Source organism: Pseudomonas sp. CCOS 191, from assembly GCF_001007005.1.
Lineage (GTDB): Bacteria > Pseudomonadota > Gammaproteobacteria > Pseudomonadales > Pseudomonadaceae > Aquipseudomonas > Aquipseudomonas soli.
In genome coordinates, this window is sequence record NZ_LN847264.1 from 4101843 (window position 1) to 4217185 (window position 115343).

General features: G+C 65.7%; 89 protein-coding genes, 4 tRNA genes and 1 other RNA gene (2 of these 94 cut by a window edge). 45 read left to right on the forward strand and 49 right to left on the reverse strand.

Annotation, left to right across the window (positions count from 1 at the left end; translation table 11 throughout):
- A protein-coding gene (gene rlmM, locus CCOS191_RS18180; protein WP_046856416.1) for a 23S rRNA (cytidine(2498)-2'-O)-methyltransferase RlmM crosses the window boundary here: on the reverse strand, nt 1-571 show its 5' portion. The gene continues 494 nt to the left of window position 1, outside the view; the window shows 571 of its 1065 coding nt (coding positions 1-571); its start codon is at nt 569-571; the stop codon falls past the left edge of the window.
- A gap of 219 nt (nt 572-790) precedes the next feature.
- On the opposite strand from rlmM, the gene acnA reads away from it, so the two are divergent.
- The 3 genes from acnA to CCOS191_RS18195 all read left to right on the forward strand — a co-directional run bounded on the left by acnA (nt 791) and on the right by CCOS191_RS18195 (nt 6240).
- Entirely contained in the window at nt 791-3532 is a 2742-nt protein-coding gene (gene acnA, locus CCOS191_RS18185) for an aconitate hydratase AcnA (protein ID WP_046856417.1), read from the forward strand.
- A gap of 165 nt (nt 3533-3697) precedes the next feature.
- Nucleotides 3698-4474, forward strand: a complete 777-nt coding sequence (locus CCOS191_RS18190) for a CPBP family intramembrane glutamic endopeptidase (protein ID WP_046856418.1) — start codon at nt 3698-3700, stop codon at nt 4472-4474.
- 200 nt (nt 4475-4674) lie between these two features.
- Nucleotides 4675-6240 carry a methyl-accepting chemotaxis protein gene (locus tag CCOS191_RS18195; protein ID WP_046856419.1) on the forward strand — a complete coding sequence of 522 codons (1566 nt, stop codon included), beginning with the start codon at nt 4675-4677 and terminating at the stop codon, nt 6238-6240.
- Nucleotides 6241-6353: 113 nt separating this feature from the next.
- On the opposite strand, the gene CCOS191_RS18200 is transcribed toward CCOS191_RS18195, so the two are convergent.
- The 4 genes from CCOS191_RS18200 to CCOS191_RS18215 all read right to left on the reverse strand — a co-directional run bounded on the left by CCOS191_RS18200 (nt 6354) and on the right by CCOS191_RS18215 (nt 9184).
- The gene (locus tag CCOS191_RS18200) at nt 6354-7238 is read right to left on the reverse strand and encodes a pseudouridine synthase (protein WP_046856420.1); all 885 of its coding nucleotides are present in this window, start codon (nt 7236-7238) and stop codon (nt 6354-6356) included.
- Nucleotides 7239-7289: 51 nt separating this feature from the next.
- On the reverse strand, nt 7290-7598 hold the full coding sequence (locus tag CCOS191_RS18205) for a hypothetical protein (RefSeq protein ID WP_046856421.1): 309 nt from the start codon (nt 7596-7598) through the stop codon (nt 7290-7292).
- A gap of 67 nt (nt 7599-7665) precedes the next feature.
- Complete coding sequence (locus tag CCOS191_RS18210; RefSeq protein ID WP_046856422.1) at nt 7666-7902, reverse strand: glutaredoxin family protein; 237 nt, start codon at nt 7900-7902, stop codon at nt 7666-7668.
- Between the two features lie 73 nt (nt 7903-7975).
- Nucleotides 7976-9184: an ammonium transporter gene (locus CCOS191_RS18215; RefSeq protein WP_046856423.1), complete on the reverse strand. Its 1209-nt coding sequence runs from the start codon at nt 9182-9184 to the stop codon at nt 7976-7978.
- Between the two features lie 303 nt (nt 9185-9487).
- On the opposite strand from CCOS191_RS18215, the gene CCOS191_RS18220 reads away from it, so the two are divergent.
- The 6 genes from CCOS191_RS18220 (at nt 9488) to CCOS191_RS18245 (ending at nt 16450) form a co-directional block, all read left to right on the forward strand.
- On the forward strand, nt 9488-9799 hold the full coding sequence (locus tag CCOS191_RS18220) for a DUF883 family protein (protein ID WP_023631678.1): 312 nt from the start codon (nt 9488-9490) through the stop codon (nt 9797-9799).
- 9 nt (nt 9800-9808) lie between these two features.
- A complete protein-coding gene (locus CCOS191_RS18225) occupies nt 9809-10183 on the forward strand; it encodes a phage holin family protein (RefSeq protein WP_046856424.1) in 375 nt (124 codons plus the stop codon).
- Entirely contained in the window at nt 10180-10506 is a 327-nt protein-coding gene (locus tag CCOS191_RS18230; protein WP_046856425.1) for a hypothetical protein, read from the forward strand. Before CCOS191_RS18225 ends, CCOS191_RS18230 begins: the two co-directional genes overlap by 4 nt.
- A gap of 78 nt (nt 10507-10584) precedes the next feature.
- Complete coding sequence (locus CCOS191_RS18235) at nt 10585-11916, forward strand: deoxyguanosinetriphosphate triphosphohydrolase (RefSeq protein WP_046857859.1); 1332 nt, start codon at nt 10585-10587, stop codon at nt 11914-11916.
- A gap of 279 nt (nt 11917-12195) precedes the next feature.
- A complete protein-coding gene (locus CCOS191_RS18240) occupies nt 12196-12816 on the forward strand; it encodes a response regulator transcription factor (RefSeq protein ID WP_031315749.1) in 621 nt (206 codons plus the stop codon).
- A gap of 28 nt (nt 12817-12844) precedes the next feature.
- Nucleotides 12845-16450, forward strand: coding sequence for a transporter substrate-binding domain-containing protein (locus tag CCOS191_RS18245; RefSeq protein ID WP_046856426.1), 3606 nt, complete (start codon nt 12845-12847; stop codon nt 16448-16450).
- Nucleotides 16451-16480: 30 nt separating this feature from the next.
- Here the strand turns inward: CCOS191_RS18245 and CCOS191_RS18250 are convergent, their stop codons facing one another.
- The gene (locus tag CCOS191_RS18250) at nt 16481-16825 is read right to left on the reverse strand and encodes a YggL family protein (RefSeq protein ID WP_046856427.1); all 345 of its coding nucleotides are present in this window, start codon (nt 16823-16825) and stop codon (nt 16481-16483) included.
- Between the two features lie 185 nt (nt 16826-17010).
- On the opposite strand from CCOS191_RS18250, the gene dacB reads away from it, so the two are divergent.
- Nucleotides 17011-18474, forward strand: a complete 1464-nt coding sequence (gene dacB / locus CCOS191_RS18255) for a D-alanyl-D-alanine carboxypeptidase/D-alanyl-D-alanine endopeptidase (protein WP_046856428.1) — start codon at nt 17011-17013, stop codon at nt 18472-18474.
- Nucleotides 18475-18953: 479 nt separating this feature from the next.
- Here the strand turns inward: dacB and CCOS191_RS18260 are convergent, their stop codons facing one another.
- Nucleotides 18954-20990, reverse strand: a complete 2037-nt coding sequence (locus tag CCOS191_RS18260) for an NADPH-dependent 2,4-dienoyl-CoA reductase (RefSeq protein ID WP_046856429.1) — start codon at nt 20988-20990, stop codon at nt 18954-18956.
- A 204-nt stretch (nt 20991-21194) separates the two neighbouring features.
- Here CCOS191_RS18260 and CCOS191_RS18265 point away from each other — a divergent pair, with 204 nt between their 5' ends.
- Nucleotides 21195-22313, forward strand: a complete 1119-nt coding sequence (locus CCOS191_RS18265; protein ID WP_046857860.1) for a carbon-nitrogen hydrolase family protein — start codon at nt 21195-21197, stop codon at nt 22311-22313.
- A 4-nt stretch (nt 22314-22317) separates the two neighbouring features.
- On the forward strand, nt 22318-23358 hold the full coding sequence (locus CCOS191_RS18270; RefSeq protein WP_046856430.1) for an AraC family transcriptional regulator: 1041 nt from the start codon (nt 22318-22320) through the stop codon (nt 23356-23358).
- Nucleotides 23359-23561: 203 nt separating this feature from the next.
- Here the strand turns inward: CCOS191_RS18270 and CCOS191_RS18275 are convergent, their stop codons facing one another.
- The 21 genes from CCOS191_RS18275 to CCOS191_RS18375 all read right to left on the reverse strand — a co-directional run bounded on the left by CCOS191_RS18275 (nt 23562) and on the right by CCOS191_RS18375 (nt 42458).
- Complete coding sequence (locus CCOS191_RS18275) at nt 23562-24449, reverse strand: DUF2242 domain-containing protein (protein ID WP_046856431.1); 888 nt, start codon at nt 24447-24449, stop codon at nt 23562-23564.
- Nucleotides 24450-24646: 197 nt separating this feature from the next.
- Nucleotides 24647-24723: transfer RNA gene (locus CCOS191_RS18280), tRNA-Asp, on the reverse strand.
- Nucleotides 24724-24862: 139 nt separating this feature from the next.
- A tRNA-Asp gene (locus tag CCOS191_RS18285) sits at nt 24863-24939 on the reverse strand.
- Nucleotides 24940-25022: 83 nt separating this feature from the next.
- Nucleotides 25023-25099: transfer RNA gene (locus tag CCOS191_RS18290), tRNA-Asp, on the reverse strand.
- 81 nt (nt 25100-25180) lie between these two features.
- A tRNA-Val gene (locus tag CCOS191_RS18295) sits at nt 25181-25256 on the reverse strand.
- A 251-nt stretch (nt 25257-25507) separates the two neighbouring features.
- Nucleotides 25508-26281, reverse strand: a complete 774-nt coding sequence (locus tag CCOS191_RS18300) for an SDR family oxidoreductase (RefSeq protein ID WP_031316683.1) — start codon at nt 26279-26281, stop codon at nt 25508-25510.
- The gene (locus CCOS191_RS18305) at nt 26278-27489 is read right to left on the reverse strand and encodes an O-succinylhomoserine sulfhydrylase (protein WP_046856432.1); all 1212 of its coding nucleotides are present in this window, start codon (nt 27487-27489) and stop codon (nt 26278-26280) included. The genes CCOS191_RS18300 and CCOS191_RS18305 overlap by 4 nt, the downstream gene beginning before the upstream one ends.
- Nucleotides 27490-27504: 15 nt before the next feature.
- Nucleotides 27505-29010, reverse strand: coding sequence for an amidophosphoribosyltransferase (gene purF, locus CCOS191_RS18310; protein ID WP_023631895.1), 1506 nt, complete (start codon nt 29008-29010; stop codon nt 27505-27507).
- A 42-nt stretch (nt 29011-29052) separates the two neighbouring features.
- Nucleotides 29053-29607 (reverse strand): CvpA family protein, encoded by a 555-nt coding sequence (locus tag CCOS191_RS18315; protein ID WP_038706536.1) that lies wholly within the window; start codon nt 29605-29607, stop codon nt 29053-29055.
- Between the two features lie 185 nt (nt 29608-29792).
- Entirely contained in the window at nt 29793-30467 is a 675-nt protein-coding gene (locus CCOS191_RS18320; protein ID WP_046856433.1) for an SPOR domain-containing protein, read from the reverse strand.
- The gene (gene folC / locus CCOS191_RS18325; RefSeq protein ID WP_046856434.1) at nt 30451-31758 is read right to left on the reverse strand and encodes a bifunctional tetrahydrofolate synthase/dihydrofolate synthase; all 1308 of its coding nucleotides are present in this window, start codon (nt 31756-31758) and stop codon (nt 30451-30453) included. Before folC ends, CCOS191_RS18320 begins: the two co-directional genes overlap by 17 nt.
- Nucleotides 31758-32651 carry an acetyl-CoA carboxylase, carboxyltransferase subunit beta gene (gene accD, locus CCOS191_RS18330; protein ID WP_028690439.1) on the reverse strand — a complete coding sequence of 298 codons (894 nt, stop codon included), beginning with the start codon at nt 32649-32651 and terminating at the stop codon, nt 31758-31760. Before accD ends, folC begins: the two co-directional genes overlap by 1 nt.
- A gap of 208 nt (nt 32652-32859) precedes the next feature.
- Complete coding sequence (locus CCOS191_RS18335) at nt 32860-33480, reverse strand: phosphoribosylanthranilate isomerase (RefSeq protein WP_046856435.1); 621 nt, start codon at nt 33478-33480, stop codon at nt 32860-32862.
- Nucleotides 33481-33539: 59 nt separating this feature from the next.
- Nucleotides 33540-34394, reverse strand: coding sequence for a tRNA pseudouridine(38-40) synthase TruA (gene truA / locus CCOS191_RS18340; protein WP_046856436.1), 855 nt, complete (start codon nt 34392-34394; stop codon nt 33540-33542).
- A gap of 135 nt (nt 34395-34529) precedes the next feature.
- Nucleotides 34530-37184 (reverse strand): FimV/HubP family polar landmark protein, encoded by a 2655-nt coding sequence (locus CCOS191_RS18345; RefSeq protein WP_046856437.1) that lies wholly within the window; start codon nt 37182-37184, stop codon nt 34530-34532.
- 71 nt (nt 37185-37255) lie between these two features.
- A complete protein-coding gene (locus tag CCOS191_RS18350) occupies nt 37256-38263 on the reverse strand; it encodes an aspartate-semialdehyde dehydrogenase (protein WP_046856438.1) in 1008 nt (335 codons plus the stop codon).
- Nucleotides 38264-38700: 437 nt separating this feature from the next.
- Nucleotides 38701-39510, reverse strand: coding sequence for an OmpA family protein (locus CCOS191_RS18355; protein ID WP_046856439.1), 810 nt, complete (start codon nt 39508-39510; stop codon nt 38701-38703).
- Nucleotides 39507-39860: a DUF4398 domain-containing protein gene (locus CCOS191_RS18360; protein ID WP_046856440.1), complete on the reverse strand. Its 354-nt coding sequence runs from the start codon at nt 39858-39860 to the stop codon at nt 39507-39509. The genes CCOS191_RS18355 and CCOS191_RS18360 overlap by 4 nt, the downstream gene beginning before the upstream one ends.
- A gap of 9 nt (nt 39861-39869) precedes the next feature.
- Nucleotides 39870-40691 carry a substrate-binding periplasmic protein gene (locus CCOS191_RS18365; protein ID WP_023631442.1) on the reverse strand — a complete coding sequence of 274 codons (822 nt, stop codon included), beginning with the start codon at nt 40689-40691 and terminating at the stop codon, nt 39870-39872.
- A gap of 87 nt (nt 40692-40778) precedes the next feature.
- The gene (locus CCOS191_RS18370) at nt 40779-41708 is read right to left on the reverse strand and encodes an electron transfer flavoprotein subunit alpha/FixB family protein (protein WP_046856441.1); all 930 of its coding nucleotides are present in this window, start codon (nt 41706-41708) and stop codon (nt 40779-40781) included.
- Complete coding sequence (locus CCOS191_RS18375; RefSeq protein ID WP_046856442.1) at nt 41709-42458, reverse strand: electron transfer flavoprotein subunit beta/FixA family protein; 750 nt, start codon at nt 42456-42458, stop codon at nt 41709-41711.
- A gap of 543 nt (nt 42459-43001) precedes the next feature.
- On the opposite strand from CCOS191_RS18375, the gene CCOS191_RS18380 reads away from it, so the two are divergent.
- A complete protein-coding gene (locus CCOS191_RS18380) occupies nt 43002-44666 on the forward strand; it encodes an electron transfer flavoprotein-ubiquinone oxidoreductase (RefSeq protein WP_046856443.1) in 1665 nt (554 codons plus the stop codon).
- A 161-nt stretch (nt 44667-44827) separates the two neighbouring features.
- On the opposite strand, the gene CCOS191_RS18385 is transcribed toward CCOS191_RS18380, so the two are convergent.
- From CCOS191_RS18385 to CCOS191_RS18395, 3 genes are all read right to left on the reverse strand, one after another.
- Nucleotides 44828-46153, reverse strand: a complete 1326-nt coding sequence (locus CCOS191_RS18385) for an MFS transporter (RefSeq protein ID WP_046856444.1) — start codon at nt 46151-46153, stop codon at nt 44828-44830.
- Between the two features lie 69 nt (nt 46154-46222).
- Nucleotides 46223-46708, reverse strand: coding sequence for a response regulator (locus CCOS191_RS18390; protein ID WP_046856445.1), 486 nt, complete (start codon nt 46706-46708; stop codon nt 46223-46225).
- A gap of 171 nt (nt 46709-46879) precedes the next feature.
- Complete coding sequence (locus CCOS191_RS18395; RefSeq protein WP_269451390.1) at nt 46880-47383, reverse strand: sigma-70 family RNA polymerase sigma factor; 504 nt, start codon at nt 47381-47383, stop codon at nt 46880-46882.
- A gap of 189 nt (nt 47384-47572) precedes the next feature.
- Here CCOS191_RS18395 and CCOS191_RS18400 point away from each other — a divergent pair, with 189 nt between their 5' ends.
- From CCOS191_RS18400 to CCOS191_RS18410, 3 genes are read left to right on the forward strand one after another with little or no spacing between them, the layout of a single operon-like run.
- Entirely contained in the window at nt 47573-48751 is a 1179-nt protein-coding gene (locus CCOS191_RS18400; protein ID WP_046856447.1) for an efflux RND transporter periplasmic adaptor subunit, read from the forward strand.
- Nucleotide 48752: 1 nt separating this feature from the next.
- Nucleotides 48753-50711, forward strand: a complete 1959-nt coding sequence (locus CCOS191_RS18405; protein WP_046856448.1) for a MacB family efflux pump subunit — start codon at nt 48753-48755, stop codon at nt 50709-50711.
- 3 nt (nt 50712-50714) lie between these two features.
- The gene (locus CCOS191_RS18410) at nt 50715-52121 is read left to right on the forward strand and encodes an efflux transporter outer membrane subunit (protein ID WP_046856449.1); all 1407 of its coding nucleotides are present in this window, start codon (nt 50715-50717) and stop codon (nt 52119-52121) included.
- A gap of 59 nt (nt 52122-52180) precedes the next feature.
- Here CCOS191_RS18410 and pvdP read toward each other — a convergent pair whose 3' ends face one another.
- Nucleotides 52181-53803, reverse strand: a complete 1623-nt coding sequence (gene pvdP / locus CCOS191_RS18415; RefSeq protein ID WP_046856450.1) for a pyoverdine maturation tyrosinase PvdP — start codon at nt 53801-53803, stop codon at nt 52181-52183.
- Nucleotides 53804-53950: 147 nt separating this feature from the next.
- On the opposite strand from pvdP, the gene CCOS191_RS18420 reads away from it, so the two are divergent.
- The gene (locus CCOS191_RS18420) at nt 53951-54883 is read left to right on the forward strand and encodes a siderophore-interacting protein (RefSeq protein ID WP_156177660.1); all 933 of its coding nucleotides are present in this window, start codon (nt 53951-53953) and stop codon (nt 54881-54883) included.
- 95 nt (nt 54884-54978) lie between these two features.
- On the opposite strand, the gene CCOS191_RS18425 is transcribed toward CCOS191_RS18420, so the two are convergent.
- The 3 genes from CCOS191_RS18425 to CCOS191_RS18435 all read right to left on the reverse strand — a co-directional run bounded on the left by CCOS191_RS18425 (nt 54979) and on the right by CCOS191_RS18435 (nt 58514).
- Nucleotides 54979-56379 carry an aspartate aminotransferase family protein gene (locus CCOS191_RS18425; protein ID WP_046856452.1) on the reverse strand — a complete coding sequence of 467 codons (1401 nt, stop codon included), beginning with the start codon at nt 56377-56379 and terminating at the stop codon, nt 54979-54981.
- Between the two features lie 132 nt (nt 56380-56511).
- Nucleotides 56512-57834, reverse strand: coding sequence for an ATP-binding protein (locus tag CCOS191_RS18430; RefSeq protein WP_038705722.1), 1323 nt, complete (start codon nt 57832-57834; stop codon nt 56512-56514).
- Nucleotides 57831-58514 (reverse strand): response regulator, encoded by a 684-nt coding sequence (locus CCOS191_RS18435; protein WP_046856453.1) that lies wholly within the window; start codon nt 58512-58514, stop codon nt 57831-57833. The genes CCOS191_RS18430 and CCOS191_RS18435 overlap by 4 nt, the downstream gene beginning before the upstream one ends.
- Nucleotides 58515-58712: 198 nt before the next feature.
- On the opposite strand from CCOS191_RS18435, the gene dsbD reads away from it, so the two are divergent.
- From dsbD to dsbG, 3 genes are read left to right on the forward strand one after another with little or no spacing between them, the layout of a single operon-like run.
- Nucleotides 58713-60431 carry a protein-disulfide reductase DsbD gene (dsbD, locus tag CCOS191_RS18440; RefSeq protein WP_046856454.1) on the forward strand — a complete coding sequence of 573 codons (1719 nt, stop codon included), beginning with the start codon at nt 58713-58715 and terminating at the stop codon, nt 60429-60431.
- Complete coding sequence (locus tag CCOS191_RS18445; protein WP_046856455.1) at nt 60431-61261, forward strand: TlpA family protein disulfide reductase; 831 nt, start codon at nt 60431-60433, stop codon at nt 61259-61261. Before dsbD ends, CCOS191_RS18445 begins: the two co-directional genes overlap by 1 nt.
- A 1-nt stretch (nt 61262) precedes the next feature.
- The gene (dsbG, locus tag CCOS191_RS18450) at nt 61263-62021 is read left to right on the forward strand and encodes a thiol:disulfide interchange protein DsbG (protein ID WP_046856456.1); all 759 of its coding nucleotides are present in this window, start codon (nt 61263-61265) and stop codon (nt 62019-62021) included.
- Between the two features lie 72 nt (nt 62022-62093).
- Here dsbG and CCOS191_RS18455 read toward each other — a convergent pair whose 3' ends face one another.
- Nucleotides 62094-75041 carry a non-ribosomal peptide synthetase gene (locus tag CCOS191_RS18455; RefSeq protein ID WP_046856457.1) on the reverse strand — a complete coding sequence of 4316 codons (12948 nt, stop codon included), beginning with the start codon at nt 75039-75041 and terminating at the stop codon, nt 62094-62096.
- A gap of 319 nt (nt 75042-75360) precedes the next feature.
- Here CCOS191_RS18455 and CCOS191_RS18460 point away from each other — a divergent pair, with 319 nt between their 5' ends.
- The gene (locus CCOS191_RS18460; protein ID WP_046856458.1) at nt 75361-75888 is read left to right on the forward strand and encodes an RNA polymerase factor sigma-70; all 528 of its coding nucleotides are present in this window, start codon (nt 75361-75363) and stop codon (nt 75886-75888) included.
- 138 nt (nt 75889-76026) lie between these two features.
- Here CCOS191_RS18460 and CCOS191_RS18465 read toward each other — a convergent pair whose 3' ends face one another.
- Nucleotides 76027-76827: a substrate-binding periplasmic protein gene (locus CCOS191_RS18465; RefSeq protein ID WP_046856459.1), complete on the reverse strand. Its 801-nt coding sequence runs from the start codon at nt 76825-76827 to the stop codon at nt 76027-76029.
- A 184-nt stretch (nt 76828-77011) separates the two neighbouring features.
- Here CCOS191_RS18465 and CCOS191_RS18470 point away from each other — a divergent pair, with 184 nt between their 5' ends.
- Both CCOS191_RS18470 and ppnP read left to right on the forward strand, forming a co-directional pair.
- On the forward strand, nt 77012-77563 hold the full coding sequence (locus CCOS191_RS18470) for an exonuclease domain-containing protein (protein ID WP_046856460.1): 552 nt from the start codon (nt 77012-77014) through the stop codon (nt 77561-77563).
- A 72-nt stretch (nt 77564-77635) separates the two neighbouring features.
- Nucleotides 77636-77920, forward strand: coding sequence for a pyrimidine/purine nucleoside phosphorylase (gene ppnP / locus CCOS191_RS18475; RefSeq protein WP_038705716.1), 285 nt, complete (start codon nt 77636-77638; stop codon nt 77918-77920).
- Nucleotides 77921-78042: 122 nt separating this feature from the next.
- On the opposite strand, the gene CCOS191_RS18480 is transcribed toward ppnP, so the two are convergent.
- The gene (locus tag CCOS191_RS18480) at nt 78043-78732 is read right to left on the reverse strand and encodes an alpha/beta family hydrolase (RefSeq protein WP_046857861.1); all 690 of its coding nucleotides are present in this window, start codon (nt 78730-78732) and stop codon (nt 78043-78045) included.
- A gap of 49 nt (nt 78733-78781) precedes the next feature.
- Here CCOS191_RS18480 and ccoN (CCOS191_RS18485) point away from each other — a divergent pair, with 49 nt between their 5' ends.
- The 16 genes from ccoN (CCOS191_RS18485) (at nt 78782) to CCOS191_RS18560 (ending at nt 94537) form a co-directional block, all read left to right on the forward strand.
- Nucleotides 78782-80206 carry a cytochrome-c oxidase, cbb3-type subunit I gene (gene ccoN / locus CCOS191_RS18485; protein ID WP_046856461.1) on the forward strand — a complete coding sequence of 475 codons (1425 nt, stop codon included), beginning with the start codon at nt 78782-78784 and terminating at the stop codon, nt 80204-80206.
- 13 nt (nt 80207-80219) lie between these two features.
- Nucleotides 80220-80828, forward strand: a complete 609-nt coding sequence (gene ccoO, locus CCOS191_RS18490; protein ID WP_046856462.1) for a cytochrome-c oxidase, cbb3-type subunit II — start codon at nt 80220-80222, stop codon at nt 80826-80828.
- A 5-nt stretch (nt 80829-80833) separates the two neighbouring features.
- Nucleotides 80834-81028 carry a cbb3-type cytochrome oxidase subunit 3 gene (locus tag CCOS191_RS18495; RefSeq protein ID WP_046856463.1) on the forward strand — a complete coding sequence of 65 codons (195 nt, stop codon included), beginning with the start codon at nt 80834-80836 and terminating at the stop codon, nt 81026-81028.
- A complete protein-coding gene (gene ccoP / locus CCOS191_RS18500) occupies nt 81025-81966 on the forward strand; it encodes a cytochrome-c oxidase, cbb3-type subunit III (protein WP_046856464.1) in 942 nt (313 codons plus the stop codon). The genes CCOS191_RS18495 and ccoP (CCOS191_RS18500) overlap by 4 nt, the downstream gene beginning before the upstream one ends.
- Before the next feature lie 606 nt (nt 81967-82572).
- Nucleotides 82573-84015, forward strand: coding sequence for a cytochrome-c oxidase, cbb3-type subunit I (gene ccoN / locus CCOS191_RS18505; protein ID WP_046856465.1), 1443 nt, complete (start codon nt 82573-82575; stop codon nt 84013-84015).
- Nucleotides 84015-84623, forward strand: a complete 609-nt coding sequence (gene ccoO, locus CCOS191_RS18510; RefSeq protein ID WP_023631369.1) for a cytochrome-c oxidase, cbb3-type subunit II — start codon at nt 84015-84017, stop codon at nt 84621-84623. The genes ccoN (CCOS191_RS18505) and ccoO (CCOS191_RS18510) overlap by 1 nt, the downstream gene beginning before the upstream one ends.
- 5 nt (nt 84624-84628) lie before the next feature.
- Nucleotides 84629-84820 carry a CcoQ/FixQ family Cbb3-type cytochrome c oxidase assembly chaperone gene (locus tag CCOS191_RS18515; RefSeq protein ID WP_031315534.1) on the forward strand — a complete coding sequence of 64 codons (192 nt, stop codon included), beginning with the start codon at nt 84629-84631 and terminating at the stop codon, nt 84818-84820.
- The gene (gene ccoP, locus CCOS191_RS18520; RefSeq protein ID WP_046856466.1) at nt 84817-85794 is read left to right on the forward strand and encodes a cytochrome-c oxidase, cbb3-type subunit III; all 978 of its coding nucleotides are present in this window, start codon (nt 84817-84819) and stop codon (nt 85792-85794) included. Before CCOS191_RS18515 ends, ccoP (CCOS191_RS18520) begins: the two co-directional genes overlap by 4 nt.
- A gap of 281 nt (nt 85795-86075) precedes the next feature.
- Nucleotides 86076-87491, forward strand: coding sequence for a cytochrome c oxidase accessory protein CcoG (gene ccoG / locus CCOS191_RS18525; RefSeq protein WP_046856467.1), 1416 nt, complete (start codon nt 86076-86078; stop codon nt 87489-87491).
- Nucleotides 87492-87506: 15 nt separating this feature from the next.
- On the forward strand, nt 87507-88034 hold the full coding sequence (locus CCOS191_RS18530; RefSeq protein WP_046856468.1) for a FixH family protein: 528 nt from the start codon (nt 87507-87509) through the stop codon (nt 88032-88034).
- Between the two features lie 153 nt (nt 88035-88187).
- Nucleotides 88188-90659 carry a heavy metal translocating P-type ATPase gene (locus tag CCOS191_RS18535; protein WP_046856469.1) on the forward strand — a complete coding sequence of 824 codons (2472 nt, stop codon included), beginning with the start codon at nt 88188-88190 and terminating at the stop codon, nt 90657-90659.
- Nucleotides 90641-90853, forward strand: a complete 213-nt coding sequence (gene ccoS, locus CCOS191_RS18540) for a cbb3-type cytochrome oxidase assembly protein CcoS (protein ID WP_046856470.1) — start codon at nt 90641-90643, stop codon at nt 90851-90853. The genes CCOS191_RS18535 and ccoS overlap by 19 nt, the downstream gene beginning before the upstream one ends.
- Nucleotides 90846-91529: a sulfite exporter TauE/SafE family protein gene (locus tag CCOS191_RS18545; protein ID WP_046856471.1), complete on the forward strand. Its 684-nt coding sequence runs from the start codon at nt 90846-90848 to the stop codon at nt 91527-91529. The genes ccoS and CCOS191_RS18545 overlap by 8 nt, the downstream gene beginning before the upstream one ends.
- A 101-nt stretch (nt 91530-91630) precedes the next feature.
- Complete coding sequence (gene hemN, locus CCOS191_RS18550; protein WP_046856472.1) at nt 91631-93013, forward strand: oxygen-independent coproporphyrinogen III oxidase; 1383 nt, start codon at nt 91631-91633, stop codon at nt 93011-93013.
- Nucleotides 93014-93200: 187 nt separating this feature from the next.
- Nucleotides 93201-93935 carry a Crp/Fnr family transcriptional regulator FnrA gene (gene fnrA / locus CCOS191_RS18555; RefSeq protein WP_023630845.1) on the forward strand — a complete coding sequence of 245 codons (735 nt, stop codon included), beginning with the start codon at nt 93201-93203 and terminating at the stop codon, nt 93933-93935.
- A 53-nt stretch (nt 93936-93988) separates the two neighbouring features.
- A complete protein-coding gene (locus tag CCOS191_RS18560; protein ID WP_038705708.1) occupies nt 93989-94537 on the forward strand; it encodes an adenine phosphoribosyltransferase in 549 nt (182 codons plus the stop codon).
- 61 nt (nt 94538-94598) lie between these two features.
- Here CCOS191_RS18560 and recR read toward each other — a convergent pair whose 3' ends face one another.
- The 3 genes from recR to dnaX all read right to left on the reverse strand — a co-directional run bounded on the left by recR (nt 94599) and on the right by dnaX (nt 97744).
- Entirely contained in the window at nt 94599-95201 is a 603-nt protein-coding gene (gene recR, locus CCOS191_RS18565) for a recombination mediator RecR (protein WP_046856473.1), read from the reverse strand.
- An 88-nt stretch (nt 95202-95289) separates the two neighbouring features.
- On the reverse strand, nt 95290-95625 hold the full coding sequence (locus tag CCOS191_RS18570) for a YbaB/EbfC family nucleoid-associated protein (RefSeq protein WP_023632783.1): 336 nt from the start codon (nt 95623-95625) through the stop codon (nt 95290-95292).
- A gap of 64 nt (nt 95626-95689) precedes the next feature.
- Entirely contained in the window at nt 95690-97744 is a 2055-nt protein-coding gene (gene dnaX, locus CCOS191_RS18575) for a DNA polymerase III subunit gamma/tau (protein WP_046856474.1), read from the reverse strand.
- 131 nt (nt 97745-97875) lie between these two features.
- Between dnaX and CCOS191_RS18580 the strand changes: the two genes are divergently transcribed.
- Nucleotides 97876-98685, forward strand: a complete 810-nt coding sequence (locus tag CCOS191_RS18580; protein ID WP_082120458.1) for a substrate-binding periplasmic protein — start codon at nt 97876-97878, stop codon at nt 98683-98685.
- On the opposite strand, the gene CCOS191_RS18585 is transcribed toward CCOS191_RS18580, so the two are convergent.
- Entirely contained in the window at nt 98646-99140 is a 495-nt protein-coding gene (locus tag CCOS191_RS18585) for a DUF2938 domain-containing protein (protein ID WP_046857863.1), read from the reverse strand. The genes CCOS191_RS18580 and CCOS191_RS18585 overlap by 40 nt on opposite strands.
- 85 nt (nt 99141-99225) lie before the next feature.
- On the opposite strand from CCOS191_RS18585, the gene CCOS191_RS18590 reads away from it, so the two are divergent.
- Nucleotides 99226-99660 (forward strand): helix-turn-helix domain-containing protein, encoded by a 435-nt coding sequence (locus tag CCOS191_RS18590; RefSeq protein ID WP_046856475.1) that lies wholly within the window; start codon nt 99226-99228, stop codon nt 99658-99660.
- Here CCOS191_RS18590 and CCOS191_RS18595 read toward each other — a convergent pair.
- The 7 genes from CCOS191_RS18595 to CCOS191_RS18620 form a co-directional block, all read right to left on the reverse strand.
- Nucleotides 99614-101560: a hypothetical protein gene (locus tag CCOS191_RS18595; protein ID WP_046856476.1), complete on the reverse strand. Its 1947-nt coding sequence runs from the start codon at nt 101558-101560 to the stop codon at nt 99614-99616. The genes CCOS191_RS18590 and CCOS191_RS18595 overlap by 47 nt on opposite strands.
- A 23-nt stretch (nt 101561-101583) precedes the next feature.
- Nucleotides 101584-101973 carry a hypothetical protein gene (locus CCOS191_RS18600; RefSeq protein ID WP_046856477.1) on the reverse strand — a complete coding sequence of 130 codons (390 nt, stop codon included), beginning with the start codon at nt 101971-101973 and terminating at the stop codon, nt 101584-101586.
- Between the two features lie 163 nt (nt 101974-102136).
- An RNA gene (gene ffs, locus CCOS191_RS27560) (signal recognition particle sRNA small type) lies at nt 102137-102233 on the reverse strand.
- 188 nt (nt 102234-102421) lie between these two features.
- Nucleotides 102422-104764: an NAD-dependent DNA ligase LigA gene (ligA, locus tag CCOS191_RS18605; protein WP_046856478.1), complete on the reverse strand. Its 2343-nt coding sequence runs from the start codon at nt 104762-104764 to the stop codon at nt 102422-102424.
- A 100-nt stretch (nt 104765-104864) separates the two neighbouring features.
- Nucleotides 104865-105755, reverse strand: coding sequence for a cell division protein ZipA (zipA, locus tag CCOS191_RS18610; protein WP_046856479.1), 891 nt, complete (start codon nt 105753-105755; stop codon nt 104865-104867).
- 205 nt (nt 105756-105960) lie between these two features.
- On the reverse strand, nt 105961-109449 hold the full coding sequence (gene smc, locus CCOS191_RS18615; RefSeq protein ID WP_046856480.1) for a chromosome segregation protein SMC: 3489 nt from the start codon (nt 109447-109449) through the stop codon (nt 105961-105963).
- Nucleotides 109450-109452: 3 nt separating this feature from the next.
- Nucleotides 109453-110112, reverse strand: a complete 660-nt coding sequence (locus tag CCOS191_RS18620) for a GntR family transcriptional regulator (protein WP_023631392.1) — start codon at nt 110110-110112, stop codon at nt 109453-109455.
- Between the two features lie 272 nt (nt 110113-110384).
- On the opposite strand from CCOS191_RS18620, the gene xdhA reads away from it, so the two are divergent.
- The 4 genes from xdhA to guaD all read left to right on the forward strand — a co-directional run.
- Nucleotides 110385-111839, forward strand: coding sequence for a xanthine dehydrogenase small subunit (gene xdhA / locus CCOS191_RS18625; protein ID WP_023631391.1), 1455 nt, complete (start codon nt 110385-110387; stop codon nt 111837-111839).
- Nucleotides 111832-114231, forward strand: coding sequence for a xanthine dehydrogenase molybdopterin binding subunit (gene xdhB, locus CCOS191_RS18630; protein WP_046856481.1), 2400 nt, complete (start codon nt 111832-111834; stop codon nt 114229-114231). Before xdhA ends, xdhB begins: the two co-directional genes overlap by 8 nt.
- A 137-nt stretch (nt 114232-114368) precedes the next feature.
- Nucleotides 114369-115214 (forward strand): xanthine dehydrogenase accessory protein XdhC, encoded by an 846-nt coding sequence (gene xdhC / locus CCOS191_RS18635; protein WP_046856482.1) that lies wholly within the window; start codon nt 114369-114371, stop codon nt 115212-115214.
- A gap of 10 nt (nt 115215-115224) precedes the next feature.
- On the forward strand, nt 115225-115343 hold the 5' end (the start) of the coding sequence (gene guaD / locus CCOS191_RS18640) for a guanine deaminase (RefSeq protein ID WP_046856483.1). Its footprint extends 1186 nt past the window's final position; only the first 119 of its 1305 coding nucleotides appear in the window; the start codon lies at nt 115225-115227; its stop codon lies off the right edge, out of view.

A 115343-nucleotide genomic window follows, 5' to 3' on the forward strand; every position in this document is an offset into this window, starting at 1 on the left:
AGGCTTCCTCGAGCTTGAGGGTCGAGCGGCTCGGGGCCTCGCGGGGGAACTTCAGGCGTGGGATGCCCATCGGCCACAGCGCCGAGTTGTCGGCATCGGCCAGGCCGAGGAACACCCGGCGGCCGCTGATGAAAGTCAGCAGCAGGCGCGGACGGCGGGCGTCGTCGACCAGGCGGCCGGCCTTCTCCAGGGCCTTGCGCAGCGGCACCTCGAACTTGCGGCAGAAGGTCGACAGCTCCTTGCCCTCGTTGCTGTCGAGTACCTCCAGCCACAGGCTGCCGCACACCGGCAGCGCGGCCAGGTGCTCGAGCAGCACGCTGATGCGGTCGGTCTCCGGCAGCTCGACGTACGTGCCGCGGGCCCACTGGCGCGGGAAGATCAGCTGCGAGAAGCGCAGCGCCTGCATCATGCGTTCGGCGCCACCGGGCTCGGTGCAGACGAACTCGGCGCAGGCACTCTGCGGCTTGCCCTTGGCATAGCCGGGCACGCCCAGATGGGCGGCGTGTTCGCTGATTTCGGCGCAGACCTCGCCCTCGAAGCCGGGCCGGCAATGCATGAACAGGGTATTCATTTCTCACTCCACATCACTGACGCAGACGGCGCCAGGGCGGCGAATGATAAAGGAAGTCGGGAACCAGCGACACGCCCCATCGGTCCAGAAAAGGGTCGGGACCGGCAAACCGGTCTAACCTGACTGTTCAGCCAGGTCCGTGCCGTGCGGACCGGTCCAGAGCGGTGACACCGGCGAGCGACCCGCAGTCGCCGGGCACCGGAGCACAAGGAGTTGTAAATGCCCTCGCTCGATAGCCTGAAAACCCTCAAGACCCTCCAGGTGGCCGACCGCGCCTACCACTATTTCAGCTTGCCCGACGCCGCCCGCCAGCTCGGCGACCTGCAGCGCCTGCCCATGTCGCTCAAGGTGCTGCTGGAGAACCTGCTGCGCTGGGAAGACGGCAAGACCGTCACCGGCGACGACCTCAAGGCCCTGGCCGCCTGGCTGCAGGAGCGCCGCTCCGACCGCGAGATCCAGTACCGCCCGGCGCGGGTGCTGATGCAGGACTTCACCGGCGTGCCGGCGGTGGTCGACCTGGCCGCCATGCGCGCGGCCATGGCCAAGGCCGGCGGCGACCCGCAGCGGATCAACCCGTTGTCGCCGGTGGACCTGGTGATCGACCACTCGGTGATGGTCGACCGTTATGCCACCCCGGCCGCATTCGCCCAGAACGTCGACATCGAAATGCAGCGCAACGGCGAACGCTACGCCTTCCTGCGCTGGGGCCAGAGCGCCTTCGACAACTTCCGTGTGGTGCCGCCGGGCACCGGCATCTGCCACCAGGTCAACCTTGAATACCTGGGCCGCACGGTATGGACCCGCGAGGAGGAAGGCCGCACCTACGCCTTCCCCGACACCCTGGTCGGCACCGACTCGCACACCACCATGATCAATGGCCTCGGCGTGCTCGGCTGGGGCGTGGGTGGCATCGAGGCCGAGGCGGCCATGCTCGGCCAGCCGGTATCGATGCTGATCCCCGAGGTGATCGGCTTCAAGCTCACCGGCAAGCTGCGCGAAGGCATCACCGCCACCGACCTGGTCCTGACGGTCACGCAGATGCTGCGCAAGAAGGGCGTGGTGGGCAAGTTCGTCGAGTTCTATGGCGACGGCCTGGCCGACCTGCCGCTGGCCGATCGCGCCACCATCGCCAACATGGCCCCCGAGTACGGCGCCACCTGTGGCTTTTTCCCGGTCGACCAGGTGACCCTCGACTACCTGCGCCTTTCCGGCCGCCCCGAGGACACCGTGCAACTGGTCGAGGCCTACTGCAAGGCCCAGGGCCTGTGGCGCCTGCCCGGCCAGGAGCCGCTGTTCAGCGACACCCTGGCGTTGGACATGAACGATGTGGAAGCCAGCCTGGCCGGGCCCAAGCGCCCGCAGGACCGCGTCGCCCTGGGCCAGGTGCGCCAGGCCTTCGACCACTTCATCGAGTTGCAGCCCAAACCGCTGGCCAAGGAAGTCGGCCGCCTGGAAAGCGAAGGTGGCGGTGGCGTGGCAGTGGGCAATGCCGACCAGGCTGGCGAGATCGACTACACCCACGAAAACCAGACTCACACCCTGCGCGACGGCGCGGTGGTGATCGCCGCCATCACCTCCTGCACCAACACCTCCAACCCCAGCGTGATGATGGCCGCCGGGCTGGTGGCGAAGAAAGCCGTGGAGAAAGGCCTGCAACGCAAGCCCTGGGTGAAGAGTTCGCTCGCCCCCGGCTCCAAGGTGGTCACCGACTACTACAAGGCCGCAGGCCTGACACCCTACCTCGACCAGCTCGGTTTCGACCTGGTCGGCTATGGCTGCACCACCTGTATCGGCAACTCGGGCCCCCTGGACGAGGCCATCGAGCAAGCCATCGGCAGCGCCGACCTCACCGTCGCCTCGGTGCTGTCGGGCAACCGCAACTTCGAAGGCCGGGTGCACCCGCTGGTCAAGACCAACTGGCTGGCTTCGCCACCGCTGGTGGTGGCCTACGCCCTGGCCGGCAGCGTGCGCGTCGACCTCAGCCAGGACCCGCTCGGCACCGGCAAGGACGGCAAGCCCGTGTACCTGCGCGACATCTGGCCAAGCCAGCAGGAAATCGCCGAGGCGGTCAGCAATGTCGACACCCGCATGTTCCACAAGGAATATGCCGAGGTGTTCGCCGGCGACGCCCAATGGCAGGCGATCGAAGTGCCCCAGGCCGCGACCTATGTCTGGCAGGACGATTCCACCTATATCCAGCACCCACCCTTCTTCGATGACATCGGCGGCCCGCTGCCGGAGATCGGTGATGTGCGCGACGCACGCATCCTCGCCCTGCTCGGCGACTCGGTGACCACCGACCACATCTCCCCGGCCGGCAACATCAAGGCCGACAGCCCGGCCGGGCGCTACCTGCGCGGCAAGGGCGTGGAACCGCGCGACTTCAACTCCTACGGCTCACGGCGCGGCAACCACGAAGTGATGATGCGCGGCACCTTCGCCAACATCCGCATCCGCAACGAAATGCTCGGTGGCGAGGAAGGCGGCAACACCTTGTATGTACCCACGGGCGAGAAACTGTCGATCTACGACGCCGCCATGCGCTACCAGCAGGATGGCACGCCGCTGGTGGTGATCGCCGGGCAGGAATACGGCACCGGCTCCAGCCGCGACTGGGCGGCCAAGGGCACCAACCTGCTGGGGGTCAAGGCGGTGCTGGCGGAAAGTTTCGAACGCATCCACCGCTCCAACCTGGTGGGCATGGGCGTGCTGCCGCTGCAGTTCAAGGCGGGGGACGACCGCAAGCGCCTGGGGTTGACCGGCAGCGAGCGCATCGATGTGCTTGGGCTGACCGATGCGCAGATCCGCCCGGGCATGAGCCTGCCGCTGCGCATTACCCGCGAGGATGGGCGCCAGGAGCAGATCGAGGTGCTGTGCCGGATCGATACGCTCAATGAAGTGGAATACTTCAAATCGGGGGGGATCCTGCATTATGTGCTGCGGCAATTGATCGCAGGGTAGGAATTCACTGCTCGCGCCCGCGCCTTTGGTGCGGGCTGTCGTGGGACCGGGGTTGCCCCGCACCCACGCCTGCGCCTTCATATCGTTGTTCCTGCAAAGCATGGTGTCCTGAAGCCGCTTGGCTGAGTCCTACCCTCCATGGACCCACCGGCACAAGGAAACCCAATGCCCCGTCTCCACTGGATCGCCCTGCTCTTGCTTGGCCTCGGCTACACCCTCGCACTGACCCACGGCAGTATCGGCCTGATCGCACTGCCCGCTTTGCTCGCGCTGTTCTGCAGCGGCCTACTGGCGCGCCGCCAGGTCCGCTGGCAACAGACCCTCGGTCACCTGCTCTTCGTCGTTCTCGCCGTCGCCTTGGCGCTGCACTGGCTGCCCGGCTTCCATGGCGCCCGCGTCATCGACAAGACCGTCCTCAGCGAAGGCGCGGTGCCCTTCTCCATGTACCTGAACCTCGACAAACCGCTGATCGGCCTATGGCTGCTGCTGGCCTGCCCTTGGCTGGTAATGCTGCGCGCTCGCGGCCTGGCCATGAGCCTGGCGCTGATCCTGCCCCTTACCCTGCTCGCCTGCCTAGGCGGCGCCTGGACTCTGGGCCTGGTGGCCTGGGCACCGAAATGGCCGGACCAGGCCTGGCTATGGCTGGCCAACAACCTGCTGCTGGTGAGCCTGACCGAGGAACTGCTGTTCCGCGGCTACATCCAGGGCGGCCTGCAACGTCTGTTCAAGCATGAGGGGCTGGCGCTGCTGGTGGCCGCGCTGTTGTTCGGCCTTGCGCACCTGGCCGGTGGTTGGCAGTGGTTCTACCTGGCCACCCTGGCCGGGGTGGGATATGGTCTGGCCTATCGTCACGGCGGGTTGGCAGCGGCGGTGCTGTGCCACACCTGCGTCAACCTGGCGCACTTCGCCCTGTTCAGCTACCCGATGCTGGCCCCGAGTTGAACAATCGGTCATGATCAGACCTATTCGTCATCATTTATAAAGAAAACTGCAATATTGGCGGCAATGGCTGCGATCAGGTCGGCTGCGATAGCTCAACCACACTGATGGCACCTTGCCCCAGATCAAGGCAGTCAAATATTCATTCAATAAAACCAGAGGCTTGCCGATACCCGTCGAAAGCCTTGCGGATTGAACAGCCAATGCGTAACAACCAGCCGATTACCCAGAGAGAACGGACTTTCCCTGCCCAGCAGCGGTTGATCTCCACCACCAACGCCAAAGGCGTGATCACTTACTGCAACGATGCCTTCATCGAAATCAGCGGATTCTCCCGCGATGAGCTGATGGGCGCGCCGCACAACCTGGTGCGCCACCCCGACGTCCCGCCAGCCGTGTTCGCCCATATGTGGCAGACCCTGAAGCAGGGCCTGCCGTGGATGGGCATCGTCAAGAACCGCTGCAAGTCGGGCGACCACTACTGGGTCAATGCCTACGTCACGCCAATCTTCGACAGCAACCAGGTGGTCGGCTACGAGTCGGTGCGGGTCAAGCCCACCGCCGAGCAGATCCGCCGCGCCGAGGCGCTGTACCAGCGCATCAACCAGGGCAGGTCGGCCATCCCGAAACGTGACAAGTGGCTACCGGTGCTGCAGGACTGGCTGCCGTTCATCCTGGTCAGCCAGGTCGGCTTCCTGATCGGCAACTGGCTCGGCCACTCCTGGGGCTTCGCCCTGGCCGCCGGTCTGTCGGTGCCGCTCGGCCTGCTCGGCCTGAGCTGGCAGCAACGCGGCCTCAAGCGCCTGCTGCGCCTGGCCGAACAGACCACTTCCGACCCGCTGATCGCGCAGATGTACACCGACAGCCGCGGCGTCCAGGCACGCCTGGAAATGGCCATGCTCAGCCAGGACGCACGGATGAAGACCTGCCTGACCCGCCTGCAGGACAGCGCCGAGCAGCTCAGCGACCAGGCCCGCCAGTCCGACACCCTCGCCCACCAGAGCTCCTCGGGCCTGGAGCGCCAGCGCGTGGAAACCGAGCAGGTGGCCGCCGCCGTCAACCAGATGGCCGCCACCACCCAGGAAGTGGCCAACCATGTCCAGCGCACCGCCGACGCGACGCAGGAGGCCAATCGCCTGACCAGCCAGGGCCGCAATATCGCCGGCGAAACCCGCGACGCGATCGAGCGGCTGTCGGCGGCCGTGGGCGAAACCGGGCTGACCGTCACCCAGCTGGCCAAGGACAGCGACGAGATCGGCGGCGTGGTCGATGTGATCAAGGGCATCGCCGACCAGACCAACCTGCTGGCGCTCAACGCCGCCATCGAAGCGGCGCGTGCCGGTGAGATGGGCCGCGGCTTTGCCGTGGTCGCAGACGAAGTCCGCCAGCTGGCCCAGCGCACCGCCGAATCCACCGGGCAGATCCACACCCTGATCGCCAAGCTGCAACAGACCGCCAACAACGCGGTGCAGACCATGGAAACCGGCCATCGCCAGGCCCAGGAAGGTGTCGAGCGGGTCATGCAGGCCGACGAGGCATTGGTGGGCATCAGCGAGGCCGTGGCCAACATCACCGACATGGCGACGCAGATCGCCGCGGCCACCGAAGAGCAGAGCGCGGTAGCCGAGGAGATCAGCCGCAACATCAGCACCATCGCCGACCTGGCCGACCAGACCGCCGGCCAGGCACAGCGCTCGGCGCTGCTCAGCGAAGAGCTGACCAGCACGGCGGGTACCCAGTACTCGCTGGTGGAACGTTTCAACCGCTGATGACAAAAGGCGCCGCCTAAGCGGCGCATCGCCGGCAAGCCAGCTCCCACACTGACCGCGCCGCCCTCAGGCCAAGCGCCATTTCTGTGGTAGCCGACTTGCCGGCGATGTTTTTACCAGTCGAGCGCCAGCCGGCTCTCGAAGTAACGCACCTCACCCGTCAACGGATCCTCGAAGCGCAGGCTATGGGCCAGCAGCTTCAGTGGCCGTGCGTAATCATCCTGCTCGTTGACCAGTTGCGGATAGAATGGATCGTTGCAGATCCCCGCGCCCAGCGCCGCCATATGCACGCGCAGCTGGTGGGTCTTGCCGGTGACCGGTGACAGGCCATAGCGCCACAGATCGCCATTTTTCTCCAGCACACAGGCGTGGGTTTCACTGTTGTCGACCCCTTCCACCTCATGCATGCGAAAGAACGGCTCGCCGTGCACCAGACGGCTGCGGTGCACCAGCGGGTAATCATGCTGCGGCATGGCCGCGGCGATGGCCTGGTAGTGCTTGTCGATACGCCGCTCGGGGAACAGACGCTGATAGGCGCCACGGCTCTGCGGGTTGGCAGAGAACAGCACCAGCCCGGCAGTGTGTCGGTCGATGCGATGCAGCGGCACCAGATGCGGGTTGTCCAGGCGCCGGATCAGCCGACGCAGCAGCGTCTGCTCGACGTACTCGCCGGTGGGTGTCACGGGCAGGAAATGCGGCTTGTCCGCTACCACCAGGTGCTCATCCACATGCAGGATTTCTTCCTGCACCGGGATCACCTTTTCATTGGGTACTTCACGAAAATAGTGCAGGCGCATGCCCCGACGATAGCGGGTGTCCGCTGCAATGGGCTGGCCTTCGGCATTCAACACCCGCCCTCGGGCGAAGCGGTCGAGCCATTGCTCACGGCTGATGCCCTTGAAATGCTCGCACAGGCAATCGAGCACCGTAGCCCAGGGCCCTGGAGGCAGACAGACAGTGCTGGCTTGTTGCTGGGCGGGGTCGAAAGGCGTGGTCATCATCAGGCTCGGTCAAGCAGGGGGCGGGCATTATCCCCTACCCGGCGTACGTCAACCAGCCTCGCAGGCCGGCTCGCAGCGCGCCTTGAGCCAGCGCAGCACCTGCACCGCGTCCCAGCGCCCTGGATCGTAGAGGGCATAGCTCAGCCCCTGGTAGCCCACGACATCCAACGGGCGGTGGAACCCGGCGCGCTGGAACAGCGCCTCGATCTCGGCGAAGCAGGTATTGAAATGGACCTTGCCGAACGGTGTGCGCTCGTCGGTGACGATGCCATCGAGGCGCAGTTCCAGCACCGCCTCGCACACACGCTCAGGGGCCATGTGATTGATGCTGTACTTGAGTTGCTCGACATTGAGCATGGCTTACCTCGGGATACTGTATTTATATACAGCATACGAAGCGAAGCCAGGGCCGTCAATGCGCGACTCAGCCGAGGAAGGCCACTACCTGCTCGGCATCGAACGGCCAGCCCAGCTCGGCCCCGGTATCGCAACGGCGCAATACCGGAATGATCAGCCCGTAACGTTCGAACAGCGCCTCACTATCGGCGATGTCGACCAGCTCGACCAGCAAGCCGTGCTCGACGAACGGCATCAGCACGGCTTCGGCCACTTCGCACAGATGGCACCCGAGGGTGCCGAACAATTGGGTTTCAGGCAGCATGCGTCTATCCGCAAAATCGCAGGAAGGGATGCTCATTCTAGGTCCGCCTGCGCCTGCGTGCACCTGACCTGCCTCAATCCTGGCTGGTGGCGCCGATGCGATGCACCGCCAGGTCCGCGCCCTGGAATTCCTGTTCATGGTTCAAGCGCAAGCCATGCAGCGCCTTGAGCAGACCGTACACGGCAAAGCCGCCGACCAGTGCCACCAGTACACCCGCCAGGCTGCCCAGCAGTTGGCTGGCCAGGCTGACACCGCCCAGCCCACCCAGGGCCACCTGCCCGAATACGCCGCAGGCGATGCCGCCCCACACGCCGCACAGGCCATGCAGCGGCCATACCCCCAGCACGTCGTCGATCTTCCAGCGGTTCTGCGCGGCAGTGAAGCACCAGACGAACAGCCCGCCTGCCACCAGGCCGGTGGCCAGCGCCCCCACCGGGTGCATCAGGTCGGAACCCGCGCACACCGCCACCAGGCCGGCCAACGGGCCGTTGTGCAGGAAGCCGGGGTCGTTGCGCCCGGCCAGCAGGGCCGACAGGGTGCCACCGACCATGGCCATCAGCGAGTTGATCGCCACGAGCCCGCTCACCCCTTGCAGGGTCTGCGCGCTCATGACGTTGAAGCCGAACCAGCCGATGATCAGGATCCACGACCCCAGCGCCAGGAACGGAATGCTCGAGGGGGCGAACGCCACCAGCCGGCCATCGCGATAACGGCCGCGGCGCGCGCCCAGCAGCAGCACCGCCGCCAGCGCCAGCCAGCCCCCCATGGCGTGCACCACCACGGAGCCGGCGAAGTCGTGGAACGGCGCACCGAAGCGCGCTTGCAACCAGGCCTGCAGGCCGAAGTTGCCGTTCCACACGATGCCTTCGAAAAACGGGTAGATGAACGCCACGATCAACGCCGTTGCGCACAGTTGCGGCGCAAAGCGCGCCCGTTCGGCGATACCGCCGGAAATGATTGCCGGAATCGCCGCGGCGAAGGTCAGCAGGAAGAAACATTTGACCAGCGCGTAGCCATGGTCGCTGGCCAGCACCGCCGCCGGCTGCAGGAAGCTCACGCCATAGGCGATCCAGTAACCGACGAAGAAGTACACCAGCGCCGAGATGGCGAAGTCGCTGAGAATCTTCGACAAGGCGTTGACCTGATTCTTGTACCGCACAGTGCCGACTTCGAGAAAGGCGAACCCCGCATGCATGGCCAGGACCAGTATCGCGCCCATGAGGATAAACAAAGTGTTGGAGCCGTGGACCAGGGAGTCCATCGCGCTGTGGGTGTTTTCCATGTAGTGGCAGACCTGCAAAAAGGCACCAGGACAGTTCAAGAACCGGCATCCATGCACCGCATCGGTGCCAGGCCCCTGCCCCGTTTCGGTGACCCGGGCGGTGCCTGCGTGGTTTTTTCTTGGGTTTGTCGTGGATTGGGTTAAGGTTTAGCGGTATCCGCATCAAGCGCGCATGATTTCGGCGCAGGCCTCGGCGGACACGCACCGCTTTTTAGCAAGCGCTGTACCAACACATCCCGCTGAACCTTCCGCGCCACCGATCACTCGAAATAGCCACACACATCCACAGGGAGAGGCCCACTCATGGCCAGCAAATCGGCAAAGACTGCACAAGACATACTGATGGCTGACTTCCAGGCCCTGGTTCGCGACACCGAAAAACTGCTGGCCGACACGGCCAACCTGGCCGGCGACCAGGCCGATGAACTGCGCGAGCAGATCCATGATCGCCTGGTTCAGGCTCGTGAAACCCTGCAACTGACCCAGGACTCGGTGCGCGCCCGTGGCCAGGCGGCCCTGGGCAGCGCCGAGCAGTACGTGCAGGAGAACCCGTGGCAGGCTATCGGCATCGCCGCCGGCGTCGGCCTGCTGATCGGCCTGCTGGCCAAGCGCTGAGGAACCTTCATGGACAACGAAGCCATCGGCACGGGCGCCTCCGGCAGGCGCCTGGGCGCGGCCGTGCTGGGCTTGCTGCACAGCCATATCGAGCTGTTCGGGATCGAGTTGCAGGAGCAGAAGGCCCGTACCTTGAGCCTGCTGTTGTTCGCCGGCCTGGCGCTGGTGTTCGCCCTGCTGCTGCTGACCGCCCTGTCGGGGCTGGTGCTGGTGCTGCTGTGGGACAGCTACCGCCTGGCCGGGATCATCGGCCTGTGCATGTTCTACGGGGTCGCCGCGCTGTACTGCGGCCTGCGCCTGAAGGCCGCGGTGTTCGACGAGTCCTCTCCGTTCAATGCCACCCTCGAGGAGTTGGCCAAGGATCGGGAGCGCCTGCTGCCATGAGCCTGCCAGAACTACCCAACACGCGTAATCCACGGGAGCTGCGCAAGGCGCTGCTGCGCCTGCGCATGGAAATGCACCGCCAGGAAATCCGCCACGAATCCGGGCAACTGCTCGAACCGGTCCGCCGCCTGCGCGGGATGGGCGGCTCGTTCGGTGAAGGCCTGGGGGTCAAGCACGGCTCGCTGTGGGGCATTGGCGCCGTGGTCGCCCTGGGCTTTCTCACCGGCAAGGGCGTACGCAGCGGCAACCTGACGCGTCTGGTACGCCTGGGCGCCAACCTGGCTCCCTTGATCCGCCTGTTCCTCGGCAGCCGCCGCCGCTGAAGCCCGAGCGCGCCCGGCCCTTGCGCGGGCGCGCCGGACACAGGAAGCTATCCCGACTCTACGATGGGAGAACACGCCTTGGACTGGCAAACCCTGCTGACCCGCGAACGACTGGGCAAGGCCCTCTACAGCCCCGAGGAGCTCGGGCGCAGCCCTTTCCACAAGGATCACGACCGCATCATCTTCTCCGGCGCCTTCCGCCGCCTGGGGCGCAAGACCCAGGTGCATCCGGTGTCCAGCAACGACCATATCCACACCCGCCTCACCCACTCCCTGGAAGTCAGCTGCGTCGGCCGCTCGCTGGGCATGCGTGTCGGCGAGACCCTGCGCGGCCAACTGCCGGACTGGTGCGAACCCAGCGACCTGGGAATGATCGTGCAGTCGGCCTGCCTGGCCCACGACATCGGCAACCCGCCGTTCGGCCACTCGGGCGAGGACGCCATTCGCCACTGGTTCCAGCAGGCTGCCGGGCGTGGCTGGCTGGACGACATGAGCGACGAGCAGCGCGGCGACTTCCTCAATTTCGAAGGCAACGCCCAGGGGTTTCGCGTGCTCACGCAGCTCGAATACCACCAGTTCGACGGTGGCATGCGCCTGACCTACGCGACCCTCGGCGCCTACCTCAAGTACCCCTGGGCCGCGCGCCACGCCGATGCCCTGGGCTACAAGAAGCACAAGTTCGGCTGCTACCAGAGCGAACTGGGGCTGCTCGAGCAGATCGCCGGCAAGCTCGGCCTGCCCCAGCTCGAACACCAGCGCTGGGCGCGCCATCCCCTGGTGTACCTGATGGAGGCCGCAGACGACATCTGCTACGCCTTGATCGACCTCGAGGACGGGCTGGAGATGGACCTGCTGCAGTACGCCGAGGTCGAGGCGCTGCTGCTGGACCTGGTGGGTGACGACCTGCCGGAAACCTACCGCCTGCTGGGCCCGGGCGAGTCACGCCGGCGCAAGCTGGCGATCCTGCGCGGCAAGGCCATCGAGCACCTGACCAATGCTGCCGCCCAGGCCTTCGTCGAACAACAGCAAGCCCTGCTTGCCGGCCGCCTGGCCGGTGACCTGGTGGAGCACATGCACGGCCCGGCGCAACGCTGCGTGCTCCAGGCCAAGGACATGGCACGCAAGAAGATCTTCCAGGACAAGCGCAAGACCCTGCACGAGATCGGCGCCTACACGACCCTGGAGATCCTGCTCAACACCTTCTGTGGCGCGGCCCTTGAGCAGCACGGTGGGCGCACGCCATCGTTCAAGAGCCGCCGTGTGCTGGACCTGATCGGCAACAATGCCCCCGACCCGCACGGCTCGCTGCATGGCGCATTCCTGCGCATGATCGACTTCATCGCCGGCATGACCGACAGCTACGCCAGTGAAATGGCCCAGGAAATGACCGGGCGCTCCAGCCCGAAGTAGGAAAACCTAGGGTGGCAGACGAATGTTTGCCACCCATGTTTAATTTGTATGAAATTTCCTATGCTATTTTTTTGTAAATAAACTTTCCAGCCTCCTGCCCCCGCAAAAGTTATCAACTCCTGATAAAACCCCGCCGACATCTACATCTCTCGTAGCAAAGTTTCGCGGGTGCTGTAAGTTAATTCCTATATCCCGCATTTGGCACCTACTTCCCTGCCCGTCGCCATGCAACTGAGCTAATGTGCCGGCTGCCTTCACCTGCAGCCTGGAATGTTGAATATGCACTCAGTCTTTATTGTTGATGACCATCCCGTTATACGCCTGGCGATACGGATGTTGCTGGAAAACCAGGGATACCGGGTGGTCGGTGAATCGGACAATGGCGTTGACGCCATGCAGCTTATCCGCGAAACCCCACCCGACCTGGTCATACTGGACATCAGCATCCCCAAGCTCGATGGCCTGGAAATGCTCTCACGCCTGCAGGCCATGGCCATCCCGCTGAAGGTCCTGGTGTTGACCGCGCAATCGCCGGCGCTGTTTGCTGTGCGCTGCATGCACTCCGGCGCGGCCGGGTATGTGTGCAAGCAGGAAGACCTCAGTGAGCTGCTCAGCGCCATCAAGGCCGTGCTGTCCGGCTACAACTACTTCCCCAGCCAGGCACTCAATCCACCGCCGACAGGCAGCAACCAGGAGCTGGAACTGTTCCGCCAGGTCAACGACCGGGAACTGATGGTCCTGCAACTTTTTGCCCAGGGCCGCAGCAACAAGGAAATTGCCAAGGGCATGTTCCTCAGCAACAAGACCGTCAGCACCTACAAGAAGCGCCTCATGCACAAGTTGCGCGCCAGTACATTGGTAGAGTTGATCGACGTCGCCAAGCGCAACGCACTGGTCTGAAATGATGACGTGGAGGTACATCGCTGTAATGCTGCTCTGCCTGGGCACGCCGCTGCAAGGTGGCGGCGTGACTGTCGATCTGGGCCGCACCTACACCTTGCTCAGCCGCTCGGCACCGACGTCGGTCCGGCCGCCCCTGACAGCAGCCCAGCGCGACTGGCTCGCAGAGCGCAAAGAGCTGGTGCTGGGCACCTCGGCGCCCGACTATCCCCCTTTCGACATCGCCACGGGCGGGCGCGAATACCAAGGGCTGACCGCCGACTACGCCGGCTTGATCGGCAGTGCCCTGGGGCTGCCTGTCCGCGTGCAGCGCTTTCCCAGCCGCCCGGCGGCGGTCGCGGCGCTCAAGAGCAGCCATATCGACCTGCTGGGCAGCGCCAACGGTTATGAAGCCGTCACCCAGGGCCTGGCGCTGTCACGCCCCTATGCCATTGACCAACCCGTGCTGGTGACCCGCGAGGACGAGAGCCGCGCGCTGGACACCGGCCTGCCGGGCATGCGTCTGAGCATGCTGTATCACTACCTGCCGCCCGGGGAAATCCACGCCAACTACCCCAAGGCCGAGCTGCTGACCTTCGAGTCTTCCACCCAGGCCCTGAATGCGGTGGCCTTCGAACAGGCCGACGTGTTCATTGGCGACACCATCTCCACTCACTACCTGATCAGCCAGGGTCACCTGCCGCATGTGCGCATGGCCAACTTCGGCAAGCACGAGGCCGTGGGCTTCAGCTTTGCCATGCGCGAGGGCGAGCCTACCCTCCAGTCCCTGGTAGATGCCGCGCTTGACGCGCAGTCCAGCGCCACCCGCAACGATATCTTCAAACGCTGGAGCGCCAGCAGCGGCAGCTTGCTGACCGACCGCAAGCTGCAGTTGTCGACACGCGAGGAGCAATGGCTGAGCCAACACCCGATCATGCGCGTGGTGGTCAACGATACGGCGGCGCCACTGACGTTCTTCGACAGCAATGATCGCCTGCGAGGGATAGTCGCCGACCTGCTTGAGCTCATCCGCCTGCGTACCGGCCTGCGCTTCGAGATCCGCCGCGCCAGTGGCGACGGCGACATGATCGACCAGCTCGAGTCCGGGCGTGCCGACATCATCGCCAGCCTGTCCACCGAGGCCCGCCGGGGCAACCCGCTGCAGGTCAGCCGCCCCTATCTGGAGAGCGCCTATGTGCTGGTCACCCATACCGGCACCGACCAACCCAACAGCCTCAAGCAACTCAAGGGCAAGCGGGTCGCGGTGCCCCGCGACAGCACCGTGGCCGCCCTGCTTGCCACTCGCCACCCGCGGATCCACCAGGTCGCCACCGAAAGCACCTACTACTCCATGATGCTGCTCGGCAGTGGCGCGGTGGATGCGGCGATCGCCACCCTGATCGACGCCAACCACATGCTCGCCACCAGCAACAACCTGGTCATCCGCAGCACGGTCGGCACGGAACCCGCTGCCTTTTCCATGGCCACCGCCCCCGACGCCAGCGAGCTGGGCTCGATCCTCGACAAGGCGTTGCTGAGCATCTCGCCGGAGGAACTGGGGGTGATAAACAGCCGCTGGCGCGACCACGGCCTGCGTGACGACGCCTACTGGCGCAGCTACCGCCGGGTGATCCTGCAGGTGGTCGGGGTGATCGCCGTCCTGCTGGTGCTCGCACTGGTATGGAATGCCCGGCTGCGTCGTCAGATCAAGCAACGTCAGCGGGCCGAACGGGCGCTGAACGACCAGCTGGAATTCATGGGCGCCCTGCTCAATGGCACGCCCCACCCCATGTATGTGCGCGACCGCGAGGGACGCCTGCAAAGCTGCAACGACAGCTATCTGCAAGCCGTCGGCGCCAGCCGCGAACAGGTGCTGGGCAAACGCCTGGAAGACGCTCCCTACAGTGACTGTGACTATACCCAGCAGGTGCAGGACGACTACCAGCGGGTGATGGCGCAGGGAACACCCTTGATTCTCGATCGCCCCTTGCACCTGAAAGACCGCGACCTGACGATCTATCACTGGATCCTGCCGTACCGCGACTCGGTGGGCGAAATGCAAGGAATCATCGGCGGCTGGATCGACATCAGCGAACGCCGCAACCTGGTCCAGGACCTGCGCCTGGCCAAGCAGCAGGCCGATGACGCCAACCGCGCCAAGAGCACGTTCCTGGCGACCATCAGCCATGAAATCCGCACGCCGATGAACGCCCTCATCGGCATGCTGGAGCTGGCCTTGAAGCGCGCAGAGCAGGGCAAGCTGGACCGTCCAGCGCTGGAAGTCGCCCACCATTCGGCCAACGATCTGCTGGGCTTGATCGGCGACATCCTGGATATCGCCCGGATCGAATCCGGGCAGATGTCCCTGGCCCCCGAACCCGTCGACCTCGGGGCGCTGGTCGAGTCGGTCGGGCGGGTTTTCGACGGCCTGGCCCGGCACAAGGGCCTGGTGCTGGATGTGGTGATTGCCCGGGAGGCACGCTGCCATGCGCTCCTCGACCCGCTGCGCTTCAAGCAGGTCCTGTCGAACCTGGTCAGCAATGCGATCAAGTTCACCGAACAGGGCCAGGTGCGCATCACCGTCAAGCTGTGCAACGACGACGAATCGGAGTTGCCGGCGCTCGATCTGGAAGTGCGCGACAGCGGCATCGGGATTCACGAGCATGACCTGCAGCGCCTGTTCTCCCCGTTCGTGCAGGCCAACCCCTACAGCGACGGCGCCCGGGCCGGCACCGGGCTGGGGCTGGTCATCAGCCGTGACCTGTGCGCGATGATGGGTGGCGAGCTGACCTTGCAGAGCCTGCAAGGTGTCGGCACCCGCGTGCGCCTGGTGATGCCGCTGCAGTGCGTCGAGCCGGTCGCGGCCCTGCCGCGGCCCATCGCGCAAATCCTGCCACCGGATGAGCAACTGAGGATTCTGGTGATCGACGACCACCCGGCAAACCTGCTGCTGATGGCCCAGCAGTTGAACTACCTGGGGCTGAGACAGGAAAGCGCCGAGGAAGGTGGTGAAGGACTGCGCATATGGCGCGAGGGCTGTTTCGATGTGCTGATCGTCGACTGCAACATGCCACAGATGAATGGCTACCAGCTGGCGCGGACCGTACGCATGGAGGAACGCCTGCATGACAGGCCGCGCTGCACCATTCTTGGTTACACCGCCAACGCCCAGCCCGAGGTTCGCCAGCAATGCCTCGATGCTGGCATGGATGACTGCCTGCTCAAGCCCATCGGCCTGCAGGTACTGGGGCAACGCCTGAGGGCCATCACACCCATTGCCCGGCAGTGCGACGACCACCCTGGCCCGGCACCACGTTTCGACCTCAAAGGCCTGTCCACGATCGTCGGCGACAACCTCGCCGACCGCGACCGTATCCTCGAAACCCTGCTCCTGAGCCTGCGCCAGGACCTGAAGATCCTCATGGCCATCGATCCGCGGCACGAAGGTGACGAGCTGGCGCTGCAGGCACACAAGATCCTCAGCGCGGGAAGGATGCTGAATGCGCGGTCGTTGATCGAGGCTTGCCAGGCGCTGGAGGGAACGGACGTACCCCAGGCCGAACTGCTAAGGCGCCGTCAGGCATTGGCGCGGCACATGCGCCGCGTGGAGAAAGCCCTGGCCAGGCAGCTGAAGCACCTGGCCGAGGCGGGATGAGAGCGGTACAGGGCGTACCGCCGACATCGATCAGGAAGCCGGGTTGATCGGCTTTTCCGGGTACCAGGCATCCAGCAACGGGCTGACTTCGATGCTGGTCAGTTCGCTACGGCCCTTGAGCCAGGCTTCGACAGCGGCGCGCTGCTCTTCGCTGACCGAGCCACGCTTGACGGAGCAGACCAGACCGAAGTCATCGCCGCCGACATAGTCCAGGCCGTTGGCATCCATGGCATCAGCCAGGAAAGCATCGAGGAAGGCATCGATGGCTTCATCGGACAGGTCTTCCTTGAAGCCCAGGTTCAGTTCGAAACCCAGCTCCTGGAATTCATCCACGCACAGTTTCTTGCGCAGGCGACGGGAACGGTTGGTAGCCATGAAACAATCCTCTCAATTAATTACGCGCGGCACTTTACCAGTTTCCGGCGCACAACGGCGCTTTTCCGTCGAACGAGGCCCATGCCGGGCACGCTTGGGGCATAATGCGCACTATATTCGTCTTGGGGCCATCACTTCATACAGCCCCAGTGTCTTTTTCCCTCGCCCGCAGGGTTTGTCCATTTATGATCAAGACGCTCCGCCCACTGTTGTTCGCCGGCCTGTTCCTGCCCTTGTCGCTGTCCGTGCAGGCCGCCACCGTAAACACCAATCTGCCACCGAAAGTGCAACAGGCGCTCAAGACCAACAAGCTGCAGGACTCTGCCCTGTCGCTGGTCATGCTGCCGCTGGACGGACCAGGCGCGGCGACCGTGTTCAACGCCGACGTGTCGGTCAACCCGGCCTCGACCATGAAGCTGGTCACCACCTATGCCGCGCTTGAGCTGCTGGGGCCCACCTTCCAGTGGAAAACCGAGTTCTACACCGACGGCACCCTGAGCAACGGCGTGCTCAATGGCAACCTGTACCTCAAGGGCGGTGGCGACCCCAAGCTGAACATGGAAAAGCTCTGGTTGCTGATGCGCGACCTGCGCGCCAACGGTGTGCGCACCGTGACCGGCGACCTGATCCTGGATCGCAGCCACTTCGTGCAACCCAACCTGCCGCAGTTCAACGACGACGGCGGCGACGACAACAAGCCGTTCCTGGTCAAGCCGGACTCGCTGCTGGTCAACCTCAAGGCCTTGCGCTTCGTCGCCCGTAACGACGGCGGCAAGGTCAACGTGTCGGTCGAACCACCGATCGCCAGCATCCGCATCGACAACCAGGTCAAGGCCGTGGCGGGCAAGCAGTGCACTGGCGAAGTGCGCTACAACCCGGTAGTGCAGCCCGATGGTGTCAGCGTCACGGTCAGTGGCCAGCTCGCCGATGGCTGCAACTCGCAGACCTACCTGGCGCTGCTGGATCACCCGACCTATGCCGCCGGTGCCGTACGGGCCATCTGGAACGAGCTGGGCGGCAGCATCCAGGGCCGCGACCGCATCGAGAACGTGCCCAAGAGCGCACGCCTGCTGGCTCGGGCCTTCTCGCCAGACCTCGTGGAAGTGATCCGCGACATCAACAAGTACAGCAACAACACCATGGCCCAGCAGTTGTTCCTCAGCCTTGGCGCGCAGTTCCGCACCGACGCTGACGGCGACGACGCCCGCGCCGCTCAACGTGTGGTGCGTCAGTGGATGGCCAAGAAAGGCATCACCGCGCCGCACCTGGTGATGGAGAACGGCTCGGGCCTGTCCCGTGCCGAGCGGGTCAGCACCCGCGAGATGGCCGCGCTGCTGCAGGCGGCCTGGAAGAGCCCGTACGCGGCCGAGTTCATCAGTTCGATGCCGCTGGTGGGCATGGACGGCACCATGCGCAAGCGACTCAAGCGCACCGCCATGACGGGCGAAGGGCATATCAAGACCGGGACCCTGAATACCGTGCGGGCGATTGCCGGGTTCAGCCGGGACAGCAACGGGCACACCTGGGCGGTGGCGGCCATTCTCAATGACCCCAAGCCTTGGGGGGCTTCACAGGTGCTGGATCAGGTGTTGCTGGATCTTTATCGGCAGCCGAAGGTGGGGAATGGGACTGTTGGGGTGATGCCCTGATTTGAATGGGTTGGGCTTTCAGGGTGTGGGTTTTGAAGGCTGTAAGCACATTCATTGGCGAGGGCGACGCATAGTCACCTTTTCGCCTTTACGGCGACCTTCTTTTGCGCGGGCAAAAGAAGGCAAAAACCGCTGGCTCCATTCATCCGACCCCTACGCTTCGCTCCGGGGTCCCCTCACTCCGGGCTCGCTCCGGGAGGACGCGCCGACGGGCCATCCATGGCCTGATCGGCGCTTGGCGGGCATCCATGCCCGTCACCTCCCTGCGCAATCCCTGCGTTCGGCCTCCTGAAGTCGCAATTTGTGTCGCCTGAACTATCGCGCACTTAGAGGCAAGAGCAGGAGCAAGATACATGGAGCATATGAAGACTACTCGCAGTGTTTCTTCAGCTACAACTACTCGCTGACAAGCCAACTCCAAAAGGAAAGGTGTATCGCCACCTCACCTGTGAAAGCTGGCTCATCACCAGCTCAAACAATTACAACTCGGCCGCCAATCTCGACCCTTGGTTAATCGCCCGCTTGGCATCAAGCTCAGCCGCCACATCAGCGCCACCGATCAAGTGCACCGATAGCCCGGCCGCCACAAGGCCATCATGCAACTCACGTAGCGGCTCCTGCCCCGCGCAGACAATGATGTTGTCCACCGCCAGCACCTGCGGCTCGCCCTCGCCGAGGCGCACATGCAGGCCGGCATCGTCGACGCCGAGGTACTCGACGCTGTTGAGCATCTGCACCTGCTTGTTCTTCAGCCCCGTGCGGTGGATCCAGCCTGTGGTCTTGCCCAGGCCGTCGCCAACCTTGGTCTTCTTGCGCTGCAGCAGGTAGACCTGGCGCGCCGGCGCATGAGGCTCTGCCTTCACCCCGGCCACACCACCACGGGCCTCCAGCTGCGTATCGATGCCCCACTCCTTCCAGAACGCCTCACGGTCCTGGCTGGTGGCCACGCCCTTGTGCACCAGGTACTCGGACACATCGAAACCGATACCACCAGCACCGATCACCGCCACCCGCTCGCCCACCGGCTTGCGCTCGAGCAATACGTCCAGGTAGTTCAGCACCTTGCCATTGTCGATGCCGGGAATGGCCGGCGTGCGCGGTGCGATACCGGTGGCCAGGATGACTTCGTCGTATTCGCCGGCCACCAGTGCGGCTACGTCGACACGGGTATTCAGGCGCAGTTCGACCCCCGTGGACTTCACCTTGTTACGGAAGTAGCGCAGGGTCTCGTAGAACTCCTCCTTGCCCGGCACCCGCTTGGCCACATTGAACTGCCCGCCGATCTCGCCGGCAGCATCGAACAGCGTCACTGCATGGCCACGCTCGGCAGCCACGGTGGCGGCCGCCAGGCCCGCCGGTCCGGCGCCGACCACGGCGATGCGCTTGACCGCCTGCACAGGCAGGTAGTTGAGCTCCGTCTCATGGCAGGCACGCGGGTTGACCAGGCAGCTGGTCAGCTTGCCGCCGAAAGTGTGGTCCAGGCACGCCTGGTTGCAGCCGATGCAGGTGTTGATCTCGTCGCCACGGCCTTCGGCGGCCTTGTTGACGAAATCGGGGTCCGCCAGGAACGGCCGGGCCATGGAGACCATGTCGGCATCGCCCTCGGCCAGCACGGCCTCGGCCACTTCCGGGGTATTGATGCGGTTGGTGGTGATCAACGGGATCTTCACCACGCCACGCAGCTTGGCGGTGACCTTGCTGAACGCCGCGCGCGGCACCTTGGTGGCGATGGTCGGGATGCGCGCCTCGTGCCAGCCGATGCCAGTGTTGATCAGCGTGGCACCGGCCTGCTCGATGGCCTTGGCCAGCAGCTCGATCTCGTCCCAGGTGCTGCCGCCCTCGACCAGGTCGAGCATCGACAGGCGGAAGATGATGATGAAGTTCGGCCCCACCGCCTCGCGCACCCGCTGCACGATTTCCACGGCCAGGCGCATGCGGTTCTCATAGCTGCCACCCCAGCGGTCAGTGCGGTGGTTGGTGTGGGCGGCGAGGAACTGGTTGATGAAGTAGCCTTCCGAACCCATGATCTCGACGCCGTCATAGCCGGCGCGCTGGGCCAGGCTTGCGCAGGTGACGAAGTCGCGGATCTGCTTCTCGATGCCTTCCTCGTCCAGCTCCTTGGGCTTGAACGGGTTGATCGGTGCCTGGATGGCGCTGGGCGCCACTTGCTTCGGGCTGTAGGCATAGCGCCCGGCGTGGAGGATCTGCAGGCAGATCTTGCCACCGGCGGCATGCACGGCCTCGGTGACGACCCGGTGCTTGGCGGCCTCTTCCTCGGTGCTGAGCTTGGCCGCGCCGGAGTACACGCCGCCTTCATCGTTGGGCGCGATGCCACCGGTGACCATCAGGCCGACGCCACCACGGGCACGCTCGGCGAAATATGCGGCCATGCGTTCGAAGCCGCCGGGGCGCTCTTCGAGGCCTGTGTGCATCGAACCCATCAGGGTGCGGTTGCGCAAGGTGGTGAAGCCCAGGTCGAGGGGGGCCAGCAGGTGTGGGTAACGGTCGGTAGCCATGGATGGACTCCACAGTTGGCATGATCACGGAATGCGGGCGCCTCTGCCGTTGTCTACACAAGGTCGCGGGGCCCGTCGGTTGTCTGAGGCCGACATTAAACAGGCGTTTGAACTCGCTCAATGATCGAAACTGACAACTTATTGATCCTGCTGCACAGCAGGTCTACCCTAAGGCACCTCTACCGCACAATGCTGGACCGTTCCATGCGCAAACTGCTAGCCGGCGCCCTGGCGCTGGTCACCCTCGCCGCCCTCTGTGGCTACGGCTTCTGGACCCTGCAGCGTCCGGAAGGCCATTACCTGTCCGACCTGCGCATCGAGCTGGCCCTCAACCAGGGCGTGCCAGGCGAGCACGGCAACCTGCTGGGGGTCGAGCCGCTGTTGTATCCGGGCGACTACCAGAACCTGACGCGCCTGCACCGCAAGCTCTCGGCCTACCTGGAGCAGGCCCGTGCCCAGGGGCTGGTCAACTCGCGCACCGTGGTGGTACTGCCCGAGCATATCGGCACCTGGCTGTGGGCCCGTGGCGAAAAGCGCGAGCTGTATCAGGTGACCCAGCGTAGCGAGGCCTGGCAGTGGCTGGAGTTGAGCAACCCGCTGCGCTACGGCCTGGCGATGCTCGCCGCCAGCGGCGACGACCGCCGCTCGGACGCCCACCTGCGCATGAAGGCCGCACAGATGGCCGCCGACTACCAGCAGCTGTTCGGCAACCTGGCCCGCGAGTTCGGCGTCACCCTGGTGGCTGGCTCCATCGTCCTGCCCGCGCCCTACGTCGAGAACGGCGTGCTGCGCACCGGCAACGGCCCGCTTTACAACAGCAGCCTGGTGTTCGCCAGCGACGGCTCGGTGCTCGGCCAGCCACAGCACCAGCAGTACCCCGACAGCGAAAGCCGGCGCTACATCCAAGGTGGCCAGCAACACCCCCTGCAAGTGCTGGAGACCCCCGCCGGGCGCCTGGGCGTGCTGATCGGCAGCGACAGCTGGTACCCGGCCAACCACCGGCAACTGGCCGCGCAGTCGGTGCAGCTGATTGCCAACCCGGTGTTCCTCAGCGGCAAACAGAGCTGGCAGGCGCCCTGGCGCGGCAACCGCCACCAGGCACAGGCCGCCGACCTGCCGCTGCAACGCGGCGAGGTCAGTGAGCAGCGTGCCTGGCAGCAACTACCCTTGGCCGCCAATGACAGCACCCCGAGCATAAGCGTGTTCATGCGTGGCCAGTTCTGGGAGCTGGGCAGCGACGGCCAGGGCTTTGCCAGCCAAAGCGGCACACTGTGGGTCGGCAACGACAGCCACGGTGCGCGCCTGCTCAACCTGTGGCTGTGACACCATGCCCCGCCCCCGCGTGCGCCTGGGTGATCTGTCGGTAGGTTTCGTCCAGCCCCTGGCCGAAGCACTGGCCATGCTCGGCCACGACCCGCAGCCGCTGCTGCTGCGCTACGGCCTCGACGCCAGGCGCCTGGCCGAGCCAGGCGCGCGCCTGTCGATTCCGCGCTACATGCACCTGGGCCATGCGGCGATCGCCTTGTCCGCCGAACCTGCCCTGGGCCTGCACATGGGGCGCCTGAGCCGCCTGGCCCAGGCCGGGCTTGCCGGGGTGACTGCCGCCCAGGCACCCACCCTCGGCGAAGCCGCCCGCACCCTGCTGCGCTTCGAACCGTTGTATGCCGCCAACTACCGGGGCCGGTCGAGTTTCCACGAAGACACCCAGGGCGCTTGGCTGAGGTTCTATTCCATCAGCCCCTACAACAGCTACAACCACTTCGTGGTCGACTCGATGCTCGCGGGCTGGCTGGCGCAGCTCGGCGCCCTCACCGCCAGGCCGGTGCAAGCCGAACGTCTTGAAATCGAATTCGACACTCCCGCCTACGCCGCGCAGTACCAAGGCCTGTGTACGGGCACCGTGCATTTCGCTGCTGCGGCCAACCAGTTGCGCCTGAGCCGGGCCACCCTGGACCTGCCCAACCTGCAGCACTGCCCCAGTACCTGGCAGCACTTGCTGCAGCTGTGCGAAGCGGAACTGGCCCAGCGCACCCGTGTGCGCAGCCTGGGCGAGCGCATCACCCATCTGCTGGGCCCGCTGCTCAATGGCGGACACGAACCGGACCTGGAAGAAGTGGCGCGACACCTGCAACTGCCGACCTGGACGCTGCGCCGCAAGCTGGCCGAGGAAGGCACGCGCTTTCGCAACCTGCTCAACGACACACGGCGCGACCTGGCCGAGACCTATATCCGTGACACCGAACTGGCCTTCGGCGAGATCGCCTATCTGCTGGGATTCGCCTCGGCAGAGGCGTTCCAGCGCGCATTCAAGCGCTGGACGGGGCTGACCCCGGGGGAATTTCGCCGCCATCAGCGGCAAGTCGGCTAGAGCTCGGTGGCATCGTCGGCCGGCTCCGGCAGGTCCAACTCATAGGCCTGGAACTCGAGCAGTTCTTCCTGGTAATCGTCCATCTTCACGCCCCTCATTCGTCGTTCTTCTGTCATTGCGCCAACCTAAGCCAGCGTAATGACAGAATGATTACAGCCCTATGAACGATAAACGTAGCAGGCACCCAGGAAGTTATCGACGAGTCAGAGTGGCGCCGGCGCCTGCTCGGCCGCCGGGGCTTCCTGCTGGACCTGGATCGGCGCTGGCTCGACAGGCGGCGCAATGGGTTGCGAACCCTTGCTGTCATCCACCACCGGCGCGGCCGGGGCCTCGCTGGACGGCACGGGAGGCGCTGGGGCGGCAACGGGCGCAGGCGCTGCGGCAGGGGCAGCGGCAACCGGTGTCGTAACCGGGGCCGGTGTCTCTGCCACGCTTTCGGCTACCGGCGTAGCCGGCTGCGGTACGGGCGCGAGGGCTGCGGGCGCAGGCTCCGGCAGGCCCAGGTCGGCGGCAGGTTTTTCCACCTTCGGCTCGGCGGCAGGCTCGGACTTCTCCGGCTTCTTCGGTTTCGGCAGGTAGCTCTCCACCAGGGCGAAGTAACGATCGTAGAACTGCGCAGCGGTGACCGTCTCGCTGGCTACCTTGACCATGGAGTCGTCGGTTGAGCCAATCGGCATCGACACCGAGCCCAGCACGCCCACGCCGAGGCTGGCGGAAGTGTTGGACTTTTTCAGGGCATAGCGGTCCTGCAGGGCGTTGGCGAACATGGTCGAGCGATGTTTGTCGCTCATGTCCGAAACGCAGGTGATGTTGAAGCTGATCTGCAGGTGGTTCTCGGCGTTCTGCTGGAAGCTCTTGTTGCCGGCCACCTGGTTGGCATCGCTGCTGGTGATGATGTAGCCCTGGCTGAGCAGCGCACGACGCGCCGCCTCGCAGGAGCCCGCCTCACTGGTGGCGAAGGTGCGGGAAAAGGTGCCCGAGTCATCGAAGTTCTCATGCTCGTAGACGGCGGCCTTTTTCGAGGAACAGCCGGACACGCCCGCCAGCACGAGGGCCAGCCCGAGCGCGCCATAGACGGTTGATCTAGACATTGCCAATTCCGGGAAGAAACGAATGGGGCGTATTGTGCATCACATCGATCAGCGGCTGAAACCTTTGATCGGTGAAGAGTCTGTCAGCTTTGTTGGAAATTCTTGCCCATGGTCGGGCAAGTTGCTGAAACGAAAAAAGCGACCCTAAGGTCGCTTTTCCGTTGCTTCGAGGTGTTCAAAGGGCCTCGAGGCGAAGATGGCGCAGCGGACGGGACTCGAACCCGCGACCCCCGGCGTGACAGGCCGGTATTCTAACCGACTGAACTACCGCTGCGTATCGTTCGGGCTTGCACCCGATTGAAACTGGGATCTGAGCTTTCAAGCGCTACAGCGCGAAAGCCAGGAACAAAAAAGGCGACTTATAATCGCCTTTTCTGCTTGCCTCGAGCGTTCATGGGGCTCTTGGCGAAAGATGGCGCAGCGGACGGGACTCGAACCCGCGACCCCCGGCGTGACAGGCCGGTATTCTAACCGACTGAACTACCGCTGCGTATCGTTCAGGCTTGCGCCTGATTGAAACTGGGATCTGGCCTTTCGGCCTCAGACCGGTGCAAGCACCCATCTGGAATAAAATGGCGCGGCGGACGGGACTCGAACCCGCGACCCCCGGCGTGACAGGCCGGTATTCTAACCGACTGAACTACCGCCGCGCAGTGCTGGACTTGCGTCCTGTTTCTCTCTGCCAGAGCGCTTCTTGCAAAGCACCTTGGACCAGAAACGCTCTCAGGAAGTGGTGGGTGATGACGGGATCGAACCGCCGACCCTCTGCTTGTAAGGCAGATGCTCTCCCGGCTGAGCTAATCACCCCCGCGATGTTGCTTGTTGCGTTTGCTTCGCTGAGGCCGCGAAATTTACGCAGGTACCGATGCTAAGTCAATACCCCCATTGAAGTTTTTTTCAAAAAGGGCAAAAAAGGCAGCCTGATCGCGGGGCAAGCACGCCCCCCCACAATCCAGACGCCCACAGCGTGGGAGCGGGCTTGCCCCGCGACAGAGCCGGGCCAACCGACAAAAAAGGGGCTCTCGGCCCCTTTCTCTTTAATCTCAACAGGTTACAGCTCAGGCGTAGATCATCTTGCGGGTCATCCCGCCATCGACCACGAACTCCTGGCCGGTGACAAACCCCGCCTGGCGCGACAGCAGCCACGCCACCAGCGCCGCGACGTCCTCCACCGTCCCTACCCGGCCAGCCGGATGCTGGGCATGGTCGGCATCGCTCAGCGGCTCGGCACGTCGCTGCGAGGGATCACGGGCATCGATCCAGCCCGGGCTCACGGCATTCACGCGGATCTCCGGCGCCAGGCTCATGGCCAGGGCGTGGGTCAAGGCGACCAGCCCGCCCTTGCTGGCGGCATAGGCCTCGGTGTCCGGCTCGGATTGCCGGGCACGGGTCGAAGCCAGGTTGACGATCGCCCCACCATGGGCGCGCAGGTAAGGTGCGCAATGCTTGGCCAGCAGCATCGGGCCATTGAGGTTGACCGCCAGCACCCGGTTCCATTGGGCCAGGGACAGGCTCTCCAAGGTCTGGTTGTGCGGGTTGGCGATCGCCGCGTTGCATACCAGCGCATCCAGCCGGCCAAACTGCCCGAGCACCTCGGACACTCCGGCACTGACCTGGGCCTCGTCGGCCACATCCATGGTAATGAACCAGGCATTGTCACCCAGGGCCTTGGCGACCTTGGCGCCACGTGGGCGGTCCAGGTCGCTGAGCACCACCTGCCAGCCCTCGCAGATCAACCACGCGGCGATGCCCAGGCCGATGCCGCGGGCGGCACCGGTCACCAGGGCCACCCGACCATTATGGCCGGGCTCGCCACCCTTCCAGTCGATCACAGCGCCGCCAGGCCGCGGGCCAGGTCGGCTTGCAGGTCGGCCACATCCTCCAGCCCGACCGCCACGCGCACCAGGCTGTCGCGGATACCCGCCGCTTCACGCTCCTGCGGCGTCAGACGGCCGTGGGAGGTGGTGGCCGGGTGGGCGATGGTGGTCTTGCTGTCACCGAGGTTGGTGGTGATCGAGATCACCCGGGTGGCGTCGATGAAGCGCCAGGCGCCTTCCTTGCCGCCCTTCACCTCGAAGCTGACCACCGCGCCGAAGCCGCTCATCTGGCGCTTGGCCAGTTCATGCTGCGGATGGCTCGGCAGGCCGGCATAGTGGACCTTCTCGATACCGTCCTGCTGCTCGAGCCACTCGGCCAGCGCCTGGGCGCTCTCGCAGTGGGCGCGCATGCGCAGCTTGAGGGTCTCCAGGCCCTTGGTGAAGACCCAGGCGTTGAACGGGCTGAGGGCCGGGCCGGCGGTGCGCAGGAAGCCCACGACTTCCTTCATCTGCTCGCTGCGACCGGCCACCACACCGCCCATGCAACGGCCCTGGCCGTCGATGAACTTGGTCGCCGAGTGGAACACGATATCGGCACCGAGCTTGAGCGGTTGCTGCAAGGCCGGGGTGCTGAAGCAGTTGTCCACCACCAGCAGCGCGCCACGGGCGTGGGCGATTTCGGCCAGGGCGCTGATATCGACCAGCTCGGCCAGCGGGTTGGACGGCGACTCGACGACCAGCAGCTTGGTGTTGGCCTTGATGGCCTTTTCCCAGCCGTTCAGGTCGACCAGCGGCACGTAGTCCACCTGCACGCCGAAACGCTTGAAGTACTTCTCGAACAGGCTGATGGTCGAGCCGAACACGCTCTGCGACACCAGCACGTGATCGCCGGCGCTGCACAGCGACATGACCACGGCGAGGATCGCCGCCATGCCGGTGGAGGTGGCCACGGCCTGCTCGGCGCCTTCCATGGCCGCCAGGCGCTCCTCGAAGGCACGCACGGTCGGGTTGGTGTAGCGTGAATAGACGTTGCCCGGCGTTTCACCGGCAAAGCGCGCGGCAGCGTCGGCGGCCGTGCGGAAGACATAGCTGGAGGTCAGGAACAGCGCTTCGCTGTGCTCGGCCTCCGGTGTACGGTTCTGACCGGCGCGCACCGCCAGGGTGTCGAAACCGACACCCTCGAGGTCACTGTCCAGTCGACCGGCATCCCATTGTTCGGTCATGCCGTCGCTCCCAAATCAGTTGTTGTACAGGTCGATGATCGCGCTGACCGCCTGGGTCTTCACCTTGGCCAGGTCATTACGGGCCTGCTCGATGCGGTCGAGGTAGGCTTCGTCGATATCGCCGGTGACATACTCACCGTTGAACACCGCGCAATCGAAATGCTCGATCTTGATCTTGCCGCCACCGACCGATTCGATCAGGTCCGGCAGGTCCTGATAGATCAGCCAGTCGGCGCCGATCAACTCGGCCACCTGTTCGGTGGTACGGTTGTGGGCGATCAGTTCGTGAGCGCTCGGCATGTCGATGCCGTAGACGTTGGGGTAGCGTACCGCAGGGGCCGCGGAGCAGAAGTAGACGTTCTTGGCGCCGGCTTCGCGGGCCATCTGGATGATCTGCTTGCAGGTGGTGCCGCGCACGATCGAGTCGTCCACCAGCATCACGTTCTTGCCGCGGAATTCCAGCTCGATGGCGTTGAGCTTCTGGCGCACCGACTTCTTGCGCGCGGCCTGGCCGGGCATGATGAAGGTACGGCCGATGTAGCGGTTCTTGACGAAGCCTTCGCGGAACTTGACGCCCAGGTGGTTGGCCAGTTCCAGCGCCGCGGTGCGGCTGGTGTCGGGAATCGGGATGACCACGTCGATGTCGTGATCCGGGCGCTCGCGCTGGATCTTCTCGGCCAGCTTCTCGCCCATGCGCAGGCGCGCCTTGTACACCGAGACACCGTCGATGATCGAATCCGGACGAGCCAGGTAGACGTGCTCGAAGATGCACGGCTGGAGTTTCGGGTTTTCGGCACACTGCTTGGTGAACATCTGGCCGCCTTCGGTGATGTACACCGCCTCGCCCGGCGCCAGGTCGCGGATCAGGGTGAAGCCGAGCACGTCCAGGGCCACGCTTTCCGAGGCGATCATGTATTCGACGCCTTCGTCGGTGTGGCGCTGGCCGAACACCACCGGACGGATGCCGTTGGGGTCACGGAAGCCGACGATGCCGTAGCCGGTGATCATCGCCACCACCGCGTAGCCACCGACGCAGCGGCTGTGCACGTGGGAAACGGCGGCGAACACGTCTTCTTCGGTCGGCTGCAGCTTGCCGCGCACGGCCAGCTCGTGAGCAAACACGTTCAGCAGCACCTCGGAGTCGGAGTTGGTGTTGACGTGGCGCAGGTCGGACTCGTAGATCTCCTTGGCCAACTGCTCGACGTTGGTCAGGTTGCCGTTGTGCGCCAGGGTGATGCCGTACGGCGAGTTGACGTAGAACGGCTGGGCCTCGGCCGAGGTGGAGCTGCCGGCGGTCGGGTAGCGCACATGGCCGATGCCGATGCTGCCCACCAGGCGCTGCATGTGGCGCTGCTGGAAGACGTCGCGCACCAGGCCGTTATCCTTGCGCAGGAACAACCGGCCGTCGTGGCTGGTCACGATACCGGCAGCGTCCTGGCCGCGGTGCTGAAGCACGGTTAGCGCGTCATACAGCGCCTGATTGACGTTCGACTTACCGACGATACCGACGATGCCACACATGCGACGCAACCCCTACTTTGATGAAACTTGAGTGAAGCGCGCTCAGGGCTTGGTCGGCCCGAGCAACTGCTCCTTGAACGGAAGGTCAACGGGTGCGCTGACCCCACTGGACATCCACTGGCCGCTGAACCCGAGTATGAGGTTCTTCGACCAATCGGCTACCAATAGAAATTGTGGTATCAGGCGCGATTCCTGCCACCACGGATCCTGTTGCACCGGCCCCAGGCTCAACAGCCCGACCGCCACTACCACCAGCAGGCCCCCGCGCGCGGCGCCGAAGGCCATGCCGAGGAAGCGATCGGTGCCGGACAGCCCGGTCACGCGAATCAGCTCGCCGATGAGGAAATTGAGCATCGCCCCGACCAGCAGCGTGGCGACGAAAAGAATGGCGCAGCCGGCAATGACCCGTGCGGACGGCATCTGGATATAGCTTTCAAGATACTGCGCAAGCGAGCCGCCGAACATCCAGGCCACCGCGCCGGCGACAATCCAGATGAGCAGGGACAAGGCTTCCTTGACGAAGCCGCGCTTGAGACTGATCAGTGAGGAAATGGCGATGATCGCGATGATCGCCCAATCAACCCAGGTAAATGCCACGGTGTTGCCTGCCGACGTTTGAGGCGGCGCATTTTACCAGAGCAAGGGGGCTTGAGGTAAGCGGAATGTCAGGTGTTTGAAGGGCTGCAGGCTGACTCTGGGGACAGCTTTACAGGCTTGAAACCATCGCGGGGCAAGCCCACGCCCACGCGACAGGCGGGAGCCGGTTTGCCCCGCAATGGATGTCAACCACGCTCCGGCTGGAAACGCACGACGATACCTTTCAGGTTCTGCTGACGATTGATCACGTCACGCAGGCGCTCGGCTTCTGCCCGCTCGATCAACGGCCCGACGAACACCCGGTTCATGCCATCCGCCGAACGGATATAGGCGTTGTAGCCCTGGCTGCGCAGGGTCTTCTGCAGGTTCTCGGCACCGGCCCGGTTTGACAGGCTGGCCAGCTGGATCGACCAGCTCACCGGCAGGCCGTTGACGTCGATCTTCGAAGGCGCAGCGGGCTTGGCCGCAGGAGCGGCAGGCGCCACGCTCGGCGCAGGCGCCGGACGCGCCTCCACCTTGGCGACCGGCGGCGTCGGCACTGGTGTCTGCGGCTTGGGCTGCGCCACGGTCGTTACCGGCGCGATGGGCTGGCTTGGCGCCGTCACCGGCGACGTGGACTCGTCGACCACCACTACCGGCTGGTCATTCTGCTCCGGCAGCGGTTGTGGCTCCGGTACCTGCACAGGCTCCACCTGCACCTGGGGCAGATTGGGCATGGCCGGCGCTTCGGGCGCCTCGACACGCACCTGGCGCATCTCGTCCTCGCGGGTGAACAACATCGGCAGGAAGATCACCGCCAGCGCCACCAGCACCAGCGCACCGACCATGCGCTGCTTCATCCCTTTATCCAGCACTGCCATCTACTCCATTCTCGGAAACCTGCCGCTCAAGCCAGGCCAGGGCCTCGCCGACGCAGAAAAACGAACCGAACAGCAGGATCTGGTCATCCGCCGTCGCCTGGGCGCACTGCCCTTCGAGGGCCGCCGCAACACTGGCGTAAGACTTCACCGTCGCACCGAGGTTCGTCAAGGCATCCGCCAGCTCCGCAGCCGGGCGGCTGCGCGGTGTGTCCAGCGGCGCCACCGCCCAATCTGCGACCTGACCGCGCAGCGGCGCAAGCACGCCGGCCAGGTCCTTGTCGGCCAACAGGCCGAAGACCGCCAGGCGTCGCCCCCTCACCGGGCGTGCCGCCAGGCGGCGGGCCAGGTACTCGGCGGCGTGCGGATTGTGACCGACATCCAGCAACAGCTCGACACGCTTACCCTGGAATGACAGCCCACGCCGGTCAAGGCGACCGGTGATACGGGTATCCAGCAAAGCCTGACGAACCTTGCCGGCATCCCACGGCAGCCCCATCAGCAGGAAGGCCTGCAAGGCCAGGGCGGCATTCTCCATGGGCAGGTCGAGCAACGGCAGGTCACGCAGTTCAACGGGCGAACCGTCGAGCTGGCGACCACGCCAATGCCAGTGGTCAACGCTGCTATCCAGGTCGAAATCACGTCCACGCAGGAAGAACGGGCAATCCAGCTCGCGCACCTTGTCCAGCAAAGGCTGCGGCGGATCAAGGTCACCGCACAGCGCCGGTTTACCCCGACGGAAGATTCCCGCCTTCTCGAAGGCTACCGACTCGCGGCTATCGCCCAGGTAATCGACGTGGTCGACGCCAATGCTGGTGACCAGCGACACGTCGGCATCCACCAGGTTGACTGCATCCAGCCGGCCACCCAGGCCGACCTCAAGCACCACCGCGTCCAACGCGGAGTGCTTGAACAACCAGAACGCCGCCAGGGTGCCCATCTCGAAATAGGTCAGCGAGATGTCGCCACGTGCCGCCTCCACCGCAGCGAAGGCTTCGCACAGGCGCTCATCGCTGGCCTCCTGGCCGTCGATCAGCACCCGTTCGTTGTAACGCAGCAGATGCGGCGAACTGTACACCCCGACCCTTAGCCCCTGCGAGCGCAGCAACGCGGCCATGAAGGCGCAGGTCGAGCCCTTGCCGTTGGTGCCGGTCACCGTGACCACACGGGGCGCCAGCGTGCCCAGCCCCAGGCGCGCAAGCACCTGTTGCGAGCGCTCCAGGCCCATGTCGATGGCCGAGGGGTGCAACTGTTCGAGGTAGGCGAGCCAGTCGCCCAGGCTGCGCTGGTTCATCACGCGACCGCGGCGACCTCTTTGGCCGCTTCCGGGGTCGGCTGGCCGGTCATCTGCGCCAGCAGGCGGGCCAGGCGCGGACGCAGCTCGTCACGGGAAATGATCAGGTCGATGGCACCGTGTTCCAGCAGGAACTCGCTGCGCTGGAAGCCTTCCGGCAGCTTCTCGCGCACGGTCTGCTCGATAACCCGCGGGCCGGCAAAGCCGATCAGCGCCTTCGGCTCGCCGACGATCACGTCGCCAAGCATCGCCAGGCTGGCGGAAACGCCGCCGTAGACCGGATCGGTCAGCACCGAGATGAACGGGATGCCTTCTTCGCGCAGGCGCGCCAGCACGGCGGAAGTCTTGGCCATCTGCATCAGCGAGATCAGCGCTTCCTGCATGCGCGCGCCGCCGGAAGCGGAGAAGCAGACCATCGGGCAGCGGTTTTCCAGGGCGTAGTTGGCGGCGCGCACGAAACGCTCGCCGACGATGGCGCCCATCGAGCCGCCCATGAAGGAGAACTCGAAGGCGCTGACCACGATCGGCATGCCCATCAGGGTGCCGCTCATGGAGATCAGCGCGTCCTTCTCGCCGGTCTGCTTCTGCGCGGCGGTCAAGCGGTCCTTGTACTTCTTGCCGTCACGGAACTTCAGGCGGTCGACCGGCTCCAGGTCGGCGCCCAGTTCGGCGCGACCTTCTGGATCGAGGAAGATATCGATGCGCGCGCGGGCGCCGATACGCATGTGGTGGTTGCACTTAGGGCAGACGTCGAGGGTCTTTTCCAGCTCCGGGCGATACAGCACGGCTTCGCAGGACGGGCACTTGTGCCACAGCCCTTCCGGTACCGAGCTCTTCTTCACCTCGGAACGCATGATCGAAGGGATCAGTTTGTCTACCAACCAGTTGCTCATGCTTGCTTTCTCCAGTATTGGCCGGGGAGACCTTTGCGGCCCCGCCCTGCCCTTGAGCTCAAATTCTTCTGTAAAGCGACGATGGGCCGACCTTGGGCCGCCCCACCTCCAATTCTTCCCCGGCTTGCCCCGCGCTTTGGCGCGGCCTGGCAGCACCGGGCTGCGAAAGCTATGGACGATGGCGCGCGGCCAGCCGTCACATCCGCGTTCACGCGTGCTTGACCGCCTGCATGAAGGCTTCGATCTTTGCCGCATCCTTGATGCCCTTGGCCTGCTCCACACCGCCGCTGACATCCACCGCGTACGGGCGCACCTGGCGAATGGCCTCGGCGACGTTGTCGGCCGACAGGCCACCGGCAAGGATGATCGGCTTGCTCAGGCGTTGCGGAATCAGTGACCAGTCGAACGCCTCGCCGGTTCCTCCCGGCACGCCCGGCACATAGGCATCCAACAGGATGCCGCGAGCGCCAGCGTAGTGCCGGCAGGCGGCCTCCAGGTCATCCCCCGGGCGCACCCGCAGGGCCTTGATCCAGGGGCGGTGGTAGCCCTCGCAATCGGCCGGGGTTTCATCGCCGTGGAACTGTAGCAGGTCCAGGGAAACCACTTCGAGGATCTCGTTGAGCTCGCAGCGCGAGGCGTTGACGAACAGCCCCACGGTGGTCACGAACGGCGGCAGCGCGTCGATGATCGCCCGCGCCTGACGCACATCCACCGCCCGCGGGCTTTTCGCATAGAAGACGAAACCGAGGGCGTCGGCGCCGGCCTCGACTGCGGCCAGGGCATCCTCGATGCGGGTAATCCCGCAGATCTTGCTGCGAACATTGCTCATGGACAGCGAACCTTGAGTGATCGGGAAAGCGTCGATGGTAGCAAATGACCTGTGCCCCGTCAGTCCGCCAGCGCCTCGTAGCCAGTAAGAAAGTGTGGGCCGATGTAACGCTGCGGCAGCGCGTATTCTTCCGGGTACTCCACCTGCACCAGATAAAGACCGTAAGGGTGCGCGGTTACCCCGCCGTCACGGCGGTTACGCCCCTCCAGCACCTCACGGGCCCACTCCGCCGGACGCTCGCCAGCACCGATGGTCATCAGCACGCCGGCAATGTTGCGCACCATGTGGTGCAGGAACGCGGTGGCACGCACATCCAGCACGATCATCCGCCCATGCCGGGTCACACGCAGGTGGTGGATGTGCTTGATCGGCGACTTGGCCTGGCACTGGCTGGCGCGGAAGGCGCTGAAGTCATGGGTGCCCAGCAGGTACTGCGCGGCCTCGGCCATGCGCTCGACGTCCAGCGGGCGGTGGTTCCAGGTGACTTCCTCGGCCAGGTGCGCCGGGCGGATCGGGTCGTTGTAGATCACGTAGCGGTAGCGCCGCGCGGTAGCCTTGAAGCGGGCATGGAAATGCGCAGGCATGGGCGCCGACCATACCACGCTGATGTCGTGGGGCAGGTTGAAGTTGGTGCCCAGGGTCCAGGCGCGCTCGTCGCGCACGGCACGGGTGTCGAAATGCACGATCTGCCCGCAGCCATGTACGCCGGCATCGGTACGCCCGGCGCAGATCACCGAGATAGGTTCGTTGGCCACCGTCGACAGCGCCTGTTCCAGGGCCTGCTGGACACTCGGCACGCCGCTGGCCTGGCGTTGCCAGCCGCGATAGCGCGAACCTTTGTATTCCACGCCCAAAGCGATGCGGGTGTAGCCTTCGGCAGCCGATTCGGCGGCGGCGGTGTCGATGATGTCCAAGAGCGGCAAACCTGATGATGAAACGAAAGGCGGGAGTATACCGGCAAACCGTGCAAGGGCCGAAATGATCGCGGGGCAAGCCCGCCCCCACGTCTTGCGTGAAAGCAGGCTTGCCCCGCGATGTACAGCTTTGCGTCAGACCAGGCGCGAGAGCATCTCGTTGGCTTCCTGGCGTTGGCTGTCGTCACCGTCCTTGACCACTTCGTCGAGGATGTCACGGGCGCCCTGATGGTCGCCCATGTCGATGTAGGCGCGGGCCAGGTCGAGCTTGGTGGCTACCTCGTCGGCGCCGGAGAAGAAGTCGAAGTCCAGGTCGTCCAGCGGCTCGGGCTCCAGCGCCGCATCCTCGGCGGTGAACGATGGCTGCGCCACCGATGGGGTCTCGAGGTTCTGCGACAGCTTGTCGAGCTCGGCGTTGACGTCGTCCAGCTCCGAGGCGAAGTTCTTCGCCGCCGGCGAGTCGTCGTCCAGCGACAGCGACAGGTCGAAGTCCTCGGGCAGCTCCAGCTCGGAAATCGGATCGAACTCCGGAATCGCCTCGAAGGCCGCCAGCTCGGCCGCTACGTCCACCGGGGCTTCCTCGCTGCCGGTCGGAGCCGCCGGTTCTTCGGCGACATCCAGGTCGAATTCGGCCAAGTCGTCGACATTTTGCGGTGTCGCCTGCGCCTGGGCGAGCAATGCCTCGAAGTCGTCGTCGGCATCGGTTTCGGCAACGGCGGGCGCAGCCTCGGCCTCGGGCGCCTCGACAACCAGGTCCTCGAGACCGGCCAGGTCGAGGTGGTCATCTACCGGCAGGTCATCGCCCAGACTCAGGTCGAAGGCGCTGTCCAGGTCGGCCTCTTCGACCACAGGCTCTGGTTCTGGCTCTGGTTCGGCCGCCACGACCGGCTCCACGACGAGTTCCGGCGCGCTTTCACCCAGCTCCAGCTCCTTGTCCTGCAGCAGGTCCTGGACATACTGCTCATCCAGCTCGGCGGCCAGGGCCGCGGCCCCGGCAGCGCCTGCCACCACCGCCGCGACACCCAGCATGGCCGGGAAGCGCTCCTTGAGCGCGGCGACCTCGGTCTGGTTCGCGTCGTTGACCGGCAGCTTGCGCTCCTGGCCGGCAAAGGCGTCCTGGTCGCCCTGACGGGCATAGACTTCCATCAGCTTGAGGCGCAGATCGCTGCGCTGCGGCTCGGAGGCCACCGCCGCTTCCAGCAGGTCGGCGGCGTGGTTGAGGCGACCACGGGCCAGGCTTTCATCTACCTCAGCCAGCAACGCCGCGCGCGGATCAGCCACTGGGGCGACGACGTCGGCAGGCGTCGCAGGTTTTTCCGCCGCAACGGCCGCAGCGGCCGAGGCCGCCACTACCGCAGGCGACAGGGTCACGCTGGGCGCCGACACATCCAGGCCTTCAAAACTGCTCGGCGGCAGGTCCAGGTCCGGGCCACGCTCGCCATCCTCGGCCAGGGCACGGGCCATGCGCAGGTGTTTTTCAGCTTCCTGCTGGGCCTTGCGCTTGCGGGCCAGAAGCAGCAGCAACAACAGCAGCACCAGGAATGCGGAACCGGCAATCAAGCCCAACAGCAGCGGGTTGCCCAGCAGCTGGTCGAGCATGCCGGGCTCTTCGCTGGCCGGCACCTCGGCTGCCGCGTCCTGTGGCGCGGTCTCCTGTGGTGCGGTGTCGGCCGCGGCAGGCGCCGGGGCGACCACGGGCTCGGCAGGGGTCAATTGCGCGTTTACCGCAGGTTGCGCCGGAGCCGGCTCGCCCGGCAGCGCCGCTGCCGGTGGCTGTGGCGCCGCGGCGCCCTGGGCCTCCAGACGCGCCAATTGGTCGTTCTTCAGCTCGATCAGGCGCTGCAGCTTGTCCAGCTGGCTCTGCAGGTCGACCATGCGGCTCTTGAGTTCATCGTTGTCGCGACGGCTGGTGTCGAGGCTTTCCTGGGCCACGGCCAGCTTGTCGCCCAGCGCCTTGGCCTCGCCGGCCGCGCCTTTGCCGCCCGGCGCCACCAGGCGCAGGTTATCACCCTGGGCGATGCGCGCGGGGGCCGCGCCAGCCTCGCCACGGCGGGTGGCATCCAGCTGCCGTGCACGCGGGCCGAGGCGGCGCCCTTCGCGCCAGGCGGCGTACTGCTCGGCGACTTCGCGGTTGGCCTGGGCCTGGGGAATGCTCTGCACCTGCTGCTGATCGGGCAGGCGCAGCACCTGGCCGGTCTTGAGCTGGTTGATGTTGTTGCCGATGAAGGCATCCGGGTTCAGCGCCTGGATGGCCAGCATGGTCTGCTGGATCGAGCCGCCGTTGGTGTTGCGCGCGGCGATCTGCCAGAGGGTGTCACGGCGCTTGGTGGTGTAGCTGCCCGCACTGACAGCCGGGTTGATGCCCGCCGGGGCCGGTTGGCTGCCTTGGGCCTGGGCCTGGTCGAGCAGCACGCTGTAGTCGCGCAGCAGGCGGCCCTGGGGCCACATGACCTGGACCAGGAACTTGACCACCGGCTCCGGCAGCGCCTTGCTGGAGGTAACCCGCAGCACGCTCTTGCCGTTGGGGTTGATCACCGGCGTGAAGGTGAGGTCTTCGAGGTAAGGCGGGAAGGCCACCCCGGCCTTGGCGAACTCTTCCGGCGACGCCAGGCTTGGCGCCATTTCCGCCGCGGAGAGGTCGCGCACGTCGAGCAGTTCGATCTCGGCATCCAGCGGCTGGTTCTGCGCTGACTTGAGGGTCAGCTCACCCAACCCCAGAGCGTTCGCCACCCCGGACGACAGCGCCGAGGCTGCCGCGATGGCCAGAACCAGTTTGCGAATTCGAAGCATGAACTCTTCCCTTGTATGAAACGTCCCGAAAACCCTTGTGCGGTGCAGGACAAAATAGCTCGCAGTATCTTTTACGCCATGTGTTTTATCAACAATTGTGCCGCCTGCACGGCGTTCAGCGCCGCGCCCTTGCGCACATTGTCGGTGGTCAGCCAGAGATTGAGCTGCTGGTCTTCATCGACACCGTGGCGTACACGTCCAACATAGACCACGTCCTGGCCCACCGCGTCACCTACAGGCGTCGGATAATCACCCGGCTCGACCAACTCGATGCCGTCGGCAGCCTCCAGCGCGGCGTTGACGGCCACCAGGTCGACCGGATTACGGCTTTGCACGGCGACACTGAAGCTATCGCCGAAAAACACCGGGACTTGAATGCAGGTCACGGAAATCTTCAGTTGCGGCAGGTCCAATACCTGACGCAGTTCATTTACCAGGCGGCGTTCTACATTGGTATGACCCTGTTCATCGGGTGTACCGACCTGGGGGAGCAGGTTGAAGGCGACCTGGCGATCGAAGAAGCGCGGCTCCAGAGGACGTGCATTGAGCAGTTCGGCGGTCTGCCGGGCGAGCTCGCTGACGGCCTCCCTGCCCTGCTCCGAAACTGCCAGGCAGGCATTGACCTGCACGCGCTCGATATCGAGCAGCCCCTTGAGCGGCGCCAGCGCCACGGCCAGGGCCACTGCGCCGGCGCTCGGGCTGTTGATAAGTGCGGGCTGCGACAGTTCGGCAATGCGCTCGCCGTTGGCTTCCGGGACCAGCGCGGTGGCGCCGTCCAGGGCGCCGGACAGATCGATCACCGCGCAACCGGCGGCGATGGCCTTGGGCGCGAAACTGCGGCTTACAGCGGGGCTGGCGGCGAAGAAGACCAGCCTGACCTGGGAGAAATCGAAGCTGTCCACTTCGCGGACCTTCAGTTTCTTGCCCGCGAACATGACGCTGCTGCCGGCGGATTCCATGCTGGCCAGCAGGTGCAGGGTGGAGACCGGGAAGGCCACTTCCTCGAGGATCTGGACGAGGGATTCACCTACTGTGCCGGTGGCGCCGATTACGGCTATGTCCAGGGCGTTGGGGGTCATGAGATCGGTTCCTTTTCCAGGGGGTACGGCGGGGGAGCGGCACTTTACTTGGATTGTGGGGTGGGAGGTAGGGGCGGGTCCGGGTTCAAGAGTGTGGGTTTTGATTTATTTATGCGCATTCATTGCCGATGTCGACGCATTATCACCCTTCCGCCATTACGGCGGCCTACTTTTCTCGTGGGCAAAAGAAGGCAAAAACCGCTGGTTCCATTCATCCGGCCCCTACGCTTCGCTTCGGGGTCCCCTCACTCCGGGCTCACTCCGGGAGGACGCGCCGACGGGCCATCCATGGCCTGATCGGCGCTTGGACTATTGCGCGCTTTGAAGCAGAGCAAGAGCAAGACGAAAAAGCACAAATGCTTGTTTGGCAGCTGATCATTGATTGGCTGTCGCATCGGTGCGCCGATGCGACGTGCTCGTGATCGAAGAGGCGGGGCTCAGCGTGCGGGGGCGAGCTTGCCCTTGTCGTCGGAGAAGACGATCTCCACCCGACGATTCTGTGCCCTGCCCCGCTCCGAGGCATTGGCTTCCACCGGGTACTGGTCACCATAGCCCTCGACCTGGATGCGCTTTTCATCCACGCCCAGGTCAACCAGCATGTCGGCGACCGACTGGGCACGATCACGGGACAGCTTCAGGTTCTCTTCCGCCGCGCCGGTGCTGTCGGTATAACCCTCGATCCGCACCACTCGACGCGGATTGAGCTGGAGGAACTGCACCAGCTTGAGCACGGTGCGGCTGGCCGAATTCTTGAGGTCGGCCTGGCCTGTGTCGAACAGCACGTCACCCAGGGTCATCACCAGGCCGCGGTCAGTCTGCTCGGACGCCAGCGCGACAATCTGCGCCTCGACGAACTTGCCTTGCTGCTGCACGCTCGCCAGCTTGGCTTCGCGCAGGGCCAACTGCAGGCGCTGGCGCTCCAGATCGAGCTTGGTCAGTCGCTCCTGATTCAACGCCAGCTTGGCATGCTCACTGGCGATCTCGCTGTAGCGTTGGCTGAGGTAAGCGTAATGGCGTACATCGCTGCCGGTGCCGACATAACCGGCCAGGCGCTCCGCGCGCCCCAGCGACTCGCCGGCCCGGATCACGTCACGGGGCGCGCTGCGCAGCACGTCGGAATTGTCCTTGACCTTCTGGAACGCGGCACTGGCGTCGTCCAGCGCCGACTCGCTGCGCTGGCTGGCGCAGCCCTGCAACCCCACCAGGGCCAGCAAGGCCAATGCGGCCATGGGCTTGAAGCGGCTCATGGCTGCACCTCCAGCTGTTTACGCAGACGCTTGATACGCGATTGCATCACCTGCAACTGCTCCTCGCTTTTCTGGTTCAGCACCCGCGCCTCGGCCAGGCGGGCATCGAGCTCGGCCTGCTCGGCGCGCATGCGTGCGTCGCGATAGCTTTCACCGAGCATGTTGCTCTTGGCGCGGGCCAGTTTTTCTTCGGCCAACTTGAACTCCGGCACCTGCTCGGTGGCACCGACCGCCTTGGCCTGCTCGAGCGCCTGCTCAGACAAGCGCAGCTGTTCATTGGGTGCCGGGTCATTGGCACAGCCGGCCAGGCCAAGCACGGCCAGGGCGAGCATCAAGGGTTGGATTCTCACACACGCTTCCTACTGTTTGGGGGCACCCTGCGACGCCTGCATCTGCGCCTTCCAACGCTCGACATTGCGCTGCAACACAGCCTCGCTCGCCCCGGAGATCGGCAATTCTGTCAGCTTTTTCGCCAGTTGTCCGCGCAACCAGCTGTCGTTGCAGGCCGAGTTGTGCGACACCGTCAGGTACAACCCCGGCCGGTCCACCGGCAAGCCCCGCGCGATGAGGTCGTTACCCACCCCCAGGCTCTGGGCCATGGCCATGCCCGAGTAACGCCCGGCCAGCACATAGTCGACCTGGCCAAGCACCAGTTTCTGGAAGGCCTGCGTCAGGTTCTGCGCCGGTTCCAGCTTGAGCTGGGCCTTGGCGAACGCCTCGAAGGCCGGGGTCAGGCGGGCCTTCTCCGACAGGGCGCCCTGGTAGCGGGCGAGGTCGGCCGGGCCGTCGAACACCAGGGGCGCGTCGTGACGGGTCCAGACCAGGTATTCATTGAGCTGCAAGGCCGGGTGGATATAGTCCAGGCTGGTCAGCTGGGTTACCTGCATCGGCGTGTCGAGCAGCAGGTCCATGCGCCCGCTGCGCACTTCCTCCAGCGCCTGTTCGCGCTTGCCGGCGTGCAGCACCTCGACCTTCACCCCAAGTTCAGCGGCGACTTGGCGAAGCAGGTCGACATTGGCGCCGATCAGGTGCTTGGGGTCCTGCGGATCCTGCCAGGAATACGGCGGCGCATCCGGGCTGCCGGTGGCCACCAGGCGCTCGCATTTACCCACCGCCAAGGCCTGAGTCGACAGCAACGCCAGCACACAGGCCAGCCCTCCCTTGCTCCAGCGAAACGCCATGCACCCTCTCCCGGCCCTGAAAAAAAATCATGAAAAAACCCGGACCGCCAGGGGCGGTCCGGGTTCTTTATAAGTGAAGCAGTCGGATCAGACCAGCTTTTCGAGCTCTGGAACCGCTTCGAACAGGTCGGCGACCAGGCCGTAGTCGGCCACCTGGAAGATCGGCGCCTCTTCGTCCTTGTTGATCGCGACGATCACCTTGGAGTCCTTCATGCCAGCCAGGTGCTGGATCGCGCCGGAGATACCGACGGCGATGTACAGCTGTGGCGCAACGATCTTGCCGGTCTGGCCGACCTGCATGTCGTTCGGCACGAAGCCGGCGTCGACCGCGGCGCGCGAGGCGCCCACAGCGGCACCGAGCTTGTCGGCCAGGGCGTACAGGTGCTTGAAGTTGTCACCGTTGCCCATGCCACGGCCGCCGGAGACGACGATCTTGGCAGCGGTCAGCTCTGGGCGGTCGGACTTGGCCAGCTCTTCGCCGACGAAGGCCGACTTGCCAGCGTCGTGGGCGGCAGCGACGGCTTCGACGGCAGCCGAACCACCTTCGGCGGCCACGGCGTCAAAGCCGGTGGTACGCACGGTGATAACCTTGACAGCGGCGCTCGACTGCACGGTGGCAATGGCGTTACCCGCGTAGATCGGGCGCTTGAAGGTATCGGCCGATTCCACCGAGATGATCTCGGAGATCTGGTCGACGTCCAGCAGCGCGGCAACGCGTGGCAGGATGTTCTTGCCGTTGGTGGTGGCCGGGGCCAACACATGGCTGTAACCCTTGGCCAGCTCGACTACCAGCGGCGCGACGTTTTCCGGCAGGGCATGGGCGTAGGCGGCGTTATCCGCGACCAGCACCTTGGCGACACCTGCGATCTTGGCGGCGGACTCGGCGACGCCACCGACGTTCTGGCCGGCGAGCAGTACATGGATATCACCACCGATCTTGGCGGCGGCAGCGACAGTGTTCAGGGTGGCCGGAGCTACGGCACCGTTTTCGTGTTCAGCGACAACCAGGATAGTCATTTAGATTACCTTCGCTTCGTTCTTCAGCTTCTCGACCAGTTCGGCCACCGACTTGACCTTGATACCCGCGCTGCGGGCGGCAGGCGCTTCGACCTTGAGGGTCTTGTTGGTGGAGGCGATGGACACGCCCAGCGCGTCTGGAGTAACGGTCTCCAGCGGCTTTTTCTTGGCCTTCATGATGTTCGGCAGCGACGCGTAGCGCGGCTCGTTCAGGCGCAGGTCGGTGGTGACGATGGCTGGCAGGTTCAGCGCAACGGTCTGCAGGCCACCGTCGATTTCACGGGTGACGTTGACCTTGTCGCCGGCAACTTCAACCTTGGAGGCGAAGGTACCTTGGGCGAAGCCGGTCAGCGCGGCCAGCATCTGGCCGGTCTGGTTGTTGTCGCTGTCGATCGCCTGCTTGCCGAGGATGACCAGCTGCGGCTGCTCTTTATCGACTACGGCTTTCAGTGCCTTGGCCACGGCCAGGGAGTTCAGCTCGTCGGCGGCTTCGACCAGGATGGCGCGATCGGCACCCAGGGCCAGGGCGGTACGCAGTTGCTCCTGGGCGCTGGCCGGGCCTACGGAAACAACCACGATCTCGCTCGCCACGCCTTTCTCTTTCAGGCGCACGGCTTCTTCCACGGCGATTTCGCAGAAGGGGTTCATGGACATCTTGACGTTTGCAAGGTCGACGCCGGAGTTGTCCGCCTTGACGCGAACCTTGACGTTGTAGTCGACCACTCGTTTGACAGCTACAAGAACCTTCATGGATTCCTCGTTACTCTCCGGTGAAAAGAATGTCGCCTGGGGGCTGCCCGGCGAATGCGCGTGGGTACAAGGGCACCTCTAAAAACGTGTCGACGGCAGTAAAGTTCAGTTGACCGATCAGTCCTGTTACGACCCTGAAGGTCCAAAACCCGCGGGTCATTTCCTGTGGTGCCGTGTAGACTCCACTACAACACCTGATTCGGCCCGCAAACCCTGCTCTACGCCCGGTCTTTAGGGGTGCACCTGCGCCCGACGGTCAGCCTACGGCGAACGCGAAAGCGCTCGTATCTTGACCGTAACACCCAATCCGGTCAATACGGCAAATTGGCCAGCCCTCAGCCGCCTACCTGTGATTTTACGGGCCTCCGGCAAATTCAAACAAACGTTTGTATTGGACCCGCCAAGTGGTGTAGATATAATGCGCGGCCAAGACAAAACGGTGTAGTCCATCACCTGCGAAGCTACAGCACCTGAACGCCGCACGTGACCGTGAACACCCATAAAAGACAAGCAACGCGATGAGCCTTGAGTAGGAGAGAACCTGTGGAACGCGAATACATGGAATTCGACGTGGTCATCGTCGGCGCAGGCCCGGCGGGCCTGTCCGCCGCCTGCCGCCTGAAGCAGAAGGCCGCCGAAGCCGGTAGCGAGATCAGCGTCTGCGTGGTCGAGAAAGGCTCCGAAGTCGGCGCCCATATTCTCTCCGGCGCGGTGTTCGAACCGCGCGCCCTGAACGAACTGTTCCCCGACTGGAAAGAACTGGGCGCGCCGCTGAACACCGAAGTGAAGCGTGACGACATCTATGTGCTCAAGGATGCCGGCAGCTCGACAAAAGTGCCTGACCTGTTCGTGCCCAAGACCATGCACAACCAGGGCAACTACATCATCTCGCTGGGCAACCTGTGCCGCTGGCTGGCCCAGCAGGCCGAGAACCTCGGCGTCGAGATCTACCCGGGCTTCGCCGCCCAGGAAGCGTTGTTCGACGAAAACGGCGTGGTCCGCGGCATCATTACCGGTGACCTCGGTGTCGACCGCGAAGGCAACCCGAAGGACGGCCTGTACACCCCGGGCATGGAACTGCGCGCCAAGTACACCCTGTTCGCCGAAGGCTGCCGTGGCCACATCGGCAAGCAACTGATCAAGCGCTTCGACCTGGACAACGAGTCCGACGTCCAGCACTACGGCATCGGCCTCAAGGAAATCTGGGAGATCGACCCGGCCAAGCACGAGCAGGGCCTGGTGGTACACACCGCCGGCTGGCCACTGGACGTGATGGCCAAGGACAATACCGGTGGTTCGTTCCTCTACCACCTGGAGAACAACCAGGTGGTGGTCGGCCTGATCGTCGACTTGTCCTACGCCAACCCGTACCTGTCGCCGTTCGACGAGTTCCAGCGCCTCAAGCACCACCCGGTGATCAGCCAGTACCTCGAAGGCGGCAAACGCATCAGCTACGGCGCCCGCGCCATCTGCAAAGGCGGCTTCAACTCGCTGCCGAAGATGGTGTTCAACGGCGGCGCGCTGATCGGCTGCGACCTCGGCACCCTGAACTTCGCCAAGATCAAGGGCAGCCACACCGCGATGAAGTCCGGCATGCTCGCCGCCGAAGCGGTGGCCGACGCACTGATCGCCGGCAGCGAGGGCGGTGACCAGCTCAACAGCTACGTCAGCGCGTTCAAGGCCAGCTGGCTGCATGAAGAACTGTTCGCCAGCCGCAACTTCGGCCCGGCCATGCACAAGTTCGGCCCGATCCTGGGCGCTGCGTTCAACTACGTCGACCAGAACTGGTTCGGCGGCAAGCTGCCGTTCACCCTGCACGACACCAAGCCGGACTACGCCTGCCTGAAGCTCGCGGCGGATTCGAAAAAGATCGACTACCCGAAACCCGACGGCAAGCTCAGCTTCGACAAGCTCAGCTCGGTATTCCTCTCCAGCACCAACCACGAAGAGGAACAACCCTGCCACCTGAAGCTGGCCGATCCGAGCATCCCGATCGCCAGCAACCTGCCGCTTTACGACGAACCGGCGCAGCGCTACTGCCCGGCAGGCGTTTATGAAGTGATCACCCAGGAAGACGGTAACAAGCGCTTCCAGATCAACGCGCAGAACTGCGTGCACTGCAAGACCTGCGACATCAAGGACCCGGCCCAGAACATCACCTGGGTCACCCCTGAAGGCGCCGGCGGGCCGACCTACCCGAACATGTAGGCCCTGCCCCGCATCAAAAAGCCCCCGAGCCGTTTGGCCAGGGGGCTTTTTCGTATCAGGCGGTACGGACTTTCTTAAACAGCTCTGGGCGTCGGTCGAGCAGCTTGACCTGCGCGACCTGAGGTTGAGCCTTGCCGTTCTAAAGCCCAGCGCTCACTGGCTCAGTTGTCACCACACATGAGCGGCACTGGCTCGGCATCGAACGCCAGTAGCTCGCGACGCCCGAAATAGAGCGCCGTCAGCAACCCGACCATGCCCATGACCAAACAAAAACCGACACACACCCAGGGGCTCCACGGCATCAGCGCGATCAGCGCCAGCGGTGTGGTGCTCGCCCATAGGGCGTAGGCGATGTTGTAGGTGAAGGAGATGCCCGACACGCGGATGTCGGCCGGGAACAGCCCGACCATCACCGACGGCACCACCCCCACCACGCCACAGCACAGGCCGGCCAGGGCATAAGCCAGCCAGGTCATGCCCCATTGCCCTACCAGACTGGCGTACAACGCGCCGATGCCCAGTGGCAGCAGCAGGCTGTAGATCATCAATGCCCGCCACGCCCCCATACGGTCCACCAGCAAACCGGCCAGCACACAGCCGATATTGAGGAAGACGATACCCACGCTGCTCAGCGCGAAGGTATGCCCGGCGCTCATGCCGAAGCGCTGCTGCATCACCGTCGGGGTGATCACCACCAGTACCACCACCGCCGAGGTCAGCACGCAGGTCAGCAGCGCCGCCGGAATCAACGCCCGACGGTGTCGGCTCAGCACGCTGCGCAGCGGAAATGCCACAGGTTGCTCGCGCTGCTCGCGCAACGCCAGGAATACCGGCGTTTCACTCAACCAGCGGCGCAACCAGACCCCGATCACACCGAACACCCCACCCAACAGGAAGGGATAGCGCCAGGCGTAGTCGAGAATTTCCTGGGGCGTGAACAGCTGCGCCAGCAAGGTCGCGGTCAGCGCCCCGAGCAGATAGCCGAAGGTCAGCCCGGCCTGCAGAAAGCCCAGCGCATAGCCACGACGCCCGACTGGCGCGTGCTCGGCAACGAACGTCCAGGCACTGGGCACCTCGCCGCCCACCGCCGCCCCTTGCAGGATGCGCAGCGCCAGCAGGATCAGCGGCGCGGCGTAGCCGATGTCGGCGTAGGTCGGCATCACCCCGATCAGCAGGCACGGCAGCGCCATCATCAGGATGCTCAGGCTGAACACCCGCTTGCGCCCCAGGTGATCGGCGAAATGGGCCATGAGGATGCCGCCCAGTGGCCTGGCCAGGTAACCGGTGACGAAGATCCCGAAGCTCTGCAGCAGGCGCAGCCACTCCGGCATCTCGGGCGGGAAGAACAGCTGGCTGAGCGTCAGGGCAAAGAAAACGAAGATGATGAAGTCGTAGATTTCCAAGGCACCACCCAGCGCGGCCAGCCCCAGGGTCCGGTGGTCGCTACGGCTGAACCGTGGCGGGCGGGTGGTATCGAGCGCAGTCATGGCAGCTTCCGCAACGTGGCAAAAGGCCAAGAGGATAGCAAAAGCCTTGGGCCTGTGGCCGCCCGTGCTTCAGGAGTTGCGGCAGAACACCGTCTGCGCGAGGTTGGTGCGCCGCCGGGAATAGTTCGAGGCCCCCGCCAGCCCCGGCGGCAGGGGCAACTGCCCGACCAGCACCGGCAGGTCGATGATCGCCATGAACGACTCCAGCGCCTCGCTGTCCGGCGCATGAGGCAGGCTGATGCTGACCGCATGCCGGTCACTCGGCGGCACCGCCGGCACCTTCAGGTGCGGCGAGTGGTACAGCAGCGCGTGCTGGATCTGCGAACTCACCCGGCAGAAGCGCGCCAGGTCGACCCCCGCATGGCTGGCCAGCTCGATGTTGCCCACCAGCAGGTTGAATGGTTGCAAGGCACTGTGCACCAGGCGCTGCAGGTCATCGAAGCTCTCGACCGGGGCGATCCGGTAATAACCCAGGCCATTGAGCATCCTTTCCAGTTGCAGGCGCTGGGCGGGATGCTCGTCGGCGATGAGGATGCGCATGGATTTGTTAGGCATCGTCCGGACCTGGGCAGTGGGGTAATGACGGTGGCTCCATGACCATACTGCGCCGGGAACGGCAACGTCAGGCGCAACGCCTGGACGGGGGGTCTTTATTGATAGTTGTCGTGAACCCGGGAGAAATCAAGTCGCCGGCTCACGGAATTTTCACATTCGTCGACAGTGCGGTCAGGACTCCCACTGGCGCATGCGCACGCGACAGTGCTTCATCGCGTTGACGATGTGCTTTTCCACCACGCTGCGGGAAATATCCAGGCGCTCGGCGATCTGCTGGTGCGACAGGCCCTCGAGCTTGCGCAGCAGGAAACTGTCACGGCAAGGCGCGCTCAGCTCGCCCAAGGCCTGCTGCATCAGCGCCAGGCGCTGGTCGAGTTGCATGCTGTGCGTCGGGGCAGGGCTGTGCCAGCGTTCGTCGCTGTCGAGCACCTCGAGCGGCTCGGCCTGACGCACCTGGTGGCGCCGGTGATGATCGACCACCAGGTTCATCGCCGTGCGATAAAGAAACGCGCGCGGGTGTTCGATCCGCTCGCCTTCCGTGCGCTCCAGCACCCGGATATAGGCATCATGGGCGACGTCTTCGGCCGCCTGGCGATTGCCAAGCCGGGCGGACAGGAAGCTCACCAACTCGCGATAGTAATGTTCCACGACGGCACCTGTCGTCTCCCTGCTCAAGCGCTGGTAGGCAGGCGCAGCGGGTCTGGATAATATCAGTGTGCGATCTTACAAATTATAATTATTCGCAGCAACACGCAGACCACCCCCTTCCCGCGTTAAATCGCCAACTATCACATTCGTTTAACTGGGACCCCCGAGCGCATGCCCCGTGCGGCACTCGGCCACTACCTCCGGCTGGAAGCCCGCATGACACGCACATCCAATACCCGCCGCCGAGTGCTGTTCGGCGCCCTGGGCCTGGCCGGCCTCGGCAGCCTGGTAGCCTGGCAGGTCCTGCCGCTCGGTGGCGCACCGGTCAGCACCGTGCCGGTGCTGCGCGCCGACATCGAAAGCAGCGTCACAGCGCTGGGCACCCTGCAACCGCGACGCTACGTCGACGTCGGCGCCCAGGCCTCGGGGCAGATTCGCAAGCTGCATGTGGAGGCTGGTGACGAAGTGCGCCAGGGCCAGTTGCTGGTGGAGATCGACCCGTCCACGCAACAAGCCAAGCTCGATGCCGGCCGTTACTCGATCGAGAACCTCAAGGCCCAGCTGGCCGAACAGCGTGCGCAATACCAGCTTGCCCAGCAGCAGTACCAGCGTCAGAACGGCCTGGCCGCCGCCGGCGCCACCCGCCAGGAAGACCTGCAGACGGCGCAGGCGCAATTGAAGGTGACCCAGGCCCGCATCGACATGTACCTGGCGCAGATCCGCCAGGCCCAGGCCAGCCTGCGCAGCGACGAGGCCGAACTGGGCTACACGCGCATCTATGCGCCAATGAGTGGCACCGTGGTGGCGGTGGATGCCCGCGAAGGCCAGACCCTCAATGCCCAGCAGCAGACCCCGCTGATCCTGCGGATCGCCAAGCTCTCGCCGATGACCGTCTGGGCCCAGGTGTCCGAAGCCGACATCGGCAAGGTCAAGCCGGGCATGACCGCCTATTTCAACACCCTGGCCGGCGGCAAGCGCCGCTGGACCAGCACCGTGCGCCAGATCCTGCCGGTACCGCCCAAGCCGCTGGACCAGACCAGCCAGGGCGGTGGCAGCCCGGCCAGCGCCACCGCCGGCACCACCGGCAGCAAGGTGGTGCAGTACACCGTACTGCTGGACGTGGACAATCCCGACGGCGCCCTGATGGCGGAGATGACCACCCAGGTGTTCTTCGTCGCCGGGCAAGCCAGCCAGGTGCTCAGCGTGCCCCTGGCCGCGCTGGACGACACCCCCGGCGACGGCGTGCGCCTGGCGCAGGTGCTGAACAGCAAGGGCCAGGTCGAGGCACGCCAGGTGCGCACCGGCTTGAGCGACCGCCTGCGGGTGCAGGTGCTCGAAGGCCTGAACGAAGGCGAGCGCCTGGTCATCGGCCTGCCTGCCGCCAGTGGGGGTTGAGATGGCCACCCCCCTGATCGAGCTGTGCGACATCCGCAAGGTCTACGGCGGTGTCGATTCGCCCAGGGTCGAGGTGTTGCGCGGCATCAGCCTGAGCATCCACCCCGGCGAGTTCGTCGCCATCGTCGGCGCCTCGGGCTCCGGCAAATCGACCTTGATGAACATCCTCGGCTGCCTCGACCGCCCCACCTCGGGCAGCTACCGCTTCGCAGGCCGGGACGTGGCCGAACTGGACAGCGACGAGCTGGCCTGGCTGCGTCGCGAAGCGTTCGGCTTCGTGTTCCAGGGCTATCACTTGATCCCTTCGGGCTCGGCCCAGGAGAACGTCGAGATGCCGGCCATCTACGCCGGCACCCCGCCCGCCGAGCGCCATGCCCGCGCCCACGCCCTGCTCGAGCGGCTGGGCCTGGCCAGCCGTACCGGCAACCGCCCGCACCAGTTGTCCGGCGGCCAGCAGCAACGAGTGTCGATCGCCCGGGCGCTGATGAACGGTGGGCACATCATCCTTGCCGACGAGCCCACCGGCGCCCTCGACAGCCACAGCGGCGCCGAGGTGATGAGCCTGCTCGACGAACTGGCCAGCCAGGGCCATGTGATCATCCTCATCACCCACGACCGTGAAGTCGCGGCCCGCGCCCAGCGCATCATCGAAGTGCGCGACGGCGAAGTGGTCAGCGACTCGCCCAGCCAGCCATCGGCCGACATCCCCCGGCAATTGCAGGCCGACGACCTGCGCCAGCGCCTGGACCGCGGCGCCACCCAGCGCGGCGCCTGGAAAGGCGAACTGGTCGAGTCCCTGCAGGCTGCCTGGCGGGTAATGTGGATCAACCGCTTCCGCACCGCGCTGACCCTGCTCGGCATCATCATCGGGGTCGCCTCGGTGGTGGTCATGCTCGCGGTCGGCGAAGGCAGCAAGCGCCAGGTCATGGCGCAGATGGCCGCATTCGGCTCGAACATCCTCTACCTCAACGGCAAGCACTCCTCCGAGGAACTGATGGGCATCGTCACCCTCGACGATGTCGATGCCATCGGCGAACTGCCCCAGGTCAAACGGGTCATGCCGGTGATCGGCGACAAGCTCATGGTGCGCCACGGCAACAAGGGCGAGCAGTTCTACGTTGGCGGCAACAACACCTGGTTCCCCGAGATATTCAACTGGCCCGTGGTCGAGGGCAGCTTCTACAGCGAGGCCGACGAAGCCAACGGCGCCGCCGTGGCCGTGATCGGGCAGAAGGTGCGTGACAAGATGTTCGGCCCGGGCAGCAATCCGCTCGGGCAGTACCTGCTGATCGGCAACGTACCGTTCCAGGTGATCGGCGTGCTCCAGGGCAAAGGTGCCAGCTCCGGCAGCGAGGACAGCGACGAGCGCGTGGTGGTGCCCTACTCCGCCGCATCCATCCGCCTGTTCGGCAGCCGCGACCCGGAATACGTCACCATCGCCGCCCTGGACTCCAGCCGGGTGAAAGAGACCGAGCAGGCGATCGAGCGCCTGATGCTGCAGCGCCACCAGGGCAAGAATGACTTCGTCCTGACCAACGACGCCGCGTTGATCCAGGCCGAGGCCCGCACGCAGAACAGCCTGTCGCTGATGCTCGGCGCGATTGCCGCGATCTCCCTGCTGGTGGGTGGCATCGGCGTGATGAACATCATGCTCATGACCGTGCGCGAACGCACCCGCGAGATCGGCATCCGCATGGCCACCGGCGCGCGCCAGCGCGACATCCTGCGCCAGTTCCTCACCGAGGCGGTGATGCTGTCGATGGTCGGCGGCGTGACCGGCATCGTCCTGGCCCTGGCCATCGGCGGCAGCCTGTTGCTGGCCGACATCGCCGTGGCCTTCGCCCTGCCCGCCATCCTCGGCGCCTTTGCCTGCGCCGTGATCACCGGCGTGGTATTCGGTTTCATGCCGGCCCGCAAGGCCGCCCGCCTCGACCCGGTCAAGGCCCTTACCAGCGAATAACCCATGACGATCCCCTGCCGTATCAGCTTGCTGGCCCTGAGCCTTGGCCTGGCCGCCTGCAGCACCCCGCCGCCACCTGCGGCGAACATCGACGTCCCGCCGGCCTGGCAAGGGCCGACCAGCGCCAACCAGGCCCTGCCGGACAACCAGTGGTGGCGCGCCTTTGCCAGCCAGGAACTGGACCGGCTGGTCGAGCGCGCGCGCTCGAACAGCCACGACCTGGCGGCGGCCGCGGCGCGGGTGCGCAAGGCCCAGGCCATCGCGGTGATCGCCGGCGCGCCCTTGCTGCCAGAAGTACAGCTCGGCCTGGATGGCAGCCGCCAGCGCCTGTTGCGCGGTGAAGGCAACAGCCAGCTCGACGCCAGCAGCAGCGAGCGCACCAGCACCTCGTTCGGCACCCGCCTGAGCGCCAGCTACGAGATCGATTTCTGGGGCGGCCTGCGCGCCACCCGCGACAGCGCGCTGCGCAGCCTGGATGCCAGCCGTTTCGATCGCCAGACCGTCGAGCTGACCCTGGTCAGCGCCGTGGCCGACAGCTACCTGCAAGGCCTGGCACTCGACGAGCAACTGCGCATCGCCCGGCTCAACCTGGACAATGCCCGCGACGTGCTGGGCCTGGTCGAAGCCCGCGAACGTTCTGGCTCGGCCACCCGCCTGGAACTGGCCCAGCAGCGCAGCCTGGTGGCGGCCCAGGAACGCCAGCTGCCATTGCTCGAACAGCGTCGCCAGGACAACCGCATCGTCCTCGCCACCCTGCTCGGCGACCCGGTGCAGGCCCTGCCCGACAATCGCGAAATGATCGGCAACGTACAGTGGCCCAGCATCGGCAGCGGCGTGCCCAGCGAACTGCTCGGCCGGCGGCCGGACATCGCCGCCGCCGAGGCGCGCCTGGCGGCGGCCAGCGCCAACATCCAGGTGGCCCGGGCGGCCATGCTGCCTCGCCTGATACTCGGCGCGAACCTGGGCAGCGGTGCGCGCACCCTGCCCAATGTCTTCGACAGCCCCTACTACACCCTGACTGCCGGCCTCGCCGCGCCGATCTTCAACAACGGTCGCCTCAGCGCCGCACGGGACCAGGCCAGCGCCGAACAGGAGGAATTGCTGGAGCTGTACCGCGGCAGCATCCTGGCGGGCTTCGCGGATGTGGAGAAAGCCTTGAACGCCATCGCCGGTGTTGAACGCCAGCGCCGCTGGCAGGACCAGGAGGTGGAACAGGCACGCATCGCCTTCGACCTGGCCCAGCAACGTTACGCCGCCGGCGCCGAGACCCTGCTGACAGTGCTCGAAACCCAGCGCACGCTGTACCTGGCCCAGGACCAGCAGGCGCAGCTGCGCCTGGAGCAGTTGCAGGGCAGCGTAGCGCTGTACAAGGCATTGGGAGGGGGCTGGCAGGCGTCGGTCAAGCTGTAGGGCGCGCGACAAGCCCCTGCAGGCGCGGGTTTGCCTGTGCTTGCAGGGACATGGGGTGATCAGGGCACGATGTTCTTCAGTGACAGGTGGCGCGCATACCAGGGGCGTTGCGGCACCTTGCGCAGTAGGCTATCCAGCTTTTCTTCGTTACCGAAGGTGATACGCAGGGCCAGCTTCATGGTCTCCACGTCCATCTCCACCGACTTGCCCAGGCGCATGCCTGGCTGCGTGCTGCAGCCATGGGTGTCCGGCCCCAGCCACGGGTCGCCGGCTTCGACCCAGCGGCCCGGGGCGAACCAGGGCACGCCATTGACCTCCAGGCGCCGTACCTGGCCGGGGTGATAGCGTTCATGGGCACGGAACCAGTCGTCGATGCGGTCGTCGATCCAGCCATGGAAACCCCAGAACACCGGATTGACATGGGACGAGAACGGATCGCCGAGAAAATCGTTTTCGGGCTCGAACCAGCGCGCGGCAAAGTCGGCCTGGTCACGGGCGAACGGCACCGGCGCGCCATTGTTCGGATCACGCGGCACCGACGCCCAGCACATGTGCAGCCAGTCGTGCAGGTTCATCTCCAGTTCCGAACCGAAGGCCCCCAGGGTCAGTTTCGACAGGTACAACGGGTCCTGGTACTGCGACTCCCACACCTGGAAGTTGCTGCAATAGGTTTCGCCGGCCTTGATCGCCCCGACCCACTGGCCATAGGCCTCGTCTCCCGGCGCCTGCCAGGTCGGCGGCACACAGTAGCCGTCGTGGTTGTCGAAATAACGGGCAAAACCTGCGCGGTCGAACTCGACGCTCGGCTGCGGCAGCGGGAAGCGCTGCCAGGAGGGCAAGTCCTGCAAGGTGCGTGCATACATCAGCATGTGCCGGTGCATGAACAGAAAATCGATACCCGAGCCATTGCGGTGCTTGCGCGGGCCACGGGCATCGCGCTCATGGTCCCTGGGCCCGGGCTGCCAGCCCAGGCCACGCAGGGCGTCCTGCTTGTTCTGCGGCAACTTGTGCCACTGGTCACGGGTGGCATGCCAAAGCTGGTGGAACAAACGGTGTTCGGCACCGACCACCCAGGCCAGCATCTCGGGGGTGTACGGCAGGCGCTCACGGGCCTCGGGGAACAACCGCTTGACCGCGACGAAGCGGCTGTCGGGCACCGGCAGGGTCAGCGGCCGATCCAGACGCTGCACGCGCCCGGTCAGCGTGCCGCTGCCGGCATTGGCGAACTCGGCCCAGACTTCGTCCAGACTGGCCACGCACTCATAGCCCGGCCCGCCATGCTGGTTGACCAGGCGCCAGCGCACCTGCGCGCTGCTGGCGCCGACCAGGTCGCCCAGCACCCGGTAGGCCGGCTCGCCAGCCCCACGCAAGCGCTCGCCGGTATCGACGAAACCGCGCAGGCCACGCCCCTTGGTGGCGACGTCGAGGAACATCTCGACACCTTGCTGGGGCAGCCCATCCAGGCCGCGCTCGGCACCCTCGAAGCGGATTTCCCAGACGCCGCGCAGTTGGTCCGCGAGCATCTGGCCTGCGTAGTCGGCCAGCTCGACGCTGGCTTCCCCAGGCGTGACGATGTCGTCCTCGGGATCATGGGTCAGTTGCTTGTGCGCGTAATAGGCCGCCGTGCCTGTGGCGCCCGCCACAGCCAGGCCGGCGATGAATCCTCGTCGGGAAATTGTCATTGCGCCTCAATCCGTCTTCGCGTGCCGCGACTGCTATCCAAGCTAGAACGTAGGCGGGCCAGGGAAATTTAGGCGCGGCACACCCCGGCTAATTAACCGCGCAGTGCGCTCGTCTGATGGGTATCTCCCGCTGACAGAGGCATGCCCATGACCTCCCCGCTTGCCCGCCTGGCACCTGCTGCCCAGGCCACGCCCTACCGGCTCTTCGACCTCGACCTCAAGGCCATCGAACCCCTGAGCCCCTCACTGACGCGCTTCGTCTTCACCGGCGAGGACGTCGCGCAGATGACCACCCTGGCCCCCGACCAGCGCGTGAAGTTGCTGTTTCCGACACCCGCCGGCGCGCCATCCGACCTGCCCAAGCACGCACAATGGCAGCAGGCGCGGCGCGAACTGCCGGCGCAAGACATGCCGCCCATGCGCACCTACACCATCCGCGCGCTGCGCCGCGAGGCGCTGGAGGTGGATGTGGACTTTGTCCTGCACGGTGTCAATGGCCCCGCCTCGGCCTGGGCCACCCATGCCCGCGTCGGCGACCGCCTGCAGATGGTCGCCCCCAACCTGGCGTATGCCGACGACCCCGGCGGCTATGAATGGAAACCGCCACGCAGCGCCCGGCGCATTCTGCTGATCGGCGACGAAACCGCCCTGCCGGCGATTGCCGGCATCCTCGAACAGCTGGCCACGACCGCGCCGGAGCTGGCAGTCGAAGCCTTCATCGAAGTCCCGTTGGAAGCCGACTGTCTCGACCTGCGCCAGAGCCCGGCCACCCGCCTGCACTGGCTGCCACGCGACCTGCTGCGCAGCGAGCACGGCCAAGGCATGCAGCACGCCGTGCGCGAGCTGGCCAGCCTGCCGGCGCTGCGTGGCGCGTCGACGGTCGAGCTGGAAGACGTGGATATCGACGAAAGCATCCTGTGGGAACAGGCCTGCGGCGAACACGGCGACTTCCATGCCTGGATCGCCGGGGAGTCGGGGACTGTCATGGATATCCGCCGCTACCTGATCAAGGAGCGCGGACTGCCGCGAGAAAGCCTGACGCTGATGGGCTACTGGCGCGCCGGGCGCGTGTTCGACTGAACATGAGCAGGGGCGCCTTGCGCCCCATCGCCGGCTTGCCGGCGATGGGGCCCTGACCAGCAATAGACAAAGGGGCTGAACGCAGCCCCGGAACATCAACCGGCCTTGACCGCCGCCGCGACGGCTTCGGCAAATCTGGCGGCCACTTCATCGATCTGCTCGGCACTGATGATCAACGGCGGCAGGAAGCGCACCACAGCACCATGGCGGCCACCCAGCTCGAGAATCAGGCCGCGGCGCAGGCACTCGCGCTGTACCTTCGGCGCCAGGCTGCGGCATGCCGGCGGATGCCCCTGCGCGTCGCGCTTGCCCGCCGGGTCCACCAGCTCCACGCCCAGCATCAAGCCACGGCCACGAATATCGCCAAGCTGCGGATAGTCCTGCTGCAACCGCTGCAGGTGCCCGCGCAGGCGCTGGCCCATGGCCTCGGCGTGCTCGCACAGGCGGTGCTCGACCAGGTACTTCATCACCGCAGAGCCCGCCGCCATGGCCATCTGATTGCCACGGAAGGTGCCGGCATGGGCGCCCGGCGACCACTGGTCGAGCCAGTCGCGGTAGACCATCACCGCCAGCGGCAGGCTGCCGCCGATGGCCTTGGACAGGGTGACCACGTCAGGCACGATGCCGGCGTGCTCGAAGGCGAACATCTTGCCGGTGCGGGCGAAGCCGCTCTGGATCTCGTCGACGATCAGCGCCACCCCGGCCTGCTCGGTGATCCGGCGCAGCCCGCGCAACCACTCGATATCGGCAGGGATCACACCACCCTCGCCCTGCACCACCTCGACGATCACCGCCGCCGGCAGCGCCACCCCGGCTTCGGGGTCGTTCAGCAGGTTTTCCAGGTAGTGCAGGTTGGCGCGCACGCCCGCCTCGCCACCCAGGCCGAACGGGCAGCGGTAGTCATAGGGGTAAGGCAGGAACTGCACGCCATTGTTCAGCAGCGCGCCAAGTGGCTTTTTCGGCCCCAGGCTGCCCATCAGGCTCAGGGCGCCCTGGGTCATGCCATGGTAGGCGCCCTGGAACGCCAGCACGGTGCTGCGCCCGGTCACGGTACGCACCAGCTTGAGCGCGGCCTCCACCGCATCGGTGCCGGTCGGGCCGCAGAACTGGATCTTGGCTTCGCCGCGCAGGCCCTCGGGCAACAGACCGAACAGGTCCTGGACGAACTGGTCCTTGACCGGCGTGGTCAGGTCCAGGGTATGCAGTGGCAGCTCGTCGGCCAGCACGCGCTGGATGGCGTCGATCACCACCGGATGGTTGTGGCCCAGGGCCAGCGTGCCGGCACCGGCCAGGCAGTCGATGAACTGGCGGCCCTCGACGTCCTCGACGTACAGGCCACGGGCGCGCTTGAGCGCCAGAGGGATGCGCCGCGGGTAGCTACGGGCGTTGGACTCCTGCTGTTGCTGGCGCAGCAGCAGGGGTGAGTCCTCGAATTCATACAGCGGGCGCGGCGTGGTGGCCGGCAGCACCTGGGCAAGGCTGGAAGCGGTCGACATCGGAAAATCCCTCGCAAGCAAGCGAATGTGCCCGCCACGCGCCCTGTAACCGGATGTGTGTCGGGTTCTTATCGCTTGAAAAACGCTTCAGCGAGGTGCGGATTTAGCGGTTGCCGTCGGATTTGTTGCGGATCAACCCCCTGAGCGCGCCGGCACCTGCAGGCGCACCCGCAAGCCATCGGCCTGGCTGTCGAAACGCAGGCTGCCGGCACAGCGCTGGACGATGGCCTGGACGATCGCCAGCCCCAGGCCGCAGCCGCCGCTCTGGCCGTTGCGCCAGAAGCGCTCGGTGAGGTGTTCGAGATCGCCCTGCGCGATACCTGGACCATGGTCGCGGACGAGGAAATCCACCTGGCCGTCCTGCGCCTGCACATCCAGCTCCACGGCGGCATCGCCGCCATGGCGCAAGGCGTTGTCCAGCAGGTTGCGCAGTGCCGCCACCGCTAGCGGAGCCGGCATGCTCAAGTAGACCTTGGCCGCCTCCTCGGGTAGATGCAGGTGAATGCGCCGGTTGTCGCCGCCACCGGCATCCTCGATGGCCTGCCGGGCAACCTGGGCGGCACTGCACTGCACGCCGTCATCGAACGACAGGCTGCCCTCGACCCGCGCCAGCATCAGCAACTGCTCCAGCGTGCGGTGCATGCGGTCGGTACCCTGCTCGGCGTGTTCCAGGGCCTGTTCGCGCACCGCGCCGTCGGTCATGCGCGCCACCTGCAGGTGGGTCTTGATCGCGGTCAACGGGCTGCGCAATTCGTGGGCGGCGTCGTCGGTCAGGCGGCGTTCGCGCTCGAGGGTCTGGGCGATGCGCAGGAACAGCTGGTTCTGGGTATCGAGCAACGGTTGCAGCTCGCTGGGCAACCCGGCCACCTGCAAGGGTTCGACACTGTCGGCGCGGCGCCTGCGCAAGGCGTCGCGCATCCGATTGAGCGGTTCCAGGCCTTTGCCCAGGCCGATCCACAACAACCCCAGGCTACCCAGCAGGGCCATCAGCACCGGAGCCGAGGCCGCCAGCAGGATCGACTGGTTCAGCGCCTCGCGCTCCTGGTGACGGTCGGCGGTGGTGATGCGCACGTCGCCATGGTTGTAGGTGAAGGTACGCCATGAGGCGCCATCGATGGTCTGGTCACGGAACCCGCTGCGCTCGTCGTCCATGGCGCCATCGTGCTTGTGGTTGCTGGCGAGGATCTCGCCGCGCAACGAGCTGACCTGGCAGGCCATGCCATCCGGCACGCTGAACTGGTCGGCGGAGAAATGCGCGTCCTGGCCCTTGGCGGTCAGCGGCTGCGGCAATTGGTCGATCAGCCCCGCGACCATGCGTGCCGAGGCCACCAGCCGCTGGTCGAGGGAGAACATCATCTGCTGGCGCAGGTCACGCAGCATCCACGCTGCCGCCAGCACCCAGATGACGATGAACACGCTGCCGAGGATCAGCGACAGGCGTACCCGCAGGCTCATGATGCGGCCTCCTCCGGCGCCTGGGCCGGGCCCAGGCGGTAACCCAGGCCGCGCACGGTCTCGACGATGCTGTTGCCCAGCTTGCGCCGCAGGTGGTGGATATGCACGTTCAGCGCATTGCTCTCGACTTCGTCGCCGAAGCCATAGACGCAGTCCTTGAGCTGCTCGCTGGAGAGCACGCGCCCCGGGTTCTGCAGCAACGCCTGGAGCAGCGCCTGCTCGCGCCGCGACAGGTCCAGTGGCCGGCCAGCCAGGCTCGCCTCGCAACTGCTGGGGTCGTAGCGCAGCGGACCATGCTCGATCACGTTCACCGCCCGCCCGGCCACCCGGCGCAGCAGGGTGTGCAAGCGGGCGGCCAGTTCGCGCAGGTCGAAGGGTTTGAGCAGGTAATCGTCGGCGCCGGCCTGCAGGCCATCGACCCGGTCGGTGACCGCGTCACGGGCGGTGAGCACCAGCACCGGCAGGATCTCGCCCTGCTGGCGCAGGCGGCGCAGCAACTTCAGGCCGTCTTCGTCGGGCAGGCCCAGGTCGAGGATCATCACGTCGAACTTGGCGGTCTGCAGCATCTGCCGGGCCTGCGAGGCGCTGGCCACCCGGTCCACGGTCAGGCCTTGGGCCGAGAGGCCGGCGCAGATGCCGCTGGCGATCAGATCGTCGTCCTCGCAGAGCAGAACGTGCATGGGGGGGCTCCTGGGTAGGGAAGATGGCATTGCACAGGTTCATCATTAAGGGGGGATTATGAACCGGTTTGGCGACGTTCGTCGGGCTGATAGCATCGGGCGCTGCAACGCTCGCTGCCAGTCTTAGGACCAGCTTAACCTTCAGTTAATAACCCAAGGCCAGCATGGCCTCCTTCAAAGTTCTGCCAAGGCGTCGACATGCGTGTTCTCCTGCTTTTCCTGACATTCCTGCTCGCCGGCCCTCTACAGGCCAACCCGTTCGCGGTCAAACCGGACTTCCTGCCGGTGAGCGAAGCCTTCGTGCTGACCCACGACCGTCTGGAAAACGGCCAGATGCGCCTGCATTTCCAGATCAAGGACGGCTACTACCTTTACCAGAAACGCCTGAAGTTCGACGGCCTGCCCCCCGAGCAGCACCCACCCCTGCCCCAGGCCGAGAACCACCACGACGAGTTCTTCGGTGACAGCGCGGTCTACCGCACCGAACTCGAGCTGCTGCTGCCGGCCAGCGCCAGCGGTGAACTGCGCCTGGGCTGGCAAGGCTGCGCGGACGCAGGGCTATGTTATCCGCCGCAGACCACGCCGATCGCCCTTGGCGGGGCGGCTGCGGCAACGCCGGCTGCCGACCAGGCCAGCGACCAAGCCCTGGCCGGCACCCTGCAGCACGACAGCCTGGCCTGGAGCCTGCTGGCCTTCTTCGGCCTGGGCCTGTTGCTGGCCTTCACCCCCTGCTCGCTGCCGATGCTGCCGATCCTCGCCGGGCTGGTCCTGGGCAATGGCGCCAGCGCTCGCCGTGGCTGGTGGCTGGCCGGCGTCTATGTGTTGAGCATGGCCCTGGTGTACGCCGCACTCGGCGTGATCGCCGCGCTGCTGGGCGCCAGCCTGCAGGCCTGGCTGCAACAACCCTGGCTGCTGGGTAGCCTGGCAGGGCTGTTCGTGCTGCTCGCCCTGCCGATGTTCGGTGCCTTCGAACTGCAACTGCCAGCCGCCCTGCGTGACAGCCTGGACCGCGCCGGGCAAGGCACCCGTGGCGGCAACCTGTATGGCGCGGCGCTGCTGGGCGCCCTGTCGGGCTTGCTGCTGGGCCCCTGCATGACCGCACCACTGGCCGGCGCGCTGCTGTTCATCGCCCAGAGCGGCGACGTGCTGCAAGGGGCACTGGTGCTGTTCGCCCTCGGCCTGGGCATGGGTGTCCCGCTGTTGCTGCTGGTCACCCTGGGCAATCGCTACCTGCCACGCCCGGGCGCCTGGATGAACCTGGTCAAGGGCTTGTTCGGCTTCGTGTTCCTGGCCATGGCCCTGTACACCGTGCGCGGCCTGCTGCCGGAAACGCTGGTACTGGCCCTCGCCGGCGCCTGGTTGATCGCCCTGGGGTGGGCCGCCTGGCCTGCCCTGCAGCGCCTGCCCGCCTTGCGTGCGATCCCCCTGCTGGGCGCGCTGTGGGGTGGCCTGCTGCTGGTGGGCGCCGCAGCCGGTGGCAACGATGTGTGGCAGCCGTTGCAGCCTTTTGCCGGCAAGAGCACGGCCGCGGCCCCCGCCAGCGGCCACGACGCCTTTGTCACCGTCAGCGCACCGGCCGAGCTGCAACGTGAACTCGATGCCGCCAAAGCCCGTGGCCAATGGGTACTGGTGGACTATTACGCCGACTGGTGCGTGTCATGCAAAGTCATGGAGAAGCAGGTGTTCGCCCGTGCCGATGTCCAGGCCAGCCTTGACGATGTGCACCTGCTGCGCCTGGATGTGACCGCCGACTCCCCGGCCAGCCGCGAGCTGCTGCAACGCTACCAGGTCCCGGGCCCGCCCAGCCTGATCTGGGTCGGCCCGGAGGGCGAGGAACGCCGCGCCCGCCGCATCACCGGTGAAATCGACGCCGCCGGATTCCTCCAGCACTGGGCCCAGACCAGGAGCCAAGGCTGATGCTCACCATCACCCTCGGGCCGCTGACCATGGCCCTCAACCACCTGCTGCTGCTTGCCGCACTGGGTATCGCCAGCCTGGTCGGCTGGCGGGTCGCCAGGCGCGGCGGCGAAAACCCCGAGTCGGCGCTGTTCAACCTGTTCCTGCTGGGCTTGCTGTTCGCCCGCCTGGGTTTCGTCCTCGCCTACTGGCCGATGTACCGTGACGACCTGCTGCAAATCATCGACATCCGCGACGGCGGCTTCCTGCTCTGGGGCGGGCTGCTGGGCATCGTCCTCGGCACCCTGTGGCAAGGCTGGCGCCGCCCGGGCCTGCGCCGCCCGCTGGGCTGGGCGCTGTTCAGCGGCGCCCTGTTCTGGGGGTTGGCCAGCCTGGCCAGCCACCTCTACAGCAAAGGCACCGAGCTGCCCGACATGAGCCTGCGCGACAGCCGCGGCCAGGCGGTGGCCCTGCACGACTACCGCGGCCGGCCGCTGGTGATCAACATCTGGGCTACCTGGTGCCCACCCTGCCGTCGCGAGATGCCGGTGCTGCAACAGGCTGAGGACGACTATCCCCACGTGACCTTCCTGTTCGTCAACCAGGGGGAGACCCCCGAGAACGTCAGCACCTTCATGGCCACCACCGGCCTGACCCTCTCCAACGTGCTGTTCGACGGCACCGGCGAGCTGGCCCGCAAGGTCGGCTCCATGGCCCTGCCCACTACCCTGTTCTATAACGCCGAAGGGCGGCTGGTCGGCAGCCATCTGGGTGAACTGTCGCGCGCCAGCCTGCGCCACGCCCTGGAACCCTTCGAACGCGCCAATGCGCCCGCCCCACAAGGAAACTGACATGCGATTGAATGCGCTGCTGCCCCTGACCCTCGCCCTGCTCGCCGCCCCCACGCTGCAAGCCGAGGAGCTGCCCAAGGCGATCCAGCAACTGCAGGCCAAGGGCGCCGTGATCAAGGGCAGCTTCGACGCCCCCAACGGGCTGCGCGGCTATGCCGCCGAGTACCACAACAACGGTATTGCCCTGTACCTCACCCCCGACGGCAAGCACGTCCTGGTCGGCAGCCTGTTCGACGAACAAGGCAAGGACCTCAGCGCCGAGCCGCTGGAAAAACTGGTGTACGCACCGATGAGCAAGGCCGTGTGGGCGAAGATGGAAAAGACCGCCTGGATCCAGGACGGCAAGGTCGACGCGCCGCGTACCGTCTACCTGTTCAGCGACCCCAACTGCCCCTACTGCAACATGTTCTGGCAACAGGCCCGGCCTTGGGTCGAATCGGGCAAGGTGCAGCTGCGCCACATCATGGTCGGCATCATCCGCGAGGACAGCCCGGGCAAGTCCGCCGCGCTGCTCGCAGCCAAGGACCCGGCCAAGGCCCTGCAGGAACACGAGAAGGCCGGCAAGGCCAGCACGCTCAAGGCACTGGACAAGGTGCCGGAGGCGGTACAGAAGAAGCTCGAGGCGAACCTGGCGCTGATGGAAGAACTGGGCCTGGCGGCAACCCCGGCGATCTTCTATCAGGACGAGCAGGGGCAGCTGCAAAGCCAGCAGGGCGCGCCGCGGCCGGAGATGCTCGGGAAGATACTCGGCAAACGCTGAAAACCATCGCGGGGCAAGGCTCACCGCCGCTCCCACGTGGGAGCGGCGGTGAGCCTTGCCCCGCGATGACCGTTACAACGCCTCCAGCTCCGCCATCAGGTCGCTCAGCCGATCGACCTTGGCGTCATCCAGCGCGCTGTCCTGCAGCCCGCGCACATAGTCCGCCAGCTCTTCCACAGTGCTGCACTCGAACATCGCCCGCAACGGCACGTTCAACTGCAGGGCCTTCTGCACCCGCGAGGCGATCTGCGTTGCCAGCAGCGAATGCCCGCCCAGCTCGAAGAAGTTGTCGCGCACACCCACCCGCTCGGCCTTGAGCACATCGGCCCAGATCCCGGCGAGGGTCTCTTCAAGCTCGTTGCGCGGTGCCAGGTAGTCCTGGCTGTGCTGGCCACCGATATCGATGGCCGGCAGCGCCTTGCGGTCAAGCTTGCCGTTGGCGTTGTGCGGCAGGCTGTCGAACCAGCCCCAGTGCAGCGGCACCATGTACTCCGGCAACTCGGCGCGCAGGCGCTGCTTGAGCTGGTCGAGCAGCGCGGCGTCGGCACTGACGCCCTGGTGCGCCACCAGGTAGCCGACCAGATGCTTGCCGTTGACGCCCTCCTGCACGCCCACCGCGGCATCGCGCAGCTCCGGCTGTTCGTGCAGGCGCGCCTCGATCTCGCCCAGTTCGATGCGGTAGCCGCGGATCTTCACCTGATGGTCGATGCGCCCAACGTACTCCAGCACGCCATCCGGACGGCGCCGCGCCAGGTCGCCGGTGCGGTACAGGCGCTCACCGGGCGCACCGTACGGATGCGGAATGAAGGCCTGGGCGGTGCGCAGCGGATCTCCGACATAGCCACGGCCCACACCGGTACCGGCGACGCACAGCTCGCCCACCGCGCCCAGCGGCACCAGGGTCTGGTCTTCGCCGAGGAGGTACAGGCGGTTGTTGTCGGTCGGCGTGCCGATCGGCAAGTAGCTGCCCTGGGTCGAGGCGGCATCGACGCGGAAGAACGCCACGTCGTCCGAGCACTCCGCCGGGCCGTAGGCGTTGACCAGGCCGATGGCCGGGTAGCGCTGCAGCCACTGGGCGGCCAGCTCGGGCGGCATGGCCTCGCCGGTCGGCAGCATCCAGCGCAGCCCATCGAGGGCCTGGTGATCGTTGGCCAGCATGCCCTGGATCAGCGACGGCACACTCTCCAGCACGGTGATGCCGGTGGCCTGCACATGGCTCAGCAGGCCTTGCGGATCATGGGCGATGGCGTTTGGCACGATCTCCACACGGGCCCCGAACAGCGGCGCGGCGAGGAACTGCCACACCGAGATGTCGAAGCTCTGTGAGGCGGTCTGGGCGATCACGTCCTGCTCGTCCAGGGCCAGGTACGGCACCTTGCTCAGCTGGTTGTTGAGCATGCCGCGCTGCTCGACCATCACGCCCTTGGGCAAGCCGGTGGAGCCGGAGGTGTAGATCACGTAGGCAAGGTTGTCCGGCGCGCTGTGGATGCCAAGGTTGTGGCTGGCCACGTTGCTTGCCTGCACGTCTTCCCAGACCAGCAGCTTCGGCCGCGCCGCGCCCGCTACTTCATCGAGCAGCTGGCGCGCCTGCTCGGCGCAGGCCGCGCTGCACACCAGCACCGGCGTGCGGCTCAGCTCGACGATGCGTTGCAGGCGCGCCGCCGGCAGGCCCGGATCCAGCGGCAGGTAGCCAGCGCCGGCCTTGAAGCTGCCGACGATCATGCCCAGCAGCGCCAGGCCACGCTCGGCCAGCAGCGCCACCGGTTGGTCGATGGCCACGCCGGCCGCAACCAAGGCATGACCCAGCCGGTTGGCCGCCACGTTCAGGCCCGCATAGTCGTAAGCGGCCGCCTCGCAACGGGCGACGGTGCGCTGCGGATGCGCGGCCACCCGCGCCTCGAACAGCTCGACGTAGCTCTGCTCCAGCGCATAGGCATGCTCGGTGCGGTTGCAGTCCACGAGCAGGAAACGTTGTTCGTCGGCCCCCAGCAGCGGCAGCTCGCCGACCTCGCCTTCGAAGCCCTCGACCAGCGCCAGCAGCAAGCGCTTGAATTCGGCGAGCAGGCGCTCGACGGTCGGGAAGTCGAAGTAGCGCTGGTCGAACGACAGGTGTAGCCCCAGGTCATCGCCCGGGTAGCACACCGCGGTCAGCGGGAAGTTGGTGTGGGTCCGGCCCGAGTCGGAGCTGGCGTCCAGGTGCTGGGCGTGGTCGAGCACCGCCGTTTCCACCGGGGCGTTCTCGAATACGAACAGGCTGTCGAACAGCGGCTGGCCCTTGGGCAGTTCGCTGCATTCCTGGATCGCCACCAGCGGCAGGTACTCGTATTCACGCAACTGCATGTTGCGATCGAGCAAGCCCTGCAGCCACTGGCGCACGCTGCTGCGCTCGCCCGGCTGCGGCAACTGCACGCGCAGGGCGATGCTGTTGATGAACAGGCCGACCGTGCGCTGCATCTGCGGCATGCTCACCGGACGCCCGGCCACGGTGACGCCGAACACCACGTCGCGATCGCCGCTGTAGCGCGCCAGGGTCAGGGCCCAGGCCGCCTGGGCGAAGGTGTTGACCGTCAGTTGGTGGGCCTGGGCCAGTTCACGCAGGCGGGCGCCCTCGCTCACTTGCAGGCGGGTGTAGCAGTCACCCACGACCATGCCGTCACCGGCGTGGTCATGGCGCAGCGGACGGTCGCTGGGGATCGCCGTGGCGCGCTCGAAGCCGGCCAGGTTGGCCTGCCACCACTGGCGCGCCTCGTCGAGGTCCTGGCGCTGCAGCCAGCCGATGTAGTCGCGGTAGCGCGGCGGCACCGCCAACTGGGCCTGGCGCCCTTCGCCCAGGGCCTGGTAGATCTCGAAGAAGTCGTTCATCAGCAGCGAGCGGCACCAGGCATCGATGAGGATGTGGTGGTTGCTCATCATGAACCAGTAACGCGCATCGTCCACGCGCACCAGGCGCAGGTGGAACGGTGCTTCGCGCAGCAGCTCGAAGCCGGCCTCGCGCTCCTCCTTGTGCAGCGTTTGCAGGCGCGCTTCCTGGGCGTGCTCGTCAAGGCCGCGCCAGTCCTGGTAGTCCACCGCGGTCTTGCCGGGTTTGTGGATGATCTGCAGCATCGCTTCGCCGGCGTTCCAGCTGAACGAGGCGCGCAATGCCTCGTGGCGCGCCACCACTGCCTGCCAGGCCTGGGCGAAGCGCTCGGGGTCGAGGGCGCTGTTGATGCGGTAGCGGTCCTGCATGTAGTAGATGCCGGTGCCCGGCTCGAGCAGGGTGTGCAGCAACAGGCCTTCCTGCATCGGCGTCAGCGGGTAGACGTCCTCGATCTCGGCGGCCGGGATCGGCAGCGTGTCGATCTGCTCTTGGGTCAGTTGCGCCAGGGGGAAGTCCGAGGGGGTGAAGCTGCCGTTGCCGTCCGCCAGGCAGTGGGCGACCAACGCCAGCAGCTCCTGGCGATAGGCCTCGGCCAAGCGGGCGATGGTCGCCTCGTCATAGCGCTCGGCACTGAAGCTCCAGCGCAGTTGCAGCGCGCCGCCATAGACCTGGCCATCGACGCTCAGCCAGTTCGGCAGCGGCGCATCCAGGTCATGGGCCAGGCCCGCCGGTGCATCCAGCGGCTGGAACAGTGCCGCCTGGTCGAACTGCTGGTCGAACTGGCCGAGGTAGTTGAAGGTGATCCGGGCCTGGGGCAAGGCGGCCATGCGCTCACGCCCGGCCTCGTCGGCCAGGTAGCGCAGCACACCGTAGCCCTGGCCTTTGTGCGGCACCTGGCGCAGTTGTTCCTTGATGCGCTTGATCGACGCGGCGCGGCCAACTTCGCCCTCGGCCATTACGGGGCTCAGGCTCAGAGGGTAGGCGTTGGTGAACCAGCCGACGCTGCGGGTCAGGTCCATGTCCTCGAACAGACCATCGCGGCCATGGCCTTCCAGCTGCACCAGCACCTGCTCGTCGCCGCTCCAGTGGCACAGTGTGCGCGCCAGGGCAGTCAGCAGCAGATCGTTGACCTGGGTGTGGTAGGCCGCCGGCGCCTGTTGCAGCAGTTGGCGGGTCTGTTCCACGTTCAGGTCGATGGCAAGGCTGCGGGCATGGCGGTGCAGGTTGCCGCCCTGGGGATGATCGCAGGGCAGTTCGCGACGGGCGTTGCCCAGTTGCGCTTCCCACCAGCTCAGCTCGTCGCGCAGCGAATCGCTGCCGGCATAGCTGGCCAGGCGCGCCGCCCAGTCGCCCATGGCATGGGTCTTGGCGGCCAGGGTTTCACCGCGGTACAGCGCCTGCAGATCTTCCAGCAGGACGCGCCAGGACACGCCATCGACCACCAGGTGGTGGATCGCCAGCAGCAGGCGCTGGACGCCCTGGTCATCGCTGACCAGCAAGGCGCGCAGCAGCGGCCCCTCGGCCAGGTCCAAGCTGCGCTGCACATCGATATACAGCGCCTGGCAGTCGTCGAAATCGCTCACCGTCGCGGTCCACAGCAACGGCTGGGTGCTCGGCTGGGCGTACTCGGCCTGCCAGCGGCCGTTGGCCTGGCCAAAGCGCAGGCGCAGGCTGTCGTGGTGTTGCACCAGCGCGGCCAAAGCCCGCTCCAGCGCCTCGGCCTGCAACGGCTGGCGCGCCTGCAGCAGCACCGCCTGGTTCCAGTGCTGCGGCTGCGGCACTTCGCTGTCGAAGAACCAGTGCTGGATCGGCGTCAGGCCGGCGCTGCCCTGACGTGCGCCCTGCTCGATCGCGCTCGGCGCCTCGCTGCGGGTCACCACTGCCGCCAGGGTCTGGATGGTCTGGTGCTGGAACAGGTCACGCGGGGTGAACTGCAGCCCCAGCTGACGGGCACGGCTGACCACCTGGATCGACAGGATCGAGTCGCCGCCCAGTTCGAAGAAGTTGTCCTGCACGCCGATGCGCGGCAGGTTGAGCACCTCGCGCCAGATCTGCGCCAGCTGGCTTTCCAGCTCGTTGGCCGGAGCCTGGTAGTGCTGACGCGCGTGCTCCAAATCCGGGGCCGGCAACGCGCGGCGGTCAAGCTTGCCGTTGCCCATCAGTGGCAGGCTGTCGAGCAGCACCAGGTGCGCCGGCACCATGTAGTCGGGCAGGTGCTGGCGGGCATCGGCCTTGACCGCCTCGCGCAGCAGGGCCTGGGCCTCGCCGTCGGCGCTGGCCTGTGGGCACACCAGGTAACCCACCAGTTGCTTGCCACCCGGCAGGTCGAGGGCCAGGACCACCGCCTCCTCGACGTCGGCGTGCTCCTGCAGGCGACTCTCGATCTCGCCCAGCTCGATACGGAAGCCACGGATCTTCACCTGCTGGTCGGCCCGCCCGACATACTCCACCAGGCCATCGGCGCGCAGGCGCACCAGGTCGCCGGTACGGTACAGGCGACCGCCGGCATGGCTGAACGGGTCGGCGACGAAACGTTCGGCGCTCAGGCCCGGACGGTCGTGATACCCCTGGGCCAGGCCGGCACCGCCGACGTAAAGCTCACCGATGCCACCTTGCGGCAGCAGCGCCAGGTCCTCGTCAAGGATATAGGCGGTGCGGGCACCGATGACCCGGCCGATCGGCACGCTGCCGGCGTCGACCGGTATCTGCTCCGGCGCCAGGCAGGCCAGTGGCATCACCACCGTTTCGGTCGGGCCGTAGGCGTTGAAGAACTGTTGCGGCGCAAAGGCCTGGCGGATGCGTTGCAGGTGCTCGCCGGTCAAGGCCTCGCCACCGGTGATCACCAGGCGCACCGGCAATTGCTCGCCCTGCCCGGCCAGGTACTGGGCCAACTGGCTGCCGTAGCTCGGGGTGAAACCGAGCACGCTGACTTGCTGCTCGCGCACCAGCTGGCAGATTTCCTCGGCGCCCCACTGCCCTTGGGCACGCAGCACCACGCGGGCACCGCACAGCAGCGGCACCAGCAGGCGCTCGCTGGCGGCGTCGAAGTTGATCGAATAGAAATGCAGCTCGCAGTCGTCGCTGCGCATGCCGAACTCGGCGATCACCGCCTTGCAGTGCATGGCGATTTCACCGTGGCTGACCACCACGCCCTTGGGCTTGCCGGTGGAGCCGGAGGTGTAGATCAGGTAGGCCTGGTGCTGCGGCAGGTTGAGGTTGTCCAGGGCAGCGTCGCTGTAGGCGGACAGGTTCGCGGCATCGTCCTCCAGGCTCCAGCGGGCAACGCCCGGCGGCAGTTCGCCCAGGGTGTCGAGCAACGCCCGCTGGCCGATCAGAAGGCCCAGGCGGCTGTCCTCGATCATGTAGCGCAGGCGGTCGAGCGGGTATTCCGGGTCCAGCGGCACGTAGGCGCCGCCGGCCTTGAGGATGGCCAGCAGGCCGACCACCATCTCCAGCGATCGCTCCAGCGCGAGGCCCACCCGCACCTGCGGGCCGACGCCGCGCTCGCGCAGGGCGCGGGCCAGGCGGTTGGCCTGCTGGTCGAGCTCGGCGTAGCTCAGGTGCTGGCCGGCGAAGGTCAGGGCCGGGGCCTGCGGAGTGCGTTCAGCCTGGGCGGCGAACAGCCCGTGCAGCGTCTGGTCCAGCGCGAAATCCTGCTCGCCCTGCAACTGGCCGATCAGCACCTGCTGCTCGGCGTCAGCCAGCATCGGCAGTTCGCACAGGCGCTGCTGCGGATCGTCGATCAGCGCCACCAGCAACTGCTGCCAGTGCTCGGCCATGCGCGCGATGCGCGGCTCATCGAACAGGTCGCGGCTGTAGGTGAAGCAGCAGCCCAGGCGGCCGTCGAGGTCGGTGACCTCCAGGTACAGGTCGAACTTGGTGGCGCTGGCATCGTTGACCAGGTAATCCACCTGCATGCCCACCAGCTCACGGCTTTGCTGGAAGGCCCAGCGCTGCACGTTGCACATCACCTGGAACAGCGGGTTGTAGGCGCTCGAGCGCGGCGGCTGCAGGGCTTCGACCAGTTGCTCGAACGGCAGGTCCTGGTGCGACTGGCCATCGATGATGGTCTGGCGCACTTGGTCGAGCAACGCGCCGGCGCTCATCTGCCCGTCCAGTTCGCAACGCAGCACCTGGGTGTTGAGGAAGGCGCCGATCAGCCCCTCGCTTTCCGGGCGAATGCGGTTGGCCACCGGCGCGCCGATGCGCAGGTCGCGCTGGCCGCTGTAGCGGTGCAGCAACGCGGCCAGGGTGGCGGTCATGGTCATGAACAGGGTCAGGCCGCGCTGGCTGTTGAAGGCGTGCACGCGCTTGACCAGCGCCGGATCCAGGTCGAAGCGGTACAGCTCGCCGCGGTGGCTCTGCACCGCCGGGCGTGGGCGATCGGCGGGCAGCGCCAGCACCGGATGCTCGTCGCCCAGGCGGTCCTTCCAATAGGCCAGCTGGCGATCGCCCTCGCCGCTTTCCAGCCACTGGCGCTGCCACACGCTGTAATCGAGGTACTGCACCGGCAGCGGCGCCAGCGGCGACTCGCGCTCGTCAACGAAGGCCTCGTACAGCTCGCCCAGTTCGCGGGCAAAGATGTCCATGGCCCAGCCTTCGGTGACGATATGGTGCAGGGTCAGGACGAAGTAGTGCTCGCGCTCGCCGGCCTTGACCAGACAGGCGCGCAACAGCGGCCCGCGCTCCAGGTCGAACGGCTGGTGCGCCTGGTCATCGGCCAGTTGCTGCAGGCGTTGCTGGCGGGCCTCGTCGGCCAGGGTGCTGAAGTCATGCCAGTGCAGTTGCACGTGGCTGTCATCGGCCACGCACTGGTACGGCTTGCCGTCGATGCTGGGGAAGGTGGTGCGCAGGGTTTCGTGACGCACGATCAGTGCCTGCAGGGCGCGCTCGAAGGCGTCCACATGCAGCAGGCCCTGGAAGCGCGCCATGCCGCCGACGTTGTAGGCGGGGCTGTGCGGATCCATCTGCCAGAGGAACCACATGCGCTGCTGCGAGTACGACAGCGGCACCGCCTGGCGGCGGTCGACACGGGCGATGGCACCTTGCAGGTTGCGTGCGCCGCAACCCTGCAGACGGGCAATCTCGGCGCAGAACGCGCCCAACTCGCTGGCCTCGAACAAGGCCTTGAGCGGCAACTCGACATCCAGCGCCTGGCGGGTGCGCGAGACGATCTGGGTGGCCAGCAACGAGTGGCCACCGAGGGCGAAGAAGTCATCCTGCAAGCCGACCTGCGGCCGGCCCAGCACCTCGCGCCAGATCGCCGCGACCTGTTGTTGCAACGCGCTTTGCGGCTCGACATGTTCACGTTGCTGCCAGACCGGTGCCGGCAGCGCCTTGCGATCGACCTTGCCGCTCGGCCCCAGGGGCATCTGCGCAAGATGGATGAGTTGTGCCGGCACCATGTAGGCCGGCAGGCGCTCGGCCAGAGCGGCCAGCAGCGCCTCGGTCTGCTCGACACCGCTGTAATAGCCCACCAGCTGGGCACCGACAGCATCCTTGTGGATCAGCACCAGTGCCTGGGCGACACCCGGCTCGGCCAGCAGCACCGCCTGCACCTCCTCCGGCTCGACGCGGAAGCCGCGCACCTTGACCTGCTGGTCGAGGCGCCCGAGGTACTCCAGGGCCTGGCTCGGCATGTGCCAGCGGGCGCGGTCGCCGCTGCGGTACAGCCGTGCGCCGTCGCCATCGGGCTGCGGCACGAAGCGCTCGGCAGTCAGCCCCGGGCGACCGAGGTAGCCACGGGCCAGGCCCGCGCCCCCCAGGCACAGCTCGCCGGGCACGCCCGGCGCGGTCAACTCGAACTCATCGTCCAGCACCCGGCACAGCACGTTGCCCAGCGGGCGGCCGATGGGCGAGCGCTCGCCGTCATTCGCCTGGCAGTGCCAGTGGGTGACGTTGATCGCGGTTTCGGTCGGGCCGTAGCGGTTGTGCAGTTGCACCTGTGGCAGCAATTGCAGCACGCGGTCACGCAAGGCGACGGACAAAGCCTCGCCACCGGAGAACAACCGGCGCAGGCTGGTGCAGCCGGCGGCCAACGGCTCCTGGACGAACACCTGCAGCAACGGCGGCACGAAGTGCAGCGTGGTCACCGCGTGTTGCTGGATCAGCTGGGCGATGCGTTGCGGATCGCGATGTTCGCCGGGGCCGGCCAGGACCAGCTTGCAACCGGTGACCAGCGGCCAGAAGCACTCCCACACCGACACGTCGAAGCTGATCGGCGCCTTCTGCATCAGCACGTCGCTGTCATCCAGCGCATAGCTGGCCTGCATCCACTGCAGGCGCTCGGCCAGCGCGGCATGGGTGTTGCCCACGCCCTTGGGCTGGCCGGTGGAGCCAGAGGTGTAGATCACATAGGCGAGGTTGTCGCCGTGCAGGTGCAGGCCGGGGGCCTGGCTTGGCCAGCTGTCCAGGTGCAACTGGTCGAGGGCGATGGCGCTCACGCCTTCGACCTGCGGCAGTTTGTCGAGCAGGCTGCTGTGGCTGAGCAGCAGGCCAGCCTGGCAATCACCGAGCATGTAGGCCAGGCGCTCGGCAGGGTAGTCGGTGTCCAGCGGCACGTAGGCGCCACCGGCCTTGAGAATGGCCAGCAGGCCGACCAGCAGCTGCGGCGAACGCTCCAGGGCAATCGCCACGCAAGTGTCCGGGCCGACGCCCTTGTCGCGCAGGTAGTGCGCCAGGCGGTTGGCCTGCTGGTGCAGTTCGGCATAGCCAAGCTGACCGCCCTCCCACACCAGCGCGGTGCGCTCGGGGCTCAGGCGCGCCTGTTCGTTGAGTTGCTCGACCAGCAGGCGCGGCGCGCTCGCCATGGGCGCCTGGCCCCACTCGAGCAGTTGCGTCTGGCTGTGCTCGTCGAGCAGGCGCACCTCACCAATGGCCAGCTGCGGTTCGGCGCAGACCTGTTCGAGCAAGGCCAGCAGATGGCTGGCCAGGCGCTTGACGGTGGCCGCCTCGAACAACCCGGCGGCGTAGTCGAAGGCCAGCGTCAGGCGGCCCTGGTGGTCTTCCTCGCTGTGCAACTGCAGGTCGAACTTGGCCTCGCGGCTGTGCCACGGCAGCTCTTCGGCGAGCAGGCCGGGCAGGCGACGCAAGGCCGACAGGTCGCGTTGCTGGTGGTTGAACATGACCTGGAACAGGCCTTGTTCCCGGGCCTGCGGCAGCGCCTCGAGCAGTTGCTCGAAGGGCAGGTCCTGATGGGCCTGGGCCTCCAGGGTGGCCTGGCGCGCCTGGGCCAGCAGCCCGGCGAACGGCAGGCGGCCGTCGAGCTCGGCGCGCAGCACCTGGGTGTTGATGAAGAAGCCGACCATGCCCTGGGTTTCCAGGCGCGGGCGGTTGGCGTTGGGCACGCCGACGCGGATGTCGCCCTGGCCGCTGTAGCGGTGCAGCACGGCCTGCCAGCCGGCCAGCAGGACCATGAACAGGCTGGCCTGCTGCTCGCGGGCCAAGTCCTTGAGGGCGCTGGTCAGTGCCGCAGGTACCTTGAGGCTGTGGCGCGCGGCGCGGCTGTGCTGCTGGCTGGCGCGGGGCTGGTCGGTGCACAGGTCGAGCACCGGCCGTTCGTCACCCAGCTTGTTCTTCCAGTAGTCGAGCTGGCGGGCGCTTTCGCCATCGGCCAGCCACTGACGCTGCCACTGGCCGTAGTCGGCGTAGCCCAGCGTCAGTTCGGGCAGTTGCACGGCCTGGCCCTGGGCGGCATACAGACGGGCGAACTCATCCAGCAAGATGTTCAGCGACCAGCCGTCGGCGACGATGTGGTGCAGGGTCACCCACAGCTGGTGCTCTTCGTCGTCCAGGCGGGCCAGGGTCACCCGCAGGAGCGGGCCCTGGCGCAGATCGAACGGTTGCTGCGCCTCATCCTCGCGGCGCGCGGCCACCTCGGCGGGAGACTGCCCTTCGAGGTCCAGATGACGCAGGGTGAACGCCTGGCTCGGCAGGATGCGTTGCACGGCCTGGCCGTCGACTTCGTCGAACAACGTGCGCAGGGATTCATGACGTGCCACCAGGGCCTGGAAGCTGGCCTGCAGCGCCGCGACATCCAGCTCGCCGCGCAGGTACAGGCCGGCGGGGATGTTGTAGGCGGCGGACTGCGGCTCCAGCTGCCACAACAGCCACAGACGGTTCTGTGCCAGTGACTGCGGCAGGGCCTGGTCGCGAGCCTGGGTTTCGATGGTGCCGGCGGCACTGCCACCTTCGGCAAGGACGGCCGCCACGGCGGCGCTGTATTCGGCCAGGGTCGGTGCTTCGAACAGGGTGCGCAGGCTGAGCTGGATGCCCAGTTCGTCGCGCAGGCGCGCGGTCACCTGGGTGGCGGCGATGGAGTTGCCACCCAGCAGCAGGAAGTGGTCGTCCGCCGCCACCGCCTCGACCTTGAGCAGCTCACGCCAGATACCCGCGATCCGTGCCTGCAGGTCGTCACCGGCCACGCCATTGCCCTGCGCCGTTTGCGCCGTCGGGAACCGCGCATAGATATCCAGGCTGCCGTCGTTCATGCGCAGGCGGCAGGCCGAGCGCTGCAGCTTGCCGCTGGAGGTCTTGGGCAAGGCGCCCGGGTTGAGCAGCAACACCACGGCCGGCGCCTGGCGACAGGCATCGGCAATGACCCGGCGCAGGGTATTGATCAGCGCCTCGGGCGTGTGCGCCTTCTGCACATTGCGGCTGATCTCCACCGCCACGCCGATGCCCTCCTCGCCCTGGTCGTCGACGGCGAACACCGCCACCCGGCCCTTGCGCAGCACATCGACCTCACGCTCCAGGGTCTTTTCCAGGTCCTGCGGGTAGATATTCTGGCCACGGACGATAAGCATGTCCTTCAAGCGCCCGGTGACGAACACTTCGCCATCGCGCATGAAGCCGAGATCGCCGGTGCGCAGCCAGGTCTGGCCGTCACGCTCGACAAAGGTCCGCGCGCTGGCCTCGGGGTTGCGCCAGTAGCCCAGGGCGATGCTCGGGCCGCCGGCCCAGATCTCGCCGACCCGGTTGTCTTCCAGCACCTCCAGGCGCTGCGGGTCGACGATGCACACCGCGTGGCCCGGCTGCGGGTAGCCGCAGCTCATCAGCACGCTGCCCTGGCCGGGCTCGGCGCGGTTGGCGGCAAAGGCCTCGGCATCCAGTTCCAGCGCGCCGATACCCTGGCCACGGCGGCTGCCGCTGACGAACAGGGTGGCCTCGGCCAGGCCATAGCTGGCGAAGAAGCTGCTGGCGGTGAAGCCGCAGGCGGCAAACTTTTCAGCGAAGGTATCGAGACTGTCCTGGCGGATCGGCTCGGACCCCGAATAGGCCACGCGCCAGCGGCTCAGGTCCAGGCCGGCGAGCGCGGCCTCGCTGACCCGCTCGCTGCACAGCCGGTAGGCGAAGTCCGGGCCGCCACTGATGGTGCCGCCGTACTCACTGATCGCCTGCAGCCAACGCAACGGTCGGGCGAGGAAATAGCCCGGCGACATCAGCACGCAAGGCACACCACTGAAGATCGGCTGCAGCAGGCCACCGATCAGGCCCATGTCGTGGTACAGCGGCAGCCAGCTGACGATCACGTCGTCCGGGTTCAGGTCGATGCCGAAACCGTGGCGGATCAGCTGTTCGTTGGCCACCAGGTTGCCGTGGCTGACCTGCACGCCCTTGGGCAGCGCGGTGGAGCCGGAGGTGTATTGCAGGAAGGCGATGTCGCTGCCTTCCAGCACCGGCTCGCGCCACTGCGCGGCCAGCTGCGGATCCAGACGATCCACCGCCAGCAGGCCCGGGGCGTTGGCGCCAGCCAGGGCTTCGAGGCCCTGCAAACTGTCACACAGCGCCTCTACCGTCAGCAGCAGGCGCGGCTCGGCGTCGTCGATGATCGACAGCAGGCGTTCCTGATGGTGCTGGCGCGAAGACTCCGGCGGGTAGGCCGGCACGGCGATCACCCCGGCGTACAGGCAACCGAAGAATGCCGCGACATAGTCCGGCCCACTGGGAAACAACAGGATGGCACGCTCGCCAAACCCGGCCCTGGCCTGCAACGCCGCGGCAATGGTCCGGGCGCGCTGGTCGAGGTCTCGGTAACTGAGCACCGCCTGCTCGCCGGGCGCATCAGCGAGGAAGCGCAAGGCGATGCGCTCCGGGGTCTGGGCGGCGCGTTGCGCCAGGGCCTGGACCAGCGAGTGCGGGAGTTCGAAGGCGTCCGTCATGGAATGTTCCTGCCAGTGTCTGGGTGAGTCGCGCCTGACTGGCCCGCGCACGACAGGCGGGCAGTGTTCGGCAGCCGAGATGTACACAGGGGAACGGATGGGCGGGGGAAGAAATTAGGGCCGCCGGGAAGGCCGCAAAGGCCTGACGCAGAGGCAAATGTTGAAGCGTTTCACAGGCTGAAGCTTAGAACCAAAATGGATAGAAACTCATTAACTTTCGTATTTGACAATCATTATCATTACGAATAGTTTGTCGCACGTCGTAGGAAGCCTCCTTTAGAGGTGCGCTCCCTCTCCTCTCTGAGACAAGGTGATTTCCATGGCGGAACAACTATCCACAAGTAAGTGCGATTCACCATTACTCCAGGCATTCGTCGACAACCGCAGCATCCTGGTCAAGATCGCAGCCCGCATCACCGGCTGCCGCTCGCGCGCCGAGGATGTGGTGCAGGACGCCTTCTTCAGGCTCAGCGCCGCCCCGCAGATCACCTCATCGTTCAAGGCCCAGCTCAGCTACCTGTTCCAGATCGTGCGTAACCTGGCCATCGATCACTACCGCAAGCAGGCCATGGAACTCAGGTACTCCGGCAGCGAGGAGGAAGGGATGAACGTGGTCATCCAGAACGCCTCGCCCGAGGCCACCCACATCAACCTCGCCACCCTGGAACACATCGCCGACGCCCTCGACGAACTGCCCAAACGCACCCGCTACGCCTTCGAGATGTACCGCCTGCATGGCGTGCCGCAGAAGGACATTGCCAAGGAGCTCGGGGTCTCGCCGACGCTGGTCAACTTCATGATCCGCGATGCGCTGATCCATTGCCGCAAGAGCAGCCGCCTGGGCTGAGGCGCCCCCTGTAGGAGCGACTTCAGCCGCGAAGCAGGCAACGCGGTTCTGGCACCCGCTTCGCGGGCGATCGCGGCTGAAGCCGCTCCTACACAGGTACAACCTTCACCTGAGAGAACGCGACGGCTGTGCTGAAATTTAGTCGTGCGGCGCTTCGACGGTGATCTGGTAAGGCTGGAAGATCCGCAGCAGTTCGCCGTTTTCCCGCAGCTGGCGCAACAGGCTGGCGAACGCCTCGGGGCTGATGGACGCCCCTGGGCGCAGTAGCGCGTAGTGATGGTAGACCTGGTCGACCCGTTGCGAGGCCAGCAACTGGCCGGCACTGTCCGGGTTGCGCTTGAGGAAATCGCTGAGGTACGAACGGGTGACCAAGGCGATGTCGGCACGCCCACGCTCGACCATGTTCAGGTTGCTGTCGTGGGAATAGGTCAGCGTCGCCCTGAAGCGTTTCTTCAACCAGGCCGGGTCCGGATTGAAATCGGCGAAAGCGTAGTGGTAGCCATTGAACAGCGCCAGGCGCTTACCTTCGAGGTCGTCGAAGTAGTGCTGGTCACGCCCGGCCTGCTGACGGCTGACGAACACCTCGGCATCTTCCAGCCCCATGTCCACGGTCTTGTGGGCAATCTCCTGCCAGCCCCACTGCGGGTTCTCGAAGATCGCCATGTCGGTGCGGCCTTGCTGGAAGTCGCCAAAGCGCCGAGGAATCGAGGTGGGTACCAGGACGAAACGGTGCCGCGACTGCAAACGGTTCAACGCCTCGACCAATTGCGGCAGCAAACCGGTGTCGGCGCCCTGCTCGGGGCGCACGGTATACGGAGGAAAGTGCGCCGCCCCGATCTTCACTTCCAGCACCTCGTCGGCCCGCGCCGCACCACCCAGCGCTACCGCAACGAACAACAGCAGGGAAGAGGAAATCTTGACGCTGGGCAGTGGGATCAAGTCGAGACACTCATCACGGGTAGGGGCCTGAATGCGCCTAAACTAGGCGTTTTCCCACATGGGCACAACCGCCGAATATGCCAAAGTGCCAGGGGATGCCGTGGCTCTCGACTTTGGCTACGCTCTACCGGCCGGCCCGCTCAGATCAGCGCGCCGGCCTTTGTGCATTGAAGGGGAGCCTGGCATGGGCCACTGGTTGGTGATCGACCTGGAAGCCACCACCGACGACGGCGGCTGGCCGGTCACGGAGATGGAAATCATTGAAATCGGCGCAAGCCTGGTCACCCGCGAAGGGCGCGAGGTCGATCACTTCCAGCGTTTCGTGCGCCCCAGGCGGCGGCCGCAATTGACGCCTTTCTGCTGCGAACTGACCCACATCACCCAGGCCGACGTCGATGGCGCGGAGAAATTCGACCTCGTCTGGCGCCAGTTCGAACAATGGCTGCAGCCGCACCAGGCGCAGTTGCAGGCGTGGGTCAGCTGGGGCGACTACGACCGCAAGCAACTGCTGCAGGAGTGGCAACTGCACCATGTGCGCAGCCTGCTGGAGCAACTGCCGCATATCAACCTCAAGCAACGTTTCGCCAAGGCCCGCCACCTGCAGCGCCCGGCGGGGCTGAACAGTGCCCTGCAACTGGCCGGCCTGCAGTTTTCCGGGCAGCAGCACCGAGCCCTGGAAGATGCCCGCAACACCGCCCGCCTGCTGCCCTTGAGCCTGCCGCCGGGCACGGCCTGAAACAGATGACGCTGGGGCGGGCCTTGGGCATACTGGCCAGCCTTTTTTCATTGCTTTTTCAGGAGTCGCCCGATGTTCAAGGTCAATGAGTACTTCGATGGCACCGTCAAGTCGATCGCCTTCGAAGGCAAGGAAGGTCCGGCCACCGTGGGCGTGATGGCCCCGGGCGAGTACGAGTTCGGCACCGCCAAGCGCGAGATCATGCATGTGGTTTCCGGCGCCCTGAGCGTGAAGCTGCCAGGTAGCGACAACTGGGAAACCTTCAACGCTGGCGACAAGTTCAACGTGGCCGCCGACAGCAAGTTCCAACTGAAGGTGGCCGTGGACACTGCCTACCTGTGCGAGTACCGCGACTAAGCAAGCCGGCCCCTACGCCATTTCCGGGTAGGAGCGGCTTTAGCCGCGATGCAGGCAACGCGATGCCTGGCACCCGCTTCGCGGGTGATCGCGGCTAAAGCCGCTCCTACAGGGGTTTCTCTTCATGAGAGAAACCTGGCCACCCGCTCCGCCGCCGCCTGCATATGCTGCTCGTGGCTGAACCCCGACGCCTTCAGCGGCTTCAGGTCATGGTCCGCCGCCGCCAGCCAGCTCACCTCGATCGCCGGCGATAACGCATACCCCTCGACCGCCTCGCGATTGCCCAGGGCATCCCGCTCGCCCTGCACGATCAGCGTGCGTGTGCGCAGGCCTGCAAGATGCTCCACGCGAGGTTTCTCCGGCTTGCCAACGGCATAGAACGGATACCCCAGGCACACCAGCGCATCGGCGCCCAGTTCATCAGCCAACAGGCTGGCCATGCGCCCTCCCATGGACTTGCCACCTATGGCCAACGACCCTGCGACTAAACGCCGCACCTGTTCGTATACAGTCCGCCAGGAGTCCAGCAACACCTTCTGCGGATTGGGCGGCCGCTTGCCGCCATTCAACCGCCGTTCGGCCATGTAGGGAAACTCGAAGCGCACCACCCCTACCCCTTGCCCCGCCAGCCTTTGCGCCATGTCCTCCATGAACCCGCTGTCCATAGGCGCACCGGCGCCGTGGGCCAGGATCAGGCAGCCGCAAACGCCGCGATCCGCCGGAATTTGCGGAGGATCGCAGCGCAAGCCTGGGACATTTCCGATCTTCGCCCATTGATCCCCGTCAATACCGGCACTTTGCCCATTAATCATGCTTGCCTCGCTGTCTAGCCTGCCTATAACCGTGGATGGGAACCCATACATGAACACAACCAGCAGTACCGCCTACAACTACCAGGTGGTCCGCCAATTCGCCATCATGACGGTGGTGTGGGGCATCGTCGGGATGGGGCTCGGCGTCTTCATTGCCGCCCAGCTCGCCTGGCCCGCCTTCAACCTTGACCTGCCGTGGACCAGCTTCGGCCGCCTGCGACCCTTGCACACCAACGCGGTGATCTTCGCCTTCGGCGGCTGTGCCCTGTTCGCCACCTCGTATTATTCGGTGCAACGCACCTGCCAGACCACCCTGTTCGCGCCGCGCCTGGCCGCGTTCACCTTCTGGGGCTGGCAACTGGTGATCCTGCTGGCGGCGATCAGCCTGCCGCTGGGCTACACCAGCACCAAGGAATACGCCGAACTGGAGTGGCCGATCGACATCCTGATCACCATCGTCTGGGTCGCCTATGCCGTGGTGTTCTTCGGTACGCTGATGAAGCGCAACACCAAGCACATCTATGTCGGCAACTGGTTCTTCGGCGCCTTCATCCTGACCGTGGCGATCCTGCATATCGTCAACAACCTGGAAGTGCCGGTCAGCCTGACCAAGTCCTACTCGCTGTACGCCGGCGCCACCGATGCCATGGTGCAGTGGTGGTACGGCCACAACGCCGTGGGCTTCTTCCTGACCGCCGGCTTCCTGGGGATGATGTACTACTACGTGCCCAAGCAGGCCGAACGTCCGGTGTATTCGTATCGCCTGTCGATCGTGCACTTCTGGGCGCTGATCACCCTGTACATCTGGGCAGGCCCGCACCACCTGCACTACACCGCCCTGCCGGACTGGGCGCAGTCGCTGGGCATGATCATGTCGCTGATTCTCCTGGCACCGAGCTGGGGCGGCATGATCAACGGCATGATGACCCTCTCGGGCGCCTGGCATAAGCTGCGCAGCGACCCGATCCTGCGCTTCCTGGTCGTCTCGCTGGCGTTCTACGGCATGTCCACCTTCGAAGGCCCGATGATGGCCATCAAGACGGTCAACGCCCTGTCCCACTACACCGACTGGACCATCGGCCACGTCCACGCCGGCGCGCTCGGCTGGGTGGCGATGATCTCCATCGGCGCGCTGTACCACACCATTCCGAAAGTGTTCGGCAAGGAGCGCATGTACAGCCTCGGGCTGATCAACGCGCACTTCTGGCTGGCCACCATCGGCACCGTGCTCTACATCGCCTCGATGTGGGTCAACGGCATCGCCCAGGGCCTGATGTGGCGCGCGGTCAACAGCGACGGCACGCTGACCTACTCGTTCGTCGAAACCCTGGTGGCCAGCCACCCAGGCTTCGTCGTGCGCTTCGTCGGCGGCGTGATCTTCCTCAGCGGCATGTTCCTGATGGCCTGGAACACCTGGCGCACCGTGCGTGCCCCGGCTGTCGAGCAAGCCACCGCCAATGCCCAGCTGGCTTGAGGAGTAGAGCCTGATGAAACACGAAGTCGTTGAGAAAAACATAGGCCTGATGGCCCTGCTGATGGTGTTCGCCGTCAGCATCGGCGGCCTGACCCAGATCGTCCCGCTGTTCTTCCAGGACGTCACCAACAAGCCGGTCGAAGGCATGAAGCCCTACACCGCCCTGCAGCTCGAAGGCCGCGACATCTACATCCGCGAAGGCTGCGTCGGCTGCCACTCGCAGATGGTGCGGCCGTTCCGCGCCGAAACCGAGCGCTACGGACACTACTCGGTGGCCGGCGAAAGCGTCTGGGACCACCCGTTCCTGTGGGGCTCCAAGCGTACCGGCCCGGACCTGGCCCGGGTCGGCGGGCGCTACTCGGACGACTGGCACCGCGCGCATCTGTACAACCCCCGCAACGTGGTGCCTGAGTCGAAGATGCCGTCCTACCCGTGGCTGGTGTCCTCGCAGGTCGACAACAGCCACACCGACGTCAAGATGCGCGTGCTGCGCAATCTGGGCGTGCCGTACACCGACGATGACATCGCCGGGGCCAAGGACGCCGTCAAGGGCAAGACCGAGATGGACGCGCTGGTCGCCTACCTGCAGGTGCTCGGCACCGCGATCAAGAACAAGAGGTGAGTGCGATGGAAATGGACATCGGCATGATCCGCGGCCTGGGCACCCTGTTGGTGATGATCGCCTTCATCGGCTTGTCGCTCTGGGTGTTCAACCGCCGCCGCGACCGTGATTTCGCCGAAGCGCGCCTGCTGCCCTTCGTCGACGACCGCCTGCCCCCTGCCGGGCAGGAACCTGCTGCAATGAGGAGTACCCGGCAATGACCACCTTCTGGAGTACGTACATCAGCGTACTGACCATCGGCAGCCTGATCGGCCTGACCTGGCTGCTGCTCGGCACCCGCAAGGGCCAGAGCAGCGACACCACCGACCAGACCATGGGCCACAGCTTCGATGGCATCGAGGAGTACGACAACCCGCTGCCGAAATGGTGGTTCTGGCTGTTCGTCGGCACCCTGGTGTTCTCGGTCGGTTACCTGATCCTCTACCCGGGCCTTGGCAACTGGAAAGGCATCCTGCCCGGCTACGAGAACGGCTGGACCCAGGTGGACGAGTGGCAGAAAGAAATGGACAAGGCTGACGCCAAGTTCGGCCCGATCTTCGCCAAGTACGCCGCCATGCCGGTGGAGGAAGTGGCCAAGGATCCGCAGGCGCTAAAAATGGGTAGCCGGCTGTTCGCCTCCAACTGCTCGGTGTGCCACGGCTCCGATGCCAAGGGCTCGTACGGCTTCCCCAACCTGACCGACAAGGACTGGCGCTGGGGCGGCGAGCCGGAGACCATCAAGGCCTCGATCATGAACGGCCGCCACGGCGTGATGCCGGGCTGGGCCACGGTGATCGGCGAGCAGGGCGTGGCGGATGTCGCCGCGTTCGTGCTGACCAACCTCGATGGCCGCAGCCTGCCGGAAGGCGTCAAGGCCGACCCGGCCAAGGGCCAGGAGATCTTCGCCAGCAACTGCGTGGCCTGCCACGGCCCCACCGGCAAGGGCACCCCAGCCATGGGCGCACCCGACCTGACCCACCCGCAGGCGTTCATCTACGGCTCGAGCTTCGCCCAGCTGCAGCAGACCATCCGTTACGGCCGCCAGGGCCAGATGCCGGCGCAGCAGGATATCCAGGGCAATGACAAGGTCCACCTGCTGGCGGCCTATGTCTACAGCCTGTCGCAGGATGCGCCCGCTGAAACGGTGACTGCTCAGTGAGTTCGCCGGGAGAGATTCAGCGCCTGTGAAATCGAGCGCCGCCCGCGCGGCGCATCGCGGATGAATCCGCTTCTACATTTTTTGCAACGTGGCCATGCCTGTGAGGCCATAGTTGTCAGCCCTGCTTGTAAGGCTCAAGGCCTGCGCCAAAGCCGGCAACCATGGCCTGACAGGTTCGGCACGTTGCAGCAAATGTAGGAGCGGATTCATCCGCGATGCGCCGCGCGGGCGGCGCTCGATATCCGCCCCACCACATCACACCAGCCTCACCCCCGCTCACCCCCTCCCTTGCACCCCCTCCGAACAGAACTAAGCTTGTTGCCACAGTGGGCTTCGCTCCGAAAGGACCGAAGCAGACGCGGCACACAGCCTGATGCCGTCCCCGATTAAAAGCTTGACCGATCGATCAGAAAAACATGGAAAACGGTACACATTACAAATATTTATTTGTGTACAATCGTTCAGCCCCCAACGCCACGGGACGGTGGCGAAAAGGGTCCGGACACGGGTCGGCGTACATGACTTGCGTTGCCATAACCCTGGTGGTTATCAATACTGGCGCCGATTTACCAACCAACAAGAACACCCAAACCGTGGAACCTTAGAATGAGCACTGCAATCAGTCCGACTGCTTATAACTATAAGGTCGTCCGCCAGTTCGCCATCATGACGGTGGTCTGGGGGATCCTTGGCATGGGGCTCGGCGTCTTCATCGCCTCGCAACTGGTATGGCCCCAGCTCAACCTGGACCTGCCATGGACGAGCTTCGGCCGCCTGCGCCCGCTGCACACCAACCTGGTGATCTTCGCCTTCGGTGGCTGTGCCCTGTTCGGCACCAGCTACTACGTGGTGCAGCGCACCTGCCAGACCCGCCTGATCTCCGACAGCATGGCCGCCTTCACCTTCTGGGGCTGGCAGGCGGTGATCGTCGGCGCGCTGATCACCCTGCCGATGGGCTTCACCACCACCAAGGAATACGCCGAGCTCGAATGGCCGCTGGCGATCCTGCTGGCCATCGTCTGGGTCACCTACGCCCTGGTGTTCTTCGGCACCATCGTCAAGCGCAAGACCAAGCACATCTACGTCGGCAACTGGTTCTACGGCGCCTTCATCGTGGTCACCGCGATGCTGCACATCGTCAACCACATCTCGCTGCCGGTGAGCCTGTTCAAGTCCTACTCGGCCTACGCCGGGGCCACCGACGCGATGATCCAGTGGTGGTACGGCCACAACGCCGTGGGCTTCTTCCTCACCACCGGCTTCCTGGGGATGATGTACTACTTCGTGCCCAAGCAGGCCGAACGCCCGATCTACTCCTATCGCCTGTCGATCGTGCACTTCTGGGCGCTGATCACCCTGTACATCTGGGCCGGCCCCCACCACCTGCACTACACCGCGCTGCCGGACTGGGCGCAGTCGCTGGGCATGGTGATGTCGATCATCCTCCTGGCGCCAAGCTGGGGCGGCATGATCAACGGCATGATGACCCTGTCCGGCGCCTGGCATAAGCTGCGCACCGACCCGATCCTGCGCTTCCTCGTGGTGTCGCTGGCGTTCTACGGCATGTCCACCTTCGAAGGCCCGATGATGGCCATCAAGACGGTCAACTCGCTGTCGCACTACACCGACTGGACCATCGGCCACGTCCATGCCGGCGCCCTCGGCTGGGTGGCGATGATCTCGATCGGCGCGGTCTACCACATGATCCCGAAACTCTACGGCCGCCAGCAGATGCACAGTGTCGGGCTGATCAACGCGCACTTCTGGCTGGCGACCATCGGCACCGTGCTGTACATCGCCTCGATGTGGGTCAACGGCATCACCCAGGGCCTGATGTGGCGCGCCATCAACGACGACGGCACCCTCACCTACTCCTTCGTCGAAGCCCTGCAGGCCAGCCACCCGGGCTTCATCGTTCGCGCCCTGGGCGGTGCGTTCTTCGCCTCCGGCATGCTGCTGATGGCCTACAACGTGTACCGCACCGTGCGCGCCGCCAACCCGGTGGAGGCTGAGGAAGCCACCAAGATCGTCGTCGTGGGAGCCCACTGATGAAGCATGAAGCAGTCGAGAAGAACATTGGCCTGATGGCCTTCTTCATGGTCATCGCCGTCAGCGTCGGCGGCCTGACCCAGATCGTCCCGCTGTTCTTCCAGGACGTCACCAACAAGCCGGTCGAGGGCATGAAGCCACGCACCGCGCTGGAGCTCGAAGGCCGCGACATCTACATCCGCGAAGGCTGCGTCGGTTGCCACTCGCAGATGATCCGCCCGTTCCGCGCCGAGACCGAGCGCTACGGCCACTACTCGGTGGCCGGCGAAAGCGTGTGGGACCACCCGTTCCTGTGGGGCTCCAAGCGCACCGGCCCGGACCTGGCCCGGGTCGGCGGGCGCTATTCGGACGACTGGCACCGCGCGCACCTGTACAACCCGCGCAACGTGGTGCCCGAGTCGAAGATGCCGTCCTATCCGTGGCTGGTCGAGCACAAGCTCGACGGCAAGGACACCGCCAAGAAGATGGAAGTGCTGCGCACCCTGGGCACCCCCTACACCGATGAAGACATCGCCGGCGCCGCCGACGCGGTCAAGGGCAAGACCGAGATGGACGCCCTGGTCGCGTACCTGCAAGGCCTTGGCACCCTCATCAAGAGCAAACGGTGACCGTGATGGATATCGGGATGATTCGCGGCCTGGGCACCGTCGTGGTGCTGGTGGCCTTCGTGGGCCTTGCGCTGTGGGTGTTCAGCCCACGGCGCAAGCGGGAATTCGACGAGGCAACGCAATTGCCGTTCGCGGACGACCCCGAAGCCACCCGTCACGTCGAGCAAGCACAAGCTTCTAGGAGCAAAAAACAATGACAACCTTCTGGAGTCTGTACGTCACCGTCCTGACCCTGGGCACCATCTTCGCCTTGACCTGGCTGCTGCTGTCGACCCGCCGGGGCCAGCGCGAGGAGATCACCGACGAAGTCGTCGGCCATGCCTTCGACGGCATCGAGGAGTACGACAACCCCCTGCCGAAATGGTGGTTCTGGCTGTTCGTCGGCACCGTCGTCTTCGCCCTCGGTTACCTGGTGCTCTACCCGGGCCTGGGCAACTGGAAAGGCATCCTGCCGGGCTACGCATACGTCGACAACGAAAAGAAGACCGAGTTTTCCAACGGCCAGGCCGGCTGGACCGGCGTGCACGAATGGGAAAAGGAGATGGCCAAGGCCGACGCCCGCTTCGGGCCGATCTTCGCCAAGTTCGCCGCCATGCCGGTGGAGGAAGTGGCCAAGGATCCGCAGGCACTGAAGATGGGCGCGCGCCTGTTCGCCTCCAACTGCTCGGTGTGCCACGGCTCCGATGCCCGCGGCGCCTACGGTTTCCCCAACCTGACCGACAACGACTGGCGCTGGGGCGGTGAGCCGGAGACCATCAAGACCACCATCATGAACGGTCGCCATGGCGTGATGCCAGGCTGGGCCACGGTGATCGGCGAACAGGGCGTGGCCGATGTGGCGGCCTTCGTGCTGACCAACCTCGACGGCCGCAAGCTGCCCGAGGACGCCAAGGCCGACCCGGCCAAGGGCAAGGAAATCTTCGCCACCAACTGCGTGGCCTGCCACGGCCCCGAAGGCAAGGGCACCCCGGCGATGGGCGCGCCCAACCTGACCCACCCGCAGGCGTTCATCTACGGTTCGAGCTTCGCCCAGTTGCAACAGACCATCCGCTATGGTCGCCAGGGCCAGATGCCGGCCCAGGCGCAGATGCAAGGCAATGACAAGGTGCACCTGCTGGCGGCGTACGTGTATAGCCTGTCGCATCAGGCGGAACCGGCCGCAACCGAGTAAGACAGGCCCGACCCCTCGCGGATGAATCCGCTCCTACGCGCCCCCTGTAGGAGCGGATTCATCCGCGATGAGGCCCGCAAACTCAGCACAAGCTGACCTGAATCAATTGACACCCGCCATAACACGTTTCACACCACGAACCCAACGCGACTAAGTGTCGCAGTGCGCCCCGCATGCGCCAGCACAGGCGTATCATGGGCCGCAGAGCGCTAGCAGAACGCGCGAGACTGCGGCCGGCACGCACTGGCCGCGGCATTTCTCCACTGCCGTGGGACTTGATGATGAGCAAGCAAATTCCGGTACATGACGTCACCCCGCCTGCCAGCAAAGGGAAGGATTCCGTCGACCTCTACGCCTCGCGCGAAAAAATCTACACCCGCGCCTTCACCGGCATTTTCCGCAGGCTGCGGATGGTCGGTGGCGCGGTGTTGTTCCTGCTGTATTTCGGCACCGTCTGGCTGAACTGGGGCGGTCACCAGGCCGTGTGGTGGAACCTGCCCGAGCGCAAGTTCTACATCTTCGGCGCCACCATCTGGCCCCAGGACTTCATCCTGCTCTCGGGCATCCTCATCGTCGCCGCCTTCGGCCTGTTCTTCATCACCGTGTACGCCGGCCGCGTCTGGTGCGGCTACACGTGCCCGCAGAGCGTGTGGACCTGGGTGTTCATGTGGTGCGAGAAAGTCACCGAAGGCGACCGCAACCAGCGCATGAAGCTGGACAAGGCGCCCATGAGCGCCAACAAGTTCCTGCGCAAGCTGGCCAAGCACAGCCTGTGGCTGTTGATCGGCTTCGTCACCGGCATGACCTTCGTCGGCTACTTCGCGCCGATCCGCGAACTGGCCATCGAGTTCTTTACCGGCCAGGCCGATGGCTGGGCCTACTTCTGGGTCGGTTTCTTCACCCTGGCCACCTATGGCAACGCCGGCTGGCTGCGCGAGCAGGTGTGCATCTACATGTGCCCGTACGCGCGCTTCCAGAGCGTGATGTTCGACAAGGACACCCTGATCGTTTCCTATGACCCGCGCCGCGGTGAAACACGCGGCCCGCGCAAGAAGGACATCGACTACAAGGCCAAGGGTTTGGGCGACTGCATCGACTGCACCATGTGCGTGCAGGTCTGCCCCACCGGCATCGACATCCGTGACGGCCTGCAGATCGAGTGCATCGGCTGCGCCGCCTGCATTGACGCCTGCGACAGCATCATGGACAAGATGAACTACCCCAAGGGCCTTATCAGCTATACCACCGAGCACAACCTGTCCGGGCAGAAGACCCACATGCTGCGCCCGCGCCTGATCGGCTATGCCCTGGTGCTGCTGGTGATGATCGGCGCCCTGGTCACCGCCTTCGCCACCCGTTCGCTGGTGGGCTTCGACGTGGCCAAGGACCGCGTGCTGTACCGCGAGAACGCCCAAGGACGTATCGAGAACGTCTACAGCCTCAAGGTGATGAACAAGGACCAGCGCGACCACGTCTACGTGCTCGACGCCGCCGGCCTGCCCGACCTCAAGCTCGAAGGCCAGCGCGAAATCCGCGTAGCCGCCGGCGATATCGTCAACCTGCCTGTGCAGTTGTCGGTCGCACCGGAACAGCTGCCCTCGACCACCAACGAAATTACCTTCATCCTCAAGGACGCCGACGACAGCGCCAGCCAGGTTGAAGCCAAGAGCCGCTTCATCGGCCCACAGATCCGCTGAGAGAGAACCTAGACAATGCCTGCCGCCACCGCCGCCAGCCCCTGGTACAAGCACCTCTGGCCCTGGATCATCATCGGTATCCTGGCCACCTCGGTGTGCCTGAGCCTGACCATGGTCAGCATCGCCGTGCGCAACCCGGACAACCTGGTCAACGACAACTACTACGAGGCCGGCAAGGGCATCAACCGCTCGCTGGACCGCGAGCTGCTGGCCCAGACCCTCAACCTCAAGGCCAGCGTGCACCTGGACGAGCTGACCGGCGAAGTCGAAGTGCGCCTGACCGGCAACAGCGACCCGCAGGCGCTGGAGTTGAACCTGATCTCGCCGACGCAGTCGGCCAAGGACCGCAAGGTGCAGCTGGCACGCACCGAGCCAGGCCGCTATGTCGGCCAGCTGGACGACAAGGTCGACGGCCGACGCTTCGTCGAGCTGCTCGGCAGCCAGGACGACCATGTGTGGCGGTTGTTCGAGGAGGAGAAGGTCGAGCATGGGGTGACCTTGCAGCTGGGCGATGAAGCGCTGCAAGGTGCCGAACGTCAGTAATACCCTGTTGGCGGGGCTACCTCGCCAGCATTGAACCTTCTGTAGGAGCGGCTTCAGCCGCGATACAGGCGACGCGGTGTATGGCACCCGCCAAGCGGGTGATCGCGGCTGAAGCCGCTCCTACAAGGTCCGCGCCAGCCGGAAGAGATGTCGATGAGCCAACCCACCCCCTGCTACCACTGCGCCCTGCCCGTCCCCGCCGGCAGCCGCTTCACCGCCGTGGTGCTTGGCGAGCCCCGGGCATTCTGCTGCCCCGGCTGCCAGGCAGTGGCAGAGTCCATCGTCGCCGGGGGCCTGGAGCACTACTACCAGCACCGCAGCGACACCAGCGCCAACCCCGAAGCATTGCCCCGTCAACTCCAGGACGAGCTGGCCCTGTACGACCGCAGCGACGTGCAGCAAACGTTCGTGCGCCATGAGGGCCAATTGGCCGAGGCAACCCTGCTGGTCGAGGGCATCAGTTGCGCCGCCTGTGGCTGGCTGATCGAAAAGCACCTGCGCACCCTGCCCGGCGTCGCCGATGCCCGGCTGAACCTGTCCAACCATCGCCTGCTGGTCAACTGGGACGACCAGCAACTGCCACTGTCGCAGTTGCTGGCCGGGCTGCGCCGCATCGGCTATGCCGCCCACCCCTACCAGCCCGACCAGGCCGCCGAACAGCTGGCCCGGGAGAATCGCAGCGCGCTGCGCCGCCTGGGCGTGGCCGGGCTGCTGTGGTTCCAGGCGATGATGGCGACCATGGCCACCTGGCCGGAATTCAACATCGACCTGTCGCCCGAGCTGCACACCATCCTGCGCTGGGTCGCGTTGTTCCTCACCACGCCCATCGTGTTCTACAGCTGCGCACCGTTCTTCAAGGGCGCGGCCCGCGACCTGCGCACCCGCCACCTGACCATGGACCTTTCGGTGTCGCTGGCCATCGCCCTGGCCTACTGCGCCGGGATCTGGACCGCCATCACCGGCCACGGCGAGCTGTATTTCGACACCGTGGGCATGTTCGCCCTGTTCCTGCTCACCGGCCGCTACCTGGAGCGCCGCGCCCGCGAACGCACCGCGGCGGCCACCGCGCAGCTGGTCAACCTGCTGCCAGCGTCGTGCCTGCGCCTGGACGCCAACGGCCAGGGCGAGCGCATCCTGCTCGGCGAACTGCAGTGCGGCGACCGTGTGCAGGTGCTGCCTGGGGCCGTCATCCCGGCCGACGGGCTCATCGTCGACGGTCGCTCCAGCGTCGACGAATCACTGCTGACCGGTGAATATCTGCCCCTGTCCCGCCGCGTCGGCGACCGGGTGACCGGTGGTACCCTCAACGTCGAAAGCACGCTGACGGTCGAGGTCCAGGCCCTGGGCCAGGATTCGCGCCTGTCGGCCATCGTCCGCCTGCTGGAGCGCGCCCAGTCGGAGAAACCGCGCCTGGCGGAGATCGCCGACCGCGCCTCGCAATGGTTCCTGCTGTTCACCCTGGTCGCCGCCGCGGTGATCGGTATCGTCTGGTGGCAGCTCGATGCACCCCGGGCGTTCTGGATCGTCCTGGCCATGCTGGTCGCCACCTGCCCCTGCGCCCTGTCGCTGGCCACCCCTACCGCCCTCACCGCCGCCACCGGCAGCCTGCACAAGCTCGGCCTGCTGGTGACCCGCGGGCATGTGCTCGAAGGCCTCAACCAGATCGACACGGTGATCTTCGACAAGACCGGCACCCTCACCGAAGGCCGCCTGGCCCTGCGCAGCATCCGCCCGCTGGGCCGACTGGACGCTGACCAGTGCCTGGCGCTGGCGGCGGCGCTGGAGAACCGCTCCGAACACCCCATCGCCCGCGCCTTCGGTCGTGCCGCGCAGGCGGCCGAAACCGTCACCGCCGTGCCGGGGCTGGGCCTGGAAGGCATGCTGGCAAGCCAGCGCCTGCGTATCGGCCAGGCCACCTTCGTCTGCGCACTCAGCGGCGCCGAGGTACCCACCGTGCCGGAGCCACACGGGCAATGGCTGCTGCTCGGGGACCGGCAAGGGCCACTGGCCTGGTTCGGCCTGGATGACCGCCTGCGCGACGACGCCCAGGACCTGGTGACGGCCTGCAAGGCACGCGGCTGGAACACGCTGCTGCTGTCCGGCGACAGTTCGCCGATGGTCGCGCAGGTGGCCGCGCAACTGGGCATCGACCAGGCCGTCGGCGGCCTGCGTCCGGACGACAAGCTCGCCCGCCTGAAAACACTGCAAGGCGAAGGGCGCAAGGTGCTGATGCTTGGCGACGGCGTCAACGATGTACCGGTGCTGGCCGCCGCCGACATCAGCATCGCCATGGGCAGCGCCACGGACCTGGCCAAAACCAGCGCCGACGCGGTGCTGCTGTCCAACCGCCTGCAGGCGCTGGTGCAGGCCTTCGACCTGGCCCGCCGGACCCGTCGCAACATTATCGAGAACCTGCTTTGGGCGACGCTGTACAATGGCCTCATGCTGCCGTTCGCCGCGCTCGGCTGGATCACCCCGGTGTGGGCGGCGATCGGCATGTCGGTCAGCTCGCTGATCGTGGTGCTCAACGCCCTGCGCCTGACCCGGCTGCCCAGCGGCGAGACACCGCCCGGGCGCGAGCCCGTGTCGCTCGAAAGGAAACCGCTATGCCCGCCCTCTACGTGATGATCCCCGCCGCCCTGCTGCTGGTCGGTGTCGCCGTGTACATCTTCTTCTGGGCGGTGGACAGCGGCCAGTACGACGACCTGGAAGGCCCGGCCCACAGCATCCTGTTCGATGACCAGGACCCTTGCCACCAGGCGGCCGTGAAGCCTGAGGGCGAAAAGCCCAAAGACCAGGACACGACCCCGCGTGCCTGAACTGATCCCCCTGCTGGGCTCGGCGCTGGTCCTGGGCCTGCTCGGCGGCGGCCATTGCCTGGGCATGTGCGGCGGCCTGATGGGCGCGCTGACCCTGGCCATCCCCCCCGAACAACGCAGCCGGCGCCTGCGCCTGCTGCTGGCCTACAACCTCGGGCGTATCCTCAGCTATGCCGCCGCCGGCTTGCTGCTGGGCCTGGCTGGCGTGGCCCTGGCCAGCAGCCCGCTGGCGACCGGTTTGCGGGTCGCGGCCGCGTTGCTGCTGATCGCCATGGGCCTGTACCTGGCCGGCTGGTGGAGCGGCCTGACCCGTATCGAGGCACTCGGGCGCGGACTTTGGCGCCATGTGCAGCCGCTGGCCACGCGCCTGCTGCCGGTATCCAGCCTGCCCCGGGCCTTGCTGCTGGGCGCCTTGTGGGGCTGGTTGCCGTGCGGCCTGGTGTACAGCACCCTGCTGTGGGCGGCGAGCCAGGGCGATGCACTGCACAGCGCGGCGCTGATGCTGGCGTTCGGCCTGGGTACCTGGCCGGTGCTGCTGGCCACGGGGCTCGCCGCGGAGCGCGTCGGTGCCCTGTTGCGCAATCGCGGGGTACGCATGGCCGGTGGCGTACTGGTGATCCTCTTTGGCCTGTGGACCCTGCCCGGGCCTCACCAACACTGGCTCATGGGGCATTGAGAGGCTGCTGCGACCGCCAGATCTCCTGATACAAATCAACATGACTTCTTACAAGCGCCCCTAGACTCCGGACACTGCAGCTCTATCCGGGGACTACCCACATGCTCGACGACCTACACTGGGACGCCGACCTGATTCGTCGCTACGATCTGGCCGGACCACGCTACACCTCCTATCCGACCGCTGTGCAACTGCACGGCGAAGTGGGCTCGTTCGACCTGCTCCACGCCCTGCGCGAGAGCCGCCGCGCCGCCCGCCCACTGTCGCTGTACGTGCACGTGCCGTTCTGCGCCAACATCTGCTACTACTGCGCCTGCAACAAGGTCATCACCAAGGACCGCGGTCGCGCCGCGCCCTACCTGCAACGCCTGGAGCAGGAAATCCAGCTGATCGCCTGCCACCTCGACCCCAAGCAAGTCGTCGAGCAGCTGCATTTCGGTGGCGGCACGCCGACCTTCCTCAGCCATGTGGAACTGCGCCAGCTGATGGCCACCCTGCGCCAGCACTTCCACCTGCTGGACGACGACTCCGGCGACTACGGCATCGAGATCGACCCGCGCGAAGCCGACTGGTCGACCATGGGCCTGCTGCGCGAGCTGGGCTTCAACCGTGTCAGCCTCGGCGTGCAGGATCTGGACCCCGCCGTGCAGCGCGCGGTCAACCGCCTGCAGAGCCTGGAGCAGACCCGCACCCTGATCGAAGCGGCGCGCACCCTGCAGTTCCGCTCGATCAACCTGGACCTGATCTACGGCCTGCCCAAGCAGACACCGGAAGGTTTCGCCCGTACCGTCGAAGAAGTGATCCGCCTGCAGCCCGACCGCCTGTCGGTGTTCAACTACGCGCACCTGCCCGAACGCTTCATGCCCCAGCGGCGCATCGACAGCAGTGACCTGCCGGCCCCAGCGGCGAAGCTGGAGATGCTGCACGCCACCATCGACCAACTGACCGCTGCCGGCTACCGCTACATCGGCATGGACCACTTCGCCCTGCCCGACGACGAGCTGGCCATCGCCCAGGAAGAAGGCACCCTGCAACGCAACTTCCAGGGCTACACCACCCACGGCCACTGCGACCTGATCGGCCTGGGCGTGTCGGCGATCAGCCAGATCGGCGACCTCTACTGCCAGAACAGCAGCGACCTCAACACTTACCAGGACACCCTCTCCACCGCGCAGCTGGCGACCCAGCGCGGCCTGGTGTGCAACCAGGACGATCGCCTGCGCCGGGCGGTGATCCAGCAATTGATCTGCCACTTCGAACTGGATTTCGAAGTGATCGAACAGGCCTTCACCATCGATTTTCGCGGCTACTTCAAGGAGCAGTGGCCGCAACTGCAGGCCATGCAACGCGACGGCCTGATCAGCCTGGACGCCAAGGGCATCCGCATCCTGCCGGCCGGCCGCCTGCTGGCGCGCTCGGTGTGCATGGTGTTCGACGCTTACCTCGCGCAGCAGAATCGCCAGCGTTTCTCGCGGGTGATCTGAGGCGATTGAGGCGTTTCACCGCATGGACAGACCGCCTTTCGAGGCACACTATGGACAGTTGAACGGTGTCGGGACACACCTTCCACACCGCTGCTAGCGTGCACCAAAAATGCGCACACTGGCCTACAGCCCATGCCGCGGGTTATCCTTACGGCTTATGTGTGCTTTCCCACAAGGATCGAAAGAAATGTCCGAGCCAGTAAAACTGCGCCCACACAACCAGGCCCACTGCAAGGATTGCAGCCTGGCCCCCCTGTGCCTGCCCCTGTCCCTGAACCTGGAAGACATGGACGCACTGGATGAAATCGTCAAACGCGGCCGCCCGCTGAAGAAAGGCGAGTTCCTGTTCCGCCAGGGTGACAATTTCGGCTCGGTCTACGCAGTACGTTCCGGCGCCCTCAAGACGTTCAGCCTCAGCGACAGCGGCGAGGAACAGATCACCGGCTTCCACCTGCCCAGCGAGCTGGTCGGCCTGTCCGGCATGGACACCGAGGCCTACCCGGTATCGGCCCAGGCCCAGGAAACCACCTCGGTGTGCGAGATCCCCTTCGAGCGCCTCGATGAACTCTCGGTACAGCTGCCGCAGCTGCGCCGCCAGCTGATGCGGGTGATGAGCCGCGAGATCCGCGACGACCAGCAGATGATGCTGCTGTTGTCGAAGAAGACCGCCGACGAGCGCATCGCCACCTTCCTGGTCAACCTGTCGGCGCGCTTCCGCGCCCGTGGTTACTCGGCCAACCAGTTCCGCCTGAGCATGTCGCGCAACGAGATCGGCAACTACCTGGGCCTGGCGGTGGAAACCGTGTCGCGCGTGTTCACCCGCTTCCAGCAGAACGGCCTGCTCAAGGCCGAGGGCAAGGAAGTGCACATTCTCGACCCGATCCAGTTGTGCGCGCTGGCCGGTGGTGCACTCGAGGTCTGATCGCCGCGCTAACAGGGTATACTGACGCCGAGTTTTTCCAGGATACCCGCCCCATGCACAGCGACACCTTCGACCTCAAAGCCCTGATCCGCCCGGTAGTGGACTTTCCCAAGCCGGGCGTGATCTTCCGCGACATCACCCCGCTGTTCCAGTCGCCGCGCGGGCTGCGCTATGTCGCCGACCAGTTCATCGAGCGCTATGTCGAGGCCGAGTTCAGCCATATCGGCGCCATGGACGCGCGAGGCTTCCTGATCGGCTCGATCATCGCCCACCAGTTGAACAAGCCGCTGATCCTGTTCCGCAAGCAGGGCAAGCTGCCAGCCGACGTGCTGTCCGAGGGCTACCAGACCGAATACGGCGAGGCCTTCCTGGAAGTGCATGCCGATAGTCTGTGTGATGGCGACTCGGTATTGATCTTCGATGACCTGATTGCCACCGGCGGCACCCTGCTGGCCGCGGCCAACCTGGTGCGCCGCACCGGCGCCCAGGTCTTCGAGGCGGCGGCGATCATCGACCTGCCGGAGCTGGAAGGCTCGCGTCGCCTGCAGGCGGCCGGCGTGCCGACCTTCTGCCTTACCGAGTTTTCCCTGAGCGAATACTGAGTTCGCCTTCAAAACGATCGCGGTGCGCCGATGCGACTGGCCCCGCGATGCGTTTACAGGTTTACAACGTGATCGGCCTGCGCCCGGCAAATGCATGGGCCAGCGTCCCGCCATCCACCAGTTCCAGCTCGCCACCCAACGGCACGCCATGAGCGATGCGCGTGGCAGTCAGGCCCTTCTCGGCCAGCAGCTGGGCAATGTAGTGCGCCGTCGCCTCCCCTTCCACCGTGGGGTTGGTGGCCAGGATCACCTCACTGAAGGTGCCCTGCTCCTCAATCCGCGCCATCAGCTGTGGAATGCCGATGGCATCCGGCCCCAGCCCGTCCAGCGGCGAGAGATGCCCCTTGAGCACGAAGTAGCGACCGCGATAGCCGGTCTGCTCCACTGCGTACACATCCACCGGCCCCTCGACCACGCACAGTTGCGTGTCGTCACGGCGTGGATCGGCGCACTGCGGGCACAGTTCCTGTTCGGTCAAGGTCCGGCACAGGCGGCAATGACCGACGCCTTCCATGGCCTGGCTCAGGGCCTGGGCCAGGCGCGTGCCGCCACTGCGGTCGCGTTCGAGCAGTTGCAGGGCCATGCGTTGGGCGGTTTTCTGACCAACGCCGGGCAGGATGCGCAGGGCGTCGATCAGTTGGCGGATCAGGGGGCTGAAGCTCATGTGTGCAGGCCTGCCAATTCAGGAAACAGAATGAACAAGGGAGCAACGACCGTCGGGCCGTTGCTCCCCATTTGACGCCAGAAGCCGATCAGAACGGCATCTTGAAACCAGGCGGCAGCTGCATGCCAGCGGTCATGCCACCCATCTTTTCCTGGCTGCTCTGCTCGATCTTGCGCACGGCGTCGTTCAGCGCGGCGGCGATCAGGTCCTCGAGCACTTCCTTGTCGTCAGCGTCGGTCGACATCAGGCTCTGGTCGATGCTGACGCGCTTGACGTCGTGACGACCGGTCATCACCACACTGACCAGGCCGCCACCGGACTGGCCGGTGACTTCCGCATTGGCCAGCTCTTCCTGCATCTTCTGCATCTTTTCCTGCATCTGCTGGGCCTGCTTCATCAGGCCGGCCATGCCACCTTTCATCATGGGGGTATACCTCGATTGGGTCATGTGATGCGGCCCGGCACAGGCCGGCCGCATGGTTATCCGTTCATTGGCCCTGGCTGGCCAGGGCGTCTACAGGCTCAATAGTATCCTGCCTGACTGTCGCGCCGAACTGCCGGATCATCTGCTGGATGAGCGGGTCCTGTTCGATCGACACCACGGCGTCATGCTGGCGCTCGGCGCGCTTGCGCGAGGCGGCCTGGGCCGGGGTTTCCTGCTCGGGGCGGATCAGCTCGATCTTCAGGCGGATCTCGCGGCCCAGCTGCTGGTTCAGCGCATCGTTCAGCCTGCGCTGCTGCGTCGAGTTGAACAGCGCGCCCTGCCCCGGGTCCAGGTGCAACAGCCAGTCATCACCCTCGGCGGCGATCAGCGTACAGTTTGCGGCGATGTTGCCTGTCATACCGGAGACAGGCAACTGTGGGAATAATTCCAGCCATTGCAGGGCCAGGCCGGTCGCGGGCATGGCCGCCGGCAGTGGCTCCGGCGCCTGGGCAGGCGCCTCCTCCTGCACGTGCTCGGCCAGCTCGTCCAGGTAGCTGAAGCCGACCGGGTCGCTGTCGGGCGCGTAGTAGTCCTCGTCCGCCGGCGGCTCGTCGTCGCGCTCCATGCCCGCCGGGCTGTAGGCCGACGGATCGAACGGCGGTTCGTCGTAGTCCGGCTGTGGGTTGGCGGCTTCGACCGCAAGTGCAGGCTCGGGCTCAACCGGCGCCGGCGCGGCAACGGGCTCCTCCCACGGCAGGTCGATGACCTCCTCGACGGGCTGCGGCTCAGGCTCGGGCTCTGGTTCCGATTGCGGAGCCTCGACAACCTCGGCAACGACCGGCACTTCGACGACTGGCGGCTCGGGCTGTACGGGTGGCTCAGCCACGGGCTCCGGCGCGACCGCTTCAGCGACAGGGCTGGCGGCAACGGGCGGCGCCACGGCCACAGCCGCCGCTGCCACCGGTTGGGCCGGATCAGCTGTGGCCTGGCTGATCCCCGTCGGCTTTAGTACCGGCCTCGGTGCGTCGTCGCTATCGGCCGGGCGGAACGCCAGCATCCGCAGCAGGACCATCTCAAAACCGCCGCGAGGGTCCGGCGCCAATGGCAGGTCACGACGGCCGATCAAGCCCATCTGATAGTAGAACTGCACGTCTTCGGCCGGCAGGGCCTGGGCCAACGCCAGCACGCGGTCACGGTCGCCCTGGCCGTTGTCCACCGCTTCCGGCAGGGCCTGGGCGATGGCCACGCGGTGCAGCACATTGAGCATTTCCGACAGTACGCCGTTCCAGTCCGGGCCTTGCTCGGCCAGGTCACGCACCGCGGCCAGCAGCGCCCGGGCATCGCCTTCGAGCAGGGCCTGGAGCACGCCATACACCTGGCCGTGATCGAGGGTGCCGAGCATCGCCCGCACGTCGGCGGCCAGCACCCGCCCCTCGCCAAAGGCGATGGCCTGGTCGGTCAGGCTCATGGCATCGCGCATGGAGCCGTCGGCGGCGCGGCCGAGCAGCCACAGGGCATCCTCCTCGAACGGCACGTTCTCGGCGCCCAGCACGTGGGTCAGGTGCTCGACCACGCGCTCCGGGCTCATGTTCTTCAGCGAGAACTGCAGGCAGCGCGACAGGATGGTCGCCGGCAGTTTCTGCGGGTCGGTGGTGGCGAGGATGAACTTGACGTAGGGCGGCGGCTCTTCCAGCGTCTTCAACAGGGCGTTGAACGAGTGGGTGGAGAGCATGTGCACTTCGTCGATCAGGTAGACCTTGAAGCGCCCGCGGCTCGGCGCATACTGCACGTTGTCGAGCAGCTCGCGGGTGTCCTCGACCTTGGTGCGGCTGGCGGCGTCGATCTCGATCAGGTCGACGAAACGGCCCTCGTCGATCTCCCGGCATACCGAGCAGGTACCGCACGGCGTCGAGGTGATGCCGGTCTCGCAGTTCAGGCACTTGGCGATGATCCGCGCAATGGTGGTCTTGCCCACGCCCCGGGTCCCGGTGAACAGGTAGGCATGGTGCAGGCGCTGGTTGTCCAGGGCGTTGATCAAAGCCTTGAGCACATGGGTCTGGCCGACCATTTCGCGGAACGAGCGCGGACGCCATTTACGTGCAAGAACCTGATAACTCATCAAAAAACCATCGTGACCGGAGCGGGCGGAAAGAGCGCTAATGCTAGCGGAGCGGGGCCGAAATTGCACCCTGCCGATCTCGTCTAAGCTCAGTGACGGGCACACGGACGACGGATCAGGGAGGATGAGGCGTGCGGCGAGTCCTGGCCATCCTGTTGTTGTGGGTATTGTTGTGGGCCACCCACGGCCTGGCGCAACCGCCGGTGTTGCGCTTCTCCATCGCCGAAAGCTGGAGCATGCCGCTGATGCGCATCGAGGACCAGCAGCCGGCGGAAGGCATCCTCCTGGAGCTGATGCAGGCCATCGCCAGGGAGGTCGATGCCCGCCCCCAGTACCATGTGCTTGCGCGCCTGCGCCTGCAGGAGGCGATGCAGGCCGGCGAAATCGACGTACGCTGCTACGTTTCCACGCAATGGCTGACCGATCGGCCCGGCGACTATCTCTGGAGCATCCCGCTCATCGAGCAGCGCGACCTGCTGGTCGGCCGCCCCGGCGACAGCGGCCCCGTCAGCCCGGACGCACTGCCACCCCAGGCCATCGGCACCGTGCTCGGCTACACCTACCCCACGCTCGAACCGCTGTTCAGCCAGGCCCGCCTGCAGCGCGAAGATAGCCGCAATCAGTTGCTAGTCCTGCAGAAGCTCCAGGTCGGGCGCTTGCGCCATGCCGTGAGCAACCAGCTGTCGCTGCAGTGGTACAACCGCTCCCTGCCGCCGGCTCAACACCTGCAGCCCCTGGCCGTGCTTGAAGAACAGGCGCTGGGCTGCATGGTGCGCAACGCCCCCCAACTGCCGACCCAAGGCGTGCTCAGGGCGTTGGTGCGGATCAAGCAGTCGGGGGAGATGCAGCGGATCGTCGAGCGTTATACCGAGCCCCATCCGTTCGCAGGTGACGACAGCCCTCAGTTACCCGCAGCCGCGACACCCAGTGCCGCCAGGTAGAGGCCCAAACCGAACACGCAGTGCGTCGCCAGGCTGCGCAGGCAGCTCTTCAAGGGCGCGGGTGTGTTCGTCGCGAAGTACCCTGCCCCCAACGCAGGCTGCACCACGCACAACGGCACGAGCACCGAGACCACCCCGAACAGCAAGGCTGGCCACAGTGTCGGCCCTTGCAACCACCCCTCCCCGGCGATAGCCACCAGCAGCGCCGCAAACACCAGCCCCGTGGCGTAGTGAAGCAACCAACCCCACACCAGCTCCCCCCTGACCGGCGCAGCCTTGCCAATCGCCGCATGCCGCCAGCGCCCCGCGAACAGGTGGCCCGCCCAGCGCCCGACCATCGCGTAGTTCAGGGTGGTGACACCCAGGCGCCTGAGCAGCAAGGTCCACAGGTCCATGACCAGGGTGGCGCCGATGCCGACAAGCAAAATGGAAAATGCGAGAGAAGAAACGGTCATGACGAAAGCCCTTGGCAGATTGACGGAGAGGTCGATGCCAAGCAGCATGCAAGTTGAAGTCAACTTCAAGTCAAGAGGGGTTGCAATGGACATTGCCGATGTCGCCAGGCGCACCGGAGTGCCGGCGTCGACATTGCGTTACTACGCGAACAAGGGGTTGCTCAGATCACTGGCCGGCCATGGGCAGCGTCGCCAGTTCCCGCCAGACACCCCCGAGCGCCTGGCGCTGATCGCGCTGGGACAGGCGGCTGGCTTTTCGCTGGACGAAGTAGCCGCCATGCTTGACGAGCAACGGGTCGACCGCGAGTTGCTGCTGGCCAAGGCCGACGAGATCGACCGACGGATCAAACGGCTGCAGGCGATGAGCAAGGGGTTGCGGCATGCGGCGCAGTGCCCCGAGGAGAACCATCTGCAATGCCCGACCTTTCAGCGGCTGATGCAGGTGTCGGCCAGCCAGGGCAGGCGTGGAGACCTCAGTAGCCGTGCAACTCGCGGAACGGCTGGCCCTTGTGGTAGTTGATCCACTCCTCCACGTCATACGGCAGGTACAGCTGCCGACGCGCCCGCGACAGGGCGATATACACGGCGCAGATCCGGGCATCGAAGGCGTAGGCGTCCTTGAAGCGGTCGGTGGTCATCAGTTCCGGTGTCAGCAGCACCTGATCGAACTCCAGGCCGCCGGCCTCCTCGGCCATCAACAGCGTCAGGCTGTCGGGCCGCGCAGCGATGCGCGCGTCCAGCAGCGTCAGGTCCGCTAGCTTGAAACCCGCCTCAAGGCGCGCCTCGACCCAGAGGAACGCGGCATCGAAACGCTCGGACTCACGCACCTGCTGCCAGTCGATCAGGTGCGCGAAGTATGGATGCGGCCCTTCGGCATCCTGCCCCGGCGCATAGAACGCGGCCCTGAACAGCCCGATCGCCGTGGCCATGAAGCGGCGCATCTGCGGCCAATCGGGGAAATTCAACAAGCAGTTGGACTCGGCCAACTCCATGGCCCAGCGCATCGTGTCCCAGCGCGAGGCGGTCAGCACCACGCAGCCCTCGGGCGGGACGAACCCTTCGGGGAAGTGCTCGATGCCGACATCGACATGGCGCGCAGCCTCGAAGGCAACCTTGGACTTCTTCGAATGCACGCCGATCAACGGGTTGATCAGGCGTTCCACCTTGGGCCCGCTACGCACGGCAAAGGCCATGTCCTTCTGGCGCACCTGACGCTCGCGCCTGACCACCTCGCCGGAGGCCTTCTGATATTCGTCGCCCAGGGTGATCAGCACCTGGCGGCCCCGTTCGATAACCTGCAGCAGCGAGGCCGGCACGTCCTGGCTCTCGTCGATGATCACGTGGCTGAAACGCCCCGGCACGCTGCAACCAGCCAGGCTCGCTCGCTTGAGCAGCAGCAACGCCTCGAACCCGGTTTGCGCGCCCCAGGCCGGTTGCGCCTCCAGGTAGCGCCATAGCCGGCTGGCGTACTCGAGCAGGACCTGGGCATCGACGGCGGAGAGTGCTTGCCGAAAATACGGCAGATGACGATTCGACAGGCTGTAATCCCGAGAATCGCAGTAGTTGCGCAGCACTTCCAGGCAGATATCCAGGGCATGCTCGGCGTCGTACTGGCGCAAGCCGACAATCCCCAGTTCCTCGGCCAGCCTGCGCTTGCCGGGACCGCGCTGCGCCGTCCGGGCGGAAACTGCCCGGGTATCCTTCAGCAGGGCCCGGGCGAACTGGCCGAAGGTCATGCCGACCTTGGCCTGCTCATCCAGCCCCATGCGTCGACGCAAGGTGCCGAGCTTGGCCGGCGTGCGTGCCAGGGCCAGCACCCGGCCACGGGGCAGGCAGTCCATCAGCGCGCCAAGCAGGTAGCTCTTGCCGATCCCGGCATAGCCCTGCACGTGGATGTCTTCGTCGAGGTTGGCCTGGATGACCTTGAGCAGCTTGTCCTGCTCGACGGTCAGCCAGCGCTCGCTGTCGAAACCGGTGGTCACCCGCTGGCTGAACGGGTTGTCACTGTGATGCAGGCGAATGCGGTAGTCGAAATCCCACTTGCCATCGGCCAGCAGGTATTCCCGCGCCTGGACCTGCTCAGCGTCGAGCAGACGCAGCTTCGAACCCTTGATCACCTCAAGGCCGAAATAGAGCTTGCGCGCATCGAACAGCCTACGGGCCTCGGACAACAATCCCACGCCAGGCGAGTGCGCGCCATCTACCGCCCATGCCAACAGCTTACCCAGCACCTTTTCCGCCGCTCGCGCATCGACCTGCCCCTGTGCCTGGGCCAGGTTCTGGATCACCAGCACTGCCGCCAACTCCGGCTCGCCCAGGGTGTCGAGCGCCAGCGCGCCGTCGGCCAGCAAGGCCTGGCACACCTCTGCGGTGAGCGGCAGGTACACCGGATGGGAAAAGTCGAAGTGCTCGGGCTGCATGTCGGTACGGGTCCGGGGATCACTCAAGGTTTGTCGGATTCAGCGGCCTGCCCCACCACCAGGTCGAAGCGGTAGGCACCCAACGACCCAGACATGTCGCCGGGATGGCTGACATCCGCCTGCGGTGCATCGAGCACGCCATCGAGCTCATGCAGGGCCAGCTCCAGCAGCTTGCGCAAGTCACGCACCGAGCGGGCCGACACCTGCAGCTCCAAGGCCACCGCGTCAGCCTTCACCGCCACTGGCGCAGCCGCTTCCTCGAGGATGCGCTCGTGCTCTTCTTCCATCTGGTCGAGCACCTGGGACAACTCCAGCACGCGCTCGGGACTGGCGGCCATCTGGTCCTTGATTTCCAGGCGGCGCATTTGCCACTCGCGGATCTTCTGGCGGGTGAGGTCGTCGACATGTTCCACGGTCGCTATCTCCTGGCCGAATGGGCCGACACGATGGGATGCATGATAAGGCGCTGCGCGGGATCGTGCAGGCGGAAAACAGTGCGAGGGTTTAAAGAAACGCGTCTGATGTGCGACGCCTGACAGGTACGCCGGAAAAACCCTGCGCCCAAAATGGAGGCGGCCCCACCAGCCACACCCCGGCACTCGATGTTCCCGCTATGGCTGCTCCCTTCCGGGCCTGACCAGGTTAACGGGTAATCAATGCGGGGGGACCGATGGGGCCACCACGACGGCTCGCCAGCTGACGAGCCGCGCCATTGTACAACGCCAGGGCGAAGTTACAACCTTTGATCGTGAAAAAACCATCATTTCTCAAGGACTTGTGGCAAATCTATCGCGAGGCGAACCCGCCCCCACGTGCGATCACCCGTGGGAGCGGGCTTGCACCGCGACAAGGCCACCGGCCTCAGACGTCGATTCCGCGCTCCGCAAGGAAGGCCACGAAGGCATCCTCGTCCATCACCGCCACGCCCAGCTCGCTGGCCTTGGCCAGCTTCGAGCCCGCGCCGGGCCCGGCCACCACGCAATGGGTCTTGCCGGACACTGAACCCGCCACCTTGGCCCCCAGGTTTTCCAGCTTTTCCTTGGCGATATCGCGGCTCATGCGCTCCAGGGTACCGGTCAGCACCCAGGTCTGGCCGGCCAGCGGCAAACCCTCGGCGGATTTCTTCTCGCACGACCAGTGCATGCCGAAGTCCAGCAACTGGGCTTCGATGGCGCGGGCCAACTGCTGGTTGGCCTCGACCTTGAAGAACTCGCGCACCCCGTCGGCGGCCTTGGTGTTCAGGGCCTGGCGCAAGTCGATGCCATCGGCGGCGATGATCTTGTCCAGGGTGCCCAGCTTGTCCACCAGCTTCTCGGCACCGGTCGGGCCGACCGACGGGATATCGAGCTTGGCGAGCATCCCGGCGAGGGTGGTGCTGGCGGCGAACTCGGCGCCCAGCTCACCTTCATCCTGCAGTTGCATACCGCTGTCCAACAGCTGCTTGATCACCGCACGGTTGTGTTCGTCCTCGAAGAAATTATGGATCTCGTAAGCGACTTCCAGGCCGATGTCCGGCAGGTAGGTCAGCACCTGTGGCAGCGCCACCTGCACCCGCGCCAGGCTGCCCAAGGAGCGGGCCAGGACCTTGGCGGTCTCCTCGCCGACATCGGGGATGCCAAGGGCGTAGATGAAACGCGCCAGGCTCGGGCGCTTGCTGGCCTCGATGGCTTCGAGCAGCTTGCGGCTGGAGACCTCGGCAAAGCCTTCAAGGGCGACCACTTGCTCGAATTCCAGTTTGTAGAGGTCGGCCGGCGAGCGGATCAGGTTTTCATCGACCAGTTGCTCGACGCTCTTTTCGCCCAGGCCATCGATGTCCATGGCCCGGCGCGACACATAATGAATGATCGCCTGCTTGAGCTGGGCGGCGCAGCTCAGGCGCCCCACGCAGCGGTACACCGCGCCTTCGCTGGTGGTTTCCTTGCCCTTGCTGCGCTTGACCAGCTGGGTGCGCTCGACCTGCGAGCCGCACACCGGGCATTGGTTCGGCACCTGCACCGCCCGAGCGCCTTGCGGACGGCGCTCGAGCACCACCTGCATGACTTGCGGGATCACGTCGCCGGCACGGCGGATGATCACCGTGTCGCCAATGCGCAGGCCCAGGCGTGCGATCTCGTCCATGTTGTGCAGGGTGGCGTTGGAGACGGTCACACCGGCCACCTTGACCGGCTTGAGACGGGCCACTGGAGTCACCGCGCCAGTTCGCCCGACCTGGAACTCGACATCGAGCACCTCGGTGAGCTCTTCCATGGCCGGGAACTTGTGGGCAATCGCCCAGCGCGGTTCACGGGCACGGAAACCCAGCTCGCGCTGGGAGGCCAGGGCATTGACCTTGAACACCACCCCATCGATCTCGTAGGGCAGGCTGTTGCGGCGCGCACCGATGTCCCGGTAATAGGCCAGGCACTCGTCGATACCGGCGGCGTGCCTGAGCTCGCGGCTGATCGGCAGCCCCCAGGTCTTGAGTTTCTCCAGGATACCGATATGGCTGTCGCCAAACGGCTCGGACACCTGGCCGACGCCATAGCAGCAGAATTCCAGCGGGCGGCTGGCGGTGATCTTCGAGTCCAGTTGGCGCAGGCTGCCGGCGGCGGCGTTGCGCGGGTTGGCAAAGGTCTTGCCGCCGGCCTCGGCCTGGGCCGCATTGAGCCGGTCGAAACCAGCCTTGCTCATGTACACCTCGCCGCGCACTTCCAGCACCGCCGGCCAGCCCTCGCCCTGCAGCTTGAGCGGGATGTTGCGCACGGTGCGCACGTTGGCGCTGATGTCCTCACCGGTAGTGCCGTCGCCGCGGGTGGCGCCCTGCACCAGCTGGCCGTCGCGGTACAGCAGGCTCACCGCCAGCCCGTCGAGCTTGGGCTCGCAGCTGTAGTCCACGGCCGCCTGATCGCCGCCCGGCAGGTCCAGGCCTTCGACCACGCGGCGACCGAAGTCGCGCAGGTCGTCTTCCTCGAAGGCGTTGCCCAGGCTGAGCATCGGTATCTCGTGACGCACCTGGCTGAAGGCCGCCAACGCCGCGCCGCCGACGCGCTGGGTCGGCGAATCCGGTGTCACCAGGTGCGGGTGCTCGGTTTCCAGCGCCTTGAGCTCATTGAACAGGCGGTCGTATTCGGCATCGGGCACGCTGGGTTCGTCGAGCACGTAGTAGCGGTAGTTGTGCTGGTCGAGTTCGGCGCGCAGTTCGTGGATTCGGGATTCGGCGTTCATTTCTGGTCTTCTCTTGCAAAGCAAAAGAGCAGCCCCTGGCTGCTCTTTCGTTTCAATCATCGCGGCGCGGACCGAGGCAGGGTCCGCCCGCTCGGGTGTATCAGCGTTTCTGCGTCAGGGCGCGGCGCTCGAACTCGACGATGCGCTGGCGGTAGTGCTCGATGGTCTGGGCGGTCAGCACGCTGCGCTGGTCATCCTTGAGCTCGCCATTGAGCTCGTGGGCCAACTTGCGGGCGGCGGCGACCATCACGTCGAAGGCCTGTTTGGGGTGACGCGGGCCTGGCAGGCCGAGGAAGAAGCTCACCGCACGGGTGCTGAAATGGTCGATGTCGTCCAGATCGAACACGCCGGGCTTGACCGCATTGGCCATGGAGAACAGCACTTCGCCGTGGCCGGCCATGCTCTCGTGGCGATGGAAGATGTCCATCTCGCCGAAGCGCAGGCCGCTTTCCAGGATGTTCTGCAACAGCGCCGGGCCCTTGAAACCGCCTTCGTCGCGGGAGATGACACTGATCACCAGCACTTCTTCGGCCGGCGGCAGCTCTTTGGCCGGCGTGGACGCGGCAGTAAAACCGCTGTTGCGGGTGTTGTCGGCGGCGAAGTCGTCGTCGCCAGTATCGAACAGGTCCGGCTCACGCGGCTCGGCGGCCAGCTTCAGGTCGCCCTGTTGCTGCTCGCTGTTGTTGCGCTTGCCGCGCTTGGCCTTGGCCGGTTTGGCTTCACGCTCGCGTTCGCGCTCACGCACCGGGGCGCTGACCGATGGCAGGTCGCTCTCATCCAGCTCGGGCTCTTTATGGGTTTCCAGCACACGCGAAGGGCCGAGCACCTCGGCGCCGCCGCTGTCGTCGTCCGGGGCGTTGGCGTAGCTACGGTCCAGACGGAACTTCAACTTGCCCTTGCCGCCGCGCATGCGGCGCCAGCCGTCGAAAAGAATACCGGCGATGACAATGATGCCGATGACGATCAGCCACTCGCGCAGACCGATTTCCATGTAATCCCGTGCCTCTATAAAAAATATGCTTGAAAACAAAGGCTTCAAAGGCCTTTAACACGTGGCGCCAACTCTATGTTCTGACAGGCGTTTTACCCACGCAAAAAACAAGTGACATTAAGCTAGCACGACCAAAGGCAACTTTACACCGTCTGTCGCGTCTGCTGAGGCTTTTGCCTACATGTTCACACCCTTTCTTTACCCCTTATGCGTCAACCATGGCCATCGCTTCTTCCACATCAACTGCTACAAGACGTGAACAACCCGGCTCGTGCATGGTCACCCCCATCAGCTGGTCGGCCATTTCCATGGCGATCTTGTTGTGGGTGATGTAGATGAACTGCACGGTTTCGCTCATTTCCTTGACCAGGCGCGCATAGCGCCCGACGTTGGCATCGTCCAAGGGCGCGTCGACCTCGTCGAGCATGCAGAACGGCGCCGGGTTCAGCTTGAAGATGGCGAACACCAGGGCCAGGGCCGTCAGTGCCTTCTCGCCGCCGGACAGCAGATGGATGGTGCTGTTCTTCTTGCCCGGCGGGCGCGCCATGATCGTCACCCCTGTATCGAGTAGATCTTCGCCCGTCAGTTCCAGATAAGCGCTGCCGCCACCGAAAACTTTTGGGAAAAGTGCCTGTAATCCGGCATTTATCTGATCAAAGGTATCCTTGAAGCGGTTGCGGGTTTCCTTGTCGATCTTGCGGATGACGTTTTCCAGGGTCTCCAGTGCCTCGACCAGGTCGGCGTCCTGGGCATCCAGGTAGCGCTTGCGCTCGGACTGCTGCTCGTACTCTTCGATGGCCGCCAGGTTGATCGCGCCCAGACGCTGGATCCGCGCCTCGACTTGCTCCAGTGCCTGCTCGGTCCCCTGCTCGCTGGCCTCGATCTCGAGCGTGGCGAGCACGCCCTGCAGATCGTAGCCGTCGGCGAGCAGCTGCTCCTGCAAGGTCTTGCGCCGCACGTCCAGCCCCTGGGACTCCAGGCGCTGCTGCTCCAGCTGGCCGCGCAGCAACTGGGCCTGCTGCTCGGCCTGGGTGCGGCGGCGCTCGGCATCGCGCAGTTCGCGGTCTGCCTCGTCCATGTGCAGCCGCGCCTGGCGCATTTCTTCGTCGACACTCATGCGGCGCTCGAGCAGCTCTTCGAGCTTCAGGCGCAACTCTTCGAGCGGCGCCTCGCCCTCCTCAAGATTCAGGTTCAGTTGCTCCTGACGCTCGTTCAGGCGCGCGGCCTGCTGCTCCAGGCGCTCGAGCGCCTGGCGGGTCGAGTCGTGCTGGGCGCGCAACGAGCCCAGGCGCACGGCCAGTTGATGGGCATGATCCTTGTGCTGGCGGGCCTCCTGGCGGACCCGGTCGAGGCCTTCGCGCAGGGTGTCGCGGCGCGCCATCAGTTGCTCGCGCTGCTCGGTGTCCTGGGCCATCAGGTCGAGGGATTCCTGCAACAGCAGGCGTGCCTCGCCCAACTGCTCATGCTCCAGGGCGCGCTGTTCCTGGAGCTCGGCCAGTTCTTCGTGCAAGCGTCGGCGGCGCAGTTCGAGCTGTTCGGCGCGGGCCCGGCCAGCGGACAGGCGCGCCTTGAGCTCACCGTGCTGGCGGCTCTCGTCCTGGCTGCGACGGCGCAACTGCTCGCGCTGCTCCTCCAGGTCGAGCTGATGTTCACGCAGGCGCTGCAGTTGCTCGTCAAGCAGTTCGAGCGACGCCTCCTGCTCCAGTTGCTCCTGGGCCAGGCGTTCGATTTCCTGGCCCCTGGCCAGCACGCCGCCCTGGGCTTCACCACCGCGGCTGATCCGCAGGAAATGCCGCCCGACCCAGTATCCGTCGCGGCTGACCAGGCTTTGCCCAGCAGCCAGCGACGCTCGCTGCGCCAACGCCTGCTCCAGCGTTTCAACCGGCCTGACCTGCCCCAGCCAGGCCGACAGATCGGCCCGTCCCTCGACCTTGTCGAGCAGGCTGCCGGCAACACGCGAGCCCTCGCCCCCGGCCAGCAGCAGGCGCAGATCGCCCTGCTCCAGCGCGGCGAAGTCGAGGCCGGCGAAGTCGTCCAGCAGCACTGCCTGCAAGTCGGCGCCAAGCACGGTTTCCACCGCCAGCTCCCAGCCGGGCTCGACCCGCAGCCCCTCGGCCAGGCGCGGGCGCTGCTCCAGGCCCTGGGCGCGCAGCCAGTCGGCGGCCCCCACACCGGGCTCCAGCGCAGCCTGCTGCAAGGCCTCCAGCGAGGCCAGGCGCCCGCCCAGACGCTGCAGATCACCCTGCTGCTGCTGTTGCGCCTGGCTGGTCTGCTGCAATTGTTCGCGCAACCCTTCCAGGCGCTCGACCACCTGCTGCTCTTGCAGGTGCAGCTCTTCGAGCAGCAACTCGCTGCTGGCCACTTGCTCGCCCAGATCGGACGTCTCGGTGTCCTGGGTATCACCACCGAGCTGCTCGCCCTCCTCGCCCAGCTTGCGCTGGCGCTCGGCCAGGCGCTCCAGGCTGGATTCGAGCTGCGCCAGGCGCGCCTGCTGCACCTCGGCCTGACGGCGCGGCTCGGCGGAGCGGGTGTTGAAGCCGTCCCACTGCTCCTGCCAGCCGTGCATGCCAAGCTCAGCTTCCTCAAGGGTCGCGGCGGCTTCCTCGGCCGCGGCCAGGGTCAGCTCCTGCTCCGGTTCGAGCATCGCCAATTCTTCGCCGAGGGTCGCCAGCAAGGTGCGGTCGTGCCCCAGGTGCGATTCGGTTTCCAGGCGGCTGCGTTCGGCTTCCTTGAGGTCGTCCTGCAACTGGCGCAAGCGCTGCTGGCCATGCTGGATGCTCTGCTCGACGCGAGCGATATCGCCGGCCACCGAATAGAAGCGGCCCTGCACCTGGTTGAAGCGTTCGGACAACTCATGGTGACCGTCGCGCAGTCGCTCGATGCTGGCGTCGGCGTTGCGCTGTTCGGCCACCAGCGCCTCGAAGGCGACCTCCTGGTCGCCGATCACCGTCTCGCGCTGGCGCACCCGATCATCCAGGTCGCGCCAGCGCAGGGCTGCCAGGCGTGCCTTGAGCTGCCGTTCCTCGGCCTTGTACTCGCGGTACTTCTCGGCAGCCTGGGCCTGGCGGTGCAGGCGCTCGATCTGGCGTTCCAGCTCTTCGCGCAGATCGGTCAGGCGCGCGAGGTTTTCCTGGGTGCGGCGAATGCGGCTCTCGGTCTCGCGGCGACGCTCCTTGTACTTGGAGATGCCCGCCGCTTCCTCGATGAAGTTGCGCAACTCCTCGGGCTTGGCCTCGATCAGCTTGCTGATCATGCCCTGCTCGATGATCGAATAGCTGCGCGGCCCCAGACCGGTGCCGAGGAAGATATCGGTGATATCGCGGCGCCGGCACTTGGTGCCGTTCAGGTAATAGGTGTTCTGCCCGTCGCGGGTGACCTTGCGGCGGATCGAGATCTCGGCGTAGGCGGCGTACTCGCCCACCAGGCTGTTGTCGCTGTTGTCGAACACCAGCTCGATGCTGGCCTGACTGACCGGCTTACGGCTGGTGGAGCCGTTGAAGATGACATCGGTCATCGACTCGCCCCGCAGGTTCTTCGCCGAACTCTCGCCCATCACCCAGCGCACCGCGTCGATGATGTTGGATTTACCGCAGCCGTTGGGGCCGACCACGGCGGCCATGTTGCTGGGGAAGTTGACCGTGGTCGGGTCGACGAACGACTTGAACCCGGCCAGGCGGGTGCACTTCAGGCGCACCGGTCAGACCCGCGCCAGCGCCGCCAGCACCAGTTCGCAACTGCGCTGGCAATAGGCGGTAAGCACCTCGCGGATGCGCGGCAGGTCGCGGGCGACCACGGCTTCGAGCAGGCGGGCGAACAGCTCCAGGTAATCGACCATGTTGGCCTGGCGCTGGTCCAGGGCCAGGTAGTAGGCGCGGCTCATGGCCGGCTGCAGGTTCTCGACGGTTTCCTGCAGGTACGGGTTGTTGGCGAACGGATAGGCGGCGCGCATCACCGCGAAGCTGTCGCCGACGAAGGCCTTGATGTCCTTGCCGGCATGGGCCTGCTTGAGGCGCTGCTGGATGTCCAGGAACGGGCGCAGGTCGCCCTCGGTGCGCCAATGCTGGGCAACGGCGTTGCCCAGCAGGATGTAGAACTCGCCCATCAGGGCGCACAGGCTGCGTACGCTGTTCTCGTCGAGTTCGGTCACATGGGCGCCACGGCGCGGCAGAATGGCCACCAGGTGCCGGCGTTCGAGGATGAGCAGCGCCTCGCGTACCGAACCGCGGCTGACGTTGAGGGCCTGGGTGACCTTCTGCTCCTGGATGCGCTCGCCGGGTGCGAGTTCGCCGCGGATGATCCGCTCGGCCAGGTAGTGGGCAATTTGCTCGGAGAGGCTGTCCGGCGCCTTGAACGTCATGGTTTTCCTTCGCAATCTGGGTAGCTGTGCACAAGGGCGCGATTGTAGCGCACTTGCCAGGCGCTCGCGCAGCGGGACTGCGTGCTTTGTGCGACTGGCGGGTCAACTTTCCTGCACGGCGCGAACTATGCTTTGGAAAAGGCTCGATGAGGCGGTCCGGAAGGCCTTCGTGCAAATTCTTGACCTTTGAGTCAGAAAATTATTGACCCAGAGGTCAGCCCTTGCTTAGAGTCCGCCGGAACAACAATAAAACCATTGCGAGGCCCTCCCCCGTGATCCAGTTTCTCGTCAACCAGGAGCTGCGCAGCGAGCACGCCCTGGACCCGAACATGACGGTGCTGCAATACCTGCGCGAGCACCTGGGCAAACCCGGCACCAAGGAAGGCTGCGCCAGTGGCGACTGCGGTGCCTGCACCGTGGCTGTCGGCGAACTTGTGCAGGACGACAAGGGCGGCGACAGCATCCGCTACCGCAGCCTCAACTCGTGCCTGACGTTTGTCTCTTCCCTGCATGGCAAGCAACTGATCAGCGTCGAGGGTCTCAAGCACCAGGGCGAACTGCACAGCGTGCAAAAGGCCATGGCCGACTGCCATGGCTCGCAGTGCGGTTTCTGCACGCCCGGTTTCGTCATGTCGCTGTTCGCCCTGCAGAAGAACAGCCAAGGCCACGACCTGCACCAGGCCCAGGAGGCCCTGGCCGGCAACCTGTGCCGCTGCACCGGCTACCGGCCGATCCTCGAGGCCGCCGAGCAGAGCTGCGCACGCCCCTGCCGCGACCAGTTCGACGCCCAGCAGGCGCAGACCATCGCCCGCCTCAAGGCCATCGCCCCACAACAAACCGGCGAGCTCAACAGCGGCGACAAGCGCTGCCTGGTGCCGCTGACCGTGGCCGATCTGGCCGACCTGTACAGCTCGCACCCCGAGGCGCGGCTGCTGGCCGGCGGTACCGACCTGGCACTGGAAGTCACCCAGTTCCACCGCACCCTGCCGGTGATGATCTATGTCGGCCACGTCGCCGAGCTCAAGCGCATCGACAAGACCGCCAGCCACCTGGAGATCGGCGCCGCGACCCCGCTGACTGACTGCTATACCGCGCTCAACGAGGAATACCCCGACTTCGGCGACCTGCTGCACCGCTTCGCCTCGCTGCAGATCCGCAACCAGGGCACCTTGGGCGGCAATATCGGCAACGCCTCGCCGATCGGTGACTCGCCACCTCTGTTGATCGCCCTCGACGCGCAGATCGTCCTGCGCCAGGGCGAGCGCCAGCGCACCCTGGCGCTGGAAGACTACTTCATCGACTACCGCATCACTGCGCGCCAGGACAGCGAGTTCATCGAGAAGATCATCGTGCCGCGCGCCAGCAACGACTGGGCCTTCCGCGCCTACAAGGTGTCCAAGCGCCTGGACGACGATATTTCCGCGGTGTGCGCGGCATTCAACCTGAGCATCGAGAACGGTGTGGTCAGCGGCGTGCGCATCGCCTTTGGCGGCATGGCGGCAATCCCGAAACGCGCCCGCGCCTGCGAAGCCGCGCTGCGCGGCAAGCCCTGGAACCAGGCCAGCGTCGAACGCGCCTGCCAGGCCCTGGCCGAGGACTTCACCCCGCTCAGCGACTTCCGCGCCAGCCGCGAGTACCGCCTGCTGACCGCGCAGAACCTGCTGCGCAAGTACTTCATCGAACTGCAAACGCCGCATATCGAAACCCGGGTGACCGCTTATGTCTAACCATCACGCCGTCAAGAGCCAGGCCGAGATGGCCGCACTGTTCAGCCAGGACCTGACCACCGGGGTCGGCCGCAGCCTAAAGCACGACAGCGCCGACAAGCACGTGGCCGGCGAGGCGGTGTACATCGACGACCGCCTGGAATTCCCCAACCAGCTGCACGTCTATGCACGCACCGCCGACCGCGCCCATGCGCGCATCCTGCGCATCGACACCACGCCCTGCTACCAGTTCGAAGGGGTGCGCATCGCCATCACCCATGAGGACATCCCGGGGCTCAAGGATATCGGCCCAGTGGTGGCTGGCGACCCGTTGCTGGCCATCGACAAGGTCGAGTTCTTCGGCCAGCCGGTGCTCGCCGTGGCCGCCTGCGATCTCGAGACTGCAAGACGCGCCGCCATGGCGGCAATCGTCGAGTACGAAGACCTGGAACCGGTGCTCGACGTGGTCGAGGCCCTGCGCAAGAAGCACTTCGTGCTCGACAGCCACACCCACCAGCGCGGCGACTCGGCCGCTGCATTGGCCAGTGCCCCGCACCGTATCCAGGGCACCCTGCACATCGGCGGCCAGGAACACTTCTACCTGGAGACCCAGATCAGCTCGGTGATGCCCGGCGAAGATGGCGGCATGATCGTCTACTGCTCGACGCAGAACCCCACCGAGGTGCAGAAGCTGGTGGCCGAGGTGCTCGACGTGCCGATGCACAAGATCGTCGTCGACATGCGCCGCATGGGTGGCGGTTTCGGCGGCAAGGAAACCCAGGCCGCCAGCCCCGCGTGCCTGTGCGCGGTGATCGCGCGCCTGACCGGCCAGCCGACCAAGATGCGCCTGCCGCGGGTCGAAGACATGACCATGACCGGCAAGCGCCACCCGTTCTACGTCGAATACGACGTCGGCTTCGACGACAACGGCCGCCTGCACGGGATCAACTTCGACCTGGCCGGCAACTGCGGCTACTCGCCGGACCTGTCCGGCTCGATCGTCGACCGCGCCATGTTCCACTCCGACAACGCCTACTATCTGGGCGATGCCACGGTGCACGGCCACCGCTGCAAGACCAACACCGCCTCCAACACCGCCTACCGCGGCTTCGGTGGCCCGCAGGGGATGGTCGCCATCGAGCAGGTGATGGACCATATCGCCCGTCACCTGGCCCTCGACCCGCTGGCGGTGCGCAAGGCCAACTACTACGGCAAGACCGAACGCAACGTCACCCACTACTACCAGACCGTCGAGCACAACATGCTCGAGGAGATGACCGCCGAGCTCGAGGCCAGCAGCGACTACCATGAGCGCCGCGAGTCGATCCGCCGCTTCAACGCCAACAGCCCGGTGCTGAAGAAGGGCCTGGCGCTGACCCCGGTGAAGTTCGGCATCTCGTTCACCGCCACCTTCCTCAACCAGGCAGGTGCCTTGATTCACATCTACACCGACGGCAGCATCCACCTCAACCACGGTGGCACCGAGATGGGCCAGGGCCTGAACACCAAGGTCGCCCAGGTGGTGGCGCAAGTGTTCCAGGTGGATTTCAACCGCATCCAGATCACCGCCACCAATACCGACAAGGTGCCCAACACCTCGCCCACCGCCGCCTCCAGCGGTGCCGACCTGAACGGCAAGGCCGCGCAGAACGCCGCCGAGATCCTCAAGAAGCGCCTGACCGAGTTCGCCGCCCGGCACTACAACGTCACCGAGGAAGACGTCGAGTTCCGCAACGGCCATGTGCGCGTGCGCGAGCAGATCGTCAGCTTCGAGCAGTTGGTGCAGCAGGCTTACTTCGCCCAGGTATCGCTGTCGACCACCGGTTTCTACCGTACGCCGAAGATTTTCTACGACCGCAACCAGGCCCGTGGCCGCCCGTTCTACTACTTCGCCTTCGGCGCCGCCTGCGTGGAGGTGATCGTCGATACCCTCACCGGTGAATACAAGATGCTGCGCGCCGACATCCTGCACGACGTGGGCGACTCACTGAACCCGGCCATCGACATCGGCCAGGTGGAGGGTGGCTTCGTCCAGGGCATGGGCTGGCTGACCACCGAGGAGCTGGTGTGGAACGCCAAGGGCAAGCTGATGACCAACGGCCCGGCCAGCTACAAGATCCCGGCAGTGGCCGACATGCCGATCGACATGCGCGTCAAGCTGGTGGAGAACCGCAAGAACCCCGAGGACACCGTGTTCCATTCCAAGGCCGTGGGCGAGCCGCCGTTCATGCTCGGCATTGCCGCCTGGTGCGCGATCAAGGACGCGGTGGCGAGCATCGCCGACTACCGCGTACAACCGAACATCGATGCGCCATCGACGCCGGAGCGGGTGTTGTGGGGTTGCGAGCAGATGCGCAAGGCGGTGGCCGTGCAGCATCCAGCCGAGCAAGAACTGGAAACCGTGAATCACTGAGGTTGGGTGGGCGCCTGTACGGGCCTCATCGCCGGCAAGCCGGCTCCCACAAAGGCCTGCAGTACAGCGCAGCATCTGTGGGAGCCGGCTTGCCGGCGATGAGGCCCGTACAGACCACCAGAAATGAGGATCTGTCTATGCACCAATGGATCAACGCCCTCGCCGACCACCAAGCCCGTGGCGAACCCTGCGTGCTGGTGACCATCATCGAGGAGCGCGGCTCCACTCCGCGCAACGCCGGCTCGAAAATGGTGGTCAGCGTCAACGCGCTGTACGACACCATAGGCGGCGGCCACCTGGAGTTCAAGGCCCTGCACATCGCCCGGCAGATGCTCGCGGAACACCGCAGCACCCCGCACCTGGAGCGCTTCAGCCTCGGCGCCAGCCTCGGCCAGTGCTGCGGCGGCGCCACCGTGCTGCTGTTCGAGCCGATGAGTGGCGTGCAGGCCGAGATCGCCGTGTTCGGCGCGGGCCATGTCGGCCGCGCTCTGGTACCCTTGCTCGCCGCGCTGCCCTGCCGGGTGCGCTGGATCGATTCGCGCGAGCAGGAGTTTCCCGCGCTCATCCCCGACGGGGTGAGCAAGATCGTCAGCGAAGAGCCGGTCGACGAAGTCGCCGACCTGCCCGCCGGCAGCTACTGCATCGTCATGACCCATAACCACCAGCTGGACCTGGAGCTGACCGCCGCGATCCTCAAGCGCAACGACTTCACCTGGTTCGGCCTGATCGGTTCGAAGACCAAGCGTGTCAAGTTCGAGCACCGCCTGCGCGAGCGCGGCTTCGAAGACGCGCTGATGGCGCGCATGCGCTGCCCGATGGGCCTGGCCGAGGTCAAGGGCAAGCTGCCGATCGAGATCGCCGTGTCCATCGCCGCCGAAATCATTGCCACCTACAACGCCTGCTTCGGCCAGCACGACGCTGCCGCCAATTCAGGCCCCATCGCCCAGTTGCTGCCGTCCTCGCGACGCAGCCAGACCCTTTGACGAGAGCCCCATGAGCGCAACCCGCAAAGCCTACCGAGCCGCCATCCTGCACAGCATCGCCGACCCCGCCGAGGTCGGCCTGGAGGCGTCCTGCGAATACTATGAAGACGGCCTGCTGGTGGTCGACGA

Excerpts from the sequence above, each read along its gene's own strand:
- CCOS191_RS18470 (WP_046856460.1), top strand. The coding sequence starts at position 77,012 with ATGGGCCACTGGTTGGTGATCGACCTGGAAGCCACCACCGACGACGGC.
- CCOS191_RS18560 (WP_038705708.1), top strand. The coding sequence starts at position 93,989 with ATGCACAGCGACACCTTCGACCTCAAAGCCCTGATCCGCCCGGTAGTG.
- zipA (WP_046856479.1), bottom strand. The coding sequence starts at position 105,755 with ATGGAAATCGGTCTGCGCGAGTGGCTGATCGTCATCGGCATCATTGTC.
- CCOS191_RS18435 (WP_046856453.1), bottom strand. The coding sequence starts at position 58,514 with ATGCACGTTCTGCTCTGCGAGGACGACGATCTGATCGCCAGCGGCATC.
- CCOS191_RS18425 (WP_046856452.1), bottom strand. The coding sequence starts at position 56,379 with ATGTCGACCGCTTCCAGCCTTGCCCAGGTGCTGCCGGCCACCACGCCG.
- CCOS191_RS18385 (WP_046856444.1), bottom strand. The coding sequence starts at position 46,153 with ATGACTGCGCTCGATACCACCCGCCCGCCACGGTTCAGCCGTAGCGAC.
- CCOS191_RS18590 (WP_046856475.1), top strand. The coding sequence starts at position 99,226 with ATGGACATTGCCGATGTCGCCAGGCGCACCGGAGTGCCGGCGTCGACA.
- CCOS191_RS18210 (WP_046856422.1), bottom strand. The coding sequence starts at position 7,902 with ATGCTGCCTGAAACCCAATTGTTCGGCACCCTCGGGTGCCATCTGTGC.
- CCOS191_RS18375 (WP_046856442.1), bottom strand. The coding sequence starts at position 42,458 with ATGAAGGTTCTTGTAGCTGTCAAACGAGTGGTCGACTACAACGTCAAG.
- CCOS191_RS18480 (WP_046857861.1), bottom strand. The coding sequence starts at position 78,732 with ATGATTAATGGGCAAAGTGCCGGTATTGACGGGGATCAATGGGCGAAG.
- CCOS191_RS18570 (WP_023632783.1), bottom strand. The coding sequence starts at position 95,625 with ATGATGAAAGGTGGCATGGCCGGCCTGATGAAGCAGGCCCAGCAGATG.
- dacB (WP_046856428.1), top strand. The coding sequence starts at position 17,011 with ATGATCAAGACGCTCCGCCCACTGTTGTTCGCCGGCCTGTTCCTGCCC.
- CCOS191_RS18195 (WP_046856419.1), top strand. The coding sequence starts at position 4,675 with ATGCGTAACAACCAGCCGATTACCCAGAGAGAACGGACTTTCCCTGCC.
- dsbG (WP_046856456.1), top strand. The coding sequence starts at position 61,263 with ATGCGATTGAATGCGCTGCTGCCCCTGACCCTCGCCCTGCTCGCCGCC.
- CCOS191_RS18495 (WP_046856463.1), top strand. The coding sequence starts at position 80,834 with ATGGAAATGGACATCGGCATGATCCGCGGCCTGGGCACCCTGTTGGTG.
- CCOS191_RS18225 (WP_046856424.1), top strand. The coding sequence starts at position 9,809 with ATGGACAACGAAGCCATCGGCACGGGCGCCTCCGGCAGGCGCCTGGGC.
- CCOS191_RS18515 (WP_031315534.1), top strand. The coding sequence starts at position 84,629 with ATGGATATCGGGATGATTCGCGGCCTGGGCACCGTCGTGGTGCTGGTG.
- CCOS191_RS18215 (WP_046856423.1), bottom strand. The coding sequence starts at position 9,184 with ATGGAAAACACCCACAGCGCGATGGACTCCCTGGTCCACGGCTCCAAC.
- fnrA (WP_023630845.1), top strand. The coding sequence starts at position 93,201 with ATGTCCGAGCCAGTAAAACTGCGCCCACACAACCAGGCCCACTGCAAG.
- CCOS191_RS18320 (WP_046856433.1), bottom strand. The coding sequence starts at position 30,467 with ATGGCAGTGCTGGATAAAGGGATGAAGCAGCGCATGGTCGGTGCGCTG.
- CCOS191_RS18275 (WP_046856431.1), bottom strand. The coding sequence starts at position 24,449 with ATGTCTAGATCAACCGTCTATGGCGCGCTCGGGCTGGCCCTCGTGCTG.
- CCOS191_RS18305 (WP_046856432.1), bottom strand. The coding sequence starts at position 27,489 with ATGACCGAACAATGGGATGCCGGTCGACTGGACAGTGACCTCGAGGGT.
- CCOS191_RS18345 (WP_046856437.1), bottom strand. The coding sequence starts at position 37,184 with ATGCTTCGAATTCGCAAACTGGTTCTGGCCATCGCGGCAGCCTCGGCG.
- CCOS191_RS18190 (WP_046856418.1), top strand. The coding sequence starts at position 3,698 with ATGCCCCGTCTCCACTGGATCGCCCTGCTCTTGCTTGGCCTCGGCTAC.
- CCOS191_RS18350 (WP_046856438.1), bottom strand. The coding sequence starts at position 38,263 with ATGACCCCCAACGCCCTGGACATAGCCGTAATCGGCGCCACCGGCACA.
- CCOS191_RS18260 (WP_046856429.1), bottom strand. The coding sequence starts at position 20,990 with ATGGCTACCGACCGTTACCCACACCTGCTGGCCCCCCTCGACCTGGGC.
- ccoN (WP_046856461.1), top strand. The coding sequence starts at position 78,782 with ATGAACACAACCAGCAGTACCGCCTACAACTACCAGGTGGTCCGCCAA.
- ccoS (WP_046856470.1), top strand. The coding sequence starts at position 90,641 with ATGCCCGCCCTCTACGTGATGATCCCCGCCGCCCTGCTGCTGGTCGGT.
- CCOS191_RS18405 (WP_046856448.1), top strand. The coding sequence starts at position 48,753 with ATGGCCACCCCCCTGATCGAGCTGTGCGACATCCGCAAGGTCTACGGC.
- ccoP (WP_046856466.1), top strand. The coding sequence starts at position 84,817 with ATGACAACCTTCTGGAGTCTGTACGTCACCGTCCTGACCCTGGGCACC.
- CCOS191_RS18410 (WP_046856449.1), top strand. The coding sequence starts at position 50,715 with ATGACGATCCCCTGCCGTATCAGCTTGCTGGCCCTGAGCCTTGGCCTG.
- CCOS191_RS18460 (WP_046856458.1), top strand. The coding sequence starts at position 75,361 with ATGGCGGAACAACTATCCACAAGTAAGTGCGATTCACCATTACTCCAG.
- CCOS191_RS18585 (WP_046857863.1), bottom strand. The coding sequence starts at position 99,140 with ATGACCGTTTCTTCTCTCGCATTTTCCATTTTGCTTGTCGGCATCGGC.
- dsbD (WP_046856454.1), top strand. The coding sequence starts at position 58,713 with ATGCGTGTTCTCCTGCTTTTCCTGACATTCCTGCTCGCCGGCCCTCTA.
- CCOS191_RS18595 (WP_046856476.1), bottom strand. The coding sequence starts at position 101,560 with ATGCAGCCCGAGCACTTCGACTTTTCCCATCCGGTGTACCTGCCGCTC.
- pvdP (WP_046856450.1), bottom strand. The coding sequence starts at position 53,803 with ATGACAATTTCCCGACGAGGATTCATCGCCGGCCTGGCTGTGGCGGGC.
- xdhC (WP_046856482.1), top strand. The coding sequence starts at position 114,369 with ATGCACCAATGGATCAACGCCCTCGCCGACCACCAAGCCCGTGGCGAA.
- ccoN (WP_046856465.1), top strand. The coding sequence starts at position 82,573 with ATGAGCACTGCAATCAGTCCGACTGCTTATAACTATAAGGTCGTCCGC.
- CCOS191_RS18620 (WP_023631392.1), bottom strand. The coding sequence starts at position 110,112 with ATGACGTTCAAGGCGCCGGACAGCCTCTCCGAGCAAATTGCCCACTAC.
- CCOS191_RS18400 (WP_046856447.1), top strand. The coding sequence starts at position 47,573 with ATGACACGCACATCCAATACCCGCCGCCGAGTGCTGTTCGGCGCCCTG.
- CCOS191_RS18420 (WP_156177660.1), top strand. The coding sequence starts at position 53,951 with ATGACCTCCCCGCTTGCCCGCCTGGCACCTGCTGCCCAGGCCACGCCC.
- CCOS191_RS18390 (WP_046856445.1), bottom strand. The coding sequence starts at position 46,708 with ATGCCTAACAAATCCATGCGCATCCTCATCGCCGACGAGCATCCCGCC.
- CCOS191_RS18265 (WP_046857860.1), top strand. The coding sequence starts at position 21,195 with ATGCGCAAACTGCTAGCCGGCGCCCTGGCGCTGGTCACCCTCGCCGCC.
- hemN (WP_046856472.1), top strand. The coding sequence starts at position 91,631 with ATGCTCGACGACCTACACTGGGACGCCGACCTGATTCGTCGCTACGAT.
- ccoG (WP_046856467.1), top strand. The coding sequence starts at position 86,076 with ATGAGCAAGCAAATTCCGGTACATGACGTCACCCCGCCTGCCAGCAAA.
- CCOS191_RS18445 (WP_046856455.1), top strand. The coding sequence starts at position 60,431 with ATGCTCACCATCACCCTCGGGCCGCTGACCATGGCCCTCAACCACCTG.
- CCOS191_RS18245 (WP_046856426.1), top strand. The coding sequence starts at position 12,845 with ATGCTGCTCTGCCTGGGCACGCCGCTGCAAGGTGGCGGCGTGACTGTC.
- CCOS191_RS18365 (WP_023631442.1), bottom strand. The coding sequence starts at position 40,691 with ATGGCGTTTCGCTGGAGCAAGGGAGGGCTGGCCTGTGTGCTGGCGTTG.
- accD (WP_028690439.1), bottom strand. The coding sequence starts at position 32,651 with ATGAGCAACTGGTTGGTAGACAAACTGATCCCTTCGATCATGCGTTCC.
- xdhB (WP_046856481.1), top strand. The coding sequence starts at position 111,832 with ATGTCTAACCATCACGCCGTCAAGAGCCAGGCCGAGATGGCCGCACTG.
- ccoO (WP_023631369.1), top strand. The coding sequence starts at position 84,015 with ATGAAGCATGAAGCAGTCGAGAAGAACATTGGCCTGATGGCCTTCTTC.
- ccoP (WP_046856464.1), top strand. The coding sequence starts at position 81,025 with ATGACCACCTTCTGGAGTACGTACATCAGCGTACTGACCATCGGCAGC.
- CCOS191_RS18530 (WP_046856468.1), top strand. The coding sequence starts at position 87,507 with ATGCCTGCCGCCACCGCCGCCAGCCCCTGGTACAAGCACCTCTGGCCC.
- CCOS191_RS18335 (WP_046856435.1), bottom strand. The coding sequence starts at position 33,480 with ATGAGCAATGTTCGCAGCAAGATCTGCGGGATTACCCGCATCGAGGAT.
- CCOS191_RS18240 (WP_031315749.1), top strand. The coding sequence starts at position 12,196 with ATGCACTCAGTCTTTATTGTTGATGACCATCCCGTTATACGCCTGGCG.
- ppnP (WP_038705716.1), top strand. The coding sequence starts at position 77,636 with ATGTTCAAGGTCAATGAGTACTTCGATGGCACCGTCAAGTCGATCGCC.
- CCOS191_RS18250 (WP_046856427.1), bottom strand. The coding sequence starts at position 16,825 with ATGGCTACCAACCGTTCCCGTCGCCTGCGCAAGAAACTGTGCGTGGAT.
- CCOS191_RS18355 (WP_046856439.1), bottom strand. The coding sequence starts at position 39,510 with ATGAGCCGCTTCAAGCCCATGGCCGCATTGGCCTTGCTGGCCCTGGTG.
- CCOS191_RS18200 (WP_046856420.1), bottom strand. The coding sequence starts at position 7,238 with ATGACCACGCCTTTCGACCCCGCCCAGCAACAAGCCAGCACTGTCTGT.
- dnaX (WP_046856474.1), bottom strand. The coding sequence starts at position 97,744 with ATGAGTTATCAGGTTCTTGCACGTAAATGGCGTCCGCGCTCGTTCCGC.
- ligA (WP_046856478.1), bottom strand. The coding sequence starts at position 104,764 with ATGAACGCCGAATCCCGAATCCACGAACTGCGCGCCGAACTCGACCAG.
- CCOS191_RS18205 (WP_046856421.1), bottom strand. The coding sequence starts at position 7,598 with ATGCTCAATGTCGAGCAACTCAAGTACAGCATCAATCACATGGCCCCT.
- CCOS191_RS18370 (WP_046856441.1), bottom strand. The coding sequence starts at position 41,708 with ATGACTATCCTGGTTGTCGCTGAACACGAAAACGGTGCCGTAGCTCCG.
- purF (WP_023631895.1), bottom strand. The coding sequence starts at position 29,010 with ATGTGTGGCATCGTCGGTATCGTCGGTAAGTCGAACGTCAATCAGGCG.
- CCOS191_RS18430 (WP_038705722.1), bottom strand. The coding sequence starts at position 57,834 with ATGAGCCTGCGGGTACGCCTGTCGCTGATCCTCGGCAGCGTGTTCATC.
- CCOS191_RS18270 (WP_046856430.1), top strand. The coding sequence starts at position 22,318 with ATGCCCCGCCCCCGCGTGCGCCTGGGTGATCTGTCGGTAGGTTTCGTC.
- acnA (WP_046856417.1), top strand. The coding sequence starts at position 791 with ATGCCCTCGCTCGATAGCCTGAAAACCCTCAAGACCCTCCAGGTGGCC.
- CCOS191_RS18220 (WP_023631678.1), top strand. The coding sequence starts at position 9,488 with ATGGCCAGCAAATCGGCAAAGACTGCACAAGACATACTGATGGCTGAC.
- CCOS191_RS18455 (WP_046856457.1), bottom strand. The coding sequence starts at position 75,041 with ATGACGGACGCCTTCGAACTCCCGCACTCGCTGGTCCAGGCCCTGGCG.
- ccoO (WP_046856462.1), top strand. The coding sequence starts at position 80,220 with ATGAAACACGAAGTCGTTGAGAAAAACATAGGCCTGATGGCCCTGCTG.
- CCOS191_RS18230 (WP_046856425.1), top strand. The coding sequence starts at position 10,180 with ATGAGCCTGCCAGAACTACCCAACACGCGTAATCCACGGGAGCTGCGC.
- folC (WP_046856434.1), bottom strand. The coding sequence starts at position 31,758 with ATGAACCAGCGCAGCCTGGGCGACTGGCTCGCCTACCTCGAACAGTTG.
- CCOS191_RS18535 (WP_046856469.1), top strand. The coding sequence starts at position 88,188 with ATGAGCCAACCCACCCCCTGCTACCACTGCGCCCTGCCCGTCCCCGCC.
- recR (WP_046856473.1), bottom strand. The coding sequence starts at position 95,201 with ATGAGCTTCAGCCCCCTGATCCGCCAACTGATCGACGCCCTGCGCATC.